Origin of the sequence: Bacillus sp. NTK034, assembly GCF_017303275.1 — a bacterium.
In the GTDB taxonomy this organism is placed as follows: Bacteria; Bacillota; Bacilli; order Bacillales; family Cytobacillaceae; genus Cytobacillus.
In genome coordinates, this window is sequence record NZ_JAFKOJ010000012.1 from 1 (window position 1) to 99730 (window position 99730).

General features: G+C 42.6%; 97 protein-coding genes, 1 rRNA gene and 3 riboswitches. Of the genes, 41 read left to right on the forward strand and 57 right to left on the reverse strand.

What is annotated here, in order from left to right:
* A 16S ribosomal RNA gene (locus JI665_RS24770) occupies window positions 1–65 on the reverse strand; the annotation flags it as partial.
* A 350-nt stretch (window positions 66–415) separates the two neighbouring features.
* On the reverse strand, window positions 416–1354 hold the full coding sequence (locus JI665_RS24775; protein ID WP_206845248.1) for an alpha/beta hydrolase family protein: 939 nt from the start codon (window positions 1352–1354) through the stop codon (window positions 416–418).
* 129 nt (window positions 1355–1483) lie between these two features.
* On the opposite strand from JI665_RS24775, the gene JI665_RS24780 reads away from it, so the two are divergent.
* Window positions 1484–1807, forward strand: coding sequence for a hypothetical protein (locus JI665_RS24780; RefSeq protein WP_206845250.1), 324 nt, complete (start codon window positions 1484–1486; stop codon window positions 1805–1807).
* A gap of 53 nt (window positions 1808–1860) precedes the next feature.
* Here the strand turns inward: JI665_RS24780 and JI665_RS24785 are convergent, their stop codons facing one another.
* Entirely contained in the window at window positions 1861–2190 is a 330-nt protein-coding gene (locus tag JI665_RS24785; RefSeq protein ID WP_009335863.1) for a winged helix-turn-helix transcriptional regulator, read from the reverse strand.
* 288 nt (window positions 2191–2478) lie between these two features.
* Here JI665_RS24785 and JI665_RS24790 point away from each other — a divergent pair, with 288 nt between their 5' ends.
* The 3 genes from JI665_RS24790 to JI665_RS24800 all read left to right on the forward strand — a co-directional run bounded on the left by JI665_RS24790 (window position 2479) and on the right by JI665_RS24800 (window position 5665).
* Window positions 2479–3678: an MFS transporter gene (locus tag JI665_RS24790; RefSeq protein ID WP_206845252.1), complete on the forward strand. Its 1200-nt coding sequence runs from the start codon at window positions 2479–2481 to the stop codon at window positions 3676–3678.
* A gap of 20 nt (window positions 3679–3698) precedes the next feature.
* Window positions 3699–4532 (forward strand): aldo/keto reductase, encoded by an 834-nt coding sequence (locus tag JI665_RS24795; protein WP_206845254.1) that lies wholly within the window; start codon window positions 3699–3701, stop codon window positions 4530–4532.
* Window positions 4533–5152: 620 nt separating this feature from the next.
* Window positions 5153–5665 (forward strand): hypothetical protein, encoded by a 513-nt coding sequence (locus JI665_RS24800; protein ID WP_206845256.1) that lies wholly within the window; start codon window positions 5153–5155, stop codon window positions 5663–5665.
* Between the two features lie 31 nt (window positions 5666–5696).
* Here JI665_RS24800 and JI665_RS24805 read toward each other — a convergent pair whose 3' ends face one another.
* From JI665_RS24805 to JI665_RS24820, 4 genes are all read right to left on the reverse strand, one after another.
* On the reverse strand, window positions 5697–7325 hold the full coding sequence (locus JI665_RS24805) for an ATP-binding protein (protein WP_206845259.1): 1629 nt from the start codon (window positions 7323–7325) through the stop codon (window positions 5697–5699).
* A gap of 154 nt (window positions 7326–7479) precedes the next feature.
* On the reverse strand, window positions 7480–7821 hold the full coding sequence (locus JI665_RS24810) for a zinc ribbon domain-containing protein YjdM (RefSeq protein ID WP_206845261.1): 342 nt from the start codon (window positions 7819–7821) through the stop codon (window positions 7480–7482).
* Window positions 7814–8593 (reverse strand): DUF1129 family protein, encoded by a 780-nt coding sequence (locus JI665_RS24815; RefSeq protein ID WP_206845263.1) that lies wholly within the window; start codon window positions 8591–8593, stop codon window positions 7814–7816. The genes JI665_RS24810 and JI665_RS24815 overlap by 8 nt, the downstream gene beginning before the upstream one ends.
* 3 nt (window positions 8594–8596) lie before the next feature.
* Window positions 8597–8926, reverse strand: coding sequence for a PadR family transcriptional regulator (locus JI665_RS24820; protein ID WP_206845264.1), 330 nt, complete (start codon window positions 8924–8926; stop codon window positions 8597–8599).
* 607 nt (window positions 8927–9533) lie between these two features.
* Here JI665_RS24820 and ahpC point away from each other — a divergent pair.
* Together ahpC and ahpF are read left to right on the forward strand one after the other, a co-directional pair.
* Window positions 9534–10097 (forward strand): alkyl hydroperoxide reductase subunit C, encoded by a 564-nt coding sequence (gene ahpC / locus JI665_RS24825; protein ID WP_009335870.1) that lies wholly within the window; start codon window positions 9534–9536, stop codon window positions 10095–10097.
* Window positions 10098–10111: 14 nt separating this feature from the next.
* Window positions 10112–11641: an alkyl hydroperoxide reductase subunit F gene (gene ahpF / locus JI665_RS24830; protein ID WP_206845265.1), complete on the forward strand. Its 1530-nt coding sequence runs from the start codon at window positions 10112–10114 to the stop codon at window positions 11639–11641.
* 407 nt (window positions 11642–12048) lie between these two features.
* Here ahpF and JI665_RS24835 read toward each other — a convergent pair whose 3' ends face one another.
* Entirely contained in the window at window positions 12049–12666 is a 618-nt protein-coding gene (locus JI665_RS24835) for a DUF3298 and DUF4163 domain-containing protein (protein WP_206845268.1), read from the reverse strand.
* A gap of 127 nt (window positions 12667–12793) precedes the next feature.
* Between JI665_RS24835 and JI665_RS24840 the strand changes: the two genes are divergently transcribed.
* The 5 genes from JI665_RS24840 (at window position 12794) to JI665_RS24855 (ending at window position 17111) form a co-directional block, all read left to right on the forward strand.
* Entirely contained in the window at window positions 12794–14527 is a 1734-nt protein-coding gene (locus JI665_RS24840) for an ABC transporter ATP-binding protein (RefSeq protein ID WP_206845269.1), read from the forward strand.
* 178 nt (window positions 14528–14705) lie between these two features.
* Window positions 14706–14924: a hypothetical protein gene (locus tag JI665_RS24845; protein WP_206845272.1), complete on the forward strand. Its 219-nt coding sequence runs from the start codon at window positions 14706–14708 to the stop codon at window positions 14922–14924.
* Window positions 14925–15126: 202 nt separating this feature from the next.
* Window positions 15127–16080 carry an iron ABC transporter permease gene (locus JI665_RS24850; protein WP_312886302.1) on the forward strand — a complete coding sequence of 318 codons (954 nt, stop codon included), beginning with the start codon at window positions 15127–15129 and terminating at the stop codon, window positions 16078–16080.
* Window positions 16081–16503, forward strand: a complete 423-nt coding sequence (locus JI665_RS29055) for an iron chelate uptake ABC transporter family permease subunit (protein ID WP_280516128.1) — start codon at window positions 16081–16083, stop codon at window positions 16501–16503.
* Window positions 16503–17111: an iron ABC transporter permease gene (locus JI665_RS24855; RefSeq protein WP_312886305.1), complete on the forward strand. Its 609-nt coding sequence runs from the start codon at window positions 16503–16505 to the stop codon at window positions 17109–17111. Before JI665_RS29055 ends, JI665_RS24855 begins: the two co-directional genes overlap by 1 nt.
* A 61-nt stretch (window positions 17112–17172) precedes the next feature.
* Here JI665_RS24855 and JI665_RS24860 read toward each other — a convergent pair whose 3' ends face one another.
* Window positions 17173–17508: an antibiotic biosynthesis monooxygenase family protein gene (locus JI665_RS24860; RefSeq protein WP_206845273.1), complete on the reverse strand. Its 336-nt coding sequence runs from the start codon at window positions 17506–17508 to the stop codon at window positions 17173–17175.
* A gap of 141 nt (window positions 17509–17649) precedes the next feature.
* Here JI665_RS24860 and JI665_RS24865 point away from each other — a divergent pair, with 141 nt between their 5' ends.
* Window positions 17650–18864 (forward strand): MFS transporter, encoded by a 1215-nt coding sequence (locus JI665_RS24865; RefSeq protein ID WP_206845275.1) that lies wholly within the window; start codon window positions 17650–17652, stop codon window positions 18862–18864.
* A gap of 116 nt (window positions 18865–18980) precedes the next feature.
* Here the strand turns inward: JI665_RS24865 and JI665_RS24870 are convergent, their stop codons facing one another.
* Window positions 18981–20030 carry an NAD(P)/FAD-dependent oxidoreductase gene (locus tag JI665_RS24870; protein ID WP_206845277.1) on the reverse strand — a complete coding sequence of 350 codons (1050 nt, stop codon included), beginning with the start codon at window positions 20028–20030 and terminating at the stop codon, window positions 18981–18983.
* A gap of 211 nt (window positions 20031–20241) precedes the next feature.
* Here JI665_RS24870 and JI665_RS24875 point away from each other — a divergent pair, with 211 nt between their 5' ends.
* The 8 genes from JI665_RS24875 to JI665_RS24910 all read left to right on the forward strand — a co-directional run bounded on the left by JI665_RS24875 (window position 20242) and on the right by JI665_RS24910 (window position 27869).
* Window positions 20242–21087 (forward strand): ABC transporter ATP-binding protein, encoded by an 846-nt coding sequence (locus JI665_RS24875; RefSeq protein ID WP_206845279.1) that lies wholly within the window; start codon window positions 20242–20244, stop codon window positions 21085–21087.
* On the forward strand, window positions 21038–21964 hold the full coding sequence (locus JI665_RS24880; RefSeq protein ID WP_206845283.1) for an iron-hydroxamate ABC transporter substrate-binding protein: 927 nt from the start codon (window positions 21038–21040) through the stop codon (window positions 21962–21964). The genes JI665_RS24875 and JI665_RS24880 overlap by 50 nt, the downstream gene beginning before the upstream one ends.
* 188 nt (window positions 21965–22152) lie before the next feature.
* Window positions 22153–23163 carry a FecCD family ABC transporter permease gene (locus JI665_RS24885; protein WP_206845284.1) on the forward strand — a complete coding sequence of 337 codons (1011 nt, stop codon included), beginning with the start codon at window positions 22153–22155 and terminating at the stop codon, window positions 23161–23163.
* Window positions 23160–24167, forward strand: a complete 1008-nt coding sequence (locus JI665_RS24890; protein WP_206845285.1) for a FecCD family ABC transporter permease — start codon at window positions 23160–23162, stop codon at window positions 24165–24167. Before JI665_RS24885 ends, JI665_RS24890 begins: the two co-directional genes overlap by 4 nt.
* Window positions 24168–24316: 149 nt before the next feature.
* Window positions 24317–25138, forward strand: coding sequence for a manganese catalase family protein (locus JI665_RS24895; RefSeq protein ID WP_206845287.1), 822 nt, complete (start codon window positions 24317–24319; stop codon window positions 25136–25138).
* Between the two features lie 277 nt (window positions 25139–25415).
* Window positions 25416–26123 carry a polysaccharide deacetylase family protein gene (locus tag JI665_RS24900; RefSeq protein WP_206845289.1) on the forward strand — a complete coding sequence of 236 codons (708 nt, stop codon included), beginning with the start codon at window positions 25416–25418 and terminating at the stop codon, window positions 26121–26123.
* Window positions 26120–26707, forward strand: coding sequence for a DedA family protein (locus JI665_RS24905; protein WP_206845291.1), 588 nt, complete (start codon window positions 26120–26122; stop codon window positions 26705–26707). The genes JI665_RS24900 and JI665_RS24905 overlap by 4 nt, the downstream gene beginning before the upstream one ends.
* 16 nt (window positions 26708–26723) lie before the next feature.
* Window positions 26724–27869 carry an MGDG synthase family glycosyltransferase gene (locus JI665_RS24910; RefSeq protein WP_206845292.1) on the forward strand — a complete coding sequence of 382 codons (1146 nt, stop codon included), beginning with the start codon at window positions 26724–26726 and terminating at the stop codon, window positions 27867–27869.
* An 80-nt stretch (window positions 27870–27949) separates the two neighbouring features.
* Here JI665_RS24910 and JI665_RS24915 read toward each other — a convergent pair whose 3' ends face one another.
* Window positions 27950–28786 carry a DUF6843 domain-containing protein gene (locus JI665_RS24915; protein ID WP_206845294.1) on the reverse strand — a complete coding sequence of 279 codons (837 nt, stop codon included), beginning with the start codon at window positions 28784–28786 and terminating at the stop codon, window positions 27950–27952.
* Between the two features lie 134 nt (window positions 28787–28920).
* Window positions 28921–29754, reverse strand: coding sequence for a TIM barrel protein (locus JI665_RS24920; protein ID WP_206845296.1), 834 nt, complete (start codon window positions 29752–29754; stop codon window positions 28921–28923).
* Between the two features lie 105 nt (window positions 29755–29859).
* Here JI665_RS24920 and JI665_RS24925 point away from each other — a divergent pair, with 105 nt between their 5' ends.
* The gene (locus JI665_RS24925) at window positions 29860–30567 is read left to right on the forward strand and encodes a DUF1287 domain-containing protein (protein WP_206845298.1); all 708 of its coding nucleotides are present in this window, start codon (window positions 29860–29862) and stop codon (window positions 30565–30567) included.
* A 20-nt stretch (window positions 30568–30587) separates the two neighbouring features.
* Here JI665_RS24925 and tenA read toward each other — a convergent pair whose 3' ends face one another.
* From tenA to JI665_RS24940, 3 genes are all read right to left on the reverse strand, one after another.
* The gene (tenA, locus tag JI665_RS24930) at window positions 30588–31277 is read right to left on the reverse strand and encodes a thiaminase II (RefSeq protein ID WP_206845301.1); all 690 of its coding nucleotides are present in this window, start codon (window positions 31275–31277) and stop codon (window positions 30588–30590) included.
* A gap of 59 nt (window positions 31278–31336) precedes the next feature.
* Window positions 31337–31438: riboswitch (TPP riboswitch) on the reverse strand.
* 159 nt (window positions 31439–31597) lie between these two features.
* Window positions 31598–32086 (reverse strand): energy coupling factor transporter S component ThiW, encoded by a 489-nt coding sequence (gene thiW, locus JI665_RS24935; RefSeq protein WP_206845303.1) that lies wholly within the window; start codon window positions 32084–32086, stop codon window positions 31598–31600.
* A 112-nt stretch (window positions 32087–32198) separates the two neighbouring features.
* A riboswitch (TPP riboswitch) is annotated at window positions 32199–32315 on the reverse strand.
* Between the two features lie 124 nt (window positions 32316–32439).
* Window positions 32440–33549 (reverse strand): alpha-hydroxy-acid oxidizing protein, encoded by a 1110-nt coding sequence (locus JI665_RS24940; RefSeq protein WP_206845306.1) that lies wholly within the window; start codon window positions 33547–33549, stop codon window positions 32440–32442.
* Between the two features lie 188 nt (window positions 33550–33737).
* Between JI665_RS24940 and JI665_RS24945 the strand changes: the two genes are divergently transcribed.
* Entirely contained in the window at window positions 33738–34109 is a 372-nt protein-coding gene (locus JI665_RS24945) for a PaaI family thioesterase (protein WP_206845308.1), read from the forward strand.
* A 62-nt stretch (window positions 34110–34171) separates the two neighbouring features.
* On the opposite strand, the gene JI665_RS24950 is transcribed toward JI665_RS24945, so the two are convergent.
* Both JI665_RS24950 and JI665_RS24955 read right to left on the reverse strand, forming a co-directional pair.
* Entirely contained in the window at window positions 34172–35017 is an 846-nt protein-coding gene (locus tag JI665_RS24950; RefSeq protein WP_206845310.1) for a TVP38/TMEM64 family protein, read from the reverse strand.
* 130 nt (window positions 35018–35147) lie between these two features.
* The gene (locus JI665_RS24955; RefSeq protein ID WP_206845312.1) at window positions 35148–35285 is read right to left on the reverse strand and encodes a hypothetical protein; all 138 of its coding nucleotides are present in this window, start codon (window positions 35283–35285) and stop codon (window positions 35148–35150) included.
* Between the two features lie 322 nt (window positions 35286–35607).
* On the opposite strand from JI665_RS24955, the gene JI665_RS24960 reads away from it, so the two are divergent.
* Window positions 35608–36099 carry a DUF2269 family protein gene (locus JI665_RS24960; RefSeq protein WP_244671319.1) on the forward strand — a complete coding sequence of 164 codons (492 nt, stop codon included), beginning with the start codon at window positions 35608–35610 and terminating at the stop codon, window positions 36097–36099.
* Window positions 36100–36177: 78 nt separating this feature from the next.
* Window positions 36178–36726: a GNAT family N-acetyltransferase gene (locus tag JI665_RS24965; RefSeq protein ID WP_206845317.1), complete on the forward strand. Its 549-nt coding sequence runs from the start codon at window positions 36178–36180 to the stop codon at window positions 36724–36726.
* A 55-nt stretch (window positions 36727–36781) separates the two neighbouring features.
* Here the strand turns inward: JI665_RS24965 and JI665_RS24970 are convergent, their stop codons facing one another.
* From JI665_RS24970 to JI665_RS24990, 5 genes are all read right to left on the reverse strand, one after another.
* Window positions 36782–37564, reverse strand: a complete 783-nt coding sequence (locus tag JI665_RS24970; RefSeq protein ID WP_206845320.1) for a TerC family protein — start codon at window positions 37562–37564, stop codon at window positions 36782–36784.
* 14 nt (window positions 37565–37578) lie between these two features.
* Window positions 37579–37704, reverse strand: coding sequence for an FbpB family small basic protein (locus tag JI665_RS24975; protein ID WP_197204417.1), 126 nt, complete (start codon window positions 37702–37704; stop codon window positions 37579–37581).
* A 318-nt stretch (window positions 37705–38022) separates the two neighbouring features.
* The gene (locus JI665_RS24980; protein ID WP_206845323.1) at window positions 38023–39018 is read right to left on the reverse strand and encodes a hypothetical protein; all 996 of its coding nucleotides are present in this window, start codon (window positions 39016–39018) and stop codon (window positions 38023–38025) included.
* 166 nt (window positions 39019–39184) lie between these two features.
* Window positions 39185–39391, reverse strand: coding sequence for a twin-arginine translocase TatA/TatE family subunit (locus JI665_RS24985; protein ID WP_206845324.1), 207 nt, complete (start codon window positions 39389–39391; stop codon window positions 39185–39187).
* A 15-nt stretch (window positions 39392–39406) separates the two neighbouring features.
* Window positions 39407–41161: an alkaline phosphatase D family protein gene (locus JI665_RS24990; protein ID WP_206845327.1), complete on the reverse strand. Its 1755-nt coding sequence runs from the start codon at window positions 41159–41161 to the stop codon at window positions 39407–39409.
* Window positions 41162–41475: 314 nt separating this feature from the next.
* On the opposite strand from JI665_RS24990, the gene JI665_RS24995 reads away from it, so the two are divergent.
* Window positions 41476–41796, forward strand: a complete 321-nt coding sequence (locus JI665_RS24995; protein ID WP_206845330.1) for a hypothetical protein — start codon at window positions 41476–41478, stop codon at window positions 41794–41796.
* A gap of 558 nt (window positions 41797–42354) precedes the next feature.
* Here the strand turns inward: JI665_RS24995 and JI665_RS25000 are convergent.
* The 5 genes from JI665_RS25000 to JI665_RS25020 form a co-directional block, all read right to left on the reverse strand.
* Window positions 42355–42480 (reverse strand): FbpB family small basic protein, encoded by a 126-nt coding sequence (locus tag JI665_RS25000; protein WP_019380090.1) that lies wholly within the window; start codon window positions 42478–42480, stop codon window positions 42355–42357.
* An 81-nt stretch (window positions 42481–42561) separates the two neighbouring features.
* A complete protein-coding gene (gene purU / locus JI665_RS25005; RefSeq protein WP_206845332.1) occupies window positions 42562–43428 on the reverse strand; it encodes a formyltetrahydrofolate deformylase in 867 nt (288 codons plus the stop codon).
* A 147-nt stretch (window positions 43429–43575) separates the two neighbouring features.
* Window positions 43576–43675: riboswitch (glycine riboswitch) on the reverse strand.
* A gap of 188 nt (window positions 43676–43863) precedes the next feature.
* The gene (locus tag JI665_RS25010) at window positions 43864–45051 is read right to left on the reverse strand and encodes an MFS transporter (RefSeq protein WP_206845334.1); all 1188 of its coding nucleotides are present in this window, start codon (window positions 45049–45051) and stop codon (window positions 43864–43866) included.
* Between the two features lie 141 nt (window positions 45052–45192).
* Window positions 45193–45825 (reverse strand): glycosyltransferase, encoded by a 633-nt coding sequence (locus JI665_RS25015; protein ID WP_206845339.1) that lies wholly within the window; start codon window positions 45823–45825, stop codon window positions 45193–45195.
* A 279-nt stretch (window positions 45826–46104) separates the two neighbouring features.
* On the reverse strand, window positions 46105–47469 hold the full coding sequence (locus tag JI665_RS25020; RefSeq protein ID WP_206845342.1) for an aspartate kinase: 1365 nt from the start codon (window positions 47467–47469) through the stop codon (window positions 46105–46107).
* 348 nt (window positions 47470–47817) lie between these two features.
* Between JI665_RS25020 and JI665_RS25025 the strand changes: the two genes are divergently transcribed.
* Entirely contained in the window at window positions 47818–48960 is a 1143-nt protein-coding gene (locus JI665_RS25025; protein ID WP_206845343.1) for a SpoIIE family protein phosphatase, read from the forward strand.
* A gap of 65 nt (window positions 48961–49025) precedes the next feature.
* Here the strand turns inward: JI665_RS25025 and JI665_RS25030 are convergent, their stop codons facing one another.
* From JI665_RS25030 to JI665_RS25050, 5 genes are all read right to left on the reverse strand, one after another.
* A complete protein-coding gene (locus JI665_RS25030) occupies window positions 49026–49841 on the reverse strand; it encodes a CheR family methyltransferase (RefSeq protein WP_206845344.1) in 816 nt (271 codons plus the stop codon).
* A gap of 81 nt (window positions 49842–49922) precedes the next feature.
* Window positions 49923–52718 carry a response regulator gene (locus JI665_RS25035; protein WP_206845345.1) on the reverse strand — a complete coding sequence of 932 codons (2796 nt, stop codon included), beginning with the start codon at window positions 52716–52718 and terminating at the stop codon, window positions 49923–49925.
* A 180-nt stretch (window positions 52719–52898) separates the two neighbouring features.
* On the reverse strand, window positions 52899–55646 hold the full coding sequence (locus JI665_RS25040; RefSeq protein ID WP_206845346.1) for a dynamin family protein: 2748 nt from the start codon (window positions 55644–55646) through the stop codon (window positions 52899–52901).
* A 340-nt stretch (window positions 55647–55986) separates the two neighbouring features.
* A complete protein-coding gene (locus JI665_RS25045) occupies window positions 55987–57189 on the reverse strand; it encodes an MFS transporter (protein ID WP_206845347.1) in 1203 nt (400 codons plus the stop codon).
* A gap of 183 nt (window positions 57190–57372) precedes the next feature.
* Window positions 57373–58134 (reverse strand): alpha/beta hydrolase, encoded by a 762-nt coding sequence (locus JI665_RS25050; RefSeq protein WP_206845348.1) that lies wholly within the window; start codon window positions 58132–58134, stop codon window positions 57373–57375.
* Window positions 58135–58436: 302 nt separating this feature from the next.
* Between JI665_RS25050 and JI665_RS25055 the strand changes: the two genes are divergently transcribed.
* The 3 genes from JI665_RS25055 to JI665_RS25065 all read left to right on the forward strand — a co-directional run bounded on the left by JI665_RS25055 (window position 58437) and on the right by JI665_RS25065 (window position 61056).
* On the forward strand, window positions 58437–60128 hold the full coding sequence (locus JI665_RS25055) for a glutamine--tRNA ligase/YqeY domain fusion protein (protein ID WP_206845349.1): 1692 nt from the start codon (window positions 58437–58439) through the stop codon (window positions 60126–60128).
* 127 nt (window positions 60129–60255) lie between these two features.
* Window positions 60256–60606, forward strand: coding sequence for an ASCH domain-containing protein (locus tag JI665_RS25060; protein WP_206845352.1), 351 nt, complete (start codon window positions 60256–60258; stop codon window positions 60604–60606).
* Window positions 60607–60615: 9 nt separating this feature from the next.
* Window positions 60616–61056, forward strand: a complete 441-nt coding sequence (locus JI665_RS25065; protein ID WP_206845354.1) for a hypothetical protein — start codon at window positions 60616–60618, stop codon at window positions 61054–61056.
* Window positions 61057–61280: 224 nt separating this feature from the next.
* Here JI665_RS25065 and JI665_RS25070 read toward each other — a convergent pair whose 3' ends face one another.
* The gene (locus JI665_RS25070; RefSeq protein ID WP_206845359.1) at window positions 61281–62000 is read right to left on the reverse strand and encodes a glycerophosphodiester phosphodiesterase; all 720 of its coding nucleotides are present in this window, start codon (window positions 61998–62000) and stop codon (window positions 61281–61283) included.
* A 198-nt stretch (window positions 62001–62198) separates the two neighbouring features.
* On the opposite strand from JI665_RS25070, the gene JI665_RS25075 reads away from it, so the two are divergent.
* From JI665_RS25075 to JI665_RS25090, 4 genes are all read left to right on the forward strand, one after another.
* A complete protein-coding gene (locus JI665_RS25075; protein ID WP_206845362.1) occupies window positions 62199–63665 on the forward strand; it encodes a TerD family protein in 1467 nt (488 codons plus the stop codon).
* A gap of 187 nt (window positions 63666–63852) precedes the next feature.
* Window positions 63853–64671, forward strand: a complete 819-nt coding sequence (locus JI665_RS25080; RefSeq protein WP_244671321.1) for an MBL fold metallo-hydrolase — start codon at window positions 63853–63855, stop codon at window positions 64669–64671.
* 110 nt (window positions 64672–64781) lie between these two features.
* Window positions 64782–65129 (forward strand): hypothetical protein, encoded by a 348-nt coding sequence (locus JI665_RS25085; RefSeq protein WP_009335932.1) that lies wholly within the window; start codon window positions 64782–64784, stop codon window positions 65127–65129.
* A gap of 195 nt (window positions 65130–65324) precedes the next feature.
* Window positions 65325–66287 carry a D-2-hydroxyacid dehydrogenase gene (locus tag JI665_RS25090; protein ID WP_206845369.1) on the forward strand — a complete coding sequence of 321 codons (963 nt, stop codon included), beginning with the start codon at window positions 65325–65327 and terminating at the stop codon, window positions 66285–66287.
* A gap of 29 nt (window positions 66288–66316) precedes the next feature.
* Here the strand turns inward: JI665_RS25090 and JI665_RS25095 are convergent, their stop codons facing one another.
* From JI665_RS25095 to JI665_RS25115, 5 genes are all read right to left on the reverse strand, one after another.
* A complete protein-coding gene (locus JI665_RS25095; protein ID WP_206845372.1) occupies window positions 66317–66994 on the reverse strand; it encodes a DUF421 domain-containing protein in 678 nt (225 codons plus the stop codon).
* A 113-nt stretch (window positions 66995–67107) separates the two neighbouring features.
* Entirely contained in the window at window positions 67108–68076 is a 969-nt protein-coding gene (locus JI665_RS25100; RefSeq protein WP_206845422.1) for a DMT family transporter, read from the reverse strand.
* A 198-nt stretch (window positions 68077–68274) separates the two neighbouring features.
* Window positions 68275–69675, reverse strand: a complete 1401-nt coding sequence (locus JI665_RS25105; RefSeq protein WP_206845374.1) for a M28 family peptidase — start codon at window positions 69673–69675, stop codon at window positions 68275–68277.
* 197 nt (window positions 69676–69872) lie between these two features.
* A complete protein-coding gene (locus JI665_RS25110) occupies window positions 69873–70433 on the reverse strand; it encodes an FAD-dependent oxidoreductase (protein ID WP_206845376.1) in 561 nt (186 codons plus the stop codon).
* 92 nt (window positions 70434–70525) lie between these two features.
* Window positions 70526–70756 carry an excisionase family DNA-binding protein gene (locus JI665_RS25115; RefSeq protein ID WP_035331742.1) on the reverse strand — a complete coding sequence of 77 codons (231 nt, stop codon included), beginning with the start codon at window positions 70754–70756 and terminating at the stop codon, window positions 70526–70528.
* A 206-nt stretch (window positions 70757–70962) separates the two neighbouring features.
* Between JI665_RS25115 and JI665_RS25120 the strand changes: the two genes are divergently transcribed.
* On the forward strand, window positions 70963–72621 hold the full coding sequence (locus tag JI665_RS25120) for a PAS domain-containing sensor histidine kinase (protein WP_206845379.1): 1659 nt from the start codon (window positions 70963–70965) through the stop codon (window positions 72619–72621).
* Between the two features lie 58 nt (window positions 72622–72679).
* Here the strand turns inward: JI665_RS25120 and JI665_RS25125 are convergent, their stop codons facing one another.
* The 3 genes from JI665_RS25125 to JI665_RS25135 form a co-directional block, all read right to left on the reverse strand.
* Window positions 72680–73846, reverse strand: coding sequence for a toxic anion resistance protein (locus JI665_RS25125; RefSeq protein WP_206845381.1), 1167 nt, complete (start codon window positions 73844–73846; stop codon window positions 72680–72682).
* Window positions 73843–74499, reverse strand: a complete 657-nt coding sequence (locus JI665_RS25130) for a 5-bromo-4-chloroindolyl phosphate hydrolysis family protein (protein WP_206845382.1) — start codon at window positions 74497–74499, stop codon at window positions 73843–73845. The genes JI665_RS25125 and JI665_RS25130 overlap by 4 nt, the downstream gene beginning before the upstream one ends.
* A gap of 258 nt (window positions 74500–74757) precedes the next feature.
* Window positions 74758–75861, reverse strand: a complete 1104-nt coding sequence (locus tag JI665_RS25135; RefSeq protein WP_206845383.1) for an SH3 domain-containing protein — start codon at window positions 75859–75861, stop codon at window positions 74758–74760.
* Between the two features lie 287 nt (window positions 75862–76148).
* On the opposite strand from JI665_RS25135, the gene JI665_RS25140 reads away from it, so the two are divergent.
* On the forward strand, window positions 76149–78065 hold the full coding sequence (locus tag JI665_RS25140; RefSeq protein ID WP_206845386.1) for an alkaline phosphatase family protein: 1917 nt from the start codon (window positions 76149–76151) through the stop codon (window positions 78063–78065).
* Between the two features lie 84 nt (window positions 78066–78149).
* Here the strand turns inward: JI665_RS25140 and JI665_RS25145 are convergent, their stop codons facing one another.
* The 6 genes from JI665_RS25145 to JI665_RS25170 form a co-directional block, all read right to left on the reverse strand.
* Window positions 78150–79613, reverse strand: coding sequence for a PAS domain-containing sensor histidine kinase (locus JI665_RS25145; RefSeq protein WP_206845389.1), 1464 nt, complete (start codon window positions 79611–79613; stop codon window positions 78150–78152).
* Window positions 79614–79718: 105 nt separating this feature from the next.
* On the reverse strand, window positions 79719–81098 hold the full coding sequence (gene rlmD, locus JI665_RS25150; RefSeq protein WP_206845390.1) for a 23S rRNA (uracil(1939)-C(5))-methyltransferase RlmD: 1380 nt from the start codon (window positions 81096–81098) through the stop codon (window positions 79719–79721).
* A 298-nt stretch (window positions 81099–81396) separates the two neighbouring features.
* Entirely contained in the window at window positions 81397–82332 is a 936-nt protein-coding gene (locus JI665_RS25155) for a diacylglycerol kinase (RefSeq protein WP_206845392.1), read from the reverse strand.
* 257 nt (window positions 82333–82589) lie between these two features.
* Window positions 82590–83207, reverse strand: a complete 618-nt coding sequence (locus JI665_RS25160; RefSeq protein WP_206845395.1) for a TetR/AcrR family transcriptional regulator — start codon at window positions 83205–83207, stop codon at window positions 82590–82592.
* Between the two features lie 66 nt (window positions 83208–83273).
* The gene (locus JI665_RS25165; RefSeq protein WP_206845398.1) at window positions 83274–83531 is read right to left on the reverse strand and encodes a hypothetical protein; all 258 of its coding nucleotides are present in this window, start codon (window positions 83529–83531) and stop codon (window positions 83274–83276) included.
* Window positions 83532–83657: 126 nt separating this feature from the next.
* The gene (locus JI665_RS25170) at window positions 83658–84065 is read right to left on the reverse strand and encodes a hypothetical protein (protein WP_244671317.1); all 408 of its coding nucleotides are present in this window, start codon (window positions 84063–84065) and stop codon (window positions 83658–83660) included.
* Window positions 84066–84418: 353 nt separating this feature from the next.
* Here JI665_RS25170 and plsY point away from each other — a divergent pair, with 353 nt between their 5' ends.
* The 3 genes from plsY to JI665_RS25185 all read left to right on the forward strand — a co-directional run bounded on the left by plsY (window position 84419) and on the right by JI665_RS25185 (window position 86942).
* Window positions 84419–85045: a glycerol-3-phosphate 1-O-acyltransferase PlsY gene (plsY, locus tag JI665_RS25175; RefSeq protein ID WP_206845400.1), complete on the forward strand. Its 627-nt coding sequence runs from the start codon at window positions 84419–84421 to the stop codon at window positions 85043–85045.
* A 103-nt stretch (window positions 85046–85148) separates the two neighbouring features.
* Window positions 85149–85808: a DUF421 domain-containing protein gene (locus JI665_RS25180; protein WP_206845402.1), complete on the forward strand. Its 660-nt coding sequence runs from the start codon at window positions 85149–85151 to the stop codon at window positions 85806–85808.
* Window positions 85809–85916: 108 nt separating this feature from the next.
* Window positions 85917–86942 (forward strand): STAS domain-containing protein, encoded by a 1026-nt coding sequence (locus tag JI665_RS25185; RefSeq protein WP_206845403.1) that lies wholly within the window; start codon window positions 85917–85919, stop codon window positions 86940–86942.
* A 202-nt stretch (window positions 86943–87144) separates the two neighbouring features.
* On the opposite strand, the gene JI665_RS25190 is transcribed toward JI665_RS25185, so the two are convergent.
* Window positions 87145–87897, reverse strand: a complete 753-nt coding sequence (locus tag JI665_RS25190; protein WP_206845404.1) for a metallophosphoesterase family protein — start codon at window positions 87895–87897, stop codon at window positions 87145–87147.
* A gap of 168 nt (window positions 87898–88065) precedes the next feature.
* Here JI665_RS25190 and JI665_RS25195 point away from each other — a divergent pair, with 168 nt between their 5' ends.
* Complete coding sequence (locus tag JI665_RS25195) at window positions 88066–88998, forward strand: manganese-dependent inorganic pyrophosphatase (protein WP_206845405.1); 933 nt, start codon at window positions 88066–88068, stop codon at window positions 88996–88998.
* A 32-nt stretch (window positions 88999–89030) separates the two neighbouring features.
* On the opposite strand, the gene JI665_RS25200 is transcribed toward JI665_RS25195, so the two are convergent.
* The 5 genes from JI665_RS25200 to gatC all read right to left on the reverse strand — a co-directional run bounded on the left by JI665_RS25200 (window position 89031) and on the right by gatC (window position 94044).
* On the reverse strand, window positions 89031–90098 hold the full coding sequence (locus tag JI665_RS25200) for an NAD(P)H-dependent flavin oxidoreductase (RefSeq protein ID WP_206845406.1): 1068 nt from the start codon (window positions 90096–90098) through the stop codon (window positions 89031–89033).
* Window positions 90099–90117: 19 nt separating this feature from the next.
* On the reverse strand, window positions 90118–90678 hold the full coding sequence (locus JI665_RS25205) for a thioredoxin family protein (protein WP_206845407.1): 561 nt from the start codon (window positions 90676–90678) through the stop codon (window positions 90118–90120).
* A gap of 164 nt (window positions 90679–90842) precedes the next feature.
* Window positions 90843–92270, reverse strand: coding sequence for an Asp-tRNA(Asn)/Glu-tRNA(Gln) amidotransferase subunit GatB (gene gatB, locus JI665_RS25210; RefSeq protein WP_206845409.1), 1428 nt, complete (start codon window positions 92268–92270; stop codon window positions 90843–90845).
* Between the two features lie 12 nt (window positions 92271–92282).
* Window positions 92283–93740 carry an Asp-tRNA(Asn)/Glu-tRNA(Gln) amidotransferase subunit GatA gene (gene gatA / locus JI665_RS25215; RefSeq protein ID WP_206845425.1) on the reverse strand — a complete coding sequence of 486 codons (1458 nt, stop codon included), beginning with the start codon at window positions 93738–93740 and terminating at the stop codon, window positions 92283–92285.
* Between the two features lie 13 nt (window positions 93741–93753).
* Window positions 93754–94044 (reverse strand): Asp-tRNA(Asn)/Glu-tRNA(Gln) amidotransferase subunit GatC, encoded by a 291-nt coding sequence (gene gatC, locus JI665_RS25220; RefSeq protein WP_009335962.1) that lies wholly within the window; start codon window positions 94042–94044, stop codon window positions 93754–93756.
* Window positions 94045–94264: 220 nt separating this feature from the next.
* Here gatC and JI665_RS25225 point away from each other — a divergent pair, with 220 nt between their 5' ends.
* Window positions 94265–94621, forward strand: a complete 357-nt coding sequence (locus tag JI665_RS25225; RefSeq protein ID WP_206845410.1) for a cupin — start codon at window positions 94265–94267, stop codon at window positions 94619–94621.
* Between the two features lie 177 nt (window positions 94622–94798).
* Here the strand turns inward: JI665_RS25225 and JI665_RS25230 are convergent, their stop codons facing one another.
* Both JI665_RS25230 and aceA read right to left on the reverse strand, forming a co-directional pair.
* Window positions 94799–95233, reverse strand: a complete 435-nt coding sequence (locus JI665_RS25230; protein ID WP_206845412.1) for a YueI family protein — start codon at window positions 95231–95233, stop codon at window positions 94799–94801.
* A 208-nt stretch (window positions 95234–95441) separates the two neighbouring features.
* Window positions 95442–96731 (reverse strand): isocitrate lyase, encoded by a 1290-nt coding sequence (aceA, locus tag JI665_RS25235; RefSeq protein WP_206845417.1) that lies wholly within the window; start codon window positions 96729–96731, stop codon window positions 95442–95444.
* A gap of 635 nt (window positions 96732–97366) precedes the next feature.
* On the opposite strand from aceA, the gene putP reads away from it, so the two are divergent.
* Window positions 97367–98836, forward strand: a complete 1470-nt coding sequence (gene putP / locus JI665_RS25240) for a sodium/proline symporter PutP (RefSeq protein ID WP_211202710.1) — start codon at window positions 97367–97369, stop codon at window positions 98834–98836.
* 126 nt (window positions 98837–98962) lie between these two features.
* Here the strand turns inward: putP and JI665_RS25245 are convergent, their stop codons facing one another.
* Both JI665_RS25245 and JI665_RS28755 read right to left on the reverse strand, forming a co-directional pair.
* Window positions 98963–99514 (reverse strand): cysteine hydrolase family protein, encoded by a 552-nt coding sequence (locus JI665_RS25245; protein ID WP_206845418.1) that lies wholly within the window; start codon window positions 99512–99514, stop codon window positions 98963–98965.
* Between the two features lie 113 nt (window positions 99515–99627).
* Window positions 99628–99730, reverse strand: a 103-nt coding sequence (locus tag JI665_RS28755) for a hypothetical protein (RefSeq protein WP_236566339.1), incomplete at its 5' end; no start/stop codon positions are given.

Sequence of the window (99730 nt, forward strand, 5' to 3'; positions counted from 1 at the left end):
TCGACTTGCATGTATTAGGCACGCCGCCAGCGTTCGTCCTGAGCCAGGATCAAACTCTCCATATAAGAGTTGATTAAGCTCATAAGTTGTCTTTTCAAATAAAGACTAAAGAATTAACGTTGACGTTTCTGTTTTGTTTAGTTTTCAAAGAACTAATGCGCTAACTTCTTTCGAAGTGACAACGAAATTTATCTTATCATCTTCTCGTAGAGAAGTCAACAATCTTTTTTTACTTTTTTCTGTTTGATGTCCAAACAGTTTTGAAAGCTTCTATTTGTTGCCTCCGCTCAGCGAATACCTCTAAGCGACAAAAACTATCTTACAATAATATAGACCCAGTAGTCAATACCTTAAATAAAAAAATGCATGCTCAATATTTTTTTTACAATTCCTGCGTGCATACAGCTTTACTTCTTTAAAGAATATACCTTTTAGCCCAGTTTTCCATAATGTATAGCATTTCAGCGCTCAATGGCTTTGAAAGACTCCCTTTATAAATTGACTTCAGCTTTATCATAGAAGTTTCTTCTTCCTGGTCCCTAAGGAGATGGTTCATCTTCAGCACATTATAGCTCTCAGCTGGACCATTCACTTTTTCAGCAAAATGATGCACATGATCAGGGTTTACTTGAACATCCTTCTTCCCGGTAATTGCAAGAACGGGACATGTAATCGCGGCCAAATCTTCTTTCATATTATATTGAAAATGCTCACGTGCCCATTTTGCATTAATCTTTGTAAATCCTTTCTTCATCACCGTCTCTTCAGATTCCATCATCTCATCAAAAACCTTTTTTTGTTTGGAGGCAGCTGTTTTATGAACTTTTAAAGCACGAAGAAGGACGCCATTAACTCCCTTCATCTCTTTAACTTCCTCTTCCAGCAGTCTTGCTTGTAATTCGGAAGCCTTTCTTATATTATCCGCCTGACCGGCAAGCAGGATAATTCCCGCAGCATCCGCCTGCCTATTAATAGGAGGAATTAAAGAGCATCCTTCGCTATGACCCAGCAGAAAAATTCTTTCAGGGTCGATTCCCGGCAGTTCTCGCGCCGTCTTCACAGCGGCTATCCCATCGTTAACTAAATCCCACATTCCTGTTTCATAAAAATCACCGTTGCTCGCACCTGCTCCCCGCTTGTCATATCTTAGAACCGCCACCCCAATGGATGAAAAAAAATCAGCAAGCATCTTATAAGCATTCATCTGCATAACCTTTGCATTGCCATCCCTGTCAACTGGGCCTGAGCCGTGAAATATAACAACAAGAGGAAGCTTTCCTTCTGACTCTTTCAGAAAGCTCACTGTTCCCTTTAGATTTACATCTGAATTGAAATCAATCTCACGTTCTTTCATTATCAATCACCCCTATGCAGCGACTTTACGTATAAGACGCTTACTAATAAATAAAGTTCAGTTTTTTTATAATTTTTTTTGAGGCAATACTAAAAGTAAATCTTATTTGCAGCAGAAAGGATTGATTTCATGCCAAAGAAAACAGCTTCAGCAGGCAGCGGCGAGGAGACCAAATTAGATACTGCAGGATCATCAAACTCAATGGAAAAAAGTGAAAATGAAGTCAGCAAGCTGAATCGGATGTTAGCTGCTGTTTTAAATTATCTATCGGATGATGAGGTGGAAGAAATCGATATCGAATATCTGCTTGCAAATACGGAAGGCCTCCGGGAATGGTGGGACCGATATAGGGAAAATAATAAGAAACAAATCGAGGAAGAAATAAAAAAATCGCTTGGCTCTTTATCGCTGGAGGAGCTCGAGAGTATCCGCGAACAAATAAAGAGTAAATAGCTCAGCCACATAAAAAAGACTCGTTTGCCTAAAGCATACGAGTCCTGGTTTTTTTATTGTTCCACAAGCTCTCCGCCTGTTAATTCAATATGCCCTTCCCCCCAGTTGCACATTGCATCCAGGATCGGGCGAAGTGACCATCCATAATCTGTTAACGAATAGACAACCTTAGGAGGGACTTGATCAAAAACAGCACGGTTAACAACACCATCCGCTTCAAGCTCGCGCAGCTGCTGAGTCAGCATTTTTTGTGTAATCCCGGGCATAAGCCGTTTAAGCTCGCTAGTTCGCTTTTCACCTTTAATTAAATGGCACATAATTACAACTTTCCACTTCCCGCCAATCACATCTAATGTAGCTTCTACCGGAATATTGTATGCCAACTTCCTTCCCCCTCTGTTTGACAGGTACTAAAAAGTACCTACATTACTTTAAAGTGCGTACTGTTCATATAGAATCATGCCATCCATAATAGCATAAGGAAGCTTAAAACAAAATGGTGAAATTGACCATAGGTTACTTTTTAGTGCCTGCATTACTTTAAAGTACGTACTGTTCACCATGTTTGCCATGCTCCATAATATCTTTCATCAAGACTGTATGGCCAAGGCGCCTGGCTATGATGTCTTTGCTCCATCCCAAACTTTAAATATAAGGGGGATTCATTGCCAATGAGTTCTATTGCTATAGATACACAAAAAGAAAAAGGCGGCACTCCTGCCCTGCTTGCACTCGCAATTAGTGCATTCGGAATTGGAACCACAGAGTTTGTTCCTGTTGGGCTGCTGTCGACCATTTCAGGTGATTTGGGAATTTCCATAACATTGGCTGGTTTATTAATTTCCGGCTATGCCATGGGAGTTGCCATTGGAGCACCTGTACTAACTGCTTTGACCAGTAAAATGAACAGAAAGTCACTGCTCATGGGATTAATGATTTTGTTTATCATCGGAAATTCCGTCGCAGCCGTCTCCACCTCTTTTGCCCTTTTGCTGGCTGCACGTTTCATTACAGCTTTTTCACACGGCATTTTTTTTTCAATCGGCTCGACCATTGCCGCTGATTTAGTTCCTGAGAACAAACGCGCCAGTGCGATTGCCTTTATGTTCACTGGTTTAACTGTCGCAACCGTGACAGGTGTACCGCTCGGAACGTTTATCGGGCAGACATTTGGCTGGAGAGCTACTTTCTGGGGAGTGGCGCTGCTTGGGGTAATTGGAATTATCGCCAGTGCCATTCTTGTTCCAAAAGACCTAAAACAAGCACCGGCTTCCAGATTCAGTGAACAGCTGAAAATTCTAAGCAGCGGAAAACTGCTTTTAGCTTTTAGCATTACCGCATTGGGATATGGCGGAACCTTCGTTGCTTTTACCTACCTGACTCCGCTTCTCGAAGATGTAACAGGTTTTAGCGCAAAATGGGTGAGCATCATTCTGCTTGCTTACGGAGTGGCCGTGGCAATCGGCAATGTTCTTGGCGGAAAAGCTTCTGACAAAGATCCATTAAAGGCATTGTTTTGGATGTTTGCTCTGCAAGCCATTATTCTGGGCCTGCTAACCTTTGCAGCACCTTTTAAAATTATTGGGCTTATTGCTATTTTTCTAATGGGCTTATTTGCTTTCATGAATGTGCCAGGCCTTCAAATTCTGGTGGTAAACCTGGCTGAGAAATATGTTCCTTCTGCGGTCAATGTTGCTTCCGCTTTAAATATTGCAGCTTTTAACATCGGAATTGCCATTGGCTCATTTGCCGGGGGACTGATCGTCGATTCTATCGGCTTAATTCACACACCGTGGATTGGCGGAGTAATGGTGCTTGGGGCTGTAATTCTGACGGGATGGCTAAAAAAGCTTGAAAAACAAACTAACTAATTAATTAAGGAGTGTCTTATATGAATAAACTATCTTTATCAAGTACTGCATCACTTGCAAATGGAGTTAAAATGCCCAGGATTGGCCTTGGTGTATTTAAAGTGGAAAAGGAAGAAGAACTATTGACCGCTGTTAAAGCAGCAATTGAAATTGGCTATAGAAGCATCGACACAGCTTCCATCTACGGAAACGAGGAATGGGTGGGAGAAGCCATCCGCCAGTCTGGCTTTAATAGAGAGGAACTTTTTATCACTTCAAAAGTGTGGAACTCTGACCAGGGCTATGAAGCAACCCTTAAGGCATTTAACACCTCATTGAAAAAAATGGGACTTGAATATCTTGACCTTTATTTGATCCATTGGCCTGTTGAGGGAAAATACACAGAAACTTGGAGAGCACTGGAAGATTTATATAAAGAAGGTAAAATCAAAGCGATTGGCGTCAGTAACTTTCAGATCAGCCATTTAGAAAATCTATTGAAAACAGCTGAAATCAAACCAATGATTAATCAAATTGAATTGCACCCGAAATTGGCACAAACTGAACTTCGTGACTTTGCTGCCAAACATGATATGCACATTGAAGCGTGGGCCCCACTAATGCAAGGCGGATTATTCGAAAACGGGGTCCTGCATGAACTGGCTGCAAAACATGGAAAATCCGTTGCTCAAATTGTCCTAAGGTGGCACCTGCAAAACGGCATTATCGTCATCCCTAAGTCAACAAAACCTCATCGCATCAAAGAAAATGCAGATTTATTTGATTTTGAACTTTCTCAGCAAGAGATGGAATTGATTGATTCCTTAGATGCACATTTACGTGTTGGACCAGATCCCGACAATTTTGATTTCTAAATATAAGGAGACGAGGTGCATCAGGCTCCTCGTCTTTTCTTATTAACATGATCAGGTTACTAAATAAAACAGCCCCTAATGAACAAGATAAGAAGAAACAAGTTAAGTTATTTGAGAAAGATCCAGTGAGACAAAGGGGGTTCCTGCACAATGATTTTTTTTATTTACCTCGTGATCAATATGTTCGTATTGTTTCTTTTTATTAAACTAAAGAAACATCTGCATATATTGGAAACCTTCGTCTATTGGATGTTGAGCTCCTATCTCTTTCAAAATTTTTCAGCCCTTTGCTATATGAACTTCAAAACTCTCATCATTCCGGAACAACTAAGCTATGAATTCTCCCATTTCCTTAACCGAATTTTGCTATTCCCTGCCTTCATGGTCCTTTTTTTGAACTATTTTCTTATCCAGAAAGCATACAAGAGAAAGCTCCTCTTAATAATCTTTTTTATCTTGATCTTAGGGGGACTGGAGTGGCTTGGGCATAAAACAGGAGTGCTGATCCATATTCATTGGAAAATTTGGTGGTCATCTACTTTTTGGCTGCTGTCACTGCTTATTTTAATCGGCTTTATGAATTTTTTCCGGAAGATACTATATAGAGGAGTCTAGGCTGTATGAATGTAACATTTGATTGGAATGAAGGGTTCTTTATTTTGACTTCTGCAATTGTCATACTCTTATTTCTGCCGATCCGAAAGTACTTTCCTCCAGTTTTAGTTATAATCATATGGGTTTATAACCTTGCATTGGTTGCGACCATTGATTACTTTCTGCTGGCCACCCCTTTTCGGATGTATATATTTGGTGACAACCCTACTTATGAACTATCGGGAGCCCTTTTTCATTTTTTCATGTATCCCTGTTCCGCTCTGATTTTTTTATTTGGCTATGACCGCTGGGAACTCTATGGCAAGAGGTCTATTTGGTACATACTGGGCTGGAGTTCATTTTCCATAGTCTTTGAATGGCTTACTGTTAAAAATCATGCACTGACCTATACAGGATGGAAACTGGTCTATTCAATCCCGGTTTATCCGGCAGCGGCTGTCTTGCTCATTATTGTGTTTCGCTTTGCAAAAAAGAGACTTATGGATCCCGAGCTTGAGGCGTCTTCCAAAATAAATTAAAAAAGCAAGGAATGCCCCTGCTCTTTTCAATTTATTTAGTTGTTTTTAAAAGCGGCAATGTAATCTCTATTAATGTACCTTCACCAATCTTGCTTTTATAAACGATGCTTCCATGATGCTGCTTAATGATCTTATGGCAAATCATAAGTCCCAGGCCAGTCCCTTTTTCTTTTAATGTATAAAAAGGTTCACCAAGTCTCGGGAGAAATTCGTCAGGGATTCCACAGCCCTGGTCCTGAAAGGAGACAAGACATCCCTCGTCATTATTATCTGTGAGGGAAATTTCAATATCCCCTCCATTATCCATAGCCTCCATTGCGTTTTTTAAGATATTCAAAAAAACCTGCTTTATTTGATTTTTTTCACATGAAATTAAAAAATCACCATCTGCAAAATTCAGCTTGAACTGGATACCGTTCATATTCGCCTGAGGGGATAATAACTCTACTGTATTCTCTATAATATCTGTTAAATCAGCGGTGTCCATTTGTATGGCCTGCGGCTTTCCAAGCGAAAGCATTTCAGTGGTGATATTTTCAATGCGTTCCAATTCGCTAAGCAGCAATTCATTAATTTGGCTATTGTCGCTCCTATAAAGCTGCAGGAACCCTTTGATGGTTGTAAGCGGGTTTCGGATTTCATGGGCTACCCCGGCTGCGAGCTCCCCGACTATCGATAATTTCTCAGACTGCAAAAGAAATTCCTCTGCTTTTTTCCGCTCGGAAATATCTCTGCTGATCATAACAACATGCTCGATTACACCCTTTTCACCTTCAACCGGCATACAGCGTGATTCAAATTCAATCCAATGGCCCTCTCTGTGTTTTAGGCGGAACTCCATTGCCATGCGCTCATTATTTTCGAATATCCTTTGCATGCCAGCCTGGAAATTATCCGCTTCATCCGGATGAATAACAACATCCACTTCCAGCTTTTGCAGCTCCGGCACTTCATATCCTAAAACAAACTCATGTGATGGTGACAAATAACTCAAACTGCGATCCCTGTCCATTACCGCAATTAAGTCTGATGTATTTTCAGCGATCAGCCGGTATTTAGACTCACTTTCTTCCAGCGTCTTTTCCATCCGTTTTTTTTCTGTGATGATTCGTATCAATCTTTCATAGGATTCAATCAGTAAACTCCCAACAATGACACCAAGACCCACAAACAGAATATATTGCAGATGAAAAATAGGCTTGTCCCTAAAAACGTTAAAAATGATCGGCACCGTTATAATATAAATGACACAATATACACCATATAATATGGCCGTTTTTCTAACCGCCTTTAGGTGGCGGCTATATCTATGTATGACTGCAAAAGCAATCAAAATAAGGGATAATCCTATGATGGCTGGTAGCCAATTCTCACTGACTGCAAGCCTTGATACAAGGGCAATTATTCCGGTAATAAACCCTGCCCCTGGCCCCAAATAGGAAAATGCCAAAATCAGAATGGCGTAACGAATATCATAGGAATAACCCTGCTCGTTAAAAGATAAACCCACAAGAATGGCAGAAATAATTCCTGCATACAGGCCGCCCAAAAGATGCAGGTCCTTAAGCGGTTTATGATTGATAAACGAGCGGAGAATTAAAGGCACACTGACCAATAATGAAAAAATGGAGAGATTAACAATGTAGTCTAATAGTATCAATGAGGCTCCCACCTATTTTGAGAAATTCTTAATATTCTTTCTTTATCATAAACCAGAGGTGATGACCTTTCCACTACTATTTTAGGAGCCTCTAAAGGATATGCTGGAACTGATTTAAAAAGGGCCAATCCATGGAAGGATAGGCCCTTTTTCGTTACACTTTCTTCACAAACTCCGACTTCAGCTTCATGGCGCCAAAGCCATCGATTTTACATTCAATATCATGATCCCCATCAACGATGCGAATATTTTTAACCTTGGTTCCAATCTTAATTACAGAAGAAGTGCCTTTCACTTTAAGATCTTTAATGACTGATACCGTATCTCCATCAGTAAGTACATTCCCATTTGAATCCTTAATCACCTTTTCGTCCTCAAGACTGGTGATTTCTGATTCAGCTGTCCACTCATGTGCACATACCGGGCATACAAAGAGCAGCCCGTCCTCGTATGTATACTCTGAACTGCATTTCGGGCAATTAGGCAAGCTAGACATTTCGTTTTCCTCCATTACTCAGCATTTTTTTCCTTTTAGCCATGAATATGAATATCATGATTGCCGCAATAATAACGAATGCTAAAACAGTATATAAAATATATGTTGGATCTTCATTCACATCCTGTGGAATAAACCGATTGGCAATAGGGCCCGCAGACAAAAACAGGGGAATTATAATTGTAAACCATGTTCTTGTATAAATGGCAGAAACAATAAATATGACCGCACAAACTGCCACAATTACATTATTCTGAAAGGGCGTTGCTGTAAAAACCGGCTCAAACCCCTGTTTCTGATTCCAAAGTAAAACCATAATCATTAAGCCTGTCACAGCCACGCTGGCTCCTAATAGAAGAACTGCACTCCACTTGGAATGAAGAAATTTAGGCAGCACTCTGAAGATCAGAAGGCTATAAGCTCCAACTGCAATTGATCCTGCGATAACAGCGATCCAAAGTGTACCTTTGGATAATGAAAAGTTCCCTTCAATTGCAGGACCTACGCTGATATAAGCACCCAGCAGGATCATCAGCGGCAGCAGCCCCGCCATCTGACGATAATCGGTACTCATTGATTCTCCGATGCTTTTCATATATTGCTTTGGGCTATCTCCAATAATATGAGACACATCTTTCCCATCGGCTTCAGCTTCAATTAAATGCACTTCAAGCTCTTCTGTTATTTCATTTATTTCTTCATCATTTTTCCCTTTTGACATGAGATAAAAACGAAGCTCTGTCAAAAACTGTTCAGACTCTTTTGAGACCATTCTTCATACCCCCTTTTTATTCAATACATTGCCAACAGATGAACTAACCTGTTCCCAGCGCCCAATAAATAGCTCCAGCTCCTGCTCGCCTTTTTCAGTTAATGTGTAATATTTTCGTTTAGGTCCAGCTGTTGATTTTCGCAAAGTAGCACTGATCAGTCCTTCCTTTTGCATACGCAGAAGAAGCGGATAAATGGTGCCCTCGCTCAATGAACGAAATCCATATGACTCCAATTTCGCCGCCAATTCATACCCATATATCTCCCCTTCTTTAATTATGGCTAATAAACATCCGTCCAGAATTCCTTTTAACATTTGCGTGGTATCTGACATTGACCTTGCTCCTCCCACTACCTTGTATTGCAAGATATTTATCTGCAGTTAAATACCTTGCAATACAAGATATACTCTTACTTTAACTCTCACTTTGTTGTAATGCAAGGTATTTTTGTAAAAACCAGGTAATTTATTACTCTAATCAATCAAACATTTGATTGAACTATTTTTAATGCCATATCGATTGTTTTTAGCCGAAGAGGGGATAATAAGTTAATGTGGGCCAGTTCCTGATCATTGGCTGCCGTTTTTAAACACATTCTCAATTATAAACTTAAATCTCATATTAGTTGAGATTGATGCAGGCAAAAAAAGGGTAATTAATAGAAGAAAGAGTTATACTGTTATTAACGAGCTCAATGCCGTTTTGAAAGTTCCATTTCGTACTGATTCCACCCAAGAAAAAGCAGAATTAAACATTGGAGTCTTATTGGGTCATTTATAGTTTCCGCCCTCTAACCGAAAAGGAGCAAATTTTCACAGCTTATCCCTTGACAAAAAATATACCGTATATGATAATTATTACCGAATTAGAATTATTATTAAATAGTTCGCTATTTAATTAATAATCATATCACTCAACCATTTAAGGAGGAATTTAATCATGGCATTAATCGGTTCAGAAGTACTACCATTCGCAGCAAAAGCTTACCATAACGGTGATTTCATCGATGTTACTGAAGAAAACTTCAAAGGAAAGTGGAGCGTAGTATGCTTCTACCCAGCAGACTTCACATTCGTATGCCCTACTGAATTAGAAGACCTTCAAAATGAATATGCAACTTTAAAAGATATGGGTGCAGAAGTTTATTCTGTATCAACTGATACTCACTTCACTCATAAAGCATGGCACGATAACTCAGAAACAATCAACAAGATTGAATACGTTATGATTGGTGATCCTAACCAAAGAATTTCCCGCAACTTCGAAGTTCTGAACGAAGAAGATGGACTGGCTGAACGCGGAACATTCATCATCGATCCAGATGGCATCATCCAAACTGTTGAAATCAACGCTGGCGGAATTGGCCGTGACGCAAGCCAGGTTGTAAGCAAGCTTAAAGCAGCTCAATATGTACGCAACAACCCAGGTGAAGTTTGCCCGGCTAAGTGGAAAGAAGGATCTGAAACACTTAAGCCAAGCCTTGATCTAGTAGGTAAAATCTAAGGAGCACGATAATCATGTTACTTGATGCAGATATAAAAGCACAATTAGCTCAATATCTTCAGATGATGGAGGGCGAAATCCTTCTAAAAGTCAGCGCTGGATCAGATAAAGTATCCAGCGACATGCTGGCTTTAGTAGATGAGCTAGCCAATATGTCCTCCCACATTAAAGTTGAGCGCACTGAATTACAAAGGACGCCAAGCTTTAGTGTAAATCGTCCAGGTGAGGATACTGGCATTACCTTTGCCGGCATTCCTCTTGGACATGAATTTACTTCCTTAGTGCTTGCTCTGCTTCAAGTTAGCGGAAGGGCACCTAAGGTTGATCAGAAAGTCATCGACCAGGTGAAGAAGATTGAGGGCGAATATCGTTTTGAAACTTATGTCAGCTTAAGCTGCCACAACTGCCCTGATGTAGTACAGGCTCTTAACGTCATGAGTGTTCTTAACCCTAATATCTCACACACAATGATCGATGGTGCTGCTTACAAAGAAGAAGTAGATGCTAAAGAAATCATGGCAGTGCCGACAGTTCATCTAAATGGCGAATCATTCGGCAGCGGCCGTATGTCCCTTGAAGAAATTCTAGCGAAAATGGGGACAGGCCCTGACGCATCAGAATTTGCAGATAAGGATCCTTATGATGTGCTTGTCATTGGCGGCGGCCCTGCGGGATCAAGCGCGGCAATCTATGCTGCACGCAAAGGAATCCGCACCGGCATCGTTGCTGAACGCTTTGGCGGCCAGGTAATGGATACTTTAGGCATCGAAAACTTTATCAGTGTGAAGCACACAGAAGGCCCTAAGCTTGTTGCAAGCCTCGAAGAACACGTGAAAGATTATGGCATCGATGTCATGAATCTGCAGCGTGCAAAGAGCCTTGAAAAGAAGGACCTTGTTGAAATCGAACTTGAAAACGGTGCTGTACTGAAAAGTAAATCAGTCATCCTTTCAACTGGTGCACGCTGGAGAAATGTCAACGTGCCAGGTGAAGCAGAGTTCAAAAACAAAGGGGTTGCTTACTGCCCTCACTGTGATGGCCCATTATTTGAAGGCAAAGACGTAGCTGTTATCGGCGGAGGCAACTCCGGTGTTGAAGCAGCCATTGACCTTGCAGGGATTGTTAACCATGTAACGGTTATCGAATTCAATCCTGAATTGAAAGCAGATGCCGTTCTGCAGGAACGTCTGAATAGCCTTCCAAACGTAACGGTTGTCACAAATGCTCAGACAACTGAAATTACCGGAACTGACAAAGTAAACGGTATTTCATATATGGATCGTGAGACAGAAAAACAGCACCATGTTGAACTGCAAGGTGTATTTGTCCAAATCGGCCTGGTTCCTAACACAGATTGGTTAGGCGACCAGATCGAGCGTACCCGCTTCGGCGAAATCGTTGTGGACAAGCGCGGTGCCACAAACATCCCTGGTGTATTTGCTGCAGGAGACTGTACAGACAGTGCCTACAAGCAAATCATTATCTCCATGGGATCCGGTGCTACTGCAGCTCTTGGTGCGTTTGACTACTTGATCCGCAATTAATTTTCAACCTTACCGCTTACTGCATTTGGCAGGAGCGGTTTTTTTATTTCGTTATTTACTCTTAATTATTGTATTGAACACCAGGAGACATTTGTTCGGACTCATTCTTTCTTAGTTCTCCTTCCCCTGTCCGAATGAGCACTGTTCGGACTCACTGCCTCGGTTTTCTCCTACTCCTGTCTGAATGAACACCACTAAGTTGAAAAGCACTGCCTATAACCACTTCCACCTATTTCAATCAAACGTTTGATTGAAATAGAAAAAGAGCACAGATATAGCCTGTGCCCCTTCATTCTTATCAGTGTACCAATAAGCCTTCTTAATATTTCTTCTCAAGTGTTGGCCAAAGTATTTACCTTTCTACAGCAAAAAAGGAATGCCTCCTTAAAGCAGCATTCCTTTTGACTTTAATTCACCGCCATCCTCCCCAGCGGACCATTTTCTTCAATAATATTCTGCAAATCATAAATGGAAATCGGAAACATAGGGAATCCATAGGCATATGGCGTTATTTCATAGAGCTGGAAATAGATGATCAGTGCTTTGTCTGCTATATAAAAGTCCTGGTCAGGCCTGATGGCTTTAAAGTCTACAAGCAGCGGAATGTCACGCTGTTTAATTTGAATTGAGATCAGCTCAGACAGGCGTTTTACATAATCACTGCCCGGCTTAAATAAATCCTTTAAGGAAACCTGCTTCCCTTTTTGCAGATCAAACGTCAAAGATTTTATAACTGTCATACCATGTGCCGCATGATAATGATACACGTAATTGGATAAAGACAAGCTCAGGACGTCTCGCTGATTATTTTTAATCTCATAGTATCCATACAAATCAACCACGGTTGTATCCATATTGCCTGTTTGCTCATTAATGAGCTGCTGGTTTTCACGAACAATAGCACTGTTGATAACATGCTGAAGCTGCTTATTTTGCATTCTTGTTACACGGGGATAATAAACGACTTTAGTCGGCCCGGTGCTGATTGTCATCGTTTTGATGCCTACCGGAAAGTTGATTGCCACGGCTATCCATCCTTTTTGGTTTTTTAAAACATCCTATTCATCGGATAGGCGCTAAGGTGCATAACAGGTAATGGAAGTTTCAATGTTATATAATGAAATCGATATATAAGAGACAGGAGCACATAAAATGGATAAAAAGCAAAAAAGCCTTAAACCATTCATTTCACTCATACTATCAACAAAAATTCCAAAGACTGCCCTCATCATTGGTTTAACAGCCAGCATTTTAACCACCTTGACTGGCCTTCTCGTACCGTTGCTGACCAAAAATCTGGTGGATGGTTTTTCTGTTGAATCTTTAAGCGTTCCGCTCATAATCGGAATTGGGGCAGCCTTTATTGTCCAGGCCATCATCAGCGGAATCTCCATCTACCTGCTCAGCTATGTCGGCCAAAAAGTGGTGGCACGCCTTCGGGACCGGATGTGGATGAAGCTCATAAGGCTGCCGGTCAGTTACTTCGATAAGCAATCCAGCGGCCAGACTGTCAGCCGTGTAGTTAATGATACTAGCATAGTCAGGGAGCTGATTACCAATCACTTCCCGCAATTTATCACCGGGATTATCAGTATTATCGGTGCAATTATTATCCTGCTTGTGATGGACTGGAAAATGACACTGCTGATGCTCACTTCAGTTCCTATTACACTGGCAATTATGATTCCACTTGGCCGAAAGATGGCAAAAATATCTCGGGGCCTTCAAGATGAAACTGCCATCTTTACCGGAAACATTACCCAAACACTCGGTGAAATTCGCTTAATGAAGTCTTCTACTGCAGAACAAAATGAAGAAGAAAAAGGATTGGATGGCATCGACAAACTTCTTGGATACGGTTTGCGGGAAGCCCGCATTTTTGCGATGATTGGCCCGACTATGTACCTGATCATGATGGTTGTTATCGTCATGATCATCGCCTATGGAGGCATGCGTGTGGCCAGCGGAACGATGTCAACGGGTTCTCTTGTAGCCTTTTTGCTGTACTTATTCCAGATTATTATGCCAATCACCTCATTTGCGATGTTTTTTACTCAGCTGCAAAAGGCAAAAGGCGCCACAGAACGGATCATAGAAATTTTGGAGGAGCCGTTAGAAGATGGCCAAGACGGCATCGAAATGGATATCAGCAGCAAGCCGATTTTAATCGATAACGTCTCATTCTCCTATAGCGCAGAAGAGAGTGTTCTGGAAAATATCTCACTGGAAGCCCAGCCGGGTCAGATGATTGCACTGGCAGGTCCAAGCGGAAGCGGAAAAACCACCCTGTTTGGTTTGCTTGAACGATTTTACGAGCCAACGGATGGAGAAATTAAAATTGGCGATACACCCATCCAGGAGATATCCCTTAAATCCTGGCGCAGCCAAATTGGCTATGTTTCACAGGAAAGTGCCATGATGGCAGGTACAATCCGTGAGAATTTATGCTATGGGCTGGAAAATTCCAAAAGCATCACAGATGAGGAATTATGGGAAGTTGCGAAAATGGCATACGCCGATCAATTCATTGCCGATTTTCCAAAGGGGCTTGATACTGAAGTTGGTGAGCGGGGTGTGAAGCTTTCCGGAGGACAAAGGCAGCGTATTGCTATAGCGCGGGCATTCCTGCGCGACCCTAAAATATTGATGATGGACGAAGCTACCGCCAGCCTGGACAGCCAATCTGAAGGCATCGTCCAGCAGGCACTTACCCGCCTAATGGAAGGCCGGACAACTTTCGTCATCGCCCACCGCCTTTCCACAATTGTCGACGCAGACCGGATTGTTTTCATCGAAAAAGGTCATGTCACAGGCATCGGCACACATTCCGAATTGACACAATCACATGATCTATATCGTGAATTTGCCGAGCAGCAGCTTGCATAAGATGTGGCCAGTCTATCAAAGACTGGCCTTTTTACTGCAAATCTTGATTCTGACCCTATTAAAACCGAAATCTTATGATAAAATGTGACAAATTATCCATATAAACAAGAAGATGAATTCCTTATAATGGAATTAAGATCTCAGTTAGTCATGCCAATCCAAAAGGAGGCTAAAGACTATGTCAACAGATCACACACTTAACATGCTTGAAACCTTGAAATATTATTGTGACTCTCAAATCACTCAGACCTTTTCAAATGACAAACAGCAGGTTTTATCAGTCTGTTATTTGAAAAACAATCATTCTTTTGAAATTACCTACACAGAAACGAATATAAAGAAAAATTTCCGCCACATTGAGTCAGCGGCAGAAGCAATCGAAAAAGCTTTAAGGTGATTAAAGCTTTTTTGATTGTTCTCTTCCATGTAATTTTCGAGATGCAGGATACTACTCCCTGCACCTTTTCATTTAAGGGGAAATCGTACTGCAGCCTAAATCAATCAAACGTTTGATTGATTTTTTACTGCCTGTTATAAGGCATTCTCTGCCTGAGGAACTCTCATAATTTCCTTACATAAAATGGGGCCTGGCAGGAATCGTGCTGGTGCTTATCGGGCTGCTTGCATCGATTGGGCTGGGCGCAATCTGGATTCCCCCTTCTGTGGTTTGGGAGTCATTTGTCTCCTTTCAGGGAGGCCAAATTGAACATCAGCTTATCAGAGAAGTCAGGCTTCCCCGGGCGCTGGCCGGGGCACTTATTGGCGCAGCACTGGCTGTAGCCGGCACCATTATGCAGGGAATTACACGCAACCCGCTGGCAGATCCCTCCATAATCGGCATTACACATGGAGCGGGCCTGGCCATCGCAATTGCACTTGCCTTTCTTTCCGGCGGATCATACTGGGTTCTGCTCATCTGGTCATTTGCAGGTTCCGCTGCTGGAGCCTTGCTTGTATTATCTTTCTCCATGCTTTCAAAAGAGCGGATCTCACCTGTCACTTTGACACTGGCAGGCGCAGCATTAAGCACCCTGTTCAGCGCTCTTTCAACCGGCATCGCCCTTTACTTTCAAACTGCACAGGACCTGAGCTTCTGGTTTGCGGGAGGTCTTTCAGGTACACAATGGCGCCATGTGTATATATTGCTTCCCTCCGTTTTTTTAGGCTTGCTTCTATCCCTTTGGATCAGCCGCTCCCTGACAATCCTGGCCCTGGGAGAAGAAGTGGCTGCAGGGCTTGGGCAATCTCATCAGAAGGTCCGCTGGATCGGGCTTGCAGCGGTTATACTATTATCGGGCGCGGCCGTTTCCATTGCAGGAGCTATAGGCTTTATCGGACTGGTGGTTCCCCATATGGTCAGGCTTTTGATTGGATCTGACTACCGCTGGCTCATCCCGCTTAGTGCTATTGCAGGTGCCCTGCTTCTTGTATTGGCAGATATTGGGACACGGATGATCAACCCGCCGTTTGAGACTCCCGTCAGTGCTGTTACTGCACTAATCGGAGTTCCATTTTTCTTATATTTGTCCAGAAGAAAAAGGGGGTATATGTAAATGGATTGGAAACAGGCTTTACTCCAATCGAGGGGCTGGATGGCAGCCTTTATATTCCTTATCCTTGTTACCTTTGTGCTAAGTCTCTCAACTGGAGTGATGCCAGTGGGAATGAATGAAATTTTGGCTGTTCTTTCAGGCAGCGGTACTCCGAAGCAGGAGCTGGTGCTGCTTCAGCTGAGATTGCCAAGAATGATCATTGCCCTTCTAATCGGAGCAGGTCTTGCTCTTTCCGGCAGCATCCTCCAGGGGCTATCCCGGAATTCCCTGGCTGACCCCGGTATTCTTGGCATTAATGCCGGTGCGGGATTAGCAGTCGTTCTCTCAATCTACCTGTTCGGGCATCGGGCGGAAGCATTCTGGCTAAGCCGTTCTTCCTTCCCGTATTTGCTTTCGCTGGAGCACTTGCCATTTCAGCACTGATCTACCGATTTTCGTGGAAAGGCGGTATAGACCCGGAACGGCTTCTCCTCGTTGGCCTTGGATTTAATGCACTATGCGGTGCCTTGCTTCTGATCCTGCAGCTGAAAATGGATCCAAAGGATTTTCAGCAGGCAGCTATTTGGCTGACTGGCAGCATCTGGGGTATTCAATGGCCCTATGTATGGGCACTCCTTCCCTGGATTCTTGTTCTGATGCCAGTCGCCTTTATAAAGGCAAGAACAATGAATATCCTTCAATTCAAACAGGAAGTTTCTGTTGCACTCGGCTTAAAAGTCGAATCAGAACGCCGGCTGCTTCTCTGTCTTTCAGCGGCTCTTGCCGGAGCATGTGTAGCAGCTGGCGGCGGAATTGCTTTCATTGGACTCCTGGCGCCACATCTGGCACGCCGCCTTTGCGGCCCCAACTACTTCAGCAATTTGCCTTTATCTGCATTAATAGGGGCGGCGCTTGTTCTCATTGCAGATATGATAGGGAAAAATCTCCTTGCACCTGCTGATATTCCAGTTGGAATCGTCATCTCAGTCATTGGAGCTCCCTATCTGATTTTCATGCTTCTCACCCGGAAAGGCACAGGACTGAAAGCTTAATAGATAGCAATCACATAAAAAATGCCCATTCAAAAATCCCTTTATGAATGGGCATTGCAACTTATTTAATTTCTGCTAGCTCACGGTATTGCTTCCGGCCCAATGAATGATAGACATCCTGACGGCTATCAATAATATATTCCGGCTTCGGCTTGCCGCGGTTTGCCTTGTGCCCGGCAATATGTACATCACTTGTTTCCCACGCCTTCCAGGCTTCTTCCGATTCCCAGCGAATCATGACTGCCACTTCTTCATCCCCGCTGCGCTGTTTCTTCTTTAAAACATTCAAATCAATGAATCCAGGCTGCTCTTCGATTATTCCTTCCCCTGCAAAGCGCTCGACTAAATTATTGGAATGGCCTTCTTTCACCGTAATCGCTTTTAATTGAATAAACATACCTGTTCCTCCCCTGCTTCTTTTCTGTTATTATAATTGATAACGATTTTCATTTTCAACTATTTTAAAAAATAGATTCATTATTTTATTAATTTATAGTATGTTTAGATTATCGAACTAATCAGAAAATGAGGCTCAATTATGTGGAAAAATAAAAATGTATGGATTTTATTAACTGGGGAGTTTATAGCAGGGCTGGGCTTGTGGCTCGGTATAATAGGGAATCTCGAATTTATGCAGGAAAAGGTTCCTTCAGATTTTCTAAAGTCGCTTATTTTGGCAGGCGGATTGCTGGCTGGAATTGCTGTTGGACCATGGGCAGGAAGAATAACTGACCAAATCAGCAAGAAGACGGTCATGCTGGCATCTGGCTTCGCCCGGGCATTGAGCGTTGTTTTTATGTTAATTGCCATACAAACCGGGTCAGTCTGGTGGATGGTTATTTTTCTGGTATTCCTGCAAATTTCTGCAGCCTTCTATTTTCCAGCTCTGCAGGCAGCGATTCCACTGGTTGTGGAAGATAAGGACCTGCTGCAGCTGAATGGAGTCCATATGAATGTGTCCACTCTTTCCAGAATATTAGGTACTGCTTTAGCTGGCGTTTTGTTAGTTATCTTGCCATTATCAATGCTTTATATCGCTTCGCTTGTCGCCTATCTGATTCTCTTTATGATCACCTTTTTTATGGATTTTGAAGAATCCTTCTCAAAGGAAAGCACAGGAAGAAACTCAAGCAGAGGCAACGGGGGATTCAAGGAAGTATTCCCGATTATTAAAGGTCTTCCCATTGTGTTTATGACATTAATCCTTACCTTGGTCCCGCTTCTGTTTCTTGGCGGATTTAACTTAATGGTCATTAATATCAGCGAGCTTCAGGACAGCTCATCCATTAAAGGCTTGATCTATACAGCAGAAGGACTCGGCTTCATGCTTGGCGCATTCATTGTTAAACAAATCAGCCAAAAACGTTCGCCTTATGCGATCCTGTTTTTCTTCTCCTTCATCATTGGTTTATCACAGCTGCTTCTGTACTTTGCAGATGTGCCTGTTTTATCTATCTTGGCTTTCTTTATTTTTGGGTTTGCCGTCGGCTGTTTCTTCCCGACTGCCGCCACCATTTTCCAAACAAGAGTGCCAAAGGAATTTCACGGAAGATTCTTCTCCTTCCGAAATATGCTTGACCGTGTAACTTTTCAAATTGTCCTGCTTCTGACTGGATTCCTGCTGGATGCAGTCGGCCTTCAGAAAATGGTCGTGATCTTTGGAATACTGTCGCTGATCATGACGGCAGCATTCTTTGCTAAATTCAAGCAAATTAGGACAGAAGTTCAGATAAAAGAAAAAATAAGTACGTAAAAAACCGGTCCAAATCGTGTGGGCCGGTTTTCCGCTGCTGTTTCGCCTTAATTCCAGGCGTTTTTGCAGTTTATGTGCGGATAGCCTTATTTTATGTGCGCTTAGCCATTCTTACCCTAGTGCACCAGCTGCTTCACCAATTCCCGATTCCGTTTTTTAAAGACGTCATTATGGGAGGAAACCATCGCAGCTGCTGCAGCATCCGGTTCAATGTACTGCTTCGCTTTGTTTACTGCATTGGCAGCATCCTGGAATGCCCCGGCAATTAAGTGAAGTTTGCCGTCATGCTTTAGGATATCCCCTGCAGCATATAGCCCATCAACCGACGTTTCGCTGTTTGCGTTGCCTGCAATATAGAAATCGTCAAGCATATTAATATTAAGATTGCTATTCTTTAAGAGTTCCGTATCCTGTTCATAGCCATGATTAATTACTACTTCATCAACTTTCATATATGAAACTTCGCCCGTTTCATTATTGGTCAATTCCACCTGTTCAATTTCCTCGTGATTTCCTCCGGCGATTAATTTTGTAATGGACGTATGGTTAATGCAGATAACGGAACTATTCATCAGCTGTGAAACCTGAGCTTCATGGCCAGTAAAAGCCTCTCTCCTGCAAGTAATGAATACTTGCCTGGCAACGGGCTCCAATTCATTAGCCCAGTCTACTGCAGAATTTCCTCCGCCGGAAACAATTACAGTCTTACCTTTAAAATGTTTAAGCGATTTGACTGTATAATTCAGATTGGAAACTTCAAAACGCTCTGCCCCTTCTATCTTCAGTTTCTGCGGCTTTAAGATTCCGCTGCCAACTGCGACAATAACGGTTTTCGAATAGTGCTTTTCTCCAGAAGAGCCTTTTAAGACAAATAGACCATCTTCATTTTTGGCAATGGATTCTACCTTTTCATTAAGAACAACCGTTGGATTAAACGTTAGTCCCTGCTCCACCAGCTGTTCGATCAGCTTAGCTCCCGGAGTCGGAATCAGGCCGCCAACATCCCAGATCATTTTCTCCGGATATACATGAATTTTACCGCCCAGCATTGGCTGAAACTCAATCAGCTTTGTTTTCATTTTCCTTAATCCGCTGTAGAAAGTGGAATAAAGACCCGCAGGCCCCCCTCCAATAACCGTCACATCAAACACTTCAGCTTTTTTCATTTACCGTTCACTCCTATAACCAATTACTATTGATTATCATTCTCACTTCAACTATACGACCTTTCTTCTCCTTTGACAATGAAATTTTTTTCTGAATACTTTTCCTTTAAATACTATTGACATAAAAATCAGATAGACTTATAGTAAAAAAGAACCGATACTGATAATCATTATCACTAAAATATATTCTCAACTAAACGGAGGTTACATAATGGTCCGCCTATATACAGATGGCTTGAACATTGGATATAGTGAACGCTTGATTGTGAAAGATCTTAGTGTCCAGATTCCCGATAAGAAGATCACTACCATAATCGGCCCGAATGGCTGCGGAAAATCAACCCTTTTAAAAGCGATTACAAGAATTATTTCTCATCAATCAGGCACTGTCATTTTGGATGGGGAGAATATTTCAAAGGAAAATACAAAGATCCTCGCCAAAAAAATGGCTATTTTGCCGCAAACACCTGAAAGTGCAAGCGGTTTAACAGTTGGCGAACTGGTCTCATACGGCCGCTTTCCTTATCAGAAAGGCTTTGGCAGACTAACGAAAAAGGACTATGAAGTCATTGATTGGGCTCTTGATGTTACTGGAACGAAGGATTTCAAATTTCGCCCGGTTGACGCCCTTTCCGGCGGCCAGCGCCAGAGAGTCTGGATCGCGATGGCTCTTGCACAGGAAACAGACATCATTTTCCTTGATGAACCGACCACTTACTTGGATATGGCCCATCAGCTTGAAGTTCTCGAACTTCTCCAAAAGCTGAATCAGGAACAGGAGCGCACCATTGTGATGGTCCTTCATGATTTAAACCAGGCAGCCCGTTTTGCTGACCATATCGTTGCATTAAAGGATGGCGAAATTGTTAAATCAGGAAGCTACGAAGAAGTCATTACACAGGATGTCTTAAGGAAAGTGTTCAATATTGATGCTGTCATCGGACGCGATCCCCGCACTAACAAGCCAATGTGTATTACTTATAATTTATTAAAAGGAGAAAATCAACATGAAGAAACTATTGATCCCGTTTACGATCTTGCTGCTTCTGCTTATTAGCGCCTGCGGCAATACAGAGCAAGGAGAATCCAAAGAGGCTGAACCAAAAGAAGACAAAAAATCAGGCACCTTTACTTATGAATCTGAAACTGGGCCGGTTGAAGTTCCGGCTGACCCTAAGAGAGTTGTCCTCCTTTCCGGCTTTACAGGAAATGTAATGCAATTAGGCGTAAATATCGTCGGTGTGGACACATGGTCCAAGAATAACCCTCGTTTCGAAGAAGAATTGAAGGATGCTGAGGAAGTATCTGAAGATAACCTGGAAAAAATAATTGAATTAGAGCCAGACTTGATCATTGCATTATCTACTGTTAAAAACTACGATAAGCTGAAAGAAATTGCACCAACTGTAACGTATACATGGGGCAAATTAGATTATCTGGCACAGCATGAGGAAATCGGAAAGCTTCTTAATAAAGAAGACGAAGCAAAGAAATGGGTGGCCGACTTCAAACAGCGCGCTGAAACAGCTGGGGAAGACATCCGTGCAAAAATCGGAGAAGATGCAACAGTTTCTGTATTCGAAATCTTTGATAAACAGCTTTATGTGTTTGGCGATAACTGGGCACGCGGTACTGAAATCCTGTACCAGGCAATGGACTTAAAAATGCCTGAAAAAGTTAAGGAAATGGCTCTAAAAGATGGCTATTACGCTATTTCTGCAGAAGTCCTTCCAGAGTATGCCGGGGATTACATTGTGCTGAGCAAATACGCTGAAGCTGACCATTCGTTCCAGGAAACTGATACCTACAAAAACATCCCTGCTGTAAAAAATGATCGCGTCTTTGAAATGGAAGGCAATGGTGCTTCCTTTAGTGATCCAATTACACTTGATGCACAGCTGGAATTCTTTAAAGAATCATTTTTAGGAAAGTAATAACGCAGGAGGGATTCTTTTATTTGAGAATTCCTCTTTCCTATTTAGAAAAACGGCAGCACCTTGCCCCAGAAATGTATCAATTCTGTTATTATTAGAACAGCGCAAGGCTCCCGCCTGACAGCTGGAACTAGACAGTTTTCATAGTGTAAGTCAGATCTGATCCCATAAAGAAAGATGAGAGTACAATGACAAAAGATGCTCAACCCTTCATTCCATTTATCTATAAACTCGCTGCAGGCTTTGTTATTTTTGCCGGCATGTTTGTGGCTGCGTGTGTGTTTGGAGCTGCGGATGTCACGGTCAGAGATGTTTGGCTGGCCCTTACTTCCAATGCTTCCGGAGAAAAAATTTCGATTATTCGTGAAATCCGTCTGCCGCGTGAAATTGCTGCTATCTTCGTTGGAGCCGCGCTTAGCATTTCCGGGGCCATTATGCAGGGAATGACAAGAAACCCTCTTGCAGATCCAGGCCTGCTCGGTTTGACTGCTGGAGCAAATGCCGCACTTGCATTAACTCTTGTCCTCATTCCCTCAGCAAATTACATAGGGATTCTGGTCGCCTGTTTTATTGGTGCAGCGGTCGGTGCTGGGCTGGTTTTCGGCATTGGCGCCATGAAAAAAGGAGGTTTTTCTCCTATTCGGATTGTATTAGCAGGAGCCGCGGTTTCCGCCTTCCTTTTCGCAATAGCCGAAGGAGTCGGAATCTATTTTAAAATTTCAAAAGATGTCAGCATGTGGACTGCAGGGGGAATCATCGGTACATCCTGGAGCCAGCTGCAAGTGATTGTCCCTGTTATTTCCATTGGCATTCTTTTTTCTCTTTTTCTGTCCAAGCAGCTGACTATCTTAAGCTTAAATGAGGAAGTGGCAGTAGGGCTGGGGCAAAATACAACTCAGGTTAAGACCATACTTTTCATCTTAGTGACCCTGCTTGCAGGCGCATCAGTTGCACTGGTCGGAAATATGGCTTTTCTCGGGCTGATGGTGCCTCATATTGTCCGTGCTATTGTAGGTACAGACTACCGTTTTATTCTTCCCATGTCCGCACTTACAGGAGCCACATTTATGCTTCTGGCCGATACACTAGGGAGAACCATCAACGCTCCTTACGAAACACCGGCAGCTGCTATTATCGCCGTTATGGGGCTTCCTTTCTTCCTGTTTATTGTTCATAAAGGAGGTAAGGCGTTCTCATGATTCAGCCAGAGTTAGTAAAAAAACAGCGAATTTTAATGGCCGTGTTATCAGCACTCATTATTGTTACCATTGTGATTGGAATGGGTTTAGGCTATGCCTCCCTTTCATATGACCGATTGCTCCCGACTATTATGGGACAGGGCACATTTAAAGAAGAATTTGTGTTATTTTCCATTCGGCTGCCGCGGGTATTTATCACTGTCTTGGCCGGCATGGCACTTGCATTATCCGGTGCCATTTTACAAGGGATTACACGCAATGACCTGGCAGATCCAGGCATCATTGGCATAAACTCCGGTGCCGGAGTTGCTATAGCGGTTTTCTTTCTGTTCTTTCCGATTGAAGCTGGCACTTTCATATACATGCTGCCTTTATGCGCATTTTTCGGCGCTTTACTTACTGCAATCCTCATCTATGGTTTTTCCTATAAAAAAAGCGAGGGGCTTCAGCCTGTTAAGATGGTGCTGGTCGGGGTCGGATTTTCCATGGCGCTTTCCGGTGTCATGATTGTCCTGATTTCTTCAGCGGAAAGAGAGAAAGTCGATTTTATAGCTAAATGGCTATCAGGGAATATCTGGGGAACGGATTGGCCGTTCATTTGGGCACTCCTCCCCTGGCTTCTTCTGCTGATTCCATTTACTTTATATAAAGCAAATCGCTTGAATCTATTAAGCTTAAGCGAGCCTGTCGCCATCGGGATAGGGGTATCCATTGAAAAAGAACGGATCGTCCTTCTGCTTACAGCCGTTGCATTGGCCGCTTCAGCTGTGTCGGTAACCGGCGGAATTGCTTTTATCGGCTTAATTGCACCGCACATGGCTAAAGCGCTGGTTGGACCGCGGAATCAGCTTTTCATTCCGATTGCTATCCTTTTAGGAGGCTGGCTTCTCTTATTCGCCGATACGCTTGGCCGGAACCTGGTTGATCCTGACGGCCTGCCAGCCGGCATTATGGTTGCACTGATCGGTGCTCCTTATTTCATGTATTTACTGCTAAAAAAATAGCCGATTAAAAAGACGTGTTCGCACGTCTTTTTTTCTTTTTGGAATGTAATATAAATATATTAATTTCTTACAAACATGTTTCTTCATACTTTTTTCAGGGCAATAGATACAGTGTATATTTGGAAATCTATAGCATAGGAGGAATTTAGATGTTTTTTCATGTAAAGGAATTGCAATTCGAAGCTAAGCCGGAACGTCCGGATCCCGTTTTTGCCAAAAAGCTTCAGGAATTGATTGGCGGCCAATATGGTGAAATGACGGTTGCCATGCAGTACATGTTTCAGGGATGGGCAACTCGTGGGAATGAAAAGTATCGCGACCTTCTGCTGGATATTGGGACTGAAGAAATCGGACATGTGGAAATGCTCGCAACAATGGTTGCCAGACTAATGGATGACGCCCCTGTTAATCAGCAGGAAGAAGCAGCAAAGGACCCAGTGGTTGGAGCGATTATGGGCGGAATGAATCCGCAGCATGCCATTGTCTCCGGACTTGGTGCACGTCCGACTGACAGTGTAGGAAACCCTTGGATGGGTACCTATATTACAGCCAGCGGAAACCTATTAGCAGACTTTCGTTCAAACTTGAATGCAGAGTCACAGGGCCGGCTGCAGGCTGCACGTCTCTATGAAATGACTGATGATAAGGGCATTAAAGAGCTGCTTTCAGTTCTGATTGCCAGAGATGCCTACCACCAAAACCAATGGGCTGCTGCGATTGCGGAGCTTGAAGAAAAAGAAGGCCTGCTCGTCCCTAGCACCTTCCCTCGTGAGAAAGAACGCACAGATATCTCTTACACACTCTACAACCTATCAGCAGGCGAAGAAAGCAGCACAGGCAGATGGGCACAGGGCCCTGCTCTGGATGGCCAGGGAGAATACAAATATGTAAGCAATCCAAAGCCTGAAGGGGACAAGCCTATGCTCAAGCCTGCACCTCCAAATCTTCATAACACTTTACCAATGGATTAATAATAGATCTGACAAAACAGGCTGAAGCATCAGCCTGTTTTGTTATTTCAATCAAACGTTTGATTGAATTGGACAACGTTTTCTTCTTTAATTTCCATCCTCTCCATTGACTTCCTTCAAATTTTTTATATGATAAAACCATCTCACCATTAGATCATGAATGGAATAATAAATCTAAATTTTATTTTCCTTACATTCACTCTGAACATTAAGGTTACCCTCACAATAAAAGGGGAATGAAAATAAGTGATATACCGCCGGAAAGGATCTAGTTTGCATGATTTATTTTTTTACCGCCGCACTGATTTTATTTATTAGTTACGCAGTTCTGCCCACTGTACTCATACGATCGCTGAATTGGGGGATTGTAAAAGAAATAACCGAAACAAATTCCATTGCTTTAACCTTTGATGATGGCCCGGATCCCCAATATACAGCGAGGCTTCTGGATGTCTTAAAAAAGCATGAAGCAAAGGCAGCCTTTTTCGTTGTCGGGAAAAAAGCAGCCAAGCATCCATTGCTGCTAAAAAGGATGCAGGCGGAAGGCCATACAATTGGCATCCATCATTATCGGCATATCTCAAGCTGGATCCTTTCACCAGGATCTTTAAAAAAGCAGCTTGAGCAAACAAAAAAAATTATTGAAGAAACGATTAATGAAGAAGTCTATTTCTATCGTCCTCCATGGGGACACTTCAATTTATTTACCCTCTGGATGGCAAGGAAGTATAAGATTATTATGTGGTCAGGCATTTTCAAGGATTGGAAGATTAAGTATATCAGGGACACCCTTTCAGATTCGCTGGCAAAAGAAACCGTGCCTGGCCGGATTTTCCTTCTCCATGACAGCGGTGAAACTCTTGGCGCTGACTCCAGTGCACCTGAATGTATGATTGGCCATCTGGACCAATATTTGCAGCAGGCAAAACTAGAAGGAATCCATTTTGTTTCTTTAAAAGATGGATATCAGGGGCATCGCACATGAGTACTGAAACAATTATTGAATTTATTTCGTCCTACGGTTACTGGATCATCTTTTTATTTTTATTTTTCGGGATTGTCGGCATTCCCGCTCCCGAAGAATCGCTATTATTCCTAATTGGCGTGTTAATTGGAAATCATAAATTAAGCTTTGCCGAATCTGCTGTCTGTGCGGAAGCAGGTGTGCTGCTTGGAATGCTTTCCGCGTATTGGATCGGTAAAAAAGCAGGTACGCCCTTTCTCAAAAAATATGGCAGATACATTGGGATCACGGACAAGAGATGGAATACCGCCCAGAAAAAATACTTGGAAAATCATCGCTTTATGATTTTTGCGGGTTTTTATATGCCGGGAATACGACAGATAAGTCCTTACTTTGCCGGCATTTCAAAAGTTCCTTTTCATCAGTACCTTCTATATTCTGCAGCAGGCTCCCTTAGCTGGGTGCTCCCTATAATTGCCGCGGGATACTTTGCTGGAAGCTTATTCGATATTAATCCTGAATATGTGCCCTATCTAGGGATTGTGTTATTAATTGTATTCGCAATCTACATGCTCTTTAAGTATGCAAAAAATAAATCAAAGTGACAGAAAGGAGGGTATTATGAAAGTTCTGCTGCTCCCATTATTTCAATTCCCCACTGGACATTCAGAAGTTGCCAAAACGCTTCAAGACCGTATTCGAAGTCAATATCCTGATGCGGAAATCAAAATAGTCGACTTTCTTTCTTATTGCAGTGATAAGCTTGAGAAGCTGGTCTCAGGAATTTATTTAAAAGGTTTCCTGGGTGCCCCTTTCCTTTACAGGGCATTATATTACACCATTATGTATAAGCAGCATCCTTTTAAATTGCAGCCTGATTTACAGGTTCTATCCTATTATTTTGAAAGAAAAATGCAGAAGTTCCTTGATGAGGAAAATCCGGATTTGATATTTTGCACTCATTCTTTTCCATCTGGAATCATCAGTTCTCTAAAACAAAAGGGACGATACCGGGACATTACTGCGGTGAATGTTTACACGGATTTTTTTATAAATGATATTTGGGGAAAACGGGGAATTGATTTTCATTTCGTTCCTCATCCCGAGGCGAAGGAAAAGCTTATAAAAAAGCATCATATTCCTGCTGAGCAAATTTTTGTAACAGGCATTCCTGTTCATTCTGTCTATCACCTTCCGGTTCCATTTAAGAAAGAAAACCGGATACGTCATATCCTGGTTGCTGGCGGAAACAGCGGCTTAGTAAACTGTGATATTCTTGAAGCTATGCAGAAGGCTCCTCATATTCGATTTCTGGTTCTTTGCGGAAATAATGACGAATTATATAGGTCACTCCAGACACTGAATTTAAAGCAGATCGAGCCCATTGGATATATTGAAGACCCATATGAAATGAATCAGCTATATAATAAAGCAGATGCTATTTTGACCAAACCAGGTGGAGTTACTATTAGTGAAGCACTGCAAAAAAAACTTCCGATTCTGGTCCATACCTCCCTCCCCGGACAAGAGGAAATCAATTTGGACTATTTGCTTGAGAAAAACCTGGTGACTGTCATTTATGAAAAGCATATTGCTGAACAGCTAAATAATGAAGAAGCTATACTTAATCTAAGAAAACACATCGATTCTTATCTCGCAAAGGTCACTTGCCCATTGGATTATGCCATCTTCATTTCGATTAAAAGCACCGGCAGAAGTACGCCTGAAACTGTTCATTCTATTAGAGCCATCCCAACTTTAAAGTGACACTTCGACCAGCGGGGCTTTAGCGGCAGTATGACCCGATAAATAATTTACAGCCTGGAATCTCCAGGCTGTTTTCCATTTCAATCAAACGTTTGATTTATCAATCCTTCTTCATAAAGAATCTCCTCAATACCAGGAACATACCCTTGATCAGCCATGTCCTTCTCGCAGCCAACTGAAAAATAGGTATACGAATATTCATATCCTTCTCCCTGTACACCGCCTGATCCACCATGTGAAATACAGCTTTCTGGTATTGCTTCACGCTTCCCTTTTTCATCGGCATAATAGTACAAATCGTCAATATACCCTTCACTTTGCGGTAAAGAGGTAATGGCATATCCTCTATCATTCACCCGAAATACATCGTACTCCCCTTCTGTCTCTGGAACAGGAGCATTCTCTATTTCATGAACAATTCTCACCTGACCAGCATACCCTTTTGGAATCAGATAAAGGTCATGAGTTTTTTCTTCCAGATCTGCCTGCTGGAGCATCCAAAAGAACACTATCGGCAGGAGGCAAGCGGCAAGGAAACCTGCTGCATTCATGGTAACCTTCCTGCCCCCTGGCATCTCGCGGTCCCACTTCCTCCACTCATCTATTAAAAAGAAAAGCACCGCAGCAATAAATGCGTAGAAAGCAAACCCTTCCATAATAAAATAAGTGACTGCAGCCAAAAAGGTATGTATAAATGCAGCAGCCGGAAACCGCCATACTGCTAGATTTCTAGTAAGAAACTCAGAAAGCAGCGAAACTGGAACACCGTATATCACATTTCCGAAAAAGCAGTATAAAAAAACCATAACCAGGAAGAAGGAAAACAATCCCCCTTCAGAAAAGAAAAAGAGAAGCCAAAAACCAAAAGTAAAAAGAATGGAAGCCTGCAGGGCCGTTTTTAGTTTTAATCCCAGCATAAGAATTAATTAACCTCCTCTTTTTGTGAAAAGTTTCACATATATCATAGCATATATACATGGTTATTCCCATACTCACTATGATAACCTTTCATTTTCAACCTGCACAAAATTCTGCCAGGAGGGCCTGCTGCCTAACTAGCAGATCCTTCTTCAATCACCTCTATTGCCCACCTGATACCTTCTTCTGCCATTTTTTCCGGAGGGTTCGTGTGTGGAGTGTACTCCATGACAAAAAATACTTCCTCACATTCCTTTGCTAAAAAATCCATCAGTTTCTTAATTTTATGATGACTGCCATCATTCTCATGAGATGGATGCACAGGTACCCAAATATATTTATCGCCCTGGTATTCAACATTATGTAAATGAACGACTCTCACGAACTCGGTCCATTTTTCTATATATTTTATGGCCTTCTCGCCAGCGGCCAATATATAATCCCCGACATCAACACAAAGTCCGAGTCCGTATTTCCTCCATGTCTCTACAGAAAAACGGTCAAGATATTGAATTCCTGCTGGCGATTGTTTGAATCCCAATTTAGGTTCACACACAATCAAAATCCCATATTTCCTCTGGAGAACACTAAGTTTCTTGAGTCCCTCCTCAATGACCTCTGCCGGATTCCTGCTGGTTTCCTTTTTAAAGTAAGGGAAGTGCACCAATATGTATTCAGCCCTAAGCCGGGACATCCTTTCCACTTCCTCCTCAAACTGAATCCAGGCTTCCTCCGGATTCATACTGATCTTTTCCAGCAAATCATATTTGCTTTGCCCCCGGAAAAGAGGCGAATGAAGACCAAAGCTTTTGTTTGTATTGCCCAGCATTTCAATAAAGCAGCGAAAGGCTTCCTCATCTTGAAATTCGCCTATCTCTATATGCGGCAAATGACGTTTAAAAAGTTCATGAAACAGCTTGCTGTCAGACAAAATGACACTTCCCGATATCCCTATATGATGAGCCATAATATCCCCTCTTTTATGCATCTTTATAACAATCTTATCATATCTTCATGTAACTCATTGGAAAATAATTCCGTCTAATCATTAAAATACATGAGGAGACTTTTTATGATAAAAAAAGTGTTTGCTTTCATAATCGGAATACTGTTCTTATTCATTCTTTTTTTCCGAAATGGAATTATTCTGGATTCCATCGGCATTCATTTCGAAAGTCCTTTTGCAAAGAAAATAGCAGTGCCTTCTGATTATTCACAGGCCGATTCAAATCTAAACGGCATTGCCGATCCGCTAGATATGGTCCTGACAGCCAGAAAAGAAGTAGACCAGCGCACGCCATATAAAAGTGCCTACTATGCGGGAGGCTATCCGCCCGATGGCGAAGGTGTCTGTACAGATGTGATTTGGAGGGGATTCCAGGGGGCTGATGTAACCTTAAAGGATCTTATTGATCAGGATATCGCCGAGAATACGGACTTGTATTCAAGAGTGCAGGGCAAGCCTGATCCGAACATTGATTTTAGAAGGGTGCCAAACCAGAATGTCTTCTTTAGCCGCTTCGCAAAGTCATTAACAACTGAACTGAATCCAGGAGATGGTAAGAACCTTCAGCAATGGCAGCCGGGTGACATTGTGGTTTTCCTTTCTCCTAAATTCAACCATGTGGCAATCATATCTGACAAACGGACGAAAGATGGCATTCCATATGTTATACATAACTCCACACCATTTGCAGCAGAAGTAAAACTATCTTCTTTTAAGACTCCCATTACCGCTCATTACAGATGGGATTTTGAAAAAACGCCTGCACTGCCATAAAGCAGATGCAGGCGTTTTTCTTATCTGACTGCTGCAGGATTGCCCGCCGGCCACTCTTCGCAGGTATAAGACATCTCCCAGAAGCCAAGCTCCAGCTGGCAGCTTTTTCGGAAAGCATCCTTCATTCGCTGCCTTTCTTCCGGTGATGCCGCATCAGCAAGCTCATCCAAACGGTTCCTCATATTCATGGTCACAGCTTCGACCCTTAAATTTGCATAAAAAGAGATCCATGGATAAAACGGATGGTTCTCATCTGGCTCATATTGCTTCATGAGTTCAAGCCCAATCTCCCAATAAGTCCATGGACAAGGCAATAATGCAGCAAGGATCTCACCCATGCCGCCTGTGTGGGCATGATACATCATATGCTTAACATAATGATCAGCTGTTGGAGGGAGCGGATAGCCCTGCAATGCTTCGTAATCCACCCCAATCTGCTGGCAAAAATTATGGTGGGGATGTACTTCGCTGTTCAATACAAATTCTATTTGCTGATTAAAATAAGAAATATCCTTACGCTCTGCAGACTTTGAAATGGCAATCCCATAAATATGCATGAACGCATTCAGATACTCAAAGTCCGCTTTAATGTAATGGGCCAGCGCCTCTTTCGGCACGTCCCCTCTCCCGATACCCTGGACAAACGGGTGCTCAAATATCAGCTGAAACAAATCTTCATTTTCTTTGCGCAGAATCTCTGAAAAAGTCATAAAAAATAGCCTCCTTATTCATTACAGAAGCTGCCGGGGAAAAAGCATGAGGATATATAACGAGGTCCTCACTGCTTCCCTGCGCTGGCATTATCCAGATCAGGTTCCAAGGGACAAAGGAAAAGTTCCTTATCTCAGCCGTAGCGCCCCTAGCAGTTTTCTAACATTCTAATTGTTTTTTACCGATTTTCTAACTTGACGTTTTTCGCTCATAAATTTTGGATTTCGCCCATAACTCTTAAAAATCGCTCATAAAGTCAGATTGCTATGCTGCACTCCGCTTATCTGCTTACTCAACTAGCTTCGCCAGCCCAAAATCATCACATATTCTGAACCAAGTTCTTCTCTTTAACCTTTGCCAAAACCATCCAGCCTATGGACGCACCGGCAATGCTGCTGACCAGGAATGGCGGCACAAAGAAGAATGCCCCAGCTGAGCTCCCCATGAGAACCTTTGCAAAAGGTACTGCAAACAATGCACCAATTAAGCCGGTACCTACCACTTCTCCTACAGCAGCCCATATTTTCCGGCCGAACTTCAAATAAAGCACACCTGCCAAAAACGCACCGATCATGCCTCCTGGAAACGCAAGCAGCGTCCCGAATCCAAGCAAATTACGAAGCAGGCCAATCATAAATGCCACAGCTGCTGCAGGCAGGGGTCCAAGCGTCACCGCTGCCAATACATTCACCGCATGCTGCACCGGATAGGCCTTTGCTATGCCTGCCGGAAACCAGAGCAAATGGGAACCCAGTGTCCCAATTGCCACAAATAAAGCCATCGTAGTTAACAATCGGGTTCTGTTCATCTAAACCTCCTTTCTAAAGGGCCGCCTGATTGCTTATCAGGATGAGAAGTATGTATACAAAAAAGCCAGATTCCCATAAGGACCTGGCTTGGTTTAAGTATATGAATTGACATATAGTCAAATCCTACTTCCCTCCGCTGGCATTAACCAGATCAGGTCCATAAGAGTCAGAAAGCTATAACGCGCTTTCCTCTCAGCCCGCACATTCGGGGCACCCCTAGTAGTTGCATAGATATTTAGTTTGATAAGCTATCTCAAGCTTATCAAATTATTCCGGCACTGTCATCAATCTTTTTGCTTAAATACTTTTTTTGATGCAATGTATTAAGAACTCTTCAATTTATGCTCCGAAACTATCGAACCAGCTGCAGACCCGCTACCTCCTTTAGGCTCCCCACCCCTGCCAGAGAAAGCGATACTTTCGTTTCTTCTATAAAGTTGGCAATCACCTTTTCAACCCCAGCCTGCCCGCCAATGGCCAATCCGTACACATATGGCCGCCCCAGGCAAACTGCGTCGGCTCCTAATGCCAGTGCTTTGACCACATCGGATCCTCGGCGAATGCCGCTGTCAAACAATACTGGAATCCGCCCCTTGACTTCCTTCACGATCGGTCCAAGCGCATCAATCGCTGCAATCACTCCATCAAGCTGCCTTCCGCCATGATTGGAAACGATGATTCCGTCTATCCCTTTTTCAACAGCCAGCCTGGCATCTTCCGGATGGAGAATGCCCTTTAATAGAATCGGCAGACTTGTTTTCTCTTTTAGCCTTGCAATATGCTCCCAGCTCAATGTCGGATGATGGATATTATCAAGGATTCCCTGAACTACATCCCCGTCATGGAGAGAGGCCATAAAGACTGGGTCGCTCTCATAGTTTGCTTTTCCATAGCCAAGCTTTAACGGTGAAAAATTGTTTCTTAGATCCGCTTCCCTCCATCCCATCATCACCGTATCAACAGTTAACACAATGGCTTCATAGCCGGATTCCTCCGCTCGCCGCACCATACTGAACGCAGCATCTTCATAATTGGACCAATATAATTGGAACCATTTTGGGCTCGCGCCTGTTGCATTAGCGATTTCTTCAATGGAATAACTGGATACAGTGCTTTGGATAAAAGGAATTCCAAACGCAGCTGCCGCCCGGGCAGATGCAAGCTCTCCCTCACTGTGTTCAAGGCGCTGCATTCCAATCGGTGCCAGGAAAACTGGATAAGGATACGTTCTTCCATATAAATTCACACTTATATCCGGCACTGAAACATCCCTCAGCATTCTCGGTACAATTGAGTATTTTGCAAAGGATTCTATATTCTTTTTCAGCGTTTCTTCTCCGCCGGCTCCTGATTGGACATAGCCAAATCCGCCAGCTCCCATTACTTTCTCTGCTTCTTCTTCCAGTTCCTTAAATGAAATAGGAAAGTTTTCCGCGAAACTAATATTCTCTACTTTTGCCATATTCCAGCCCCGCCTTTTTTGAATTTATTGAAAATAATAACACTTTTTTGGATTTTAAGAAACCATCTAATAAAATCATAGATTCACAGGAATGCAGCCTTTCCTATATAAATTAGCTGCAATAAGCAGGGATTTAATTAAAAATCGTGAATAAACATTTTAACCTTAATGAAATTGGAGTGTGCAAAATGCTAATCAAACAGCCTTTTGATGAATTTCTGAAATTCCATTACGAAAGAATCAGTGAAAGCAATATGAAAGTGACTTTGCCAATCCAGCCGCTCTTTATTAACAGCGCGGGGCTGGTTCATGGAGGCATCATTTCCACTCTTGCGGATGTAGCGATGGGGAATATTTTCGAGCCGGATGAAAACCAGATGCAATCCGTGGTGACAGCTGATTTAAAGGTCACTTTCCTAAAGGGGGCGACAGGTGAATTTCTTCTCGCCAATGCTCACCTTGTGAAAAGAGGGCGCACCCTTAACCACACAGACTGCCTGATTTATAACGACCGGGATCAGCTGGTTGCCAAAGCATCGGGAATCTTCGCATCTATCTGAGTGATTATCCTATCGTTGCCTGAATAGTTTCACTGACAGCGATAGGAGGAACCATTTAAAGCTTACGGACAATCCTTGTAGTTTCTTTTCTTCTTCTTTTTATAAAAGTGAAATACACTGTAAAATACCCCTATCAAAACCGAAACGACTAATAAAAGCTGTGAGCCAGATAGAGATAATGCATTGGCCAATGAAAGAGAGTAAGCCAGCAGCAAGGATGTTGCCATTTTGGAAATAGACGCAATTCCCAGGAACTTTTTAAATGAAACACCACCCATTCCTGCTCCAACACAAATGATCTCATCTGGCAATATCGGAATAACAAACAGCAGCATTAGTATGGTGTTTTCATTTTTCTCCATGTATTTTTGGTATTTGATCAGATGCCGCTCCTTTATAAACCGGGATACAAGCTTTAATCCTCCTATCCTTGCAGTCAAGAACATAACAATAATCCCTGATAGTGTACCTGTGAATCCAAGAAAGGCAGCTGCAGCCGGACCGAAAACGGCACTTCCGGCAGGAAGTGTTACGGCTTCAGGAAGCGGCAAAAGAATGGGCTGTAAAAAGCAAACCAAGAAAAAGATGAACTTGCCCTCGGCTTCATATTCCCTAAGCATTCTCTCGAACCCATATGCATCAGTCAGAACAACTATCTTTGTTAAATAAAAGGTAATAAAAACTATTAACAGCAGACTGAACATATAAATCAGTGCCAGTCTGCTGTATTTCAATCGTGAGAACTTGCCTGCAGCAAAAAAGTAAAAATCCATCACTAATATGGCAGCCATGCCTGCAATCATAACCCATTTATAAACGGGCAAAAGTGTCGGCATTAAATTAAGCAATATATGCGATGCTATTAAAATGATAAGTCCATGAAAACCAACCTCAATTTTTCCATTCATACATTTTCCCCTCTTGCTTTTCTTAACTATAGTGTAGAAAAGAATACAAGGAGGTTAAAGCTCCCTTAGCATTAAAATATTCTAAGGCCAGAGACTTAAATATAAAAAAAGCAGGACTGATCCTGCTTTTTTAATACTCTATCTCATCATAATCCTTAGGCTGCGGAACCGGCTGTTCCCCTTTATATTTTCCAAACTCATTGACAAGTTCCCTCTCTTCCTTTGGGCCTTGTGTCTGTTCTTTATTTTGCTCATCTTTTCTGGTCAATTCACTTGCTCCTTCCTTATAGTTCTCTAAATTAATATGTACCAATCCTTGCATTTCACGCATATATAGAAGGATTTTTCAGGCCCTTTGTAAAATAGGTAAAACATCAATTGAAAGGAAGGACTAATATGTTGAATCCCATAAAACAAGATTGGATCCTAATGGAAAACTACTGGGTGCATACAACGTGATTAATAAAAGTTAATAAGAAAACTAAGCCCCAAGCCCTATCCCAATTTACTGCTCAAGCTGATAGGGACCGCCTTTTTCCCTTGCTACACTTATAAAGTGATTTAACAAGGAGGGAAAAAGGTTGAAAAAGATGGGAACAAAAGCAGCCAGATGGCTAAAAATTCTTCATATCGTTCTGGCTTCCTTATTTTTCGGAGGGATCATGAGCTCACTCGTTTTGAATTTCAACATGAAGTTAGCTGCTTATGATCAAACATTGGACATGTACCAAAACGTGGTGGCTATCAGCGACTACATTGTGCGCACTGGTGCTGTCGGCACATTACTAGTGGGCATTATTTATGGCTGTTTTACAAATTGGGGGTTTTTCAAGCACAGATGGCTAACAATTAAATGGATTTTATTTATTATCCAAACTATTGTCGGCATTACAATTGTTGATGAATTAATGGTGGAAAATCTGGCCCTGCTTGAAGCAGAAGGCAGTAAGGCGCTGACAAATCCTGTTTTCATAGATAATCATACTGTTCGCCAGTATGCCGTCTACTTTCAAATTGCAGTCACCCTTTTCATTTTTGCAATATCCGTCTTGCGTCCGTGGAAAAAGAAAAGGCAAAAATAAAGCTGGCAGTCCATCCCGACTATCATTTTTAAACCAAGCATTTCAATCATACTCTTAATTAATAAGAAGGAGATTCCCATGGTAAAATTAGAACCTTTTACAGAAAAAGATTTCGATTTGCTCATCAGCTGGATCAGCACACAGGAATTAATGGTTCAGTGGAGCGGTGCCCATTTCAAATTCCCGCTTGATCATGAGCAGCTTGCTAAGTATATAAGCTCAGCGAATCTGGAATCCAGCACGGAATATATCTACAAAGTTATGGCAAACGATGAAATCGTCGGTCATATTTCCCTTGGCAGAGTTGACCGTGTCAACGAAACTGCTAGGATTGGCAAGGTTTTCATCTGCCCCGCAGCACGGGGGAAAGGGTATGCTTCAGAAATGATTCATCAAATCCTGAACTTAGCGTTCCAAGAGCTGAAATTAAATAGAATCAGTCTTGGGGTTTTCGATTTTAACCTGCCTGCTATTAAGATTTACGAGCAGGCAGGTTTCCAAAAAGAAGGACTTCTCAGGCAGACCAATAGAGTTAGAAATGATTATTGGAACTTGATAGAAATGAGCATCCTGAAAGCTGAATGGCAGGCCAGCGCCGGGCTCAGGGGTATTCAATCAAACGTTTGATTGAATTATCCTCTACATAAAAAAAACAGGGCGGATATACTCCGCCCTGCTTGATTTAGCTTGCTTTTTCTTCAGCTGGCACTTCCTGTTTTTCCTTGGAGAGGAACCATCCAGCTAGTGCTATTCCAATTAAGACTACATAGAAAGTAACTTTCCATTCGGTCGACTTGGCAAATCCTTCAGGCAGGATCGCCAGCGCCGGATGGGACATTGTATAGACAGCCAGTTTAACACCAACCCAGCCGACAATACCAAATGCTGCAACCTCAAGTCCTGGCCTCCTGTGAAGCAGATCTACAAAGAGGTTTGCAGCAAAACGCATAATGATCAATCCGATCATACCGCCGGCAAAGATGACAAAGAACTTTCCGCCATCAAGCCCCCCTACATGGCCAAGTCCTGAATCCGGAAGAGCCACGGCCAGAGCGACCGCTGCCAGAATGGAATCTACAGCGAATGCTATATCAGCCAGTTCAACTTTAAAAACTGTCAGCCAAAAACCAGATTGTTTCTTTTCCTTCGTTATTTCTGCCTCTTCCTCGCCTTTTTTCACAAGGAACTTTCTTAATATGTGATTAGCCGCGATAAACAGAAGGTATAGCGCTCCAATGGCTTGAACCTGCCATACATCTACTAAATATGAAATCGCAAATAACGATCCAAAGCGGAAAACAAACGCTCCAGCCAACCCGTAAAATAAAGCCTTCTTCCTCTGCTCCTCAGGAAGGTGTTTAACCATAATCGCCAGGACCAGCGCGTTATCAGCAGCCAATAAACCCTCCAGCGCCACAAGCAGCAGCAATACCCATCCATACTCAAGTATGAGTGATAATTCCATCTAAACACCCTCCCTTATTTCACCTTTGTGTATTTTTCGTCTAAACGTTTTTCAATTTTAGCCAGCAATTCCTGATCTCTCAGCAGCTCTTCTTTGTTTTTCTTAATTAATTCTGCAAATGATACTTTTGCTTTTTTCATCTTGGTCTCCTTTCCTTCTATTTTTTAAGTATTGAAAGCTTCGCACTGTTTCCCTGCAGTTATGTCGATTGAGGATTTCCATTGCCAGGCTATATCAGGCAATAAAAAAACCTCTACCAGCAAGCGGTAAAGGTTTTAAAAAACAAAAAGACCTTTACCCGAAACAGGCAAAGGTCTTGCTAACAACGTTAAGGTTGCCAACAAAGCCGGGAGCTCTTAACTCCGAAATGACGACTCTGCTGTAAAAGCTACTCCCCTTTAGGAGAAACTATTCAACTATACGTTAATCATATTCTATTTCACTAAAGGTGTCAACCCTTATGCAAATCTGTAATAAATCAGAATGAATGTCGCAAGGATGAAAATAAAGTTCAGGAAAACAAATACAAATTGATCAGCCTTGGTTTTATGAAGCTTAATAGGCGGGTTATAGAAAGACACTCCTTCAATGATGAAGATAATCAGCACAATATGAATCATAAAATGGCCAATTACTTCTGTCATTCCAAAGAGCATCGTGGTTGTAATAAAAATAACCGTCACCACGAAGCCAACTGCCCGGTTAAGGATCCCTACCACCAGAAGGTAACCGACAACAAACTCAATGAAAGCAGCCATAACAACGAATGCAGCCGGTGCAAAGCCGAATGTGGGAACTCCATGATTGGCTACAATATCGAGAGACATGCTTGGATATACCCATTTTTCAACAGCAACCCAGCATAAAGATAACCCTGTACCTAAATACAGAAATGGAAATCCAACCTGCTCAAGCTTCGTACTGCCGACCAGCAAGACTCCTATAATGGCAACATAATATCCATAATCAAGCATATGGAAAATGCCATTCTGTAGGGTAACGTACACAAATAGCCCCAATAAAATAACGGCTCCGGCCTTTGTAGAGATGTGATGGGGAATAAGCAGAAAGCCAATAACTGCCCAAGTTAGAATCATTGCAATCGTATTGGTTAAATGAAATTCAGGGGCAAATATAGTTCCATTCGTCACCTGAATTATTAATGCTGCAGCTGTACCATACTTAAGGATATACCTGCTGTATTTGCGGAATCCTGAGAGCCAGTCATCCATCATTTTAACTTTGCCCCATTCCGCTGTCCTTGGGATAATCAATGTCAGCATCGCAAGTACAATCGCAGCTGTCAGTGCAAGTCCCATAAATAAAGGTGATAATATATTTTCAATCGTTTCCTTTTGAGGCGTCACATTCGTGAACCATTTCACATGTGCGCTCGCAAAAAAAGGCGTCATGGCAAAACCTGCTATAAATAAAAACTGGAATATTTTTTTCATGATGATCTTGCCTCCCTGATGGCATTTTAGGTAAACAATATAAGTACAGTATTAATATATTATACTTTTCATTCCAGAGGATTATTCAAAAGTGAATTTTATGTGAAATATTTCACATATGATCCGTGAAAAAATACAGACGAACATATCGCCTGCATTTACTCTCCTACTTTTCTTTTTTCAAGGCTGAAAGTACCGGCTTTTTCTCTTCCTTCTTTTCCTCATCTGATACCAAATCCTTTGCCGCACTTTTAAACTCCGTTAAGGTCCGCCCAAATGCCCGCCCGATTTCAGGAAGCTTGGATGGCCCAAATATGATCAATGCAATGACAAGAACGAGAATTAAGCCTGGAATGCCAATGTTGGAAATCATCTTCTCACCGTCCCGTTAATGTAATACCTTTTCTCGCTTTTTCTTAAGCTGCTTTTCATGTGCCCTTGAATGAGCGTGATGGCGATCTTCCTCCACCTCAGCAGATATTCGAACTCCCTGAGGGACAGCTGTAGCCGAAACCTGCTTCAAGCCAGCCTGGTCTTTTTCAAAGACTAAGGATGCTCTCGTTGATATATCCGCCCCAGGCTCTGTTACGAAAGGAAGCACCCGATAATCTGTACGCCATTGCTCTGGTGTTACCCGGCAGCGGACATAGCCTCTATAATTATTAAAGAATTTAATATGCGGATTTTCTGCAAGCGTCTTTTCCGTATCCGCTCTCACATCTGATCCGTTTCCTCCTGATGTGATAGAGGTTCCGACAAATTCGGCCCCAATCAGCTTTGCATTTGGATCATTATAGTTTGTTAGAATATTGGAAGCCCAGCTTGCATGTACATCTCCAGTCAGAACAATTAGGTTTCCGATATTGTTTGAAACAGCAAAATCAGCCAAACGCTGCCGGGCAGCAGGGTAACCATCCCATGCATCCATGCTGAACTTCGGCGAAGCCATAGTCCCGAAGTTTCTCTGGGCAAAGAACACCTGCTGTGCAAGGACATTCCAATGCGCATTGGAACTGGCAAGATTGCTTTCAACCCATTTTTCCTGGTCATTGCCGAGAAGAGTGCGGTTTGGATCAAGGGACTCCGGCGTATGCGGCTTGCTGCCATCACCATTTGCCTGATCATCACGATATTGCCGGGAATCAAGCACAAGGAATGACGCCAGGCTGCCATAGCTGAATTCCCTATACAGCTGCATACCATCACCATTTGGCATGGAAGATAACCGGAGAGGCATGTGCTCATAATATGCCTGATAAGCGGCTGCACGGCGTTTTATAAATGCTTCAGCTGACTGGCCTTTTTCCGGAATCCCTGCTGCATAGTTATTTTCCACTTCATGGTCATCCCAAGTTACCACCCAAGGGAAAGCAGCATGAGCTTCTCTCAGATGCGGATCAGATTTGTACTGAGCATGGCGGTTCCGATAATCTTCAATAGAGATAATTTCCGGTCCGCTATGGTGGCGGACATTTCCTGTTGGTGAAATATATTCATTTGGTCCATATTCATATATGTAGTCGCCAAGGTGAATGACAAAATCCAAATTTTCCTTTGCCATATGCTGATAGGCAGTAAAAAATCCATGTTCATACTGCTGGCATGAAGCAAATGCAAATGATAGCCCTGATACTTTGGCACCCGCAGCAGGAAGTGTCTTTGTTTTGCCGATTGGGCTTAGTTCATTTCCACATTTAAAACGATAATAATAAACAGTGTCCGGCATTAAGCCTTCTGCCTCCACATGCACAGAATGCGCCAAATCAGGTACTGCAATTTCTGTCCCGCGTTTAACAACTTTTCGGAAATGTTCATCTGCAGCAAGTTCCCATTTAACTGGCACAGCATGAGAAGGCATCCCTCCTCCAATAAGCGGTTCTGGTGCAAGCCTTGTCCATAAAACCACACTGTCCGAAAGAGGATCTCCTGATGCCACACCGAGGGTAAAAGGATATTTGCTGAACTTAGGAGAAGCCTCAACTGTTAGATTACCCACACCTAATGATTGCGCCATAGCCAAGGCAAGAGAAAAACCGGCAATTTTCCCTGCACCAGATAGAAAGCTCCGGCGGTCAATGTCCCTCTTCAAGTTCTCTTCATTAAACTTCTTGATTAAATCATCAATCGACCTATCATTGTTCATTTTCTTCACCTCTTAATTCAAACTGGATTCACAATTGATTATAAGAGGCTTTTTTTAAAGCAATATGAAGATATGTAAAGGAGGATGACAATATCTCTGCCAATTTTAACAGGACTTTTGTAAGGATATGGATATTTATTCAACCGATATTCTAGACTTGCGGTCAAAATACCTTTGTACCTCTGTAACATTTGTCCCAACTATTTTTACAATTTATACATAGAATATTAACGAATCCTGTCAAAATCTTTTAGTTTACTAATCTATAAATAGTGGTTATGATGATAGTTATAATCTTGAAAAGGGGTGAGGGAATGAAAAAAATGAAGATAATGCCATTTTTAATGCTGTCTGTATTTTTAACCTTCCTCATCACCCAGTACCCTGGGGTCCATTTCAATGATATTCCAATGGACCAAAGCAAAGCGGTAACTGTTTCGGACTTTTCCGAGAGCTTTCTAATAAAAGATGATCCTAAAAAACATATTTTCATACAGGGTATAATTTCTTTAGCCATCACAATCCTAACCATTATCCTTTTTATATACAGTGCCCTGCACATAATCGCCCGCAGGAAGAAGATATTCTATAATCCCATCTTCTACGAGGCGAATTATGTAATCCACACTCCTTAATTGTCCAACAAAACAATTAAAGGAGGAAACGAATAATGTGGATTCGATTCTTAATGATTGGGTTATTTTCATTAACAGCTTCCAGCCTGTTCTTTTATCAGGGAATGGAAATGTATCATGCTTTCACAGATTTCTTTAGACAAAAATAAGAATTTGGCATCCAGGGACTCCCTGGGTGTTTTTAATGCTTCTATCATGGGGAACCTACCTTTCTGCATTAGTTTTCTTCGTCCCTTTTCACTTCTTCTGGGGCACTACTCATTCTTATTAGATCACTTCACTCCCGCTTGCCTCTTCTCAAAGGCACTATTCATCCTTTATCAGTTCCCCTCACTCCCGCTTATCTCTCCCCAAAGGCCCTATTCATCCTTATTAGTTCCCTTCACTCCTCATACCTCTCCTCAAAGACGCTATTCTCCCTCATTAGCTCCCTTCGTTCATTTCATACTCTTCCCGCAGACACTAATCCTCAATAGCATCTCGTGCCATTTTCACTTCGTAACTCAGCTCCATAAAAAAACACCCGGCCATTTTTACTCCCAGGCCGGGTGTACTCTCTTACTGTGCTTTTGCATATTTATCGTCTATTTTCTTTTCAATTTTTTCAAGCTCCCGGCTATCTTTTAAAAGCTCCTCTTTATTTGCCTTAATCATTTCAAGCATTGATAATTTTTTCTTTTTCATTTCTGCTCACCTTCTCTCATGATGTCTGTAATCTCCTGGATGCTGGATCTATTTTTTTTGACAGTGCATGGTGTCTGTCACCTAAAATACAATCGTCTTATTTCCATGCACAATGACTTTGTCTTCCACATGCCAGGCGACCGCCTGAGCGAGGACCTGTCTTTCCACATGCCGTCCTGCAATTTTGAGATCCTGTGCAGTGTGTCGGTGGTTAACCCGCTGGACATCCTGCTCAATGATCGGGCCTTCATCCAAATCATTCGTTACATAATGAGCTGTTGCCCCAATCAGCTTGACTCCGCGGTTAAACGCCCGTGCATAAGGATTGGCTCCCACGAAGGCTGGCAGAAAGCTATGATGGATATTGATAATCCTGTTTGGATATTTGGAAATAAAGCTGGGCGAAAGGATCTGCATATATCTTGCCAGTACAATGAAATCTACTTTTCCATCCAGCAGCTCCACCGTCTTTTGCTCGGCTTCAGCTTTAGTGTCAGGCGTAATCGGAACATGATGATAAGGTATTCCGAAACCCTCCACCACTTCCCTCATGTCGGGATGATTACTGATCACCAAGGGAATATCCACTTCAAGCTCCTTCGATTTCCAGCGCCATAGCAGCTCCAGCAGACAGTGATCCATCTTAGAAACAAATATGGCCATCCGCTTGCGCTCGCCTTTGCCGCTTAGCTTCCACTCCATTGAATATTCACTGGCCATTTCAGGCAGATCCTCTTTCAGTTTTGAAAAGGACTCATCAAAATGGTTCATATCGAATTCAATCCTCATAAAGAAGATGCCTGCCAGCGGATCGGTTGTGTGCTGGTCAAAATGGACAATGTTAGCCTTATGCTCCAGCAGGAAATTGGAGACTGTGGAGATAATGCCAGGCCTCTCAGGACAGGATATCAGCAATGTCGCCCTGTTTGCATTGATATTTGTATTCATATAGATTCCTCCATCTGCTTTTCCCGAAGCTGCCATCCATATAAAAAGGACAGAAAAAGGCGGCTTCTTTATCCCCCTTCCCTGTCCTTTTACCTGAGAGTTTAACCCCTTTGGTGTCGCAGGATTCCTGCGCGCTCTCCAGAGATGCGTCTGACTGCGGTCTGTCTACCTGAGAGATTGGCTTCAAGGGTATTTTTGAAGCTTGCTCCTTCGGTGGCTACTGAATGCTCTCTCCCGCAGCCGTCATTCGCTCAATATTTTTGTTATTTTCAGAATAATACATTATTTGCACTATGTCAATCGAACTGCGTTTCTTTCACAAAATTGCCACAATTAAAGCCAATTATGATTCTTTCAATGCCGATTTATAATTTGGTCTTGAATAAATGGCAGAAAAAACAAAAAAAGCTTGAAGACAAAGTCTCCAAGCCGTTTCTATACAGCCGCTTTCGGTTTCGGCTCCTTTTTCTGCCAGGCAATCGTGATAAACAATGTAACGATCAATAAGGCCAGACCGAGAACAAACGGATAAGTTATCCGGACATCGTAGAGTACACCTGCAATCGTCGGCCCAAGCACGTTTCCAATACTCATATAAGCATTGTTCATACCCATCGCAAATCCCTGCTCATTGCCGGCCATTTTTGAGATTAGCGTGGTTAAAACGGGACGCAGGATGGAAGTAGCAAGGAAAATGATCAGTGAAATAACGAAGAAAAGCGCATAGCTGCCTGCAAACAGTGAGACAAGGAATCCTGACGCTGCAACAGCTAAAAAGATATTCAATACCTTGCCTTCTCCGAATTTATTAACCACCCGATCGACTACAAATAACTGAACAATAACACTAATGACCCCCGTTGAAGTCACCATAATGGCAATTTCCTGTGGAGTAGCAGCAAACTCATTATCAAGGTACAGCCCCAGCACAGATTCATACGCCATTAGCCCAAAGCTCATCACCAATGTAATAACAAGCGGAATAAAATATGGCTTCTTAACAGACATTGCCAGCTTCTTGACCATCGGTTCCTCTTCAGGCATCTCTCCTGGCACCGTCTGCAATGTGCTGCTTTCTTCGAGGAGCACAATTGAAAAAATAACAGCCACTAGAGATACAAGCGCTGAAATCAGAAATGGCATTTTCAAGCCGAAGTCTGCCAAAAATCCGCCAATTCCAGGCCCAACCACAATTCCAAGTGACATCGCAGCTGAGACAAGGCCATTCCCCTTTGCACGCTGCTCCATGGTAGTAATATCAGCAATGTAAGCAAAAATAGCTGGAATCAGCAAGGCTGCCCCTATGCCTCCAATGACACGTGAAAAGTAAAGCAGCCAAATGGAATCTACTGCATAAAAGACAACCATGGATAGTGTCAAACCAGCTAACCCGTAAATAATCATCTTTCTGCGGCCATACTGGTCAGCCCATTTTCCAGCAATGGGAGAAAAAATCAGCTGGGCACCCGCGAAAATGGCAATCATCAGGCCTGCTGCCGTTCCCCCCTGATTAATGGATTCCAAATAAGCCGGCAAAATCGGAATAATAATCCCAAAGCTTCCAATCGCAATAAACATATTGATCATCAATATGATCATCTTTTTCTTTTGATCCCCAGACATAGCGGATACCCCTCCTTCTATATGTGAAAAATTTACATTATTTTTTTCGGCACGCTAAATAGCTTATAATGAGACAGGCTGCTTTGTCAAAGGAAAAATAAGAGAAGCTCCAGCATGTGCTGAAGCCTCTTATATTCACCCTTAGAATTTGTCCGGGAATTGCTTCACAACTGCATTTGAAATGGCATCTGCCATCATGATAATATGTGTCACACCGTCATCAATAGAAACAATTCTGGCATCCCAATCCTTAACAAGGCTCGCTGTTAAATCATCCGTCACTAATTCGAGATACGTGTACAGCAACTTTTTAACATCTTCATTTTTCAGATTAGGATTGGCATTGCTTATAAAAGCAGCCATATCATCGGCATTGCGATGCCATTCTTTGTTCAGCTGATTCACTTTGGCGCCTTGCCCGCTCTTGGCAGCTTCCACAATATCTCCTGCAATAACTATATGCTCCTTAAGCAGTTCTGTAAGCTTATTTCCTGCAGCATCTCCATAATAGGGCTTTATCGAATTGCCGATATCCTCCTGGTTTTTCAAGAGCCTTGCCAGAACCTGTTTCTGATCCTCCGCCCCGGCTGTTGTAGCACTTGTAATATAATTGCTTGTCCATAATACATGGTCGATCCATAATCTGCGGAATTCATTTTCAAACTTAACCTCTGATTGTGTGATACACGGTTTCTGTGCAGCTGCATTGCCTGGAGCTGCCAGCATATTCAGCGGAATCATCAGCATTATTCCCAGTATCAGTAATTTCTTCATATCCTTTTCTCCTTCCAGATTGAAAAAGTTTCCTTCTTATTTTGATTATCTTAAGATTTTTCATTCCAAAAAAATAAAGCTCGAGGCTAGTGCCCCAAGCTTTTTCAATCAAACGTTTGATTTATTTGCATATAAAGCCTATTTACTTTCAGATAAATCATTTTACTTTCGTTTAAACAGATTTACTTTCGGATAAATCATTTTACTTTCATATAAACAGCTTTACTTTCGGATAAATCATTTTACTTTCATATAAACAGATTTACTTTAGGATAATGATCACACAGCTGCCACCGCAGCAAAAAACTCATTATAAAGCGCCTGTACCGCGCGTTTTTCATCCACTGCCTGTACGCCAAACATCATGCTCACTTCAGATGAGCCCTGATTGATCATTTCCATATTGACTTTCGCTTTAGCGAGGGCTTTGGAGGCGCGGGCCATTGTTCCGATGTTTTGGCGCATCCCCTCACCAACTACCATGATAAGCGACAGGCTGTGCTGGATTTTCACCTCATCCGCGTGAAGTTCACGTTGAATACGTCTCAGAATCTCTTCCTCCATACCATCAGTAAATTGGTTTTCCCGAAGAATAATGGAGATGTCATCAATTCCTGACGGCGTATGCTCATAGCTGAGGCCATACTCTTCCAAAATGGTCAGCAGCTTCCTCCCGAAGCCTACTTCCCTGTTCATTAAGTATTTGCCGACGTATATGCTGCAGAATCCCTGATCACTGGCAATCCCGATCACAGGTCCGTTTGTGTTAGCGCGCTTGTTCACAATCCTGGTGCCAGGAGCAGATGGATTATTCGTATTTTTAATCTGCACAGGAATACCAGCCCTGAATGCCGGCACAAGTGCTTCATCATGCAGGACGGTAAAACCTGCATAGGAGAGCTCCCGCATTTCGCGGTATGTCAATTCTTTGATTTCTTTAGGACTTTCCACAATAAATGGATTTACCGAAAATACAGCATCCACATCTGTAAAGTTTTCATACAAGTCCGCTTTGGCTGCCCCAGCCAAAATGGAACCTGTTACATCCGATCCGCTTCTTGAAAATGTGAACACCTGCCCTTCCCTGCTATATCCAAAGAAACCTGGAAAAATGATAATCCCGTCCTGTTCCCTTAAGGAATATAGATTCTCATATGCCTCAGGAAGAACCTGTGCATTTCCGGGCTCAGGGCTTACAAGCAATCCCGCTTCATTCGGGTTCACATACCTTGCTTCTACTCCCTGCTGCTGAAAATATGCTGCAACAAGCTTAGCGTTATTATCCTCGCCGCTCGCCTTAATCAGATCCATAAAAACTTCAGGATCATCTGTATCGCTGGAGAGCCTTGTAAAAAGATCCTCCCTAATTATATCTTTAATTTTTGGATCAAGCTCCAATTCATCAGCTATTTGGCCATACCGATCCAATACAGCTTCAGCCAAATCATCAGCTGCCTCCCCCTGATTCCGTTTTTCTGCACATGCGATTAATAAATCAGTAACCTTATTGTCTGCTGAAAATCGCTTACCAGGAGCCGAGACGACTATTATCTTCCGCTCTGGATCTGCATTTACAATATTGAAAACCTTCTCGATTTGCTTTCCGGATGCTAAAGAAGATCCTCCGAACTTCACGACTTTCATTCTGACATCTCCTAATCTCTGAAAATTTAATCTTTATTTTACTCTTATCCGCAAAGAAATCAAGAGAAAATTCTATCTGAAAAACACAGATGTTCACCATAAAAATACACAAAGGTATGTAGATATATTAAATATGATTAATTAGCGTGATTATATCGCTTAATATTATTATTTTAGAAAAATAAAAGAAAACGCTTACAATATATAGTTTATTTTATGCCGTTATGCTGAATTGCCTAAAGCAAAAAACTATTAATATTATGGTTTTTCCCATTCCAAAACGGGGTATATGTTAAGGATATTTATATAAAGAATTCAATCGTAAAAACACGGGAAGGGAAAAAGTCTATGGGAATCCTAGTTGTGGACGATAATCAAGCCAATTTGTTTGTCATTCAGCATATATTAAAACGCGCCGGATATAAAGACCATTTAACGTTTTCTTCTGCAAAGGATATGTTTCAGCATCTTCAGGGATATTCACCTTTCTCAGCTGATATAAAAGCAGACATTATCTTAATGGATATTATGATGCCGGAGATGGATGGAATTGAAGCATGCCGGCGGCTTCAGCAGATTCCGCATTTAAAGGATATTCCGGTGATTTTTGTAACTGCATTGGAAGATTCAAATAAAGTAGCTGAGGCACTAGATGCGGGCGGAACTGATTATGTTATGAAGCCCATAAATAAAACGGAACTGCTTGCCCGGATTCGTGCTGCTTTAAGACTTAAATATGAAAAGGACTGGCATAAGGAGCAGGAAAATAAAATCAAGAATGAATTGGATTTATCCATGCAGGTTCAGACCAGCATGCTGAGTGAGCCGATTTATCATGAACATACACTGTTAAAGGCTTCCTACCTGCCGGCCAACAAACTTGCAGGGGATATGTATTACTGGCACCAAATAGATGAACACCGCTTTGCTGCCATCCAGCTGGATATGATGGGCCACGGAATTTCAGCATCCCTTGTATGCATGTTTATCTCTTCTGTACTAAGGGATGCTATCAGAACATGCAGCGATCCTGAATACGTCATGAAGGAACTAAATCGGTGGATGAACTCCCTTAATCAGCGCAATCAGCGGATTCCATATTATTTTACAGCCATTTATCTCGTCCTTAATAAAAAAGACAAAACCGTCGAGTATGTAAATGCCGGACATCCAACCGGATATGCACTCACAGATAAAAAGGAAATGGTCAGTTTAACCAGCAATATGTGTGCAGTAGGCTTTTTTGAAGATATTACGATCCAAAAAGAAACAATTCCCTATATAGACTCCATCCAGCTGCTCCTGTTTACGGACGGAGTAGAAGAAGCAGTGGAACAGAATAATCTTAACCCTTGTGAATATCTTCAGCGCTTCGCATCCTTCCATTGGAATGCAGCCCGAACAGCAGAACCAATAGATATGATTTTGACTAAAGAGCAGCAGGCAAGCGCCGATGATGATATGTGTGTTGTTCTGGTTCAGGCAAATTAGTTACATAATATTTTTGCAAAAAAACAGAGTGCAGTCCCTCAAATAGGGCCCGCACTCTGTTTTTCTTATGCTTGAGCGGTCTTCCTGAAAATCTTTTCCTGCAGGTTGATTTCTTCAAATACGGGCACTTCCATCCTCAGCGCTTCCTTGCTTCCAAGTCCCAGAAAACCTCCCCTGCTAAGGCTTTCATTGAAAAGATTAAAAACATGGCTTTGCAGATCAGTGTTAAAATAAATCATGACATTGCGGCATATAATCACATGAAATTCATTAAAAGAACCATCGGTCACCAGATTATGCTGTGCAAAAACCATTCTATCAAGCAGGGATGAATTCAAATAAGCTGCTTCACAATCGGTAGTGTAGTATTCAGAAAATGATTTTTTTCCGCCTGCCATAATGTAATTCTTTGTGTAGAGCTGCATTTTTTGCAGAGGGATCATTCCGCTCTCAGCCTTTTTCAGCACCTTTTCATTGATGTCTGTGGCATAAATTTTAGTTCGTTCCCCCAGACCTTCCTCCTCCATCAAAATAGACATGGAATAGGCTTCCTCTCCAGTCGAACAGCCTGCATGCCAAATTCTGATCTCAGGCAATTCTCTGAGCATCGGGACAGCCTCATTTCGAAAAGCTTTAAAAAACGAAGGGTCCCGGAACATTTCGGTAACATTAATTGAAAAATCGCTCAGGACCTTTTGCAGATATCCATCTTCATGTATAACCTTCTCTGTGAGGCTTGTTATGCTGGGCAGCCGATCCCTGCTAATGCGATTTTGTATCCTCCTCGCAATAGAAGAGCGCATATATTGCCGGAAATCATACCCGGATAAACCGTAAATGGCCTTTAAAAGTAAATCTATCTCTAATTCTTCCTTTTTCAATTCTATCCATTCCTCAACTTTCGAGAATAAAATTATGGTGACAGTGTCCGTATGTCAGGACTGGTGCCCCCCGGGTTCCTTCTATGAAAGCCACACCCTCATTACGGACAGCAGCTGGTCCAGTTTTAACGGCTTGCTGATATAATCTGTTGCACCAGCTTCCATGCACTTTTCCCTATCGCCTTTCATTGCCTTGGCAGTAAGGGCAATGATTGGAACATCCTGATGCCTGTCCAGCCCGCGAAGCCTCTTCATGGTTTCATAACCATCCATAACCGGCATCATAATATCCATCAGCACAATATCAATCTTTTCTGTACCCATTATTAAATCCAGGCACTGCATCCCGTTTTCTGCTGTAAGGACATTCATGCCTTCTTTATTTAAAGCATTTTTCAGCGCATAAATATTTCTGTGATCATCATCTACGACTATGACTGTTTTATCTTTAAGCTCAGTACCTGTATGCTGATGCTCTGCTTCACTAATTCCTTCAGCAGCTGGGGGTTCTGCTGCCTCAGACACTTCCTCCAGAGGTTCAGCGGTTACAGCTGCTTCTTCTAAAGCAAGCGAACCTGCCTCTATATCAGGCATGCCGTTTGGCAGATTAGGAATGACCAGTGTAAAGCGGCTTCCTTTTCCTTCTTCACTCTCCACTTTGCAAATGCCGCCGAGCAGCTGGGCAAATTCCTTGGAGATGGACAATCCCAGGCCCGTTCCGCCATATCTTCTCATCGTGGCTCCATCAGCCTGCTGGAAGGCTTCAAAAATCAGCTGCTGCTTTTCCGCTGGAATGCCAATACCTGTATCCAGCACTGTTACTTTAAGCCAGTCATCTGTATAGGTGGATAGCGGCAAACCAAAGAAATCGCTCTGTGCGGCTTTTTCAAAAGTGACTGCTACTGAACCTTCTTCCGTAAATTTAAATGCATTTGACAGGAGATTTTTCACAATTTGCTGGAGCCGCTGCTCATCGGTATTGAATACAGGCGGCACTTCTTCTGAAGAGCTTACAGTAAACTCAAGGTTTTTATGCTTTGCCACTTGTGTAAAATGCTGCTTCATACGTTGCGACATTTCACCCATATTGACTTCCTCAAAGCTTATCTCCAGTTTTCCTACTTCTACTTTTGAAAGGTCCAGAATATCATTGATCAGGGTAAGCAAATCCTGTCCGGATGTATGAATAACCTTGGAAAACTCCTTCTGTTCCTCAGTGAGGATTTGATCCGGATCTTCTGCCAGCATCTCTGATAAAAGCAATATGCTGTTAAGCGGCGTGCGCAGCTCATGCGACATATTTGCCAGGAATTCTGACTTGTATTTTGAGCTTAAACTCAGCTGCTTTGCTTTTTCCTCCAGCTCTTCCTTGGCAGCCTGAAGTTCTTCGGATTTCATTTCCGCATCTCTGGAGCGCTCTTCAAGCTGTTCATTAATCATGCGCAGCTCTTCGGATTGACTCTGCATTTCTTCAGATTGGGCCTGCAGTTCCTCCGACTGGGACTGCAGCTCTTCAGCCTGTGCCTGAAGTTCCTCTGTCTGTGCCTGAGATTCTGCCAATAAGCGTTCGATCTCCATTCTTCCTGAAATATTGGTAATGGCTATTCCTAATGTATCAATTACTTTTTCCAGGAGCTTGATCTGTGCATCAGTGAATTGCCTCAAACTTGCCAATTCCACAACTGCAACGACCTCATCTTTGAGCATGACAGGTGCCATCATGATGCTTTTCGGCCTGACATCTCCCAAACCGGTTGATAGGACCTTGTAATCCTCCGGAACATCTTGAAGTAATATTGTTTTCTTATCCCTGACTGTTTGCCCTGCTATTCCTTCTCCGGCAAAGAAAAAGTCTCTTCCTGCATCTTCCGCTCCATCGGCATAAGCAGCTTGTTTTTTAAATACAGGTTTGCTTCCGCTGTCATCCTTCACATAAATTACTCCGAGATTGGCTCCGGCAGCAGGTGCCACCCTAGAAATAAAATCATCTGCCAAATTCCCTATGGCCACATGCTGGCTATAGATGCTTACTAATGCAGCAGACTGGCTTTGAATCCAGTTCTGCTCACTGATTTCAGCCGAATAGCGCTGTTCTTTTTCGTAATAATTCTCCAGTGAATCAGCCATAGAGTTGAAGGCTATCGCGATTTCACCGATCTCATCTTTTGTTTCGATATTCAGCCTTGAAATGGAAGAAAGGTCTTGATAATCAATATCCTTAATTCCCTTTGTAATTAAGCTGATGCTTCTGCCTGTACTTCTAATCACCCAAACCGTCACTCCGACGATTAAAATAATAGCTATTGCAACCGCAGCAACCAAAGTCGATACTAACTGATTATACGTTTCATTTGCACTTTCCAGGGAATCAGCCATGATGGATTCCTGATATTCTTTAAATTCAGCCAGCTTAACCAGAAGAGAGTTTCGGTTTTCCCTTTCTTCCCTGTACAGATCTTCCAGGGAATCCAGATCTCCGCCTCCCATTAATCCAATGAAGCTGTTTTGCATTTGGGCATATGATTCATATGCCTGTTCTACTTCCTTTAATAGCAGGCTCGATTTCTGTCTATTTAATTCATTTTCCAATTTCAAAATCCGGGTTTGTATCCCTTCATGGTTTGCCTCAATCAATTCAGCCGTCATGGCTGGATCTGCCGATTCTATGTCGGTGAGCACACTCAGCAGCTGCTGATCTGTCTGGTAAAAAAGCTGTCTGATCTCTGTAGCCTGGTTTACCTTATAATAGCGATCCTCCACAATTTCCAGCATGTTCGCCTTCATTCCATTCACCATAGACAGAATGACAAACATTAGAATAAACATAAAAAATACGGTTAGGCCCAAACCCATTATTTGCTTTCCCTTAAAACTCACCTGTTCTCTCCTTCTTTCCCCCAATTTTTCTTTATCTTTGTTTCCGATTTCAAGTTCATGTTCACGTTTATGAGTTTAAGATTTTAATAGACTAGCTTCTTTACCCTTATTCGTTATAAATCAAACCTGTTTTTTCTATTTTTTTCATAAAAAAAAGGAAGGAAAACTCCCCCCTAATTTTCAACGATATTCCTTAACTTTTCCCCCTGCTGAAGTCATCCATTCAAACTGGCGCAGCTTCAGGTCAAATAGTGTCAGGGGATCCTGGTAAATCTCAGGATTTTTGCGCATATCGCTTAAAGCTTCTTTATTATCTGCAATGTCGGTATAGGTCTCTTCAACCGTATGATTCAATACATCAAACGGATTTCTGAAAAACATTTTAATATCCCGTTCAAGTGATTTCTCGAAAAGCTCGAATTGCTGCATGAATTTATTGGTGATGGATTCTGCGATCTCACTATAGTCTTCATGTTCAATGAACTGTTTATATTTATTATGGAGCATGGCTTTATTCTGCTGGATCGCACCAAGCAGCTTGCCTGCACTCTTCAGCAGGAACTGCGATGGCGAAAAGCGGTTTAGAATGTTCGCCTTTTCCAGCTGAACACTTCCCCGTGTCATTCGATCCGCGTCGCGGCGCCAGTCATCCAGAACCCTAAAGTCACAGCCAAGCGAGATTTTCTCCTCGCCATATAGCTCATTGAAGCTTTCGCTCATTTCATCCAGATATGCCTGGCTGCTTCTGAACTCTCCTTCACTTTCAGCAATCCACTCCTGAATGGAAACATGGAAATCCGGCAAAACCGTCTCTTCAATATATTCATGTACCCGATTATTCATTTCGTCATTGAGTTCTGTGTGGATTTTTCCAAAATCACTGTCCTCTGTCACCATTTCAGAACAATTCCGAAGCAGTTCCGGAATCTTTTTCTCAAGATCCTGTCTCATTTTATCTTTAATTTGGCTGTAGGACTTTTTAATTGTCCGGACCTTTTCTTCTTCCATATCACTCAGCTGATTGTTGGCACCCTTAAGTTTTGTTACCATTTCTTCGTTCCATTTAATAGTATCAATCAAGCTGTTTTCCATCTCTACGCGTTTTTCAAGAAGGAATTTGATCGATTTTTTAACATAGTAAAGAACCTTTGCTGTACGCTCTTCTTTCCGGTCCCCTCGATCCACCATCGACTTGATAAAGACTGCTAAATCTTTCAGCTGGCTTTCGCTTTCATAATACGCGGAGAAAGCAAACACCTTTGCTTTTGGAAAGTAGGTATGCACACGGGACTGAGTTTCATCAAGAAGATCCATGGCATCCTGGCTGTCTGGAATCCGGTCCATTTTACTGAGAAGGAAATGAATAGGCAATTCCGGAGCCTGCTCTCTCATTCTCACAGCAAGATCCAGCTCTTTATCTGTCAGAGGCGAATCCGCATTCAGGACAAACAGCATGCTGTCTGCGAAATGCAGATATTGGAACACACCATTTCTGAACTTGCTTTGCCCCGCAAGACCAGGCGTATCAATGACAGCAAGTCTATTATTCTGTAAAAAGCCGAATGGCATTTTGCATCGTATAAGCGTCTGCTGGCTTTTTTCTGCGCTTTGCCTAAAGTCCTCCAGATCAGAAATACTCCGCACTTCCTCGTCCGTAACGGCATGAATTTCCGCTTCATCACTATCCTTGAACAGCACTGAAGCAGAAGTGGAATCTCCCATCAGCTCTTCACCGAGAAGAGTGTTGACAAACGAGGATTTCCCATTTGAAGCCGCACCGGCAATCAGCAAATGCCCGGCATCCAAATCAAGGAGCTCACGGACCATCCATTCAAAGCGTTCCCCCATTAGCACGCCCTTTTCCTTCGCCCATTTCATGACATTTTCAAATAGCTTGAAGCTTTCCTCCAAGCTATCCTGAAAGCGAACAGAGCGATTCACAAGGCCCTCTGCCTCGCTGACAGCTGATGAATCAATGTTGGACGGGAAAATTTCGCTCCACGCCAGCACTGCCGAAGCCGAAACAAGGGAATGCGAAGGTGCAGCTATTTTCACCCAGTTAGTTATATGATTCGGTATCAGGTGTGATAAGTCCCGGATTAGATGCTTACCGCTGATTAATTCAAAATAAGTATCCTTGTAAAGCTCGGAAAGCAGGCTCCATGTATGTGAGCGCCCTGGCTCCATATTCAGGAGAAGATGGTTAAATTCTTTCAGCCATGAGAAATACAGATCTGATTTCTTGTAGCTATTCCATAGAGCCGCTGATAAACTTTCAAAATGAGCCTCGTCCACACGGTATAATACCGCAAGCGCCTCACTGAAATAGTTCGGCTCCGTTTTAACTGTCCGCCCCTGCTCCACATACGAGTGAAGAACTTCAAACCAGGATATGGATTCCGTCCTGATTGCTTCATTGACAGCCAGCTCCACTGCATTTCCCCAATCGCTGTGTTCTTCAAAGAATCCGCGTGCCAGATCGGTCACATCCGGATAATCCGGATTTAATCGAACCGCATCTTTAATGGCTTCTACAGCAAGTTCAAGCTTGCCTCGCTGTATGTAAAGTGAAAACAGCTGAAGGAGCACTTCGGTTTTCAACACCTCTGAATCTGTTTCAATCGATTTGTAAAAGTCCTCCGCATTTGAAAGCAAATCCAATTCAAAATAGGCATCAGCCATATTTTTCTGTGCCCATGGCCCCAATTCATTCGGGATGCTCTCCCATTTAAAAATGGCCGCTTCATAATCCTTGTTAAGGAAATACACCTCACCCTGGGCGAAACGGATATTGGTTAAATCGGGCACTTCGTTCTGCTGCTCAGCCACATACAGTTCACCCAAAACCCTGATCGGATGCACATTTTCATTAGATCCCATGAAGGTCTCGTAAAAGGTTTTGCTGATTAGCTGCTTCTCTAAAGTCATCTTGATCCCCCGCAGTGCTATTATTAAAAGTGTGCCTAGAGGCACCGGCTTTTAAAAGAGTTTATTGAACAGCCTGCTGATTTCCTAATATCATAGGGCTTTATCAGCATGCTTTTATAAAAAACGCATAATGCGCCAATTTTCATCCTTTATCCTTATATTGTAGCAAAAATTTTTCTGCAAAAAATTTCATTTCTCTATCATTTTTGAAACATTGCTGTATTCCTGTGTAATATTCTTAATGATTGGAACCATCTTTACTTTATTAATACCACCCCAAATCAAAATAAAAACTGGCAGACAGAAATATATATTCCTGTCTGCCAGTTTTCATTCTTCATTAAGAGGCTTGCTGCGGGCGGGCGGCTGAGCGCCGTCTGCCATAAAGGACTGTAACAGCCATGCCAAGAATCAGGAACACACTTGATATTTGGAACAGTGCTGCCGTTTCCACAAACTGTGCAAGCACCCCAAACACAAGGCCGCTTAGTCCAATGCCAAGGTCGATGGATGAGAAGAACATTCCATTTGCCACACCCCGGCGGTTGGGTGGTGTCATCGACAGCGTCCATGACTGCAGAGTAGGAATCAACGATCCAAAGCCAATCCCGAACAAAATTCCGCTTATGATAATAAACAAATTCGAATGAGCGAAAGAAAGTACCCACATGCCAATAAAGGTCAAGAACGTGCAAAGCAGTACAAGTCCCTTTGGCCCACGCTGGTCAAACCACTTTCCGGCAATTGGCCTCGAAAGCGATGCCATGGTCGCATTGAACAGGTAGAAAAGGAAAATCTGATCAATGCCGCGCTCTTCTCCAAAAATTACGATGAACGTTACGATGGAACCATACCCAAATGTCACAATAATCGTAATAAAGGCAGGAAACCAGCTGGATTTTTCGATTAATGAGCCTAAGTAAGAAAATTTCAGATCCTCTTTCCTTGTTTCCAGAACAGCTGCAGGCGTTTCGTAGCGAACAATGGATAGGAGGCCGATGGCAATTACACCAAGTACACTCGAGATATAAATAAGGTTGGTAAAAGAAGTAATCTGATATAGATAGATTCCAAGACTCGGAGCGATGATCATCCCGATCGTAACGCTGAGGCCATAGTAACCCATTCCCTCTCCAAGACGGGAATTAGGCACTACATCTACAGCAGCCGTCCCATTCACAGTTGTTGACCATCCCCAAGCGAGCCCGTGGATGAATCGGAACAGCAGAAAAATCATCACCACGCTTGACAGCGGATATATAACCGTTATGGCCAGAAGCGCCGCTGCCCCAATCAGCACCAGCTGCTTCCTTGCTCTATATTCAAGCATGAATCCGATGAAAGGTCTGCTCAAAACGGCTCCAATCGAAAACAGTGCCGTAACAAGCCCAATTTCAAGACCAGTTGCTCCTATGGACTTTATATATGGAGGCAGTGTCGGAATCAGCATCTGAAACGACATAAAGACAAATAAATTTCCGACCATCAGCATAATGAAAGACTTTGTCCACAAAGTCTCTTTAACAGCCTTTATCAACTGCATCCCCCGCTTTCTTTTTATCTCCAGAATAAATCAGTTAATTATTTCGCATCACTAAATACTACTATAACTGATTGAAAAAAGGAACGGGAATTTAGCATCACATCAAGGTGCAGAACTTTATTGAAACAATGAAAACCTTCTATATGCAGTACATAAAAAAGGGAGCCAGATTAAGCTCCCCCGTCACCCCTGCAGACTGCTTGTTTCCAGTACCCGCTGCAAAAAATGCAGTGTTCTTTCGATAATGATGTCCTGATCGTTATCCAGTGTTGCCACATGATAGCTGTTGTCCAGGGTGACCAATTCCTTTGCAGCTGATTTAATGCTGCTGTATATTTCCTGCGAATTGGAAGGCGGAACTACATGATCTTCTTTTGAGACAAAAATCAGCGCAGGACAAGTCACTTTTCCTAAATCGGCTTTGACCTTCTTCATCAATTCTGTTATTTCACCAAGCGATTTAACCGGTGTCCTTTCATAGGCAAGCTCTTTTATATCAGGGTTTTTAATGTCTGAACCAATTGCATCAAGGAAGCGGACATCCAGGCTGGCTGCTTCAGCCATATCAGAAATCTCAATAGCTGCATTAATCGGGATAATCCCCTTAATCTCCGGATATTTCTCGGCCATATACAATGTCAGGGTACCGCCCATCGACAGACCTGTAACAAATATCGTACTGCAGCGCTCTTTCAGCCACTGATAGCCTTCTTCAACAGAATGAATCCAATCCTGATAGGTCGTTGTTTCCATTTCTTCATAATGAGTGCCGTGTCCCCGCAGCCTTGGGCCGCAGACCGTATACCCTGCATTTGCATAAGCTTCCCCTAGCGGACGCATGCTTTGTGTTGAGCCCGTAAAGCCATGCGATACCAAAATCCCAATCTCATTTCCTTCATAATAAAAAGGTTCTGCGCCTTCTAAAATAGGATACTTCTCAGGCATGTTCCTTCCTCCATTCAATAGGTTATTTCCTATTAAGAGATATTCTTTTACTATTCCTCTATCCCTCCTTATTTGAAAGCATTTAACATTTTTGTAAAACTTCGCATCCAGTCTTCAGAAAAACTTTTTTTCCAGCATCGACTTGTTTATAATAGATAGAATGAATATAGAAATTAGCAGCATTGCCCTATAAACAAAAAAGCAGGCATTAGGAGCGCAGCTAAGGGAAGTTTCGCTTTATTTTCCTTCCCGATATTATTAAAATAAGTACTAACTACATAAACAGAAAGGCTGATACCGGTTTGGAAAACAATTCAAATTTTATACGAACGATTATTAAAGAGGATCTGGAATCAGGAAAGCGCAAAGAGGTCATTACTCGTTTCCCGCCTGAGCCGAACGGTTATCTTCATATCGGACATGCCAAATCGATAGTCATCAACTTCGGCCTGGCAGATGATTTTAATGGCAAGACAAACCTCCGTTTTGATGATACGAATCCGCTAAAGGAAGATCAGGAATTTGTGGATGCCATTAAAGAGGATGTTAAATGGCTTGGCTACGAATGGGAGGAGCTTCATTTTGCATCGAATTACTTCGAGGAAATGTACAACCGTGCAGTTCTTTTAATCAAGAAAGGAAAAGCATATGTGGATGACTTAAGCCAGGAAGAGATCCGTCAATACCGCGGAACGCTGACAGAGCCTGGGAAAGAAAGCCCATACCGAAGCCGTTCAGCTGAAGAGAATCTTGATTTATTTGAACGCATGCGTAAAGGTGAATTTGAAAACGGAGCAAAGGTTCTCAGAGCAAAGATCGACATGTCATCACCGAACCTGAACTTGCGCGATCCGGTTATCTATCGTGTTTCACATGCAACTCACCACAATACGGGGGATACGTGGTGCATCTATCCGATGTATGCATTTGCCCACCCGCTTGAGGATGCAATCGAAGGAGTTACCCATTCCTTATGTACAACCGAGTTTGAAGATCAGCGCCCGCTATATAACTGGGTTGTCGCAGAGTGTGAAATGGAAAGCACGCCGCAGCAAATTGAGTTTGGCCGCCTAAATATTTCTAATACAGTTATGAGCAAAAGAAAATTGAAGCAGCTTGTGGAAGAAAATTATGTAGATGGCTGGGATGACCCGCGCATGCCGACGATTTCCGGTCTAAGACGCAAGGGCTATACTCCGGAAGCAATCCGAGAGTTCGTAAAAGAAACGGGTGTTTCAAAAGGGTCCGGTGTAGTGGATGAGGCCATGCTTGAGCATTATGTCCGCGAAGACCTGAAATTGAAAGCCCCTCGCACAATGGGTGTGCTTCGCCCATTAAAGGTTGTGATCACAAACTACCCGGAAGATCAAACTGAAATGCTTGATGCGGAAATCAATCCGGAAAATCCTGAGATGGGCATGCGCCAAATTCCTTTCTCGAGGGAGATTTATGTTGAGCAGGACGATTTCATGGAAGATCCGCCGAAAAAATATTTCCGCCTCTTCCCTGGCAATGAAGTACGCTTAAAGCATGCATACTTCATCAAGTGCAACGATGTCATCAAGGATGAGGATGGCAATGTTGTTGAGCTGCAGTGCACATATGACCCTGAAACGAAGAGCGGAACAGGTTTTACCGGCCGAAAAGTAAAGGGTACGCTTCACTGGGTGGATGCAAAGAGTGCCATTCCGGCTGAATTCCGTTTATACGAGCCATTGATTCTTGACGAAGATGCCGATCAGAATGCTGAGGCAGACACAGATGATGCTGCTGAAAACGATGCGGAAGGGAAAACGTTCCTTGACTATGTGAACCCGAACTCACTTGAAATTGTTCATGGTTTCATTGAACCTAACATGAAGGATGTAAAAGCCCAGGATAAATTCCAATTCTTCCGTCATGGCTATTTCAATGTCGACCCGAAACACACATCAGCAGAAAAACCTGTTTTTAACAGGATTGTATCGCTGAAGAGTTCATTTAAGTTAAAATAATTTCTAAGCTTGAGGAAGGTTTCCTCAAGCTTTTTTTGTAAACACTGCTCTTATACACAGCTACCTTCCGGCTTGAAAATGTGGTAAGGTTTAAAAGGTAAGCATTTACATAAGGAGGAATAGCAAAATGGCAAATCAGCATGATCCAAATACATTACCGCCAAAAACATGTTCCGTAGACCGAATGGTCACAGTTAAAGAGGATGTTGAGAAGGTTCTTGCAGGAAAAAAAACAGCCACACGCCGTAATGGCAGATACGCTGATATCGGGGAAATCATGACACTTGAAGGCCAGGACTTTGTTGTAGATAAAGTTTATTCCCAATCCCTTGGTGAGTTAACAGACGATCATGCCCGCCAGGAAGGTTTCGAAAGCTTGGAAGACTACAAACAATCCATTCTTTCCATGCATCCGGGAATGCCGTGGCTTCCGCAGATGCGTGTATGGGTTCATGAATTCAGCGCAGTGAAGAAGTAATCTGCCGGGATGGACATAATGTACCGCATACTGCTGTACCTCCATGTCAGCAGTGCCATACTTTCTGTTGGGCCATTTTTTGTTCTGATTCCAATCGTCAATAAATTGGAATCGGCCGAGCCCGGGGTTCAGCAGGCATACATAAGCATCTTCAGGACATCCGTGCGCCTTGTCAAACATGCAGGACATGTACTTGTAGGCTCGGGTGTCCTTCTTATCGTGTACAGCCACTGGGCTTGGACGACATCCTGGATCGTTGCGACACTGGCTGTAATGGGAGGTTCCGTCTTTTTTCTCGCCCGGGCCTTCTCTCCCGTTCTGAAGAAATTTGATGAGCCTGGAGCAGATCAGCAGTTTCTTGTCAGGAAGCTTACCCGCTCCGTCTGGATATATCTTTTTCTATTAATGCTCATGCTCTGGTTCATGGTGGCCAAGCCTGTGCTTTGGTAAGGATAAAAAACAAGCGCTCATGATGTGCGCTTGTTTTTTTATGCATGGATAAATCCATATTTTCACGGTTTTATGCAGCTTTTTTTGACCTTTGCTGAAGATGTGGTAACTATCATGTGCTTTGATGCCGCTTCTTTTGCCTTTTGCTGAAGATGCGGTGTCTATAAAATAGCATTATACGAACTCTGTGCCGATAATCAGAATTTCCACATGCAACTAACTTATTATTTCAAAAACCTTTCCGGAAAGTCTGTCATAATCACTTCGACTCCGGCATTATTTAACAATCCGCTGCGGGTTTCATCATTTACGGTATATACCCGCAAAGGAAAACCCGCTTCTTTTGCTTCTCTGCCAAACTCTGATAAAGCAAATCCCTCTTCACAATGAATGCTGTTTGCCCCGATGCTTTTTGCGATTTCGAGTATGTTTTCAGGGATGCCTTCAATCAAATAGCCTGTCTGCAAAGTGGCATGCAAGTTCCGGACTCTCTTCAGACTCTCTGCATTGAAAGATGATATTATGACACGCTTTTCCAATCCATATTTAAGGATAAGGTCAATTACCTTTTCTTCCATCCCGGGATATTCAATCAAATCATTTTTCAATTCAATATTAATCAGCAGTTCGTTGCCCTCCATCACTGCCCATTTTAAAAATTTCTCCAGATCGGGGATTGTTTCTCCGGCGTTCACATCCGCAAACCAGACATCAAGCTGAAGGATTTCTTCAAAGATCATGTCCTTAATATAACCGGTTCCGCCCGTCGTTCTGTCCACCTTTTCGTCATGAATGATCACAAGCGTACCATCCTTCGCCATCTGCACATCCAATTCAATGCCATCTGCTCCTGCCTCCAAAGCAGCCTGGAATGCGGCCATCGTATTTTCCGGAAAATGTCCACTGGCGCCGCGGTGTGCAAAGACTTTTGCTCTTTTATTCAAATTATCTCCTCCTATATCAACAACATTTATATATATTCTATTCTACGGCCTGCCCCAAAACCATTTTTTCATCCTCAGAATAGCCGCTCAAGTTTCACTTCGCATCCAATTCCCTTATAATGAAAACTATGAAACTTCTTTCTTCTCAGAACGTATTACAAGATATTCATACATAAAAACGAATTAGGAGTGAAATCTGTGGGAGTTCGATTGAGCAAGGGACAAAAAGTAGATTTGACCAAAACTAATCCTGGTTTGCAGGTTGTGGTGGCAGGATTGGGCTGGGATGTCAGCCATAATCAATCGCAATATGACCTGGACGCTTCAGCATTTTTAACAGGTGGATCCGGCAAAGTGCAAAGTGATAGTGACTTTGTGTTTTATAATAATCCATCCGGCGGAAACGGATCGATCCTTTACAGCAGTGATAACAGAACTGGTGCCGGTGCAGGGGATGATGAGCAAATCCGCATCGAGTTAAATAAGGTGCCGCAGCATATCCATCGAATTGCTTTTACTATTACCATTCATGATGCCCAGATGAAAGGTCAGAACTTTGGACAAGTTTCCAATGCCTATGTGAGAATTTTTAATGCCATGACAAACGAAGAGCTTATCCGCTTCGACCTTGGGCGCGATTTTACTGTTGAAACAGCCATCGTCGCTGCGGAGCTTTACCGTCACAATGGCGAGTGGAAATTCAATGCCATTGCAAGCGGATTCCAGGGCGGATTAGCTGCTCTTTGCCGCAATTTCGGCGTTTCCGTAGATGATGAGCCCGCTTCAAGTCCGCAGGCGTCATTCAGCCAGAGTCAATATCAGCAGCAAGCCCATTTTGGACAGCCAGCTCAAGGATTCAGTCCACAGCAAAACCAGCAGCCATATAGCCAGCAGGCACAATCAGGCTACAGCCCGTCGTCCTTTGGCCAGCCTGCCTACAATCAGGCTTCTTATAACACTCCACCTTCGCAGCCATCTTCATTTGGAGGGCAGACAGGTATTGGGCAGCCGGTTCAGGCTCAATCCTATACTGATGGAAATATTGCCTGCACCCGCTGTGGATCCACTAACATCCGCACCGGCCAAAAAGGATTTGGCCTTGGAAAAGCGGCGATTGGAGGACTCATCCTTGGGCCTGTAGGACTTCTTGGCGGCTTTATTGGAAAAAATCAGCTGAAGCTCACCTGTAATTCCTGCGGCAATTCATGGTCGCCTAATCAGACAGATTACGCACAGTGGGCAAATGATCAAAAGCGGCGTGCCCAGGAGCTGTTTACACGATTCAAGAGCCAGGATGTCATGGACGCCGTTGTAGCTTCATGTGCTCTTGTCGGCATGGCAGATGGCAGGCTTGATCCATCTGAACGCCAAAAGATGGTCGAGTTTGTAAACAGCAGCCAGGAATTAAAAGTATTTGATACGCAAAAAGTGATACAGCAATTCAATATGTTCGTCCAGCGGATTGAGATGGATCCGATCATCGGCCGGGCCGAAGCCTTCAAAGCAGTTGGCCGGGTAAGAAATAAGCCTGAGATTGCCCGCCTTGTAGCCCGTTATTGCATCGCGATCGGTTATGCTGATGGGAACTTTGATCAAAATGAAAAACAGGCTGTTACAGAGATCTGCATGGAACTCGGATTAAACCCTCATGAATTCCTATCTTAATATGTGAAATTCCTCAGCTCTGCCAAAATGCGGCAGAGCTTTTTTTTGTATTTATTCCCTTCTCCTCCTGAATATGCCGCATACAAAGTTCACCTGCGGGTATACTCAAAAAGATAAAGGCCCTGTTATTTCTAAAATTACTAAGGAGGTAATATCCTTGAAGGAAAGTTCGTCTACGGAACGATATATGCCCATGACTTCCTCCACGAGCGGAATGATTGTTAATGAAGCGGATGGAGTCTACTGCCTTACAGTACAGATTGTGAATGTTTGTTTTGTTCGAACATCAGAGAAGCCTGGCGACTGGGTTCTGGTTGACGCAGGCATGCCAAAATCTGCAGAGAAAATCATGGATGCGGCGGAAGAACTCTTTGGAGAGAATGCCAAACCGAAAGCCATTATTCTTACACATGGCCACTTTGATCATGTTGGTGCAATTATCGATTTGGTTGAGCGCTGGCAGGTTCCTGTATACGCTCATACACTGGAAATGCCATTCTTAACGGGACAGCAGGATTATCCAAAGCCTGATGCGAGTGTTGAAGGCGGACTTGTCGCAAAGATGTCCCCCACTTTTCCGCATGAAGGCATTGATCTCGGAACCCATGTTCAGCCATTACCTGATGACGGAAATGTTCCCTTAATGGAAGGATGGAAGTGGATTCACACACCAGGTCATACTCCCGGCCATGTCTCCCTATTCAGAGAGTCGGATCGCGTGCTGATTGCAGGAGATGCTTTTGTAACAGTGAAGCAGGAGTCCTTATACAGTGTGCTCACCCAGGAACAGGAAATCAGCGGCCCGCCCCGCTACCTGACAACTGATTGGGATGCTGCCCGGACTTCTGTACAGAAACTTGAAGCCCTTCAGCCAGATGTAGCCATCACTGGCCATGGCATTCCAATGGCTGCCGCTGTATTAAAGGAAAGCCTCGCCAGGCTCGTAAATGAATTTGATGAAATTGCCGTCCCTGACCATGGAAAATATGTAGACGGAGAACGTTAGAAAAAAAGCAAGGTTCACCAAATCGTGTGAATCTTGCTTTTTTGATGTTTAAAACAATCCAAAAAAGGAAGAGTATAAAAACGAATTCTAATAGTTCAGGAGGTTCATATATGCATCTTGAAAATTTTACAGGACAAAAAATCCAAATAAAATTCAAGAACTTTCCAAATGATCTCGTCGGGTCCATCACAGGCATTTATCAGCCCGATGAATGGTATCTTGTTAAACTGATCAAGACAGAAAGCATGGGAATCTGGGTTGAGAATCCTTGCTTCAAACGTACTATGGTCAAAGAGGAAGACGGTACCGACATCCCGGAAGAGCAGCAAAAGGAAGAGGATTGCGTCACCCATTTTTTAATCCGATGGGATTATATCAGTTCTGTCATTACCTTCCCGGATAAACAGACACTCGGCGTTGATAAGAAAGCAAAATTAATAGGTTTTCAGCCCTCTTAATAGATAGTTTAGCCCCCGGTTCCAGCGTCCGGGGGCTCTTTTGTTTTCGTATCGATCAGCATAAACTAACTTGTTTATCGTATCATTGCTATTCTATGCTATTTTTCATTTCATCAGAAAAGTTCACATTTATTGTTTTATAGACTATGATATATTTACCGACTTTTCAAAAAAATAAAAACCGGAGGAACACATATGTCAAAAAGAACCTGTATTGTCACACATGATCTGGAACCCTCACAGATTGATAAAATTAAAGAAGTCATCCCCGATTGGGAGCTCATTTCCGGAAAAGATCCAGCAAACTGGTACAATGAGATGAAAGAAGCCGAAGTGATCGCCGGCTGGAAAAAGGATTTAAAAGAGATGGTCCTTGAGGGAAGCAGCAGCCTCCGCTGGTTCCAGTCCTGGAGTGCCGGGGTTGATTCCCTGCCCCTGGCAGAAATGGAATCACAGGGCATCCAGATTACCAGCGCAAATGGCGTACATGCAAACCCCATTTCAGAAACGATTTTCGCCTTAATGCTTGGGCTCACACGCAAAATCCATACATATGTAAAAAATCAGCAAGCCAAGGTATGGCATCATTCTGGAATGAAGCTTGAAATTCATAATAAAACCATCGGCTTGATAGGCACAGGCGCTATCGGGAAGGAAACCGCCAGGATTGCCAAAGCATTCGGCATGAAGGTGATTGGAGTTCGGCACTCCGGAAAACCCGAAGAGTATATAGATGAAATGTACACTTCCGGCCAGCTGAATGAGGTGCTTCCTCTTTGTGACTATGTTGTCGTCACACTTCCGCTTACACAGGAAACACGGCAGTTATTCGGAGCCGAACAGTTTTCCCGCATGAAGAATTCTGCTTTCTTCATCAATATCGGCCGGGGTGAAATTGTAAAAGAAACAGATTTGATTGCCGCACTGCAGAACGGGCAGATTGCCGGTGCAGGCCTGGATGTATTTGAAAAGGAGCCGCTTTCTGAAGACAGCCCGTTATGGGAACATGATAATGTCATCATTACTCCGCATACAGCCGGCTCCACGGAATACTATACCAAGCGTGTAATTGAAGATATATTCATACCTAATTTAAAGGAGTACATTAACAGCGGTACTCCCGGCATTAATCAAGTAGATTATAAAAAGGGATATTAATAAAGAGGGCCTTGCAGCATTCGCAAGGCTCATTTTTTATACGCTACGATATAAAACCCTTCTTCTTCCGACCACTCTGCACAGAAAATATCTTTGATATTTTGCCAGCCTTCCGTTTTAATAGATTCCCTTAGCCAATTTCCATCTTTCCCCAGTAATTTCAGTCCGCCTTCTACTACTTCTCCTTCATCAATCAATAAAGTTGAAGGTTTCTTTTCTTTTACCTCAAGTTTCATCATTTCAGGAGTGACAGGCTCTTGTTTTTGGTATTTCATTACACTTAAGCCCCCATTGGTCTCAAGGTAAGCATATTTAACTTCATTCATACTGAATATTCCTTTTTGGCGCAGCATGGTTCTCAGCTGTTCCATTTCAAGATGGTTCTTCTCCATCTCCTTTACATTCAGCTTGCCATCCTTGACAAGGATCGACTCCCTTCCCTTTAAAATCGCCCTGAATATATTTTTCTTTTTTGCCAGAATTTCAATAATGTAAATAAATGCTCCCCATAATAAAGCCGAATAGATCACTTGCAGCGCTGTTACTTTGTCATCATAAATGGTTTCCTCAATAATCCCTCCAAGTACAACTGCATAGACAAAATCAAAAGGGGTGACCTGTGAAAGCTCCTTCTTTCCAAGAATACGGGTTACAGCTAACAGCGTTACCAGTCCAACAGCCATTTTTACTGTTATTGATAAATACATCAATGCTCCTCCTCTCTCTATAGCCTCTCTATTCCCCTTAGCGGTCTTTAAATACACCTTTTCCACTATTCCACTTTTTGCAAAAAAAATGATCTCTATGTCAAGAGATCACTTTACATATACTGGCTTTTCTCTTTTCTCCGCTTCCTGAATACTAAATCCTCCAATGCCCCAGAGCCTGAAAGGACACCTCCCACAATAAGAACCAGCCCGAGCATATGGTTTACAGAAATTACTTCACCAAGTATGAACGCTGAGCCTGCCAATGAGAAAAAGGTATTCAGGTTCAAAAAGATACTTGCTTCTGCTGGCCCGATATTACGGATGGCTGTGTTATAAACCATATGGCCGATAGCTGTTGCCAATACGGCAGATGCGGCAAACGCAGCCCAAACATAGGCTGGGGCTTCGATTATACCCTTAAGTCCGCCAGGTTCCATTATGCTGCCCATTACAAACAGGATCACTCCTCCAAAAACCAGCATATAGCCTGTCAGCAATCGCGGATCTAGCGTTTTCGAAGCCTTGCTGATTATAATGAAGCTAAGAGCCTGTGAAAGAATGGAAAGGAACACAAAGAAATCTCCCGGAGTTAAGCTCGATATCCCTTTATTCCCTGAAAGGACAATAAAAGTCACGCCTGAACCGCCAAGCAGAAAACCAAGCACCTGAATGCCTGTAGGCTTATGACGCAGCAAAATAGAAGACAGGATGGCTGTCAAGAGCGGACCGGCACCTAATATAAGTCCTCCATTCACCGCGCTTGTTCCCGTTAGGCCTATGGCCAGAAAAAGATGGTGGCTGACAACACTTAAAAGGCCGCCAAATACTATGTACGAGAGTTCCCTCAAGCTCGGCTTTCTCACTTTTCCCATTATGCTTAATATCAAAAATACAGTTATACCTGCAGTTAGTATTCGCAAAGAAGTAATCGATACCGGAGGAAAATAACTGACAAGTATTTTTATAATGCTCACATTCAATCCCCATGAAGCCATGATGAAAGTGAGGAGAATGTATGTTTTTATATTATTCACATCGATCCTTCTTTCCAGAAAATCCAAGTTCATAATTTGTATCATTTTATCATATTTCAAATGGTAATATGTCTTTTTAAAGCTTTAAAATATGTAAGTGGCGGGCATGAACCTTCTGAACCTTTTCCTGCTGGCCTATAGGCAAACCAGGGTTTTTCGGCGGATGAATAACCGTGAAAAAAAGCAAAGAAACTGTATAATAGCAAGAGCAGCCTCCCATCAAAGGAACGGCTGCTCTTCTGCTTATTTTACATCTAACTCGTGAACCATCTCAGGTGCTGCTTTCATTTTATGCTGCTTTTTCGGCTTTTGGCCCATGTTATCAAAACGCGCCTTATCATAAACGGCAGCTCCCACAATTTCCGCTGTATCCTGAAGCTTTTCTTTGCTGATTTTATCAATCGTGTCTTCTGGAGAATGGTACCATGGTTCAGTTGGGCTGTGAATGAATAAAGCGGCTGCAATGCCTGCTTCCGCAAAAGGCACATGGTCACTTCTGCCTCCCTGATATACTGGGGTCGGCTCACCGTTCAGCCTTTCACTGGATGCTTGAGAAAGTTCCGTTACAAGATTTTCTTCTCCATCCAAAGTCATCATTACTAAATCGCCTGCATCCTTGCTTCCCACCATATCAAGATTAAAGTTTGCAATGGTTCTGCTGATCTCGTCGTCGGAAAGACTGTCAACATAATGGTAAGACCCAATCAATCCCAGCTCTTCTGCTCCGAATGTTGCAAAGCGAATCTCTGTATCGGTCGGAATATCCTTAAATACGCGTGCCAGCTCTAATGTCATCGCTGTTCCGGAAGCATCATCATTCGCTCCGGGAGCCCCTGCTACAGAATCATGGTGTGCGCCAACCACAATTATGTCGTCGTTTGCTTTCTTTTTGTTAGTTGGTTTCTTTGTGGCAATCACGTTGTGGGAAACTTTTTCTCCTGCATCCGCACCTTCAATGGATAGGGAAGCTGTTAAAGTTTCACCGCTCTCCATCAATGCAAGAATTGCCTCACCTTCTGCTTTTGACAGGGCTAACGCCGGAACATATTCTTCATTATGAGCTCCAAGCGTGCCGCTTAATGGACCCTCTGCATTATTAAAAATAATTACTCCGGCAGCCCCTTTTTCTGCTGCATTTAAAACTTTCTCGCCAAAAGAAATGGAACCGCGCTGGATAAGAGCAATTTTGCCTGTGAGATCAACGCCTTCCAGTTCTTCCGGTGTGCCTAGCCCAGCAAATGCGAGCTCCCCGCTTACATCCCCATTGACTGAATAGGTAAAGGATCTTGGCTGCAGGTCTCCTTCATAGCCATCAATGGTCACTTCCATACTGCTCGGAGGAGTATATCCATAAAACGTGAATGGCTGAATCTCTGTTTCATAGCCATAGGATTCGAATTGGCTTTTAATATACTGAACCGCATTATACTCCGATTCCGTACCGGCTACACGCGGGGTTTGTGAAAGATAATCAATATTATTATAAATATTTTCTGCATTAATTTTATTGACTACCTTCTTGTCGAATACATTTAACGGCTGAGTCTGTTTAACGTCTGCTGGATGTGCAAAAACTGCCTGTGTCCCAATAGCTCCAAAGATAAGAGTCGAAGCCAATGCCACTTTTATAATTGGTTTTCTCATCTAGTACCTCCAATAGAATAATAGATTCCGCTCATTAAATTTTATAATGTTTCGAAATCTCTTATAAGGGTACAAGATACTAGAGTACACTAGGTACAACCATCTATATTTTGGTTAAATTGTTAATATTAGTAAATACCTAATAGGAAAAATAGACAAAAAAAAGAAGGCTACCCCCGGTTAGCCTTCTTTCCCTACTATTTCATTATATCATGGTCCACATAGCGCTCGCCGTTTAATTCGCTGATTACGTTAATGGCAACTTTTGCACCGTCTCCGGCTGTAATGATTGTATGGACGCTGACTCCTGCAATTGTTCCGGCTGCCCAAATGCCATCGACATTCGTCTTTCCGTCGGATTCAACATCCAGAACCGTTTTAATGCGCGGCTCAGTACCTGCTTTGATCTTCAAACCGGCTTTTTCTGCTAAATCGGTAGATACGCCAGCTGCTATAATCACTTGCTTTGCTGAATAGGTTTTTTCTCCCGCTGTTACACTAAAACTCTCATCAGCTTTTTCAATGTTTTCAACTGTTGCCTCTACAATCTCTGCCCCGAACTTAGCGGCTTGCTTTTTGCCAGTCTCGATTAAATCCGGTCCAGTAATTTCCATAACTCCATAATGATTTTCAACCCACGCCCGTTTAGTCATGCTTTTATCATTATCCACAACCACTACCTTCTTGCCGGCTTTTGCAGCAAATAGCGCAGCACTTGCACCAGCAGGGCCTGCACCCACAATTAAGATATCAAACATCCATACTTCCTCCTTTAACACATTATTTACTTATAGTTTATCCAAACTGATAATAATTGTAAAATAATGTGATTTAAGGAAAATTGTCCAATTTAGTCCTCATCTTTGATATCCCGATCCTCCGGTATCGGCTCATTTAGAATTTCTTCCACCAGCTCCCTGTATTTTTCCACCTGCTTCAAATGAGCATTAAACTGTTCCTTGTATATTAAGTACTGTTCTCCGTCATATATGGCACGTATTTTCTTTTGCTGAATCAAGCTTTCTACATATGATTCAGGGTAAGATAAATATTCTGCGGTTTCTTTAATAGTAAGATACATGCTTGTTCTTCCCTTTCTAATTCCTTATAATATGGTTTTACTAATTTCTAGGCACTAGAAGACTCTACTAAAATCATATAGAATAGAAACTGTAAATAATTTGTATATGCAACTTATATTCTTTTATTATACAGCGAAAAAATACTTATTTGACTGAATTCCAGCTCTTTTTTCAGCCAGATAGAGAACAGGAGAAATATAAGCTAATGAATAAAAAAAAGGTATTGGGCTTATATGTAATGATCAGCCTTATTTGGGTATTCGGAACGAACTACCTTTTGCATATGCTTGAGCCCTCTTCTCTTGTCAGTTTCTTTTTTAGAGCAAAAGAGTTTCTGTACATTATCGTTACAGGCTGGCTGCTCTATTATTTTATTGGCAAAAGAGATGAGCTCAGTGCCTCGAGGGAAGATGAAAAGCGCCTTTCCACTTTAATCAATTCCATGGTTGACTTTGTCAATTTTAAAGACGGACAGGGCCGGTGGATTGAGTCTAATGAATTTGGACTTAAGCTGTTCAATCTTGAAAATGTCGATTATAAAGGCAAGAAGGACTCTGAACTGGCCGAGTACACTGATTTTTATGCAGACGCCCTTCGCTACTGTGAAACTTCAGATGAAGAAACCTGGATAAATGGTAAAATTACCCGCATCGAAGAAGTCATTCCTTTGCCTGACGGAACAGAAAAAACGTTTGATACGATTAAAGTCCCGCTCTTTCATGCCGATGGAAGCCGAAAAGGACTGGTCATTATCGGCCGGGATATTACAGAAAGAAAGCATGTGGAGAAGCTTCTTGCCGAAAGCCAGCAGCAATATAAATCTTTGTTTGAATATAATACTGAAATTGTCTTTATGACTGACCTTCATGGCACCATCACGAAAGTAAATCCCCAATTCAAAGCGGTGACAGGCTATAGTCCTGATGAGACATTGGGTAAAAGCATAAATGAAATCATACCAGCTCCTTATAAAATGAAGGCCATTGAAGACTTTACAGGCATCCTTGAAGATAAACAGCCGAAAACCTGTGAATTTGAATTCAATCATAAAAATGGCAGCCAGCTCACTATTCAATGCACTGCGCTTCCGCTCATTGTAAACGGTCAAATTGCCGGAATCATCGGCTATGGAAAAGATGTGACAAAGCTTCGTCAGGCTGAAGAAAGATTGCGCCGCACTGAAAAGCTTTCTGTGGTTGGCGAGCTGTCTGCCAGTGTTGCGCACGAAATCAGAAATCCGCTGACTTCTTTAAAAGGCTTCGTGCAGCTCATGCAGCTGGAAGATGAAAAGCACCAATTCTATTATCAGATCATGCAGGAGGAGCTGGACCGGATCAACCATATTGTCGGAGAGCTGCTGCTCCTTGCCAAGCCTCAGGATATTTGTTTTACAAAAGCGGATGTTCAAAAAATCCTTTTTAATGTCATTTCGCTTTTGAAAACAGAAGCCAGCATGCACAATGTCCAGATAGAGTTTTTATTAAAATCGGATGTGTATATGATTGAATGTGAACCAAATCAGCTGAAGCAGCTTTTTATTAACATCATAAAAAATGCCATTGAAGCATCAAGAGATGGAGGTAAAGTAACGGTTACACTGCAGGAGGAAGACCAGCAGCTGATTATCCTGGTTAAGGATAATGGCTGCGGCATGTCGGAAGAACGCCTTAACAGGATCGGTGAACCTTTCTATTCTTCCAAAGAAAAAGGCACCGGCCTCGGACTTACAGTCAGCTTCAAAATCGTCCAATCCCATAGCGGTTCCATTTATTTCAATAGTGAAAAAGGGAAAGGAACAGAAGCTGTCATTAAGCTGCCAGTAAAAAAACAAACATCAGCCCCTGAGGCAGGATTAATAGTTTAAACAGCAAAGAGCGATTTCAATCAAACGTTTGATTGAAATCGCTCTTTTTTTAATCCTGCTAATTCCCCTTAATCTCCAGCAGCTTCTGCCTCAAATCATTTTCCATATTGGCCAGGTCGTGTTCTGCCTGTCGGCGTTTATGGCGGCCCTCCTCCTGTATTCTCAGGGTTTCTTCAAGAGTGGAAATCAGGTTCTCCTGTGTTTTCTTTAACGTTTCAATGTCAACAAGGCCCCGTTCATTCTCACGTGCCGTTTCAATTGTATTCATTTTCAGCATTTCTGCATTTTTCAAAAGAAGATCATTAGTTGTTTTTGAGACCTTCTTCTGGGCTTCGACGGCATGGCGCTGGCGAAGCAATGTCAAGGCGATGGCCACCTGGTTCTTCCAAAGCGGGATGGCCGTCATGATGGAAGACTGGATTTTTTCAACCAATGCCTGATTGGTATTCTGAATAAGACGAATCTGCGGTGCGCTTTGAATCGTTATTTCACGGCTCAGCTTCAAGTCATAAAGGCGTTTATCCAGGCGGTCGGCAAACTGCATCATATCGTTCACTTCCTGGAACCTCATCTGGTCATTCGACTCTTCTGCCTTCTTCTTCATCTGGGGAATCGTCTTTTCATGAAGCTCTTCAAGCTTCAGTTCACCTGCTGCAATATATACATTTAAAGCATGAAAATACTCTTTATTATTTTCGTAAAGCTTATCTAACATGACAATGTCGGAAAGAAGTGCATTCTTGCTCCTTTCCAGTTTGACGCTGATGCGGTCGATTTGAGCACCCGTTTTCTGGTATTTGGATAGGACTTCCTGAACAGAACCGGATATCTTTCCAAACATACGAGCAAAAAAGGATGATTTCTCCGGCTTCAGCTCATCCGGATTCACATCATTGAATTTCTTCATCAGATCATTGATGATCGTTCCCACTTCACCAACGTCCTTTTTCTGAACATGCTCGAGCATTGTATGAGAAAACGATAACAGCTTTGATTGAGCCGGTGTTCCGTATGAGATCATTGCCTGGTGATTGGCAGGATCGATTTGCTTTGCAAGCTGATAGGCTTTTTCCCGGTTTTCTTCCGGAATCACATCGATCAGCCTTGTCCGCTTTTCCGATTGCAAGGACGAGGAAGCTTCCTCCTGCTTTTCCCCAAAAGGATCTGCCATTAGATCATCCAATAGATTGGTGTTTTTTAACAGGGACGGTTTTTCTTCGGTCATTTTAATCTCCTGCTTTCATCATGAATTCTTGAATCCTTTATCTTCTCAATCGAATTCCTGGCAACATCAATTTCAAGATGAAGCTGATCAATATCTTCAGCTATAACCCTGTGAAGATCTTCCTCCACATGATGGGTAAGTGTATCAAGTGTACGTCTGGTCTCCTGGAGGGACTGATCCAGTTCACGCGATTTTCTCGGCTGGGAAGACAGAAAGACATACTTTTCCGCCAACTCCACCGCGGAATCCAAATGGGAAAAATAAAACTGCTCGGCCTGATAAAAACGTTTCGGCTCACTTCTGGTCAGTCTGTAAATTCTTCTCGTTACCCTCATGAATTCCATGCGCTGCTTCAGCGTAGGGAAATGCCGAATTGAGAACATCGCTTTGTGCAAGCGGGTTATCTTGCGGCGCGCCTCATCAAGATTTCGCTTTATATATTGGTATTCCCTTTTCGTCAATCCATGCTTTTTCAAAAAGCGGCGGCGCTGAATCAATCCCCCGGCCCAATAAGTAAGAAACCCGGCTCCAGCTCCATATATCCCTGACAAAATGAAAGTTTGCCCGAATGCAAAGTAACTTGCCAGCCAAACACTGACAGACAAAGGAACAGCCGTCAGCAAACGAAAAGCAAATGCTAAAAAGGAATTCATATTTATCGACTCCTACTCATAGTCCTACTTATTTATACGTTTTTTATAAACCTAAAGTTTCATCCACATTCATTTTCAGCAAAAAATCCGTATATCCTTAATTCTATTAAAACACTTTTAAAAAACTTCTCAAGTTATACGATACTAAATATCACGATTGCCCGCCATAGACCACAAAAGTAATCCTTGCTAAGACCTGAGACGTATATTTATATGCAAAAAAAGCACCTGCGGAAGTTTTCCGCAGATGCTTTCTGGCTATTTTACAGCCAATGCACGCTTGCCCATGGCATTGTAGATCTTAATGAATTTCTCCTTAGGCATTTTCACATCTTTCTTAATTGCTTCACTGTCATTAAAGTAAACATAATCTGCATCCACACCGGTTACGACAATGCAGTGCAGTGGCGTCGGTGCACTGATCGTTTTGCCGGCAGGTGTTTTCCAGCTTCTTTTATTCGGCATTTCATGGCTGATTGTAAACCATGCCAACACAGGGTTACCCTCTGAAACAGCCTTTTCTATTTCCGAAAATTCTTTTCCGGTCAGATTTACTCCACCAGGACGATATTGGTCAAGCAGCTTTTTCAGCGGCCCCGGATTTATCGTGTGCCCATTGCCAAAAGGTGTTCCGACGAACCCGACATCAGGGTCACCCCAGGTTTTAATAGAACCGTCCGCATTTCTCACCAGCTTTGTGGAGTCGTATGGCATTTCATTTGCAAGTGTTGTTTTGCTGACATTCACTCCATAATACTTCAGTGCCATGGCAAGGGAAGTCACTTCACATCCGCTTGGCAGCTCCGGCCGCTGGGCAATGAGCGGTACATTGATCCTGGCCTGACGGGGATCACCGGCTGTTACATAATCACCGCTGACGTAACCAGTGCCGCCGTTGTAGGAAATTTTAAACCAGCCGTTGCTTTCCTTATGTATGACACTTAACACTGATCCGTTTTTTAAGAGGCCGACACTGCTGTAATTTAACCCCGGACCTGTTCGGACATTTAAGGATGTAGCATCCACCCGGTAAAGTTTTTCATTTGTTTTGACGTATTGGCCGCTGACATAGCCTGTTTTTCCATTATAGCTAATTTTGTACCAGCCGCTGGCAAGGCGTTCGATTGCCTGTATACTGCTGCCTTGGGCCAGACTGCCGATCCTGCTATAATTTGTCCCCGGTCCGGAACGGACATTCAGGCTGGTCGCATCTACCGTATAAGTATATGATGCCGCTTCTGCCGATATCTCACTTGAAAAGTTCGGAATTGACGGTGCCATGACTCCTCCTGCAAATATAGCTGCAGCAACAGTCCCTTTTAATAGAGCTCTGTTTCCATATGAACCTTTTAACATTGCCATATATTTTCCTCCATATCCCTCATCTTTTTCTGTCGAATTTTGCAGACTACTCTAAAAATATAGATTCGGAAACTTTCAGTCTACCTTTTTGGGACTGGAAAAATTTTATTGAATCTATTGCATCACTTTATTTAACTGATTCGGGATAATTGTCCTCTGTATATCTTCCTTCTTCATAAAAACAATTGAGTGGCTCTAGCCGGTAAAAAGTCGATTATTTGTTTATTTATAAGAAATACAGGGAATAACCTCTTGTACCAATTTACTTACACCTTGGAGGAAACATAATGATTAAGCACTATTTTTATATCGTTATTTTATTAATAGGATTGAGTGTATTTCCATCCTCAGGATATGTAGAGGATCGGGATGGACAGGAAAACAAGGTTGTGCTGATTTCCTTTGATGGGATGAGAAATGACCTTACAAAAGAGTATGTAAAGGAAGGCAAACTTCCCCACATAAAAAAACTTATGAAGAATGGCGTATCGGCCAGGGATTCCAAAACCGTAACCCCATCGCTGACCGCCCCATCTCATGCTGCAATAGCTTCTGGTGCAGCCCCGCCGGAGACCGGCATGGTCAGCAATAAGTGGCAGGATCCCCATAAGGAATTGGCAAATGGGGAAAGCGCCTTTCATCAGCCGCTCGATAAAAGCCCGCTTTGGGCAGAAGCCAAAAAAAACGGCAAAACAACTGCCACAGTGCTGTTTCCCGGATCAAATCCTGATGCAGGAACACAGGCTGATTACGCAGTCTATTATGGCGAAACCTGGGCTGAGAGTTCTCTGGATCAGCTTCAGTTCAAGAAAGCAGAGAGCTGGAAGCACACCGAAAGCAGCTTTAGCCCTATAAAGGAAGCTATATTGGAGCTGCCAATAAAAAAAGCAAAGAACAAAGAACTTTATATATTAGCTTTAGACACTTCAGATGATGGGAAGACCAATTATAATCGTTTCATTTTTTCGGAAAACCGTTCAGCAGACCTCAAAGATGTCACTGTCAATGCCAATGAATGGGGGGCAATTCCTGTTGAAGTCGATGGCGAATCTGCAGGATTCTGGTTTAAGCTGAAAATTGACCCTGGCCTTGAGAAAGCAAGCATTTACCGGACGGCCGTTACATCAGCCCTCATTGAAGGCCCCGACGGATTTGAAGAGGAGCTGCTTTCAGAATTCGGCTTTTTCCCCGTCCAGGATGATACAAAGGCCTTTGAAAAAAAGTGGATTACCAGAAAAGAGTACGAAGAAATCAGTTCACGTTTTGTCAGCTGGGCAACTGATGTGTCTCTTTATATTAAAGAGGAATACCAGCCTGATTTGCTGATGTTTTATACACCTCAAATTGATCATGAATCACACCGCTTTCTGCTGTCAGATCCACGTCAGCCTGGATATTCCGAGGAAAATTCACAAAAACATAGGAAATACATTGAATGGGCATACAAGCTTTCCGATGATGTCGTTGGACAGACGGTGGATAGCCTTAGCGAAATAGACCACCTTCTTGTTGTATCCGACCACGGCATGGAACCAGTTCATACCATCCTTGCTCCAAACACTCTTTTGAAAGAAGCAGGCCTTTTAGCGACAGATAAAAAAGGCAAAGTGGATGAGGAGAACTCCAAAGCAATGGCTGTAGCCAGCGGGTCAGCTGCACAAATTTATCTGAATGAAAACCTCACTAAAAAAGAGAAGGAAAAGGCGGCAGACCAAGTAGAGAAACTTTTTAGCGAGTATAAAATCAAGCCGGAATTTCAGACAAAAATCCTAAAGGGCTATTTTGGTGAAGCTGGTGATTCCATTAAGCAAGGGCAGTTCAGCCATTTTAATCAAACTGCTAAGCAGTTTTTCCGTCACCTTTTTAGAAAGGAAGAACAACCTTATCAGATTGCCTACGGAAATAATAAAGAGAATAAGCACCCTAACCAGGGAGACATTTTGCTGCTTGGCGGAAGGGGCTATATGATGGGAAGCAGCCTAACAAGTCCCCATATGCCGGCAATTGAACTCGGCAGCCACGGCGGCAATCCTGATCGGAAAGAACTCAGGGCAGTCTTCTTTGCACATGGTCCTTCTTTTAAAAAGGACAGCCGGATTGGCTCGATTACTACACTCGATATTGCCCCAACTGTCTATAAGCTGCTGGACATACCTGCTCCGGACTTTTTGGAGGGTGAAGTTCTAAAAGATGCTTTACGTTAACAACACTGCCTTGCTATGCGCTGCAAGGCAGTATTTCATTTTTGAAAATAAAAAACCCACCCCTATAGAGATGAGCTGTACACGCTATATACAATCCAATTCCACAATCACCCTAGTGCCTTCACCTATAAGACTTTCGATGGCCATCAAACCTTGATGCTCCTGAATAATCTTATTGCTGACTGTGAGCCCCAAACCGATTCCTTTATCTTTTGTCGTATAAAAAGGGGTCCCAAGATACTTCAGCATTTCACTATCAATACCTGCTCCTTCATCTGCAAAAGCAATCCTTACACGCCTGTTCTCTATTCTTTCGGCACTGATATATACATTTCCGCCATTCGGCATCGCTTCAATCGCATTTTTTAAAAAGTTCACAAACACTTGCTTCAGCTGGGGAGGTGAACATAAAAGCATGACATCATTCTCACGATGATTGAGATGAATTTGAACATTGTGAAGCAGTGCCTGCGGATGAAGTACGTTAATCGTACTTTCAAGAATGGACATTAAGCTCCCTTTCTCAAACTCGATTGCCTGGGGTTTTGCCAGGGACATGAACTCATTGACAATGATATCAATTCGATCAAGCTCTTCCATGATAATGGATAAATAATCATCCTGTTTTTCCTGAATAACGCTGGATTGGAGCAGTTTTGAAAAACCTTTTAATGAAGTCAGCGGGTTCCTGATCTCATGTGCAACCCCTGCTGCGAGCTGTCCGATAATGGACAGGCGGTCCAAGTTACGCAAAGCCGCATCATTATTAACTCTGTCTGTTATGTTTCTGCCTACTGCCACAAATAATTCAATCTCGCCTCTATCGTTTATTATAGGAGAAATGCTTGTCTCTACGAAAACGATTTCGCCATTAATCGTATCCATCTTCGTTTCAAGGATCTGAGGCTCTCCTGTTTCCAGCAGCTTTTGACATACCATGTTAAACTTTTCTCTCTCCTCCTCGGAATAGATGACAATGCCGCAGGTCTTCCCAACAAGCTGCACCGGCGAATATCCCAAAGCTTTCTCATGAGATGGGGATGCATAAATCACCGTTTGGTCCTTTGTGAAGACTTTGATCATATCTGTCGTATTCTCCGTTATCAAATCGTACAGTTCCCTGGTTTTTCTTAATTCCCTCTCCATGCTTTTAAACTCTGTCATATCCCGGAATATAGCCAGTACGGCTATAATTTTACCCTTTGAATTTCTGAAAGGAGAATACGAAACCGATATATCCAGAACCGAACCATCCTGATGATAGCGCTGTGTGATCACATTGCTGTAAACTTTCCCCAGTTTGACCAGTTTTATAATATCCTTCACTTCTTCCGGGTTCTGAAAATCGGTAAACTTCCTGCCAATAACTTGCTCTTCGGTATAGCCAAAAATCACCGTATACATATGATTTACCCTTATAAAACGGTTCTTCATATCAATGATGGCAACCCCATCTGCCGTGCAATTCAGGAACAAATCGAGCAATTCATCAGGATTGGAATAAATCGATTCACCGTCATTTCCAAGTATCGGGAAATCATTAACCAATTAGCTCACCCCATTTTATAACTCTATAAACTACATTTTACAGAATTATAAGAAAAAAAGCATGAGGATTCTTTAGAAGACCGAAAAAAGCAGCTTCCCTATAGGTCAGCAGCCCTCTCTCCATTCTAATCCCGCGACTGCTTCACAATGCATAGTCTGAGGGAACATATCCACCGGCTGCACTTCGATGGTCCTATATCCGCCGTCCTCCAAAATACGCAGATCCCTTGCCAATGTTCCCGGATTGCAGGATACATAGACGACTTTCTTTGGCTTCATGCTTAAAATGGTTTTCAGCAGAGCTTCATCACAGCCTTTTCGCGGCGGGTCAACGACTAGCACATCTGCGGTGTTCCCCTTTTTATACCATTCAGGTATTACTTCTTCTGCTTTCCCGACTGCAAATGAAGCATTTGTCATACCGTTTAGGTCAGCGTTTCTCTTCGCATCCTCAATGGCTTCCGGCACGATTTCAACGCCGAATACTTCTTTTGCTTTCTGTGCCAGGAAAAGAGAAATGGTGCCAATTCCGCAGTACGCATCGATAACCTTTTCTTCTCCGCCCAGATTCGCATATTCCAGGGCTTTATCATATAAAACTTTCGTTTGCTCCGGGTTCACCTGATAAAAGGAGCGGGCGGAAATAGCAAATTTGATATCTCCAATAAAATCATAGATCACCTCTTCGCCCCAAAGGACTCTTGTGACATCTCCCATGATCACATTCGTCTTCCTGGAATTCACATTATGGACGATAGATTTAACACCTTCAATGCTTGATGCAATCTCTGCCACAATCTTTTGCTTATGCGGAAGCTCATTTGTCCTTGTGACAAGGACAATCATCACTTCGCCTGTCACAAGCCCATAGCGCGCCATCACGTGGCGAAGCTCGCCTTTATGCCTGCCTTCATCATAAGCGCGGACACCATAGCGGCCGCAAATTTCCTTTACCTTTTGTACAACCTCATCATTTTTTTCCTGCTGGATGAGGCATTCCTTCATATCAATGATCTGGTGGGTGCGCTGCTGATAAAATCCGCCGATCAGTCCGCCTTCCTGCTCGCCAATCGGAACCTGCGCTTTATTTCTGTAGCGCCAAGGATCTTTCATGCCGAGAACCGGATGCACCTTGACTCCCTCAAGTCTCCCGATTCTTTCCAGAACATCTCTGACCTGTTTTTCCTTGGCGAGAAGCTGGCCTTCATAGCTCAGGTGCTGCAGCTGACATCCGCCGCACTCCTTATAAATCGGGCAGGGTGCTTCTACTCGATATGGGCTTCTTTCATATGTCTCGATCAGGCGCCCAAATCCATATCCCTTATTCACCTTGATCACTTTTACCTTTGCTTTCTCACCGGGAAGACCATCCGGAACAAATAGAGGATAACCATCCACCTTTGCAACTCCTGCCCCTTCATGGGTCAAATCCTCAAATGTAACATCTATATAATCATTTTTTTGAACCGGTAATGTTCTGCTCATCTTTTTCTTCCTTTTCAGCTTAATTCCGTGACCTTTTTTGACTAGACAGATTGTATCACAAAAAAGGGGTAAATACGAAATGGATATCTTTCAGATTCAGGACCTGCATACCTTACAGCATGTTTATTTGCAGAATCTAACCCTTTATTTGCATATTCCCCGGTCTATTTGCAAAGTTTCCCTATATATTTGCTCTTTCACTCTTCTATTTGCAGGAATACTTTTCTATTTGCAACGATCACAACTTCATGTGTTTTTGCAAAATAAAAGCCCGCCCTGTTATAGAGCGGACTTCCTATTATTCGTGGGAACTTTCCCAATCGGTCGGGCGGTCTTCTTCACGAATCTGGTCAATCGGGACAAACACTTCCAAATGCCTGTACAGGTTTACGAATTCAGCAGGAAGCAGCCCGCCAAATTCACCGTCAAGATTGAGCTGGACTTTCTCTTTGGATTGTACTTTAATGCGGTTTGCCTGCGTATAGATAACGTTCGGATCTTTTACATGCTCGCCCCGGACAGCCATTGTCGCGATCCGGATAAAATCAGCAAGATTAGTTTTCTTTAATATCAGCAGGGAAAACAGCCCGTCATTTATACAGGAATCCGGCGCCAGCTTTTCAAACCCGCCGACTGAATTTGTCAGACCGACAAGAAAAAGCATAGCTTCACCTTCAAAGATTTTTCCGTCAAACTCGATGCTTACTTCGGTTGAACGGAAGGAAGGCAGCATTTCAATTCCCTTAAGGTAATAGGCAAGCTGGCCAATCATGGTTTTAAGCTTGCTTGGCACCTCGTAAGTCAGCTCTGTCAGCCTTCCGCCCCCAGCAATATTAATAAAATATTTTTCATTTATACGGCCAATATCGACAGGAATGGTATCTCCTTTTACAATGATTTCAGCAGCCGCTTCCACATCTCTTGGGATATGGAGAGCACGTGCAAAATCATTGGTTGTGCCCGTTGGGATAATGCCGAGGCGCGGACGGTAATCCTGTTCAGCGAGTCCGTTTACAACCTCGTTAATCGTACCGTCGCCGCCTGCAGCAATGACTAAGTCGAAGCGCCGCTCAACAGCTGCCCTTGCAGCTTTAATCGCATCCCCTTCACCTGTGGTGGCATGGCATGAGGTTTCATATCCTGCGCTCTCCAGCTTTTGCAAAACCTCTGCTAAATGTCTTTTAAAAATTTCCCGGCCTGAAGTCGGATTATAAATAATTCTTGCTCTTTTCATAGCCCATCATCCTATTATTGAAATATCTAAACTTAATCCGTATATATCATTCCATCTTTTTACATCATAGCGAATAGTCCACGGCTTAGCAATTATTCACTTCCATCCGTTTCTATTCTATTCACTTCCCGCTATTTTCACAAGTGGTCAGATGCACAAATGAATTATACCCTCATTAGGCAAAAAAGTATCGTAATTAAGTGATATTTCTTTGATAGGTAATCTAACATCAGCATTAAGCAGGATGCAGTTGAGCATTATTCCTGTTTCAGGTCCTGGAACACAAGGCTCTTAACATAGTTAATAATGGTTTTATATGGATATTCTTCATTAATTACCCCATGAAGCATTGCCCCGTCCATAAAAGTCCAGAATAACCCCGCTACATGGTTTGGATCTGCATCCGGCCGGAATTCCCCGGCAGTCTGTCCTTCTTCCATAATATCTGTTATCAATTTTAAAAAGAACTTCTTTCCCCGCTCGTTCAGAATTCGATTCAAGTTCTCATCTCTGGAGGAATGCAGCGTAAATTCCAGCTGTACAGTAATTCTATCTTTTCGTTCCTGGCTGAATGGGCTCATATCCCTATACAAATCAAAAAGATATTCCAGTTTCTTTTCCGCCGAAGAGAACATGGATATTCTCTCTGCAAGTCTTGCATTAGCTGATTCTGTCTGCTCATTCAAAAGCTCCAGATAGATTTCTTCCTTGCTTTTAAAATAATTATAGATGGCGCCCTTGCTGATTCCTGAATTAGCGACAATGTCATCAATGGTCGCTGCCTGAAATCCCTTTTTGGCAAAACAGGCCAGTGCGCCCGCCAGGATCTCTTTCTTTTTCTTCCGTTTATATTCCTCTGATACGATAGGCGACAAGTCTGTCCCTCCATTGTATTTGGTTTTTTCTCTGAGAAAATTCCAGTTATTCCTGCGTATTTAATGTCAGCAGCACTTTTGGCTGATGTCACTTCTTTTCAGTATTTCTTCTATATACAGGCTGGCATGTTCACTCGTGATTTCAGTATTTTCCTCCGCCAATCCCGCCATTACCAAGTCTTCTTTTACTTTTGCGAGAAATAAATCTCTGATAGCTGCTGAACGGCACGGCTGCATTTGCGCTGCCAAGTCCCAGATCCATTGCTCAAGATGGATGCTCTTGCTCTTTTTTTGCATTTCCCGCGGAACCTGCCTTCTTCCCATATTTCTCACTCCCCAGGGCATATTCTTATCTTATAAAATAAACTGATTAGTCTTTTTATTGTAATTATTTTTAAATGAATTTTCAAACTTTTTGTACTAAAAAAACTCCTAACTGTCCGTTAAGAGTTAATCCTGATCTATTTGGTTTTTATCCCGGTACATAGTTACTAATCCCCCAACCAGCATAAAGCAGGCAAATGCAATGGGAAACCAGCGCTCAAACCAGGATTCTTTATTGGGAAGTTCTTTGTGTTCCTTGACAGCTTCTTCCGGAATTCCTCCTGAAATTTGAGCCATAACAAGATTGGTAAACTCATCTTCTTCCGGCATTTCCGGGAAGGAATCCTCCTCCTCGTCCATTGCTTCGAGGTATACTTCCAGACATTGATCACATATATAGAGATGATCTTCATAGAGTTCACGCTCTGGTTCTGACAGCTCATTTTTCACATATTTCCGCCATTCTTCCCTTGAAAAGTGCTCCATGAAAATCATCTCCTTCCAATGTTCCTGACAGCAGAGTGTTCTGGACATGAATATCCTGCTGGGTATTTTGCTGATCAAATATACCCTGGAATATATCAGCTTCCCTTATATCTATTCGGATTACATTCTTTCTTTTTGAGTGCCGAAACAATCATAATCGAGAGAATCGAATAATTCAATACTTTTTTTTATAAAAAAATCTCCCCAAAAAGCTTTTATTTCCATATTTTTTCATCTCTTAATATTAAAATAATGATTAATTTCCCGCTTCGAACAAAACCATTATATGGTAAACTGTAAACGATGACTACGTAAAGAGGAGGGCAGTGAAAATATTTTTTAATAATGGACAACTCTAAACCATTATTGAATATATTGATGAAAAAGGATGGATACGAACGATGACATTTCTTATTTACTTGGCAGCGTACCTGATAGGATCAATTCCTACAGCCTTATTGATCGGCAAATATGCCTTTGGGATCGACATCCGTGATCATGGCAGCAATAATCCTGGTGCGACTAATACACTAAGGGTACTTGGCAAAAAAGCAGCTATCGTAGTTCTGCTGGTGGATGTGGGCAAGGGAGCAGCTGCTGCAGCAATGCCTGTCATCCTGAACGCTGAGCCCGATCCGTTAATGGCCGGGATGGTTGCAGTAGCCGGCCACTGCTTCCCGATCTTTGCAGGATTCCGCGGAGGAAAAGCCATCGCAACCACAGCTGGAGTATTGCTTGCTGCAAATATTTGGATGTTTTTAATCGCCTACATTTCTTTTGTCGCAGTCATTTACGCAACGAAGTATGTATTTTTCGGCTCTTTATCGGTGGGGGCATCTTTACTGATCTATTCCTTATTTACCGAAGGCACTGAACATGAACTTATCTTTTCTATTTTCCTATTATTTTTGATTTTCCTTCACCGTTCGAACATTAATAACTTCATTGATAAAAATGAGCCTAAAATCAATGATAAGCGCTTGAAGGATGACCGCATCCCTCCAAGAGATCATAAAAAACGAGCATAATTGAAGCCCGAATGCTGAATCCGGGCTTTTTTATTATTTTTCACATGAAACCCGCTCATTAAGCAAATCCTTTGAATAAAAGTGCAGTCAAAGGAGCTTGCATATGTTCTTGATCTTAAAAATATTAAGTCTTTACTTAATCACAATCATGATTATGAGACTGATGGGCAAATCGACAATTATCCAGATGACTCCTTATGACCTTGTCGCCATCATTATTGTTGGCACAGTTGCCTCTGAGCCTCTCATTAGCACTGAATTCTGGCCGACATTAGCAGCATTGGCCATTCTTGTAGGCCTTCATATTCTCTTCTCTTATTTGACTTTAAACCAAATTGGCAACCGATTTTTTCTTGGGGAACCGACGATGCTGATTAAAAATGGGGAAATTTTAGAAGATAATCTGGAAAAATCTCACTTATCCATGACTCAGCTGCTGTCTATCTTAAGAAGCAAAGGCTATCCCAAAATTGCAGATGTGGATTACGCCATTCTTGAGCCTATCGGTGAAGTGAGCATCATACCTAAAGTGGCCAATACGCCCGTAACAGTCGAACATTTAAACATCTCCATACAGGATGAGGGTCTTCCTATTGCGGTTATTGTGGATGGCAGGATTCAGGCGCGTAATCTCGAGCTGCTGGGACAGACTAAAGATTGGCTTTTAGAGCAGCTGCGGCAAAACAATTTAAATGAGAAGGAGATAATGTACGCTTATGTAAATGAAAAGTCGAAAAAATTGAATATAAACAGACGCAGATAATTTTCTGGAATAGGTTTATGGTTTGAAGTTGAGGGTATATAACATTGGTTACATACGAGACAAATAAAGATAACTTAACTAGACATATCAATATCAGGGGGTAATGGTATGACAGAAGAAAGCCTGGTGCTTGAAACAAAAATTGATGGGTTTGATTTTAATTGGGACCTGGAAAAAGGTCTGTTTAATTTTGAAGGTGATGATGCGGTCCTATTTTGGATAAAATCCGCCATGAGAAGCTTCTTCGATACAATTGAAGAGATTTCAGGAAAAGAAACTTCCAGCCTTGTACTTGAGACCACCGGCTTCAGGCAGGGAATGGTGGTAGGAAAGTTCTTCAAAGATTTAAATCTTCCCATAGATGAAGTGGCTAATATCATACCCAGAATATATGCTTCTGCCGGCTGGGGAAAATTCATCATCACTGATTTAGATCCCGCTGCGAAAACCGCCAGGGTCAGAGCAATTGACAGCTGGGAATACAAGATTAACAAAGAACAAGAAAAAAATGAGTCTGGAACATTTCTGCCGGGACACTTTGCAGGAATATTTTCTGCTTTGTTCGGAACCAGCCTCTGGTATAAAAAATCGGCTGATCAATTGGCAGGGCATGATTACACCGAGCTTGATTATTTCCCCTCAACCGTTACTGTTGAGGAAAATATACACGCTTTGGCGAGGCGCGAAGAATCAAAAAAAATCACCGAGCTTGAAAAATTAGTGGAAGAACGGACGATTGAATTAAAGCAGCTTGTTAAAGAAATCTCTTCACCGGTTATCCCTGTCCTGGATGGAATCGTTGTTGTCCCTCTATTGGGAAGATACGATGAATTCCGCTCTGAAGAACTCGTGGATAAAACTCTCCACAGCCTGCCGAAGCACCAGGCAGATTGCCTAATCCTGGACTTAACCGGGCTGAATCAATCCATCAGTGCCTATACTGTGGAATTTTTAAGCAAATTGGCAGCAGCAGCTAACCTGATTGGCACCGAAACCATTTTGGTTGGCATTTCACCAGAACTTGGCACAAAGATTACAGAAACTAATTTCAATCTTTCTAAATTTAACTGCTTCACGAACCTGCAGCACGGCATTTATTATGCTTTGTCCAAAAAAGGCAGGAAAATCTTTTAATAACGGAAATAGCTGACTTCGCATTGGGCGGGAAGTCAGCTTTTTTTAGTTAAATGTGAAAAAAACGGACTGTAGCAGATTTATATGGGAATAAACAGGATATATGTGCAGATAAAAATTTTTATGTGCGCTTGGTTTTGTTTTATGTGCATATAATTTTATTTATGTGCGTACAGGCTATTTTAGTCTTTCTAATCTGTGATTATACCTTCTTAGGCGCGCCCCTATATTTCGCTTCACGCAGCTCGAGCGCGTAGGCTTCAAGATTCGGCATTCCCATTTCTTTGGCAATGCTGATTTCTTTTTCAATATCATAAGGGACACGGACGATCTCGATGGAAAACGGAGCAGGTTCTTTGGATTCGTATTCCCCATGCAAAACGGCATAGGTTGCCTGAGGAATATCCAGTGAATCCCCAACGCTTCCTGCATTGAATAGCGTCCTTTGCGGATGAACCGGTTCAATCAAAGCTGCATGAATATCCCCGTAACCAACAACATCCGGAATTAGTCCCTTCTCTCCGGCAATAATATTTTCTGTATTCTCAAACATAGCAAGCTTTTCTTCATAAGAATCCCGCATTGGCACAACCCGATGATAAATGCTTTTGGCGGAAGCATGGTAGAGCCTGCAATATTTGCCGCTCATATAAAAATCATGATGAAACGGCAGTGTTCCTAAATAGGCTAACGCCTCTTCCCCCAGCTGTTTCTGATGCCATTGACCTTCTTCAAAGTCCAGCGGCTTCTGCATGAAGTCATCCCAGTTTCCAAGTAGGACTACTTCACAGGTTTCTTTTATCCGTTCAACTGCTTTACGGGAGTTGGGCCCTTTTCCTATTAAATCACCCAGGCAAAAAATAATCTCTATACCTCGTTCGCGGATATTGTCCAGCACAGCCTCCAGAGCTGTGATATTTCCATGAATATCAGAAATTATGGCTACTTTCCCCATGTATGTCTCCTCCTTACTATCCTTAATTTATTTCTCCAAATCATCCAAGCATCCTCTAACAATTGGATAAAACAAAATTTGATTTTTCCCTGTACCGCCATTACATTAGAAATATGGTAAAATAACAGCATGCCAAAACCAACATTACATATAGAAGGAGTAGGATTTATGTCAAAAGTATTTGTATTTGGACACAAAAACCCAGACACTGACTCAATCTGTTCAGCACTTGCTTATGCAGAATTAAAAAACAAATTAGGCGTTGATGCAGAGCCAATCCGTCTGGGCCAGGTAAATGAGGAAACACAATATGCTTTAAATTATTTTAAAGCTGAAGCTCCCCGTCTTGTTGAGTCAGTATCCAAAGAAGCAAGCGAAGTGATTCTTGTGGACCACAACGAATTCCAGCAAAGCGCTGATGATATCAGAGATGTAAAAATCCTTGAGGTTATAGACCATCACCGCATAGCGAACTTTGAAACAAGCGATCCGCTATACTACCGCGCAGAGCCTGTTGGCTGCACAACAACTATTCTGAACAAATTGTACAAGGAAAACGGAGTAGAAATCAGCAAGGAAACAGCTGGCTTAATGCTTTCGGCCATCATTTCCGATTCTTTGCTGTTCAAATCTCCAACATGCACAGATCAGGACGTTGCAGCAGCACGCGAGCTTGCTGAAATCGCGGGAGTAAATGCTGAAGAGTATGGTCTGGAAATGCTTAAAGCAGGAGCAGACTTAAGCAAGAAGAGCGTGAAAGAGCTAATCTCCCTTGACGCAAAGGAATTCCAAATGGGAAGCTATAAAACAGAAATCGCTCAGGTTAATGCTGTGGACCTAAATGACGTATTAAGCCGACAGGAAGAATTGGAAGCTGTCATTACTGAAAACATCAAAAACAAAGAGCTTGATCTTTTTGTTTTTGTTTTAACTGACATCCTTAACAACGACTCAGTTGCCATCTCTCTTGGCAAAGAAGCTGCAGCAGTTGAAAAAGCTTATGATGTAACACTTGAAAACAGCAGTGCCGTATTAAAGGGCGTTGTTTCACGCAAAAAGCAAATCGTACCGCCTCTTACAAACGTATTGGCTGGCAAATAAGACAGAAGCAGTGCCGCACCTGGCACTGCTTTTTACTTATCCAATAAAGTTTCTGTCCCCTTAACAAGTTTTATCATTAGTTCCTTCACTGTTACTTCTTCAGCCAGCCTCACTCCCTGTCCGGCCCATAATGACATAAACTCCGGCTTCTCCATTTTGGCTGCCTGTTTTCGGATTGGAGCTGTCATATCATTCTGCAATGGATAAGGCAATGTCTGCAGACCATTCATCTCTTCCATGAACCTGTTGCGAATCCCTCTTGCAAGCTTTCCGGAAAATGCTTTCGTTACAGCTGTCTGATCTTCCCTTGCATTTAATAATGCCTGTTTGTACAGTGAGTGAGCCCCGCTTTCCCTGCATGTAAGAAAAGCTGTTCCCAGCTGGGCTCCTGCTGCGCCAAGCATTATAGCAGCCGCAATACCGCGGGAATCCATTATTCCCCCTGCAGCAGCTACAGGACAGCTGACCGCATCTGCCGCCTGTGGTATTAGAGCCATGGAACCGATAAGCCCGCTTTCTTCGCTGCCGAAAGTTCCACGGTGCCCCCCGGCTTCGACCCCCTGAGCAATAATCACATCTGCACCAGCCTCTTCCCATTCCACTGCTTCTTTTACATTGGTTGCGGTTCCAATAATAATCGTACCCTGTTTCTTTAATTCAGAAATAATGGAAGATTCAGGAATACCAAATGTAAAGCTGCAAACAGGCACCTGTTCCTCCATTAAAACATCAAGCTGTTTTCTGTATAAAGCAGCATAATCCTTTTCTGGCAGAGAAGGTTTTTCCTTCATGCCAAGCTCACTGCTGTATCTGGCAAGTACATCCACCATACTGCTGATTTCCTCTGCATCCGCCGAAGCCTCACGATCCGGAACAAAGAGATTAATGCCAAATGGCTTATCTGTCAGCTTCCGAATCCGTATTATATTACTCCTTATTTCATCTGAACTCATATAGCCTGCGCCCATATTTCCAAGTCCCCCGCAATTGGATACCTCGCTGATTAATTCCGGCGTTGTCATCCCTCCGGCCATGGGAGCCTGGAAAATAGGGTATTTTATATCCAGCATCGCTGTTATGGAATTCTGGTTCCAGCCCATTTAAAACATCCTTCCGCCTTTATTTCCCCGAAACAATAGCATCTACTATACTATCAGCAACAAAATGCCAGATCTTAGAATCCTCCTGATAGGAAGCAGTTAGTCTCCTGTACATGCTCATTTGTTTGTCCTTAAAGTCTTCCGCATTCTGTGCGGGGAGCTTACTTCTTCCATCATCAACCATTTCCTGAACCTGTTTGGCACGAGGTCCCCAAACAGCTTTTTCCTTCCCCTCTTTATCTATAAAAATATAAATGGGTATTGCTCTGGATGTTCCGTTAGTCAAATATTGATCCATCAGCTCAAGATTCTGATCCCTTAAAATAAAACGGACTTCCATCCCTGCTTCCTCTGCGATTTTCAGCAGAATCGGATTATTCAGCATCGCATCTCCGCACCAATCTTCAGTGAGTACAATCACTTTCATGCCAGTGTCCTTAAATTCTGCCAATCTTGCTTTCTCTTTATCTGATAAAGAGAAACGATCGTAAATGCCCATCATTTCATCTTTATTTACTTTCATTTCCCCTATGTAATCTTGCAGACTTAGTCCCTTCGCAAACCAATCCATTAATTTCATGCAACCCGCTCCTTTTTTCGATTCCTGTATAGTTTCTATTCTTTATCATCAGCTTTCATTCCTGCATTTGCTGTAACACTTTGTAAAACCAGATCTTTTCCTGGGAAATAGACCTTAAATTTGTCGAATATAGAAAAAGCTGATGGGGTCCCATCAGCTTCCTTTTATCTCTTTTTAATTTCTTCTTGCAATAATTTGTTAACAAGCGGCGGGTTGGCCTGTCCTTTTGTGGCTTTCATGATCTGGCCGACAAGGAAGCCGATCGCTTTTTGTTTTCCATTTTTGAAATCATCGATCGATTGCGGATTCGCATCAAGCGTTTCTCCGATAATCTTAAGAAGTGCACCTTCGTCCGAAATCTGAACCAGGCCTTTTTCTTTTACGATTGTTTCTGGATCCCCGCCATTTTCAACCAGTTCTTTGAAGACTGTTTTAGCAATTTTGGAAGAGATCGTACCGTTTTCAATCAGTTTAATCATGCCGGCAAGTCCCTCTGGTGTCAGAGCTATATCTGTCAGCTCTTTTTGTTCAGCATTCAAGTAAGCTGACAGTTCACCCATTACCCAGTTGGAAGCCTGTTTGGCGTCTGCTCCTTTATTGACAGCTGCTTCAAAGAAATCAGAAGTTTCCTTTGTGACTGTCAGGACAGCTGCATCATAAGCCGGCAGCCCAAGTTCTTCAATATAGCGGTTCTTTCTTTGGTCCGGAAGCTCAGGAATTTCAGCACGAATTCGCTGTTTCCACTCCTCATCAATATGGATATCAAGCAAATCAGGCTCAGGGAAATAACGATAATCATCAGAACCTTCTTTTACCCTCATTAGTATGGTTTTATTGGTTGCTTCATCATAGCGCAATGTTTCCTGCTGGATTGTACCGCCTGAACTTAAAACCTCTTCCTGTCTCTTCTCCTCGTACTCCAGCCCTTTGCGGACAAAGTTAAAGGAGTTCAGGTTCTTAAGCTCTGTCTTTGTGCCAAATTCCTCCTGGCCGACAGGACGAAGGGAGATATTCGCATCACAGCGAAGTGAACCCTCTTCCATTTTACAGTCAGAAACGCCAGTATACTGGATGATGGACTTCAGCTTCTCCAAATATGCGTATGCTTCATTTGGCGTGCGGATATCCGGCTCAGAAACAATCTCGATCAGCGGTGTACCTTGGCGGTTATAGTCTACAAGAGAATATCCTTTAGCATGAGACAGTTTTCCTGCATCTTCTTCAAGATGGATCCGCGTAATGCCGATTTTTTTCTTATAGCCGTCGACTTCGATCTCAATCCACCCATGCTCACCTATTGGCTTATCGAATTGTGAAATCTGGTAGGCTTTTGGGTTATCCGGGTAAAAATAATTCTTCCGATCAAACTTTGTAACAGGTGCGATTTCACAATTCAGTGCCATCGCAGCCTTCATTCCGAATTCAACTGCCTTTTTATTAATGACAGGAAGAACTCCAGGGTAGCCCAGGTCGACGACCGTTGTATTGGAGTTGGGCTCTGCCCCAAAATGGTTTGGGCTTGCCGAGAATATTTTTGAATCTGTTTTTAGCTCAACATGTACTTCAAGTCCGATAACCGTTTCGTATTTCATGAATTTCCCCCCTTACAGTCCCGGTTTTTGCTTATGGAATTCTGTAGCCTGCTCAAAAGCATGCGCTACGCGGTAAACAGTGCTTTCATCAAAATGCTTTCCGATAATCTGAAGGCCAAGCGGCAATCCATCCGCGAATCCGCAAGGTACGCTGATTCCAGGCACCCCGGCAAGGTTTACTGGAATAGTCAGAATATCATTTGCGTACATAGTGAGCGGATCAGACGTATTTTCTCCAATCTTAAAGGCAGGAGTTGGTGCTGTCGGTCCAATAATGACATCAAATTTTTCAAAAACATTTTCAAAGTCTTGTTTAATCAGTGTACGCACCTTTTGTGCCTTTTTATAGTAGGCATCATAATAGCCTGAACTTAAGGCGAATGTTCCGAGCATTATGCGGCGCTTCACTTCATCACCGAAGCCTTCTGCACGGGTCTTTTTGTATAAATCGATTAAATTCTCAGGATCTGCTGTTCTATAGCCATAGCGTACGCCATCAAAGCGCGCCAGGTTCGCCGATGCCTCAGAGGAGGACAGCAGATAATACGTTGCCAGTGCATATTTCGAATGCGGCAGGGAAACTTCCTCCCATGTTGCCCCAAGTTTTTCTAACACTTTCAGGGCGTCCAGTACTGACTGGCGCACCTCTTCATTTACACCTTCAGCCAAATACTCTTTCGGTACGGCAATTCTTAGCCCCTTTACATCCCCAGTCAAGCTTTCCGCGTAGCTTGGGACCTCAACATTTGCTGAAGTAGAGTCCATGGGATCCACACCTGAAATTGCCTGAAGCAGGTAGGCGTTATCTTCAACGGTCCGTGTAATTGGCCCGATTTGATCCAGAGATGAGGCAAACGCGATCAGTCCGAACCTTGAAACTCTTCCATATGTAGGCTTTAACCCAACTACTCCGCAATAAGAAGCAGGCTGTCTGATTGAGCCACCAGTGTCTGATCCAAGAGAAAATAAAACTTCACCGGCTGCAACAGAAGCAGCAGAACCGCCGGAAGATCCCCCGGGAACTCTTTCAAGATTCCATGGATTTCGGGTTACTTGAAAGCCTGAGTTTTCATTGGATGATCCCATTGCAAATTCATCCATATTCAGTTTACCGATTGTAATCGTTTCAGCATTATGTAATTTGGATGCAGCAGTAGCATCATAAATAGGATCAAAGTTTTCAAGAATTTTACTCGCACTGGTGGTGCGCAGCCCCTTCGTTACGATGTTATCCTTCACGCCGATTGGCATACCGAACAAAAGGCCTTTTGCCTCGTCTGTTCCAATTTTACCATCCATTCTTTTAGCTGCTTCACGAGCTCTTTCTTCATCAAACGTCAAGAAAGCCTGTACTTTATCTTCAACTTCACCGATTCGCTTGTACGATTCGCTGACAAGGTCGGTAACCGTGATTTCTTTCTTATGTAAAAGCTGATGAAGCTCCGATACCTTATGGTCAAATAAACTCACCATTTTCCCCTCCCTATTCAATAATAGACGGCACTTTTATATAGCCATCCTGATGTTCCGGCGCATTTTTCAGAACTTCTTCCTGTGGAAGCCCCTTATTCGCCTTATCTTCTCTCAATACATTCTTCATATCAAGAACATGGGATGTTGGTTCAACATGATCTGTATCAAGCTCATTCAGCAGCTCTGCAAATGAAATCATCTTGTCCAGCTGTTCGGTATAAGCAACAGCTTCTTCCTCAGTCATTGCAAGTCGCGCCAAGTGTGCAACATGCTTAACCTGATCTATTGAAATTCTCGACATTAATGCCACCTCCAAAAATTGAATACTGTCAATGCACAATTATTATGATCATACCAAACTTTCGCGCGTTAAAGCAATACGCGTACACCAGCTGGCATAGCAATCTTCTGCTTATTTTACCATGAGTTCAGCGAATTGTGTGTTTGCTTCTCTTTTTAGAGGATAAATGAAAAGCGACACCGAATAACTGGGGATGTAAATAAGGACAGGAGGTGCGATTATGGAATTTTTCCGATTTGATTTGGATGTCAGCAGGGAAATTGCCCAATTCAGCAGCCACAATGCCAGCATCACCCCGATTATCCGGAACAAAACAGCTACAGTTGGGTGTATCCACCTGAAAGATAATAGTGTTTTAGGCATGCATCCGGCAGCTTGTCCCCAGCTATTTCTCATCGTTGACGGGGAAGGATGGGTTAAAACTGCTGGCGGTAAACAAATTGCAGTCCAAAAAGGAACCGCTGTTTATTGGTCTGAAGGTGAGGATCATGAATCAGGCTCTTACCTTGGCATGACTGCAATTGTGGTTGAAGGTCCTGATTTGGATCCGCATCTGTACCTGAAGCCTTTGGAATAAGACAGCGGAACACCTGGCATCGGCCGGTATTTTTAAGATTTGGCCGGTAAATCCCGTATTTCGGCCGGTAATTTTTAAATTTGGCCCGTAAAATCTCCATTTCTGCCGTTAAAATGTAAACTGGGCCGGTATTGTGATGCTTTCCCTCTAAAAATAGAGCAGCGCTGCAGACGCTGCTCATTTTTGCTTGAATAGTTTGGCAAATAGGCCGCCCTTTTTTTCTTTTTTTGCTTCTGCTTTGACCGTTTTCCTCTCCACGAAAATTTCCGGTTTATCAATCGCATAGTCATAGGCTAGAACCAGCCCGATCTCTGAATTATGTTCTTTATTGGTGACGATTGTATATTCTACCTTATAGACAGAAGCCAATTTTATATATTTTGATAAATAGGAGTAACTCATATTGCCATTCAGATAAAGATGAGCTTTGCTGTTGGCTTTAAGTGCCTCTTCCACCTGCGGATAGATTCCATCTTCCCTCATCTGCGGCTGCTTCAAGGCAATGACCACCCTCTCTCGAAGCGATCCAAGAAACTTGCGGCGCTCATCAGGCTTGGTCTGTTTTTGTCCATGAATTCCCTGTTGAAGATAATCATCTATATTTTCAGCCAATAGTACACCCTCCATCCATATATGTCCTCAATGCTTTCATTGTATTCAGTATTACGCCCTATTTCAAATTTTGCCTATATATTATGTATGTTTTTGCAGCATGTACTGTGCTTGCTATCAAAGCAAAAAAATACCTCCCTTCAATGGAAGAGAGGTTCAAAATAGGAGAATATAATGGTAAAAAAATCAAGTTACATACGGGTAAAAATTAAGCTTCCTGCTTTTCAGTGAACTGTTCTTCCTCAGTGGATCCCTTTAAAGCAGTTGTCGAGGAAGTACCACCAGTAATAACCATGGAAACCTGGTCAAAATAGCCGGTGCCCACTTCACGCTGATGTCTTGTCGCGGTGTAGCCATGTGTTTCGCTGGCAAACTCGGCCTGCTGAAGTTCAGAGTACGCAGCCATTCCGCGGTCTTTATAGCCGCGAGCCAATTCAAACATGCTATGGTTTAGCGCATGGAATCCTGCCAAAGTAACAAACTGGAACTTGTAGCCCATTTTGCCGAGCTCAACCTGGAACTTTGCAATCGTTTCGTCATCGAGCTTTTTCTTCCAATTGAATGAAGGAGAGCAATTATACGCTAACAGCTTGCCAGGGAATTTCTCATGGATTGCTTCGGCAAAGCGTCTCGCTTCATCGAGATCCGGTTCAGATGTTTCACACCATACCAGGTCTGCATAAGGCGCATATGCCAATCCCCGAGCGATCGCTTGGTCGAGCCCAGCCTTTGTACGGAAGAAACCTTCAGGTGTACGTTCCCCGGTAATGAAAGGTGCATCATAAGGGTCCACATCGCTGGTAATTAAATCTGCAGCATTGGCATCAGTCCGTGCGACAATGACAGTCGGCACGCCCATTACGTCTGCTGCCAATCTCGCAGAAATTAAATTCTTAACAGCAGTCTGGGTTGGCAGCAAAACCTTTCCGCCAAGGTGACCGCATTTCTTCTCAGAAGATAGCTGGTCCTCAAAGTGTACTCCGCCGGCACCCGATTCAATCATGCCTTTCATAAGTTCAAATACATTAAGCTGGCCGCCGAATCCTGCTTCCGCATCTGCCACAATCGGCGCGAACCAGTCAATGGAATGATCCCCCTCCATATGATGAATCTGGTCAGCTCGCTGAAGGGCCTGATTAATTCTTTTTACAACACTCGGAACACTGTTGGCCGGATATAGGCTTTGGTCCGGATACATATTTCCGGACAGGTTTGCATCTGCAGCAACCTGCCAGCCGCTTAAGTATATGGCCTTCAGCCCAGCCTTAACCTGCTGGACAGCCTGGTTTCCTGTTAACGCCCCTAATGCATTGACGAAATCTTCTTCATTCACAAGCTTCCACAGCTTCTCTGCACCACGGCGCGCCAATGTATGTTCAATATCAATCGACCCTCTTAATTTAATAACTTCCTCAGCCGTATACGGTCTTTCGACTCCATTCCAGCGTTCATCCATTTCCCAGCTTTCCTGTAACTGACGCACTCTTTCATCTGCCATTTGATTAAATCCTCCTTTTAATTTAGAAAATCATCATTTGAGCAAAATCTCAGTTGTATTCCAGTTCTGTATCATAACAGATATAAAATCATTAACTGTTATGACATAAATCTAAGTTGTTATAAAACAATTAAATATCTATGTTTTGTATTATATAACAGCAAATTCGTAATGGGAACCCCTTTTTTAAAAAATTTTCAAAATTTACCGCTAATTCTCTAATCTACCCAATAAAACTGCTCTTGTTGCCAACTTAATTTTATAAATTCAGATGAATAGATATGTTGATATATGTGATATAACAGCAAATTAATGCGAAATAACGTATTTTTATACATTTATAACTTGATAGGTTTTTAGATTTTTTGTCCCTCAACCTTTATTATGTTATGATAATAAACGTCTTTCCAAAGTGGACCATTCCCCAAACTGATTTTTCCACAAACACAAAACTGTATGTTACTGTATAAAAGGAACTTTTTCCACGTATGTATTAATGGGGACACTAATAGAGTAGCGGAGGTGAACATATGGATTTCACTATGGCAACATGGCTTTGGCTTCTTATTCCTATGCCATTATTGATCATACTATCAGGCATCTCATATTTTGCTGAAAGGAGAGGATAAATAAGTATGGATATAAATATACCAACGTTAATTGCCATTATTGTTTATCTGGTCGGCATGCTGCTGATTGGCGTGCTTGCAGCCAGAATGACTAAAGATTTATCTGATTATGTTTTAGGCGGACGAGGGCTTGGAGCTGGGGTTGCAGCCTTAAGTGCCGGAGCTTCTGATATGAGCGGATGGTTAATGCTGGGATTGCCTGGAGCTGTTTACTTAGGCGGTATGGGTGAAATATGGCTTCCTATCGGTCTGGCAGTCGGTGCCTATCTGAATTGGCAGTTTGTTGCTAAGCCACTGCGTGTCTACACAGAAGTAGCAAACGATTCAATTACAGTTCCCGGGTATTTTGAAAACCGGTTCCATGATACTTCTAAATTGCTAAGGGTAGTTTCTGCAATCGTCATATTAGTCTTTTTCACTTTCTATACTTCTTCCAGCCTAGTCGGCGGTGCCATTCTATTAGAAAATTCATTCGGGATGGATTATACACTCGCGCTTTGGGTAGGAGCTGCTGTTATTTTGTCATACACATTATTTGGCGGCTTCCTGGCAGCCAGCTGGACAGACTTTATTCAAGGTATTTTAATGTTCTTAGCCTTGATTATCATCCCGATTACAGCGATTCAGGAGCTTGGCGGATGGAATGAAACATTAAATCAGATCAGCACAATCGATCCAACACATTTGGATGTTGCTTCAGGAGCCACTTTTGTTGGCGTTGTTTCCCTGCTGGCATGGGGGCTTGGCTACTTTGGGCAGCCGCATATCCTTGTTCGCTTTATGGGATTAAAATCAACAAACGACGTCCCAAAAGCCCGCTTGATCGGTATGACGTGGATGGTTCTATCGTTATTTGGAGCTCTGTTTGTAGGTTTTGCCGGTATCGCATATTTTGCGGATACACCTCTTGCCAATTCTGAAACAGTATTTATCATGTTTTCTCAAGTACTATTCAATCCATGGGTAGCTGGATTCTTATTAGCAGCCATTCTCTCAGCAATCATGAGCACAGTTGACTCTCAATTGCTCGTTTCTTCAAGTGCACTGGCACAGGATTTCTATAAATCCATCTTCAGAAGAAATGCTTCCAAAAAGGAAGAAATGATTGTTGGCAGAATTGCTGTACTGGGCATTGCCATTATTGCCATCTTCTTAGGGTATAACCCCGAAAGCAAGGTATTGGAACTTGTCAGTTATGCTTGGGCCGGATTTGGTGCAGCCTTTGGGCCAGTTATCATTCTGAGCCTGTTCTGGAAACGCATGACACGAAATGGCGCCCTTGCCGGTATTATTATTGGTGCTGTAACAGTAATTGTTTGGGCACAGCTTACCGGCGGACTGTTTGATTTGTATGAATTAGCGCCTGGCTTCCTATTTGCAGGTCTAGCGATCATCATCGTCAGCCTTATGGATAAGGCTCCTTCAAAAGAAGTTCAGGAGCAGTACAATCAATATAAGTCTGTCCTTAAAAATTAATTGCAGAAACCCTCTTCCTATGTGGAGAGGGTTTTTTGTATGTAAACCCGTTTCTCAAAAAAGTTACAGCCTTCAGCTGGCAATCATTATTTTGCGTTGCCTGCTTAATTACAAAGCAGACAATCATTAAATTACTTCTGCTCCAAGCGTCTTTGCAAAATGCCTTAAGGCCCACTCATGGCCGTCCTGGTCAAATGATGCAACAGCATCTTTATGAATCACTATTTTAAACCCTTTATTATAAGCATCGACTGCCGTATGTAGTACACAGATATCCGTACATACACCGACCAGGTGCACTTCCTCTACACCGCGTTCCCTTAGTTTTATCTCGAGATCGGTTCCTGCAAATGCGGAATATCTTGTTTTGTCCATGAAATACACATTTTTAGCTTCCTTGTTTGTTTCATAAATCTGCTGCAGTAAACCGTAAAGATTTCTTCCTTCCGTGTTCCTGATATTATGCGGCGGGAATAAATTCGTTTCTGGGTGATGGATGTCTCCTTCATCATGAACATCAATAGCAAAAACAGTGAAATGCCCATTTGCGATAAACTCTTGTGTGAGCTCTGAGATTTTCTTTTCCAGCAGCTGTCCAGGCTTACCGCATGTCAGAGCACCGTCCTCAGCTACAAAGTCATTTGTGTAATCGATATTAATCAAGGCTTTGTTTGGCATTTTACATCACTCCAATCTAAAATCTATTTTCATCATATACTTCAAAGTGCTGAATATCCAATAAAAAAGGAACAGCAACCAAGTTGCTGTTCCCGACTCCAATCGGAGATTTATTAATACATTTCAGAAGTAGTCTTTGCCTGCATGTGCAGAAGAATGTAATCAGGCCCGCCTGCTTTGGAGTCTGTTCCTGACATGTTGAATCCGCCGAATGGC

What these genes read in the sequence shown, in the direction of transcription:
- JI665_RS24775 (WP_206845248.1), bottom strand. Translation starts at nt 1,354, where the DNA reads ATGAAAGAACGTGAGATTGATTTCAATTCAGATGTAAATCTAAAGGGA.
- JI665_RS24780 (WP_206845250.1), top strand. Translation starts at nt 1,484, where the DNA reads ATGCCAAAGAAAACAGCTTCAGCAGGCAGCGGCGAGGAGACCAAATTA.
- JI665_RS24790 (WP_206845252.1), top strand. Translation starts at nt 2,479, where the DNA reads ATGAGTTCTATTGCTATAGATACACAAAAAGAAAAAGGCGGCACTCCT.
- JI665_RS24795 (WP_206845254.1), top strand. Translation starts at nt 3,699, where the DNA reads ATGAATAAACTATCTTTATCAAGTACTGCATCACTTGCAAATGGAGTT.
- JI665_RS24800 (WP_206845256.1), top strand. Translation starts at nt 5,153, where the DNA reads ATGAATGTAACATTTGATTGGAATGAAGGGTTCTTTATTTTGACTTCT.
- JI665_RS24810 (WP_206845261.1), bottom strand. Translation starts at nt 7,821, where the DNA reads ATGTCTAGCTTGCCTAATTGCCCGAAATGCAGTTCAGAGTATACATAC.
- JI665_RS24815 (WP_206845263.1), bottom strand. Translation starts at nt 8,593, where the DNA reads ATGGTCTCAAAAGAGTCTGAACAGTTTTTGACAGAGCTTCGTTTTTAT.
- JI665_RS24820 (WP_206845264.1), bottom strand. Translation starts at nt 8,926, where the DNA reads ATGTCAGATACCACGCAAATGTTAAAAGGAATTCTGGACGGATGTTTA.
- ahpC (WP_009335870.1), top strand. Translation starts at nt 9,534, where the DNA reads ATGGCATTAATCGGTTCAGAAGTACTACCATTCGCAGCAAAAGCTTAC.
- ahpF (WP_206845265.1), top strand. Translation starts at nt 10,112, where the DNA reads ATGTTACTTGATGCAGATATAAAAGCACAATTAGCTCAATATCTTCAG.
- JI665_RS24840 (WP_206845269.1), top strand. Translation starts at nt 12,794, where the DNA reads ATGGATAAAAAGCAAAAAAGCCTTAAACCATTCATTTCACTCATACTA.
- JI665_RS24845 (WP_206845272.1), top strand. Translation starts at nt 14,706, where the DNA reads ATGTCAACAGATCACACACTTAACATGCTTGAAACCTTGAAATATTAT.
- JI665_RS29055 (WP_280516128.1), top strand. Translation starts at nt 16,081, where the DNA reads ATGGATTGGAAACAGGCTTTACTCCAATCGAGGGGCTGGATGGCAGCC.
- JI665_RS24860 (WP_206845273.1), bottom strand. Translation starts at nt 17,508, where the DNA reads ATGTTTATTCAATTAAAAGCGATTACGGTGAAAGAAGGCCATTCCAAT.
- JI665_RS24865 (WP_206845275.1), top strand. Translation starts at nt 17,650, where the DNA reads ATGTGGAAAAATAAAAATGTATGGATTTTATTAACTGGGGAGTTTATA.
- JI665_RS24870 (WP_206845277.1), bottom strand. Translation starts at nt 20,030, where the DNA reads ATGAAAAAAGCTGAAGTGTTTGATGTGACGGTTATTGGAGGGGGGCCT.
- JI665_RS24875 (WP_206845279.1), top strand. Translation starts at nt 20,242, where the DNA reads ATGGTCCGCCTATATACAGATGGCTTGAACATTGGATATAGTGAACGC.
- JI665_RS24880 (WP_206845283.1), top strand. Translation starts at nt 21,038, where the DNA reads ATGAAGAAACTATTGATCCCGTTTACGATCTTGCTGCTTCTGCTTATT.
- JI665_RS24885 (WP_206845284.1), top strand. Translation starts at nt 22,153, where the DNA reads ATGACAAAAGATGCTCAACCCTTCATTCCATTTATCTATAAACTCGCT.
- JI665_RS24890 (WP_206845285.1), top strand. Translation starts at nt 23,160, where the DNA reads ATGATTCAGCCAGAGTTAGTAAAAAAACAGCGAATTTTAATGGCCGTG.
- JI665_RS24895 (WP_206845287.1), top strand. Translation starts at nt 24,317, where the DNA reads ATGTTTTTTCATGTAAAGGAATTGCAATTCGAAGCTAAGCCGGAACGT.
- JI665_RS24900 (WP_206845289.1), top strand. Translation starts at nt 25,416, where the DNA reads ATGATTTATTTTTTTACCGCCGCACTGATTTTATTTATTAGTTACGCA.
- JI665_RS24905 (WP_206845291.1), top strand. Translation starts at nt 26,120, where the DNA reads ATGAGTACTGAAACAATTATTGAATTTATTTCGTCCTACGGTTACTGG.
- JI665_RS24910 (WP_206845292.1), top strand. Translation starts at nt 26,724, where the DNA reads ATGAAAGTTCTGCTGCTCCCATTATTTCAATTCCCCACTGGACATTCA.
- JI665_RS24915 (WP_206845294.1), bottom strand. Translation starts at nt 28,786, where the DNA reads ATGCTGGGATTAAAACTAAAAACGGCCCTGCAGGCTTCCATTCTTTTT.
- JI665_RS24920 (WP_206845296.1), bottom strand. Translation starts at nt 29,754, where the DNA reads ATGGCTCATCATATAGGGATATCGGGAAGTGTCATTTTGTCTGACAGC.
- JI665_RS24925 (WP_206845298.1), top strand. Translation starts at nt 29,860, where the DNA reads ATGATAAAAAAAGTGTTTGCTTTCATAATCGGAATACTGTTCTTATTC.
- tenA (WP_206845301.1), bottom strand. Translation starts at nt 31,277, where the DNA reads ATGACTTTTTCAGAGATTCTGCGCAAAGAAAATGAAGATTTGTTTCAG.
- thiW (WP_206845303.1), bottom strand. Translation starts at nt 32,086, where the DNA reads ATGAACAGAACCCGATTGTTAACTACGATGGCTTTATTTGTGGCAATT.
- JI665_RS24940 (WP_206845306.1), bottom strand. Translation starts at nt 33,549, where the DNA reads ATGGCAAAAGTAGAGAATATTAGTTTCGCGGAAAACTTTCCTATTTCA.
- JI665_RS24945 (WP_206845308.1), top strand. Translation starts at nt 33,738, where the DNA reads ATGCTAATCAAACAGCCTTTTGATGAATTTCTGAAATTCCATTACGAA.
- JI665_RS24950 (WP_206845310.1), bottom strand. Translation starts at nt 35,017, where the DNA reads ATGAATGGAAAAATTGAGGTTGGTTTTCATGGACTTATCATTTTAATA.
- JI665_RS24960 (WP_244671319.1), top strand. Translation starts at nt 35,608, where the DNA reads ATGGGAACAAAAGCAGCCAGATGGCTAAAAATTCTTCATATCGTTCTG.
- JI665_RS24965 (WP_206845317.1), top strand. Translation starts at nt 36,178, where the DNA reads ATGGTAAAATTAGAACCTTTTACAGAAAAAGATTTCGATTTGCTCATC.
- JI665_RS24970 (WP_206845320.1), bottom strand. Translation starts at nt 37,564, where the DNA reads ATGGAATTATCACTCATACTTGAGTATGGATGGGTATTGCTGCTGCTT.
- JI665_RS24975 (WP_197204417.1), bottom strand. Translation starts at nt 37,704, where the DNA reads ATGAAAAAAGCAAAAGTATCATTTGCAGAATTAATTAAGAAAAACAAA.
- JI665_RS24980 (WP_206845323.1), bottom strand. Translation starts at nt 39,018, where the DNA reads ATGAAAAAAATATTCCAGTTTTTATTTATAGCAGGTTTTGCCATGACG.
- JI665_RS24985 (WP_206845324.1), bottom strand. Translation starts at nt 39,391, where the DNA reads ATGATTTCCAACATTGGCATTCCAGGCTTAATTCTCGTTCTTGTCATT.
- JI665_RS24990 (WP_206845327.1), bottom strand. Translation starts at nt 41,161, where the DNA reads ATGAACAATGATAGGTCGATTGATGATTTAATCAAGAAGTTTAATGAA.
- JI665_RS24995 (WP_206845330.1), top strand. Translation starts at nt 41,476, where the DNA reads ATGAAAAAAATGAAGATAATGCCATTTTTAATGCTGTCTGTATTTTTA.
- JI665_RS25000 (WP_019380090.1), bottom strand. Translation starts at nt 42,480, where the DNA reads ATGAAAAAGAAAAAATTATCAATGCTTGAAATGATTAAGGCAAATAAA.
- purU (WP_206845332.1), bottom strand. Translation starts at nt 43,428, where the DNA reads ATGAATACAAATATCAATGCAAACAGGGCGACATTGCTGATATCCTGT.
- JI665_RS25010 (WP_206845334.1), bottom strand. Translation starts at nt 45,051, where the DNA reads ATGTCTGGGGATCAAAAGAAAAAGATGATCATATTGATGATCAATATG.
- JI665_RS25015 (WP_206845339.1), bottom strand. Translation starts at nt 45,825, where the DNA reads ATGAAGAAATTACTGATACTGGGAATAATGCTGATGATTCCGCTGAAT.
- JI665_RS25020 (WP_206845342.1), bottom strand. Translation starts at nt 47,469, where the DNA reads ATGAAAGTCGTGAAGTTCGGAGGATCTTCTTTAGCATCCGGAAAGCAA.
- JI665_RS25025 (WP_206845343.1), top strand. Translation starts at nt 47,818, where the DNA reads ATGGGAATCCTAGTTGTGGACGATAATCAAGCCAATTTGTTTGTCATT.
- JI665_RS25040 (WP_206845346.1), bottom strand. Translation starts at nt 55,646, where the DNA reads ATGACTTTAGAGAAGCAGCTAATCAGCAAAACCTTTTACGAGACCTTC.
- JI665_RS25045 (WP_206845347.1), bottom strand. Translation starts at nt 57,189, where the DNA reads ATGCAGTTGATAAAGGCTGTTAAAGAGACTTTGTGGACAAAGTCTTTC.
- JI665_RS25050 (WP_206845348.1), bottom strand. Translation starts at nt 58,134, where the DNA reads ATGCCTGAGAAGTATCCTATTTTAGAAGGCGCAGAACCTTTTTATTAT.
- JI665_RS25060 (WP_206845352.1), top strand. Translation starts at nt 60,256, where the DNA reads ATGGCAAATCAGCATGATCCAAATACATTACCGCCAAAAACATGTTCC.
- JI665_RS25065 (WP_206845354.1), top strand. Translation starts at nt 60,616, where the DNA reads ATGGACATAATGTACCGCATACTGCTGTACCTCCATGTCAGCAGTGCC.
- JI665_RS25080 (WP_244671321.1), top strand. Translation starts at nt 63,853, where the DNA reads ATGCCCATGACTTCCTCCACGAGCGGAATGATTGTTAATGAAGCGGAT.
- JI665_RS25085 (WP_009335932.1), top strand. Translation starts at nt 64,782, where the DNA reads ATGCATCTTGAAAATTTTACAGGACAAAAAATCCAAATAAAATTCAAG.
- JI665_RS25090 (WP_206845369.1), top strand. Translation starts at nt 65,325, where the DNA reads ATGTCAAAAAGAACCTGTATTGTCACACATGATCTGGAACCCTCACAG.
- JI665_RS25095 (WP_206845372.1), bottom strand. Translation starts at nt 66,994, where the DNA reads ATGTATTTATCAATAACAGTAAAAATGGCTGTTGGACTGGTAACGCTG.
- JI665_RS25100 (WP_206845422.1), bottom strand. Translation starts at nt 68,076, where the DNA reads ATGATACAAATTATGAACTTGGATTTTCTGGAAAGAAGGATCGATGTG.
- JI665_RS25105 (WP_206845374.1), bottom strand. Translation starts at nt 69,675, where the DNA reads ATGAGAAAACCAATTATAAAAGTGGCATTGGCTTCGACTCTTATCTTT.
- JI665_RS25110 (WP_206845376.1), bottom strand. Translation starts at nt 70,433, where the DNA reads ATGTTTGATATCTTAATTGTGGGTGCAGGCCCTGCTGGTGCAAGTGCT.
- JI665_RS25115 (WP_035331742.1), bottom strand. Translation starts at nt 70,756, where the DNA reads ATGTATCTTACTATTAAAGAAACCGCAGAATATTTATCTTACCCTGAA.
- JI665_RS25120 (WP_206845379.1), top strand. Translation starts at nt 70,963, where the DNA reads ATGAATAAAAAAAAGGTATTGGGCTTATATGTAATGATCAGCCTTATT.
- JI665_RS25125 (WP_206845381.1), bottom strand. Translation starts at nt 73,846, where the DNA reads ATGACCGAAGAAAAACCGTCCCTGTTAAAAAACACCAATCTATTGGAT.
- JI665_RS25130 (WP_206845382.1), bottom strand. Translation starts at nt 74,499, where the DNA reads ATGAATTCCTTTTTAGCATTTGCTTTTCGTTTGCTGACGGCTGTTCCT.
- JI665_RS25135 (WP_206845383.1), bottom strand. Translation starts at nt 75,861, where the DNA reads ATGGCAATGTTAAAAGGTTCATATGGAAACAGAGCTCTATTAAAAGGG.
- JI665_RS25140 (WP_206845386.1), top strand. Translation starts at nt 76,149, where the DNA reads ATGATTAAGCACTATTTTTATATCGTTATTTTATTAATAGGATTGAGT.
- rlmD (WP_206845390.1), bottom strand. Translation starts at nt 81,098, where the DNA reads ATGAGCAGAACATTACCGGTTCAAAAAAATGATTATATAGATGTTACA.
- JI665_RS25155 (WP_206845392.1), bottom strand. Translation starts at nt 82,332, where the DNA reads ATGAAAAGAGCAAGAATTATTTATAATCCGACTTCAGGCCGGGAAATT.
- JI665_RS25165 (WP_206845398.1), bottom strand. Translation starts at nt 83,531, where the DNA reads ATGGGAAGAAGGCAGGTTCCGCGGGAAATGCAAAAAAAGAGCAAGAGC.
- JI665_RS25170 (WP_244671317.1), bottom strand. Translation starts at nt 84,065, where the DNA reads ATGTCCAGAACACTCTGCTGTCAGGAACATTGGAAGGAGATGATTTTC.
- plsY (WP_206845400.1), top strand. Translation starts at nt 84,419, where the DNA reads ATGACATTTCTTATTTACTTGGCAGCGTACCTGATAGGATCAATTCCT.
- JI665_RS25180 (WP_206845402.1), top strand. Translation starts at nt 85,149, where the DNA reads ATGTTCTTGATCTTAAAAATATTAAGTCTTTACTTAATCACAATCATG.
- JI665_RS25185 (WP_206845403.1), top strand. Translation starts at nt 85,917, where the DNA reads ATGACAGAAGAAAGCCTGGTGCTTGAAACAAAAATTGATGGGTTTGAT.
- JI665_RS25190 (WP_206845404.1), bottom strand. Translation starts at nt 87,897, where the DNA reads ATGGGGAAAGTAGCCATAATTTCTGATATTCATGGAAATATCACAGCT.
- JI665_RS25195 (WP_206845405.1), top strand. Translation starts at nt 88,066, where the DNA reads ATGTCAAAAGTATTTGTATTTGGACACAAAAACCCAGACACTGACTCA.
- JI665_RS25200 (WP_206845406.1), bottom strand. Translation starts at nt 90,098, where the DNA reads ATGGGCTGGAACCAGAATTCCATAACAGCGATGCTGGATATAAAATAC.
- JI665_RS25205 (WP_206845407.1), bottom strand. Translation starts at nt 90,678, where the DNA reads ATGAAATTAATGGATTGGTTTGCGAAGGGACTAAGTCTGCAAGATTAC.
- gatB (WP_206845409.1), bottom strand. Translation starts at nt 92,270, where the DNA reads ATGAAATACGAAACGGTTATCGGACTTGAAGTACATGTTGAGCTAAAA.
- gatC (WP_009335962.1), bottom strand. Translation starts at nt 94,044, where the DNA reads ATGTCGAGAATTTCAATAGATCAGGTTAAGCATGTTGCACACTTGGCG.
- JI665_RS25225 (WP_206845410.1), top strand. Translation starts at nt 94,265, where the DNA reads ATGGAATTTTTCCGATTTGATTTGGATGTCAGCAGGGAAATTGCCCAA.
- aceA (WP_206845417.1), bottom strand. Translation starts at nt 96,731, where the DNA reads ATGGCAGATGAAAGAGTGCGTCAGTTACAGGAAAGCTGGGAAATGGAT.
- putP (WP_211202710.1), top strand. Translation starts at nt 97,367, where the DNA reads ATGGATATAAATATACCAACGTTAATTGCCATTATTGTTTATCTGGTC.
- JI665_RS25245 (WP_206845418.1), bottom strand. Translation starts at nt 99,514, where the DNA reads ATGCCAAACAAAGCCTTGATTAATATCGATTACACAAATGACTTTGTA.